This is a genomic window from Streptomyces gobiensis, from assembly GCF_021216675.1.
GTDB classification, from domain to species: Bacteria; Actinomycetota; Actinomycetes; order Streptomycetales; family Streptomycetaceae; genus Streptomyces; species Streptomyces gobiensis.
On sequence record NZ_CP086120.1, the window covers coordinates 1,842,501 to 1,957,843 of the forward strand.

At 69.5% G+C, this 115,343-nt stretch carries 96 protein-coding genes, 1 tRNA gene and 1 riboswitch (1 of these 98 only partly in view); of the genes, 33 read left to right on the plus strand and 64 right to left on the minus strand.

Translation table 11 applies throughout. From position 1 onward, the window contains the following. Positions 1–194: 194 nt before the first annotated feature. Entirely contained in the window at positions 195–1,202 is a 1,008-nt protein-coding gene (locus test1122_RS08465; RefSeq protein ID WP_232268545.1) for a stage II sporulation protein M, read from the minus strand. 55 nt (positions 1,203–1,257) lie between these two features. Here test1122_RS08465 and test1122_RS08470 point away from each other — a divergent pair, with 55 nt between their 5' ends. After that, positions 1,258–2,166: an RDD family protein gene (locus tag test1122_RS08470; RefSeq protein WP_232268546.1), complete on the plus strand. Its 909-nt coding sequence runs from the start codon at positions 1,258–1,260 to the stop codon at positions 2,164–2,166. 40 nt (positions 2,167–2,206) lie between these two features. Here test1122_RS08470 and test1122_RS08475 read toward each other — a convergent pair whose 3' ends face one another. From test1122_RS08475 to test1122_RS08510, 8 genes are all read right to left on the minus strand, one after another. Beyond that, complete coding sequence (locus tag test1122_RS08475) at positions 2,207–2,821, minus strand: hypothetical protein (RefSeq protein ID WP_232268547.1); 615 nt, start codon at positions 2,819–2,821, stop codon at positions 2,207–2,209. Positions 2,822–2,896: 75 nt separating this feature from the next. Beyond that, entirely contained in the window at positions 2,897–4,354 is a 1,458-nt protein-coding gene (ahcY, locus tag test1122_RS08480; protein WP_232268548.1) for an adenosylhomocysteinase, read from the minus strand. Between the two features lie 362 nt (positions 4,355–4,716). Beyond that, positions 4,717–5,625, minus strand: a complete 909-nt coding sequence (locus test1122_RS08485) for a cation diffusion facilitator family transporter (RefSeq protein WP_232268549.1) — start codon at positions 5,623–5,625, stop codon at positions 4,717–4,719. A gap of 77 nt (positions 5,626–5,702) precedes the next feature. Continuing rightward, positions 5,703–6,902 (minus strand): mannose-6-phosphate isomerase, class I, encoded by a 1,200-nt coding sequence (gene manA / locus test1122_RS08490; RefSeq protein ID WP_232268550.1) that lies wholly within the window; start codon positions 6,900–6,902, stop codon positions 5,703–5,705. 56 nt (positions 6,903–6,958) lie between these two features. Further along, the gene (locus test1122_RS08495) at positions 6,959–8,095 is read right to left on the minus strand and encodes an SIS domain-containing protein (RefSeq protein ID WP_232268551.1); all 1,137 of its coding nucleotides are present in this window, start codon (positions 8,093–8,095) and stop codon (positions 6,959–6,961) included. Between the two features lie 12 nt (positions 8,096–8,107). Next, positions 8,108–8,314: a Trm112 family protein gene (locus tag test1122_RS08500; protein WP_232268552.1), complete on the minus strand. Its 207-nt coding sequence runs from the start codon at positions 8,312–8,314 to the stop codon at positions 8,108–8,110. A 127-nt stretch (positions 8,315–8,441) separates the two neighbouring features. Then, on the minus strand, positions 8,442–9,800 hold the full coding sequence (locus test1122_RS08505; RefSeq protein ID WP_232268553.1) for a phosphomannomutase/phosphoglucomutase: 1,359 nt from the start codon (positions 9,798–9,800) through the stop codon (positions 8,442–8,444). Between the two features lie 56 nt (positions 9,801–9,856). After that, positions 9,857–10,285 (minus strand): DUF3499 domain-containing protein, encoded by a 429-nt coding sequence (locus test1122_RS08510; protein WP_232271824.1) that lies wholly within the window; start codon positions 10,283–10,285, stop codon positions 9,857–9,859. A gap of 269 nt (positions 10,286–10,554) precedes the next feature. On the opposite strand from test1122_RS08510, the gene test1122_RS08515 reads away from it, so the two are divergent. Beyond that, positions 10,555–11,022: a metallopeptidase family protein gene (locus test1122_RS08515; RefSeq protein WP_232268554.1), complete on the plus strand. Its 468-nt coding sequence runs from the start codon at positions 10,555–10,557 to the stop codon at positions 11,020–11,022. Positions 11,023–11,047: 25 nt separating this feature from the next. Here the strand turns inward: test1122_RS08515 and test1122_RS08520 are convergent, their stop codons facing one another. From test1122_RS08520 to test1122_RS08530, 3 genes are all read right to left on the minus strand, one after another. Then, positions 11,048–12,592: a DUF5719 family protein gene (locus test1122_RS08520; RefSeq protein ID WP_232268555.1), complete on the minus strand. Its 1,545-nt coding sequence runs from the start codon at positions 12,590–12,592 to the stop codon at positions 11,048–11,050. Further along, on the minus strand, positions 12,589–16,167 hold the full coding sequence (locus test1122_RS08525; protein ID WP_232268556.1) for a glycosyltransferase family 2 protein: 3,579 nt from the start codon (positions 16,165–16,167) through the stop codon (positions 12,589–12,591). Before test1122_RS08525 ends, test1122_RS08520 begins: the two co-directional genes overlap by 4 nt. A 694-nt stretch (positions 16,168–16,861) precedes the next feature. Then, positions 16,862–17,125 (minus strand): WhiB family transcriptional regulator, encoded by a 264-nt coding sequence (locus test1122_RS08530; RefSeq protein ID WP_004952403.1) that lies wholly within the window; start codon positions 17,123–17,125, stop codon positions 16,862–16,864. Positions 17,126–17,758: 633 nt separating this feature from the next. On the opposite strand from test1122_RS08530, the gene test1122_RS08535 reads away from it, so the two are divergent. From test1122_RS08535 to test1122_RS08545, 3 genes are read left to right on the plus strand one after another with little or no spacing between them, the layout of a single operon-like run. Next, positions 17,759–18,253 (plus strand): cysteine dioxygenase, encoded by a 495-nt coding sequence (locus test1122_RS08535; protein ID WP_232268557.1) that lies wholly within the window; start codon positions 17,759–17,761, stop codon positions 18,251–18,253. 13 nt (positions 18,254–18,266) lie between these two features. Then, complete coding sequence (cofD, locus tag test1122_RS08540; protein WP_232268558.1) at positions 18,267–19,232, plus strand: 2-phospho-L-lactate transferase; 966 nt, start codon at positions 18,267–18,269, stop codon at positions 19,230–19,232. Further along, a complete protein-coding gene (locus tag test1122_RS08545) occupies positions 19,229–20,593 on the plus strand; it encodes a coenzyme F420-0:L-glutamate ligase (protein ID WP_232268559.1) in 1,365 nt (454 codons plus the stop codon). Before cofD ends, test1122_RS08545 begins: the two co-directional genes overlap by 4 nt. Before the next feature lie 58 nt (positions 20,594–20,651). Here the strand turns inward: test1122_RS08545 and test1122_RS08550 are convergent, their stop codons facing one another. The 3 genes from test1122_RS08550 to test1122_RS08560 all read right to left on the minus strand — a co-directional run bounded on the left by test1122_RS08550 (position 20,652) and on the right by test1122_RS08560 (position 22,561). Further along, entirely contained in the window at positions 20,652–21,545 is an 894-nt protein-coding gene (locus test1122_RS08550) for a DNA-3-methyladenine glycosylase family protein (protein WP_422396949.1), read from the minus strand. A 17-nt stretch (positions 21,546–21,562) separates the two neighbouring features. After that, positions 21,563–21,865, minus strand: a complete 303-nt coding sequence (locus test1122_RS08555; protein WP_232268560.1) for a hypothetical protein — start codon at positions 21,863–21,865, stop codon at positions 21,563–21,565. 156 nt (positions 21,866–22,021) lie between these two features. Further along, positions 22,022–22,561 (minus strand): CGNR zinc finger domain-containing protein, encoded by a 540-nt coding sequence (locus test1122_RS08560; protein WP_232268561.1) that lies wholly within the window; start codon positions 22,559–22,561, stop codon positions 22,022–22,024. Between the two features lie 131 nt (positions 22,562–22,692). On the opposite strand from test1122_RS08560, the gene test1122_RS08565 reads away from it, so the two are divergent. Further along, entirely contained in the window at positions 22,693–23,061 is a 369-nt protein-coding gene (locus test1122_RS08565; RefSeq protein ID WP_232268562.1) for a VOC family protein, read from the plus strand. 24 nt (positions 23,062–23,085) lie between these two features. On the opposite strand, the gene test1122_RS08570 is transcribed toward test1122_RS08565, so the two are convergent. Beyond that, positions 23,086–24,318, minus strand: coding sequence for an LCP family protein (locus test1122_RS08570; RefSeq protein ID WP_232268563.1), 1,233 nt, complete (start codon positions 24,316–24,318; stop codon positions 23,086–23,088). A 221-nt stretch (positions 24,319–24,539) separates the two neighbouring features. On the opposite strand from test1122_RS08570, the gene test1122_RS08575 reads away from it, so the two are divergent. After that, complete coding sequence (locus test1122_RS08575; protein ID WP_232268564.1) at positions 24,540–25,091, plus strand: acyl-CoA thioesterase; 552 nt, start codon at positions 24,540–24,542, stop codon at positions 25,089–25,091. Between the two features lie 39 nt (positions 25,092–25,130). Here the strand turns inward: test1122_RS08575 and test1122_RS08580 are convergent, their stop codons facing one another. Continuing rightward, a complete protein-coding gene (locus tag test1122_RS08580; protein ID WP_232268565.1) occupies positions 25,131–26,672 on the minus strand; it encodes an LCP family protein in 1,542 nt (513 codons plus the stop codon). 83 nt (positions 26,673–26,755) lie between these two features. Here test1122_RS08580 and test1122_RS08585 point away from each other — a divergent pair, with 83 nt between their 5' ends. Continuing rightward, positions 26,756–27,799: a glycosyltransferase family 2 protein gene (locus tag test1122_RS08585; protein WP_277879810.1), complete on the plus strand. Its 1,044-nt coding sequence runs from the start codon at positions 26,756–26,758 to the stop codon at positions 27,797–27,799. Between the two features lie 202 nt (positions 27,800–28,001). On the opposite strand, the gene test1122_RS08590 is transcribed toward test1122_RS08585, so the two are convergent. The 4 genes from test1122_RS08590 to test1122_RS08605 all read right to left on the minus strand — a co-directional run bounded on the left by test1122_RS08590 (position 28,002) and on the right by test1122_RS08605 (position 33,763). After that, complete coding sequence (locus test1122_RS08590; RefSeq protein ID WP_232268566.1) at positions 28,002–29,687, minus strand: LCP family protein; 1,686 nt, start codon at positions 29,685–29,687, stop codon at positions 28,002–28,004. Positions 29,688–29,720: 33 nt separating this feature from the next. Further along, positions 29,721–31,487 (minus strand): LCP family protein, encoded by a 1,767-nt coding sequence (locus tag test1122_RS08595; protein WP_232268567.1) that lies wholly within the window; start codon positions 31,485–31,487, stop codon positions 29,721–29,723. A gap of 175 nt (positions 31,488–31,662) precedes the next feature. After that, positions 31,663–32,904, minus strand: a complete 1,242-nt coding sequence (locus tag test1122_RS08600) for an LCP family protein (protein ID WP_232268568.1) — start codon at positions 32,902–32,904, stop codon at positions 31,663–31,665. 106 nt (positions 32,905–33,010) lie between these two features. After that, entirely contained in the window at positions 33,011–33,763 is a 753-nt protein-coding gene (locus tag test1122_RS08605) for a TIGR03089 family protein (RefSeq protein ID WP_232268569.1), read from the minus strand. 137 nt (positions 33,764–33,900) lie between these two features. Here test1122_RS08605 and test1122_RS08610 point away from each other — a divergent pair, with 137 nt between their 5' ends. Further along, the gene (locus test1122_RS08610) at positions 33,901–35,283 is read left to right on the plus strand and encodes a peptidoglycan recognition protein family protein (protein ID WP_232268570.1); all 1,383 of its coding nucleotides are present in this window, start codon (positions 33,901–33,903) and stop codon (positions 35,281–35,283) included. A gap of 124 nt (positions 35,284–35,407) precedes the next feature. Then, positions 35,408–36,481, plus strand: a complete 1,074-nt coding sequence (manB, locus tag test1122_RS08615) for a mannose-1-phosphate guanylyltransferase (protein WP_232268571.1) — start codon at positions 35,408–35,410, stop codon at positions 36,479–36,481. Between the two features lie 71 nt (positions 36,482–36,552). On the opposite strand, the gene test1122_RS08620 is transcribed toward manB, so the two are convergent. Then, positions 36,553–38,052 (minus strand): peptide MFS transporter, encoded by a 1,500-nt coding sequence (locus test1122_RS08620; protein ID WP_232268572.1) that lies wholly within the window; start codon positions 38,050–38,052, stop codon positions 36,553–36,555. 339 nt (positions 38,053–38,391) lie between these two features. On the opposite strand from test1122_RS08620, the gene test1122_RS08625 reads away from it, so the two are divergent. After that, entirely contained in the window at positions 38,392–39,069 is a 678-nt protein-coding gene (locus tag test1122_RS08625; protein WP_232268573.1) for a response regulator transcription factor, read from the plus strand. Between the two features lie 12 nt (positions 39,070–39,081). Beyond that, positions 39,082–40,341, plus strand: coding sequence for an ATP-binding protein (locus test1122_RS08630; RefSeq protein WP_232268574.1), 1,260 nt, complete (start codon positions 39,082–39,084; stop codon positions 40,339–40,341). Here the strand turns inward: test1122_RS08630 and test1122_RS08635 are convergent. Then, entirely contained in the window at positions 40,267–40,836 is a 570-nt protein-coding gene (locus test1122_RS08635; protein WP_232268575.1) for a GtrA family protein, read from the minus strand. The genes test1122_RS08630 and test1122_RS08635 overlap by 75 nt on opposite strands. 102 nt (positions 40,837–40,938) lie before the next feature. Between test1122_RS08635 and test1122_RS08640 the strand changes: the two genes are divergently transcribed. The 4 genes from test1122_RS08640 (at position 40,939) to test1122_RS08655 (ending at position 44,427) form a co-directional block, all read left to right on the plus strand. After that, positions 40,939–42,078: a 5-(carboxyamino)imidazole ribonucleotide synthase gene (locus test1122_RS08640; RefSeq protein WP_232268576.1), complete on the plus strand. Its 1,140-nt coding sequence runs from the start codon at positions 40,939–40,941 to the stop codon at positions 42,076–42,078. A gap of 9 nt (positions 42,079–42,087) precedes the next feature. Then, positions 42,088–42,630: a 5-(carboxyamino)imidazole ribonucleotide mutase gene (gene purE / locus test1122_RS08645; protein WP_232268577.1), complete on the plus strand. Its 543-nt coding sequence runs from the start codon at positions 42,088–42,090 to the stop codon at positions 42,628–42,630. A 2-nt stretch (positions 42,631–42,632) separates the two neighbouring features. Further along, complete coding sequence (locus tag test1122_RS08650; RefSeq protein WP_232268578.1) at positions 42,633–43,835, plus strand: dipeptidase; 1,203 nt, start codon at positions 42,633–42,635, stop codon at positions 43,833–43,835. Between the two features lie 121 nt (positions 43,836–43,956). Next, the gene (locus test1122_RS08655) at positions 43,957–44,427 is read left to right on the plus strand and encodes an excalibur calcium-binding domain-containing protein (RefSeq protein WP_232268579.1); all 471 of its coding nucleotides are present in this window, start codon (positions 43,957–43,959) and stop codon (positions 44,425–44,427) included. A gap of 76 nt (positions 44,428–44,503) precedes the next feature. Here the strand turns inward: test1122_RS08655 and test1122_RS08660 are convergent, their stop codons facing one another. After that, positions 44,504–45,676, minus strand: coding sequence for an acyl-CoA dehydrogenase family protein (locus test1122_RS08660; protein ID WP_277879811.1), 1,173 nt, complete (start codon positions 45,674–45,676; stop codon positions 44,504–44,506). A gap of 152 nt (positions 45,677–45,828) precedes the next feature. On the opposite strand from test1122_RS08660, the gene test1122_RS08665 reads away from it, so the two are divergent. Next, on the plus strand, positions 45,829–47,169 hold the full coding sequence (locus test1122_RS08665; RefSeq protein WP_232268580.1) for a UDP-glucose dehydrogenase family protein: 1,341 nt from the start codon (positions 45,829–45,831) through the stop codon (positions 47,167–47,169). Positions 47,170–47,245: 76 nt separating this feature from the next. On the opposite strand, the gene test1122_RS08670 is transcribed toward test1122_RS08665, so the two are convergent. The 6 genes from test1122_RS08670 to test1122_RS08695 all read right to left on the minus strand — a co-directional run bounded on the left by test1122_RS08670 (position 47,246) and on the right by test1122_RS08695 (position 52,615). Continuing rightward, positions 47,246–48,637 carry a hypothetical protein gene (locus tag test1122_RS08670; RefSeq protein ID WP_232271828.1) on the minus strand — a complete coding sequence of 464 codons (1,392 nt, stop codon included), beginning with the start codon at positions 48,635–48,637 and terminating at the stop codon, positions 47,246–47,248. Positions 48,638–48,672: 35 nt separating this feature from the next. Beyond that, complete coding sequence (locus test1122_RS08675) at positions 48,673–49,665, minus strand: hypothetical protein (protein ID WP_422396950.1); 993 nt, start codon at positions 49,663–49,665, stop codon at positions 48,673–48,675. Between the two features lie 77 nt (positions 49,666–49,742). After that, the gene (locus tag test1122_RS08680) at positions 49,743–50,675 is read right to left on the minus strand and encodes a COG1470 family protein (RefSeq protein ID WP_232268581.1); all 933 of its coding nucleotides are present in this window, start codon (positions 50,673–50,675) and stop codon (positions 49,743–49,745) included. A gap of 12 nt (positions 50,676–50,687) precedes the next feature. Beyond that, a complete protein-coding gene (locus tag test1122_RS08685; RefSeq protein WP_232268582.1) occupies positions 50,688–51,413 on the minus strand; it encodes an LPXTG cell wall anchor domain-containing protein in 726 nt (241 codons plus the stop codon). 145 nt (positions 51,414–51,558) lie between these two features. Then, positions 51,559–52,065 carry an ATP-binding protein gene (locus test1122_RS08690; RefSeq protein WP_232271830.1) on the minus strand — a complete coding sequence of 169 codons (507 nt, stop codon included), beginning with the start codon at positions 52,063–52,065 and terminating at the stop codon, positions 51,559–51,561. Positions 52,066–52,231: 166 nt separating this feature from the next. Further along, on the minus strand, positions 52,232–52,615 hold the full coding sequence (locus test1122_RS08695; RefSeq protein WP_232268583.1) for an STAS domain-containing protein: 384 nt from the start codon (positions 52,613–52,615) through the stop codon (positions 52,232–52,234). A gap of 257 nt (positions 52,616–52,872) precedes the next feature. On the opposite strand from test1122_RS08695, the gene test1122_RS08700 reads away from it, so the two are divergent. The 3 genes from test1122_RS08700 to test1122_RS08710 all read left to right on the plus strand — a co-directional run bounded on the left by test1122_RS08700 (position 52,873) and on the right by test1122_RS08710 (position 56,714). Further along, complete coding sequence (locus test1122_RS08700; protein WP_422396951.1) at positions 52,873–53,826, plus strand: RNA polymerase sigma factor SigF; 954 nt, start codon at positions 52,873–52,875, stop codon at positions 53,824–53,826. Between the two features lie 284 nt (positions 53,827–54,110). After that, positions 54,111–55,367 (plus strand): DegT/DnrJ/EryC1/StrS family aminotransferase, encoded by a 1,257-nt coding sequence (locus test1122_RS08705; RefSeq protein ID WP_422396952.1) that lies wholly within the window; start codon positions 54,111–54,113, stop codon positions 55,365–55,367. A 51-nt stretch (positions 55,368–55,418) separates the two neighbouring features. Further along, positions 55,419–56,714, plus strand: a complete 1,296-nt coding sequence (locus tag test1122_RS08710) for a fibronectin type III domain-containing protein (RefSeq protein WP_232268584.1) — start codon at positions 55,419–55,421, stop codon at positions 56,712–56,714. A gap of 41 nt (positions 56,715–56,755) precedes the next feature. Here the strand turns inward: test1122_RS08710 and test1122_RS08715 are convergent, their stop codons facing one another. The 6 genes from test1122_RS08715 to hutU form a co-directional block, all read right to left on the minus strand. Continuing rightward, positions 56,756–57,385, minus strand: coding sequence for a TIGR03086 family metal-binding protein (locus test1122_RS08715; RefSeq protein WP_232268585.1), 630 nt, complete (start codon positions 57,383–57,385; stop codon positions 56,756–56,758). Between the two features lie 14 nt (positions 57,386–57,399). Next, positions 57,400–57,789 (minus strand): VOC family protein, encoded by a 390-nt coding sequence (locus test1122_RS08720; protein WP_232268586.1) that lies wholly within the window; start codon positions 57,787–57,789, stop codon positions 57,400–57,402. A 105-nt stretch (positions 57,790–57,894) separates the two neighbouring features. After that, the gene (gene hutI, locus test1122_RS08725) at positions 57,895–59,070 is read right to left on the minus strand and encodes an imidazolonepropionase (protein ID WP_232268587.1); all 1,176 of its coding nucleotides are present in this window, start codon (positions 59,068–59,070) and stop codon (positions 57,895–57,897) included. A gap of 89 nt (positions 59,071–59,159) precedes the next feature. Next, positions 59,160–60,500: a formimidoylglutamate deiminase gene (locus tag test1122_RS08730; protein WP_232268588.1), complete on the minus strand. Its 1,341-nt coding sequence runs from the start codon at positions 60,498–60,500 to the stop codon at positions 59,160–59,162. Beyond that, on the minus strand, positions 60,491–61,681 hold the full coding sequence (locus test1122_RS08735; protein WP_232268589.1) for an allantoate amidohydrolase: 1,191 nt from the start codon (positions 61,679–61,681) through the stop codon (positions 60,491–60,493). Before test1122_RS08735 ends, test1122_RS08730 begins: the two co-directional genes overlap by 10 nt. 50 nt (positions 61,682–61,731) lie before the next feature. Then, positions 61,732–63,411, minus strand: coding sequence for a urocanate hydratase (hutU, locus tag test1122_RS08740; RefSeq protein ID WP_232268590.1), 1,680 nt, complete (start codon positions 63,409–63,411; stop codon positions 61,732–61,734). Positions 63,412–63,539: 128 nt separating this feature from the next. On the opposite strand from hutU, the gene test1122_RS08745 reads away from it, so the two are divergent. Beyond that, positions 63,540–64,232, plus strand: a complete 693-nt coding sequence (locus tag test1122_RS08745) for a uracil-DNA glycosylase (RefSeq protein WP_232268591.1) — start codon at positions 63,540–63,542, stop codon at positions 64,230–64,232. 27 nt (positions 64,233–64,259) lie between these two features. Beyond that, on the plus strand, positions 64,260–65,597 hold the full coding sequence (locus test1122_RS08750; RefSeq protein ID WP_232268592.1) for a type III PLP-dependent enzyme domain-containing protein: 1,338 nt from the start codon (positions 64,260–64,262) through the stop codon (positions 65,595–65,597). 4 nt (positions 65,598–65,601) lie between these two features. On the opposite strand, the gene test1122_RS08755 is transcribed toward test1122_RS08750, so the two are convergent. Next, positions 65,602–66,498 (minus strand): hypothetical protein, encoded by an 897-nt coding sequence (locus test1122_RS08755; RefSeq protein ID WP_232268593.1) that lies wholly within the window; start codon positions 66,496–66,498, stop codon positions 65,602–65,604. 227 nt (positions 66,499–66,725) lie between these two features. Beyond that, the gene (locus test1122_RS08760; RefSeq protein WP_232268594.1) at positions 66,726–67,946 is read right to left on the minus strand and encodes an acetyl-CoA C-acetyltransferase; all 1,221 of its coding nucleotides are present in this window, start codon (positions 67,944–67,946) and stop codon (positions 66,726–66,728) included. A 257-nt stretch (positions 67,947–68,203) separates the two neighbouring features. Between test1122_RS08760 and test1122_RS08765 the strand changes: the two genes are divergently transcribed. After that, a complete protein-coding gene (locus test1122_RS08765) occupies positions 68,204–69,022 on the plus strand; it encodes a Bax inhibitor-1/YccA family protein (RefSeq protein ID WP_232268595.1) in 819 nt (272 codons plus the stop codon). Between the two features lie 110 nt (positions 69,023–69,132). Here the strand turns inward: test1122_RS08765 and test1122_RS08770 are convergent, their stop codons facing one another. Further along, entirely contained in the window at positions 69,133–69,366 is a 234-nt protein-coding gene (locus test1122_RS08770; RefSeq protein ID WP_232268596.1) for a DUF4287 domain-containing protein, read from the minus strand. 148 nt (positions 69,367–69,514) lie between these two features. Between test1122_RS08770 and test1122_RS08775 the strand changes: the two genes are divergently transcribed. Then, positions 69,515–69,850: a hypothetical protein gene (locus test1122_RS08775; RefSeq protein ID WP_232268597.1), complete on the plus strand. Its 336-nt coding sequence runs from the start codon at positions 69,515–69,517 to the stop codon at positions 69,848–69,850. A gap of 24 nt (positions 69,851–69,874) precedes the next feature. On the opposite strand, the gene test1122_RS08780 is transcribed toward test1122_RS08775, so the two are convergent. Together test1122_RS08780 and test1122_RS08785 are read right to left on the minus strand one after the other, a co-directional pair. Further along, positions 69,875–70,714, minus strand: a complete 840-nt coding sequence (locus test1122_RS08780) for a MurR/RpiR family transcriptional regulator (protein ID WP_232268598.1) — start codon at positions 70,712–70,714, stop codon at positions 69,875–69,877. A 499-nt stretch (positions 70,715–71,213) separates the two neighbouring features. Then, the gene (locus tag test1122_RS08785; protein ID WP_232268599.1) at positions 71,214–72,599 is read right to left on the minus strand and encodes a cystathionine beta-synthase; all 1,386 of its coding nucleotides are present in this window, start codon (positions 72,597–72,599) and stop codon (positions 71,214–71,216) included. 140 nt (positions 72,600–72,739) lie between these two features. Here test1122_RS08785 and test1122_RS08790 point away from each other — a divergent pair, with 140 nt between their 5' ends. Continuing rightward, a complete protein-coding gene (locus test1122_RS08790; RefSeq protein WP_232268600.1) occupies positions 72,740–73,801 on the plus strand; it encodes an SGNH/GDSL hydrolase family protein in 1,062 nt (353 codons plus the stop codon). A 272-nt stretch (positions 73,802–74,073) separates the two neighbouring features. Here test1122_RS08790 and test1122_RS08795 read toward each other — a convergent pair whose 3' ends face one another. Both test1122_RS08795 and test1122_RS08800 read right to left on the minus strand, forming a co-directional pair. Further along, positions 74,074–76,587: an ABC transporter permease gene (locus tag test1122_RS08795; protein ID WP_232268601.1), complete on the minus strand. Its 2,514-nt coding sequence runs from the start codon at positions 76,585–76,587 to the stop codon at positions 74,074–74,076. 64 nt (positions 76,588–76,651) lie between these two features. Further along, positions 76,652–77,437, minus strand: a complete 786-nt coding sequence (locus test1122_RS08800) for an ABC transporter ATP-binding protein (protein ID WP_232268602.1) — start codon at positions 77,435–77,437, stop codon at positions 76,652–76,654. A gap of 375 nt (positions 77,438–77,812) precedes the next feature. Here test1122_RS08800 and test1122_RS08805 point away from each other — a divergent pair. After that, positions 77,813–77,895, plus strand: a tRNA-Leu gene (locus test1122_RS08805). A gap of 58 nt (positions 77,896–77,953) precedes the next feature. Here the strand turns inward: test1122_RS08805 and test1122_RS08810 are convergent. The 9 genes from test1122_RS08810 to test1122_RS08855 all read right to left on the minus strand — a co-directional run bounded on the left by test1122_RS08810 (position 77,954) and on the right by test1122_RS08855 (position 88,432). Then, positions 77,954–79,225 carry an SAM-dependent methyltransferase gene (locus test1122_RS08810; RefSeq protein WP_232268603.1) on the minus strand — a complete coding sequence of 424 codons (1,272 nt, stop codon included), beginning with the start codon at positions 79,223–79,225 and terminating at the stop codon, positions 77,954–77,956. A 222-nt stretch (positions 79,226–79,447) separates the two neighbouring features. After that, positions 79,448–80,890 carry an NAD(P)/FAD-dependent oxidoreductase gene (locus test1122_RS08815; RefSeq protein WP_232268604.1) on the minus strand — a complete coding sequence of 481 codons (1,443 nt, stop codon included), beginning with the start codon at positions 80,888–80,890 and terminating at the stop codon, positions 79,448–79,450. Positions 80,891–81,260: 370 nt separating this feature from the next. Continuing rightward, complete coding sequence (locus tag test1122_RS08820) at positions 81,261–82,208, minus strand: Ppx/GppA phosphatase family protein (protein ID WP_232268605.1); 948 nt, start codon at positions 82,206–82,208, stop codon at positions 81,261–81,263. Then, complete coding sequence (locus test1122_RS08825; RefSeq protein ID WP_232268606.1) at positions 82,205–82,732, minus strand: DUF501 domain-containing protein; 528 nt, start codon at positions 82,730–82,732, stop codon at positions 82,205–82,207. The genes test1122_RS08820 and test1122_RS08825 overlap by 4 nt, the downstream gene beginning before the upstream one ends. Before the next feature lie 124 nt (positions 82,733–82,856). Next, a complete protein-coding gene (locus test1122_RS08830) occupies positions 82,857–83,333 on the minus strand; it encodes an FtsB family cell division protein (RefSeq protein WP_232268607.1) in 477 nt (158 codons plus the stop codon). 108 nt (positions 83,334–83,441) lie between these two features. Then, positions 83,442–84,722 carry a phosphopyruvate hydratase gene (gene eno, locus test1122_RS08835; RefSeq protein ID WP_232268608.1) on the minus strand — a complete coding sequence of 427 codons (1,281 nt, stop codon included), beginning with the start codon at positions 84,720–84,722 and terminating at the stop codon, positions 83,442–83,444. A 307-nt stretch (positions 84,723–85,029) separates the two neighbouring features. After that, positions 85,030–85,677 (minus strand): LysM peptidoglycan-binding domain-containing protein, encoded by a 648-nt coding sequence (locus test1122_RS08840; RefSeq protein WP_232268609.1) that lies wholly within the window; start codon positions 85,675–85,677, stop codon positions 85,030–85,032. Between the two features lie 3 nt (positions 85,678–85,680). Continuing rightward, a riboswitch (cyclic di-AMP (ydaO/yuaA leader) is annotated at positions 85,681–85,827 on the minus strand. A gap of 266 nt (positions 85,828–86,093) precedes the next feature. Next, entirely contained in the window at positions 86,094–86,906 is an 813-nt protein-coding gene (locus test1122_RS26565; protein ID WP_277879812.1) for a transglycosylase family protein, read from the minus strand. Positions 86,907–87,118: 212 nt separating this feature from the next. Continuing rightward, positions 87,119–88,432 (minus strand): cytochrome P450 family protein, encoded by a 1,314-nt coding sequence (locus test1122_RS08855; RefSeq protein WP_232268610.1) that lies wholly within the window; start codon positions 88,430–88,432, stop codon positions 87,119–87,121. A gap of 104 nt (positions 88,433–88,536) precedes the next feature. Here test1122_RS08855 and test1122_RS08860 point away from each other — a divergent pair, with 104 nt between their 5' ends. Both test1122_RS08860 and test1122_RS08865 read left to right on the plus strand, forming a co-directional pair. After that, positions 88,537–89,568 carry a PHP domain-containing protein gene (locus test1122_RS08860; protein WP_232268611.1) on the plus strand — a complete coding sequence of 344 codons (1,032 nt, stop codon included), beginning with the start codon at positions 88,537–88,539 and terminating at the stop codon, positions 89,566–89,568. 63 nt (positions 89,569–89,631) lie between these two features. Continuing rightward, positions 89,632–91,398: a glycoside hydrolase family 15 protein gene (locus tag test1122_RS08865; protein ID WP_232268612.1), complete on the plus strand. Its 1,767-nt coding sequence runs from the start codon at positions 89,632–89,634 to the stop codon at positions 91,396–91,398. Positions 91,399–91,448: 50 nt separating this feature from the next. On the opposite strand, the gene test1122_RS08870 is transcribed toward test1122_RS08865, so the two are convergent. Beyond that, positions 91,449–93,257 carry a thiamine pyrophosphate-requiring protein gene (locus test1122_RS08870; protein WP_232268613.1) on the minus strand — a complete coding sequence of 603 codons (1,809 nt, stop codon included), beginning with the start codon at positions 93,255–93,257 and terminating at the stop codon, positions 91,449–91,451. 146 nt (positions 93,258–93,403) lie between these two features. Then, entirely contained in the window at positions 93,404–94,558 is a 1,155-nt protein-coding gene (locus test1122_RS08875) for an enolase C-terminal domain-like protein (protein ID WP_232268614.1), read from the minus strand. Positions 94,559–94,665: 107 nt separating this feature from the next. On the opposite strand from test1122_RS08875, the gene test1122_RS08880 reads away from it, so the two are divergent. Further along, positions 94,666–97,788: an FAD-binding and (Fe-S)-binding domain-containing protein gene (locus tag test1122_RS08880; protein ID WP_232268615.1), complete on the plus strand. Its 3,123-nt coding sequence runs from the start codon at positions 94,666–94,668 to the stop codon at positions 97,786–97,788. A gap of 45 nt (positions 97,789–97,833) precedes the next feature. On the opposite strand, the gene test1122_RS08885 is transcribed toward test1122_RS08880, so the two are convergent. Continuing rightward, entirely contained in the window at positions 97,834–98,553 is a 720-nt protein-coding gene (locus test1122_RS08885; RefSeq protein WP_232268616.1) for a lysoplasmalogenase, read from the minus strand. 164 nt (positions 98,554–98,717) lie between these two features. On the opposite strand from test1122_RS08885, the gene test1122_RS08890 reads away from it, so the two are divergent. Together test1122_RS08890 and test1122_RS08895 are read left to right on the plus strand one after the other, a co-directional pair. Beyond that, positions 98,718–100,973, plus strand: a complete 2,256-nt coding sequence (locus test1122_RS08890; RefSeq protein ID WP_277879813.1) for a family 2 encapsulin nanocompartment cargo protein terpene cyclase — start codon at positions 98,718–98,720, stop codon at positions 100,971–100,973. A gap of 166 nt (positions 100,974–101,139) precedes the next feature. Next, positions 101,140–101,886 carry a PP2C family protein-serine/threonine phosphatase gene (locus test1122_RS08895; protein WP_232268617.1) on the plus strand — a complete coding sequence of 249 codons (747 nt, stop codon included), beginning with the start codon at positions 101,140–101,142 and terminating at the stop codon, positions 101,884–101,886. Between the two features lie 32 nt (positions 101,887–101,918). Here the strand turns inward: test1122_RS08895 and test1122_RS08900 are convergent, their stop codons facing one another. From test1122_RS08900 to test1122_RS08910, 3 genes are all read right to left on the minus strand, one after another. Then, positions 101,919–102,932: a nucleoside triphosphate pyrophosphohydrolase gene (locus test1122_RS08900; RefSeq protein ID WP_232268618.1), complete on the minus strand. Its 1,014-nt coding sequence runs from the start codon at positions 102,930–102,932 to the stop codon at positions 101,919–101,921. Continuing rightward, complete coding sequence (locus test1122_RS08905; RefSeq protein WP_232268619.1) at positions 102,929–104,041, minus strand: acyltransferase family protein; 1,113 nt, start codon at positions 104,039–104,041, stop codon at positions 102,929–102,931. The genes test1122_RS08900 and test1122_RS08905 overlap by 4 nt, the downstream gene beginning before the upstream one ends. A 154-nt stretch (positions 104,042–104,195) precedes the next feature. Then, complete coding sequence (locus test1122_RS08910) at positions 104,196–104,840, minus strand: SurA N-terminal domain-containing protein (protein WP_232268620.1); 645 nt, start codon at positions 104,838–104,840, stop codon at positions 104,196–104,198. A gap of 224 nt (positions 104,841–105,064) precedes the next feature. On the opposite strand from test1122_RS08910, the gene test1122_RS08915 reads away from it, so the two are divergent. Continuing rightward, entirely contained in the window at positions 105,065–106,177 is a 1,113-nt protein-coding gene (locus test1122_RS08915) for an acyltransferase (RefSeq protein ID WP_277879814.1), read from the plus strand. Positions 106,178–106,187: 10 nt separating this feature from the next. Here the strand turns inward: test1122_RS08915 and test1122_RS08920 are convergent, their stop codons facing one another. The 5 genes from test1122_RS08920 to test1122_RS08940 form a co-directional block, all read right to left on the minus strand. After that, the gene (locus test1122_RS08920) at positions 106,188–107,528 is read right to left on the minus strand and encodes an alpha-2,8-polysialyltransferase family protein (protein ID WP_232268622.1); all 1,341 of its coding nucleotides are present in this window, start codon (positions 107,526–107,528) and stop codon (positions 106,188–106,190) included. A 20-nt stretch (positions 107,529–107,548) separates the two neighbouring features. Continuing rightward, entirely contained in the window at positions 107,549–108,556 is a 1,008-nt protein-coding gene (locus test1122_RS08925; RefSeq protein WP_232268623.1) for a glycosyltransferase family 2 protein, read from the minus strand. 113 nt (positions 108,557–108,669) lie between these two features. Continuing rightward, complete coding sequence (locus test1122_RS08930) at positions 108,670–109,959, minus strand: serine/threonine-protein kinase (RefSeq protein WP_277879815.1); 1,290 nt, start codon at positions 109,957–109,959, stop codon at positions 108,670–108,672. Beyond that, the gene (locus test1122_RS08935; protein WP_232268624.1) at positions 109,956–110,627 is read right to left on the minus strand and encodes a hypothetical protein; all 672 of its coding nucleotides are present in this window, start codon (positions 110,625–110,627) and stop codon (positions 109,956–109,958) included. The genes test1122_RS08930 and test1122_RS08935 overlap by 4 nt, the downstream gene beginning before the upstream one ends. 71 nt (positions 110,628–110,698) lie before the next feature. Beyond that, entirely contained in the window at positions 110,699–112,522 is a 1,824-nt protein-coding gene (locus test1122_RS08940) for an N-6 DNA methylase (RefSeq protein ID WP_232268625.1), read from the minus strand. A gap of 192 nt (positions 112,523–112,714) precedes the next feature. Between test1122_RS08940 and test1122_RS08945 the strand changes: the two genes are divergently transcribed. Continuing rightward, the gene (locus test1122_RS08945; RefSeq protein WP_232268626.1) at positions 112,715–113,287 is read left to right on the plus strand and encodes a DUF4352 domain-containing protein; all 573 of its coding nucleotides are present in this window, start codon (positions 112,715–112,717) and stop codon (positions 113,285–113,287) included. Between the two features lie 97 nt (positions 113,288–113,384). Here test1122_RS08945 and mfd read toward each other — a convergent pair whose 3' ends face one another. Next, a protein-coding gene (gene mfd / locus test1122_RS08950) for a transcription-repair coupling factor (protein WP_232268627.1) crosses the window boundary here: on the minus strand, positions 113,385–115,343 show its 3' portion. 1,650 nt of this gene lie beyond the right edge of the window; 1,959 of the gene's 3,609 nt are visible here — the last part of the coding sequence; its start codon lies beyond the right edge, outside the window; its stop codon occupies positions 113,385–113,387.

The window sequence follows — 115,343 nt, forward strand, 5'->3', positions numbered from 1 at the left end:
TTCCCATAAATCGTTCGGAGTGCTTCTCATGGCATCCTCTGGATACCGCTCGAAACGATGTAGATACTAACCGTTGCTACCGGGGTCTTCTGACCTCCACCACAACTGTTTAAATCTACCTCCCTGGGGCGCCCGTGTCAAAGGGCCCCCTGGGGCGAAGAGGAGACTAGCAGGTTCGGGCACGCCCGCGCACATCACGCGGCCGTGGGGACCTCAGCCGAACGGTCTCCGGCTTCGATGTCTCCCGTCTCCCCTACGAGTATCGCGCGTCGTCCCAGAACAAACACGTATGCCAGGAACACCAGCTCGGCGATCACGCCGATGGTGATGCGTGCCCAGGTGGGCAGGCCCGACGGGGTCACAAAGCCCTCGATCACGCCGGATACGAAGAGGACCGCGGCCAGGCCGATGGCCATGCCGATCGCCGCGCGGCCCTCTTGGGCCAGGGCGACGCGGCGGCTGCGTGGGCCTGGGTCGATCACGGTCCAGCCCAGGCGTAGCCCCGTACCGGCGGCGACGAAGACGGCGGTGAGCTCCAGCAGGCCGTGCGGCAGGATCAGGCCGAGGAAGACGTCGAGGCGTCCGGCTGAGGACATCAGGCCGATGCCGACTCCCAGGTTGGCCATATTGATGAAGAGGACCCACAGCACGGGGATGCCGAGGAAGACGCCGAAGATGAGGGCGATGGCCACAGCCTGTGCGTTGTTCGTCCAGACCTGAGCGGCGAAGGAGGCTGCCGGGTTGCTCGAGTAGTACGTCTCGTACTGCCCTCCTGGGCGGGTCATCTCACGGAGCTCGTGTGGGGCTCCGATGGCGGACTGGACCTCGGGGTGGGCGGCGATCCACCAGCCGATGAGTACGGCGACGAGCGTGGAGATGATCGCGGTCGGTACCCACCAATGACGGGTTCGGTAGACGGCTGCGGGGAAGCCGACCGTGAAGAACCGGGCAGCATCGCGCCAGGAGGAGCGGCGGGGGCTCGTTACCGCACTGCGGGCGCGGGCCACCAGGGTCGTCAGCCGCCCGGTGAGCACCGGATCCGGGGCGCTTGACTGGACCTGTGAGAGGTGGGTGGAGGTGCGTTGGTACAGAGCGACGAGTTCGTCCACCTCCGCGCCGGTGAGTCGGCGACGGCGGCGCAGCAGCTCCTCCAGGCGGTCCCACTCGGCGCGATGAGCGGTGACGAAGACGTCCAAGTCCATGGGGAGAGCCTGGCATACCGGCAGACTGTTCGTACGAGCTGAAAGGATGTGCCGGGTGAGTGAACTGGTGACGGGCGACGCGGTGGTGCTCGGGCTGCGGCCCGCGCGGCTGCCGAGCCGGGCGCTGGCCATATTCATCGACTTGGTGGTGCTGTGGGCCGTCTATCTGACGCTCACGCTGGTGCTGCTGACCGCAATGGCCGGGCTGGACGAGGCGGCTGGTGCCGCCGTGGCAGTCGCGCTGCTGGTGCTGGTGCTCATGGGCGGGCCGGTCGCGGTCGAGACCCTCACCCATGGCCGTTCACTGGGGAAAGTGGTGTGCGGGCTGCGGGTCGTACGGGAAGACGGCGGGCCCATTCGTTTCCGGCATGCGCTGGTGCGCGGCTTGATCGGCTTTGTGGAGATCCAGCTGACCATCGGAACGGTCGCCTGTATCGCGTCGCTGGTGTCCGCACGGGGGCGGCGGCTGGGTGATGTCTTCGCCGGGACGCTGGTCATACGCGAGCGGATTCCGGTGGGGCAACCGGTCGCGATGCCGCCACCGCCGCCCTGGCTGGCCGGATACTTCGGGGAGCTGGATCTGTCCCGGGTGCCGGATGGGCTGTGGCTGGCGGTGCGGCAGTACCTGATGCGGATGGGGCAGCTGGATCCGCAGGTGAGCTGGTCGCTGGCGGAGCGGCTGGCGGCCGATGTCGCCGCCTGCACGGGTACGCCTCCGCCGGAGGGGGTGCCCGCGGCGGGGTATCTGACCGGGGTGATGGCGGAGCGGCAGGCGCGGGACGCGCGGCGTGCGTTCGGGGCGGCGAGTGGCGGGGCCGAGGCCGCTGCCACGACGGGCGGAGCGGCGCCGGAGACCGTACGGGCGCCGCAGCCCCAGAGGCCTTCGGAGCCTCCCCAGGCTCCGGCTCCGGCTCCGGCTCCTCGGGATGAACGTCCGGCGGGCGGGTTCGTGCCGCCTGCGTGAGGGGCGTACCCGTCAGTCAGGCCGTCAGGCAGGCCGTCGGTCAGGTGAAGGTCGAGGGCGGGGATTCCAGGTCTTCCAGCTCGATGCCGGGGGCGGCGAGAACGACATCGCCCGCGATGTGCACGGTGTGCTGCTCACCGGTCTGCAAGTCGTTTACCTGGTAGCTGTCCACGGTCAACGGGCCATTGTCAGTGGTGTGTGCTTCGCTGTTCAGCAGTGCCCAGGACTGGTCGAGAGTGCGGGGGGCGAGCACGGGGGGTGTGAAGGCTACAAGGCGGACACGGATGGCGGGGGCGCCGGGGGCGGGGCGCAGCAGCCGGGCCGTGGCGATGAGAAAGGCGGGGGATGCGCCGGTGAACGCGTGAGCGGGGACGTTGCCCTCTTGGGCGAGTTCTCCACTGGGGTCGGTACGGACCCAGGTGACGCCCTCCAGGGCAGCGCCGCGGACCTGCCAGCTGGCGGCGTGAAGTTCGAGACGCAGCGGGCGGCCCAGTTCATCGAGGGTGAGATCGACGGAGCCCGCGTGGTCTCCGGAGGGGGTGGTGACCTGGGAGACATAGCGCCAGCCGGAGGGGCCGGTGGCGCAGTGAAAGTGCTCTTCACCGAGGGGGGTGTGGTCGTGCGGATCGTGGAGCGAGTAGCGGCCGCGGGGCATGGTGGGTCCTTGATACGACGGGCCCCCGCCCCGGGCATGCGGAGCGGGGGCCTGTTGCCGGCTGCTGGTGCGTGATCAGTAGCGGTAGTGGTCGGGCTTGTAGGGGCCTTCGACCGGGACGCCGATGTAGGCGGCCTGCTCCGGGCGGAGCGTGGTCAGCTTGGCACCCAGGGCGTCCAGGTGGAGGCGGGCGACCTTCTCATCCAGGTGCTTGGGCAGCACATAGACACCGGTCGGGTACTCCTCCTGCTTGGTGAACAGCTCGATCTGCGCGATCGTCTGGTTCGCGAAGGAGTTGGACATCACGAACGACGGGTGCCCCGTGGCGTTGCCCAGGTTCAGCAGACGGCCTTCGGAGAGCACGATGATCACCTTGCCGTCGGGGAAGGTCCAGGTGTGGACCTGCGGCTTGACCTCGTCCTTGACGATGCCGGGGACAGCAGCGAGACCGGCCATGTCGATCTCGTTATCGAAGTGCCCGATGTTCCCGATGATCGCCTGGTGCTTCATCTTGGCCATGTCCGAGGCCATGATGATGTCCTTGTTGCCGGTGGTGGTGATGAAGATGTCGGCACTGTCGACCACGTCGTCCAGGGTCGCTACCTGGTAGCCGTCCATGGCCGCCTGGAGGGCGCAGATCGGGTCGATCTCGGTGATGATCACTCGGGCGCCCTGGCCGCGCAGCGACTCCGCGCAGCCCTTGCCGACATCGCCGTAGCCGCAGACGACGGCGGTCTTGCCGCCGATCAGGACGTCGGTGGCGCGGTTGATGCCGTCGATGAGGGAGTGGCGGCAGCCGTACTTGTTGTCGAACTTCGACTTGGTCACGGCGTCGTTCACGTTGATCGCCGGGAAGAGCAGGGAGCCGTCCTGGTGCATCTCGTAGAGACGGTGGACGCCGGTGGTGGTCTCCTCGGTCACACCCCGGATCTCGGAGGCGAGCTGGGTCCACTTCTTCGGGTTCTCGGCGAGAGTGCGGTTGAGGAGTTCGAGGATGACGCGGTGCTCCTCGTTCTCGGCCGTGTCCACGGCAGGTGCCTCGCCCGCCTTTTCGTACTCCACACCCTTGTGGACCAGGAGGGTGGCGTCGCCGCCGTCGTCCAGGATCATGTTGGGGCCGCCGGTGGGGCTGTCCGGCCAGGTCAGCGCCTGCTCCGTGCACCACCAGTACTCCTCCAGGGTCTCGCCCTTCCAGGCGAAGACCGGAATGCCCTGGGGGCTGTCGGGGGTGCCACCGGGGCCGACCACGACGGCGGCCGCCGCGTGGTCCTGGGTGGAGAAGATGTTGCAGGAGGCCCAGCGGACCTCGGCGCCCAGCGCCGCCAGGGTCTCGATCAGCACCGCGGTCTGCACGGTCATATGCAGTGAACCGGTAACACGGGCACCGGCGAGCGGCTGAGTAGCTGCGTACTCCTTGCGGATCGCCATCAGGCCGGGCATCTCATGCTCGGCCAGGGTGATCTCTTTACGGCCAAAGGCGGCCAGGGAGAGGTCAGCGACCTTGAAGTCCTGGGCGGTGTCGGTCGTCGTCATGCGAGCTGCTCCTCGGTATCGATCGAGGGTGTACGGCTGACTGGCTGCGGCGGGGCATGCGGACGCACCGGTCCCCTGGCCGCACCGGAGTCCGTCGGAGGCCCTCTCTCCCTCGGTCACCCCGCGGTGCGGGGCGCCCGACCGCCATCAGCAGCGACGTCTGTGCGTTCCGAATCTACACTGTCGCTCTTGTCTGCTGGGTGGCGCGGTGAGGTGTAGCGGGGGTGGCTTCCCCGGCCCCGCCCCTTCCCGGAAACCGGGGCTTCGCCCCGGGGCCCCCGGGGGTGGCCGGTGCGGACGGTGGCCGGGTGTTGTGCCCACCCACAGCCCCTCGCGGGGCTGCGAGTGCCCACAACGGGGGGTTAGCGGGGGAGGTCTGGTTCTAGGTAGATGACTCGGGCGATGGGGACCGCTTTGCGGATGCGGGCTTCGGCTGCGTCGATCGCGCGGGTGACCTCCGCGACCGCGTCATCGCCCTGTACCGCGATCTTGGCGGCCACCAGCAGCTCCTCCGGGCCGAGGTGGAGCGTTCGCATATGGATGATGCCGGTGACGGTCTCACCGTCCACCATCGCGGTGCGGATCTTGTCCAGCTCGGCCGGGTCGGCGGACTCGCCCAGCAGCAGGGACTTCGTCTCGGCCGCCAGCACCAGCGCGATCAGGACCAGCAGCACACCGATGCAGACGGTGCCGATACCGTCCCAGACCCCGTTGCCGGTGAGCAGGGCCAGACAGACACCGCCCAGCGCAAGGATGAGACCGACCAGGGCGCCCAGGTCCTCCAGCAGAACGACAGGCAGCTCGGGCGCCTTCGCGCGGCGTACGAACTGCACCCAGCTGAGCGAGCCGCGTACCTGGTTGGACTCCTTGATGGCGGTACGGAAGGAGAAGATCTCGGCGATGATCGCGAAAACCAGCACGCCCACCGGCCAGTACCAGTGCTCGATCTCGTGCGGATGCTTGATCTTCTCGTAGCCCTCGTAGACCGCGAAGACACCGCCCATGCTGAACAGGACGATGGCGACGAGGAAGCTGTAGATATAGCGTTCCCGGCCGTAGCCGAAGGGGTGTTGCTCGCTCGCCTCCCGCTTCGCCTTCTTGCCGCCGAGCAGCAGCAGACCCTGGTTGCCCGAGTCGGCGAGGGAGTGCACGCCCTCGGCGAGCATCGCCGATGAACCGCTGAAGGCCCAGGCGACGAACTTCGCCACAGCGATGGCGAGGTTCGCCACAAGGGCGGCGATGATGGCCTTCGTACCGCCCGCTGCGCTCATCCCCGCGATATTCCTTCCGGCTGTATGGCCCTGTGCCCCTATGGCGCTATGACCCTGTGCCTGTATGGCCTTCGTACTTATACGGCCACCGTGGCGCGGAAGAGCATACCCTCCCCGGCGATCTCCACTTGCTCGCCAGCACGGATGTACGCCGACTGGCCACGGTCCAGCGCCAGTTCGGTGCCGTCCTCACCGTGCAGGGTGATGCTGCCCGCGGTGCAGAGGAGGATCTGGACCGAGGAAGGCGAGAGCGGGCGGGGCGGGGCGCCGGGGGCCAGGACATAGCGGGAGAGCCGGAATTCGTCGATGGGGGTGGCGTACAGCTCCTCACCGTCGGACTCCTCCTCGGGGCGCAGCACCCCCGGGTCGCCCGGGTCGAAGCGGACGATGCGCAGCAGCTCGGGGACATCCACATGCTTGGGGGTGAAGCCGCAGCGCAGCACATTGTCGGAGTTGGCCATGAGTTCGACACCGAGCCCGCCCAGATATGCGTGTGGGACTCCAGCGCCGAGGTAGAGCGCTTCGCCGGGTTGCAGCCGCACGTGGTTGAGCAGCAGCGCGGCGATGAAACCCGGGTCGCCCGGGTAGTGGTGGGCGGCTGCGGCGCAGGCGGTGTAGGCGGCGGCGTACGGACCGTTCTGGGCCCCCAGCCGCTCTGCAGCGGCCACCGCCTGGGTGACGGTCTCGGCGATCGCCTCGCGGTCCGCGGTGAGGACGGCGGTCAGCATCTCGCGCAGTGCGTCGTTCTCGGGGTGGGCGTGCAGCAGGTCGGCGTAGGGCTTGAGCCCGTCGATGTCCAGGGCGGCAAGCAGCTCGGCGGCCTCGTCGGCGCGGCGGAAGCCGCACAGGCCCTCGAAGGGGGTGAGGGCGCAGAGGAGTTCGGGTTTGTGGTTGGCGTCCTTGTAGTTGCGGTGTGGGGCGTCCACGGGGATGGCGCGGGACTCCTCGCCGGCGAAGCCCTCCTTCGCCTGGGTGAGGTCGGGATGCACCTGGAGGGAGAGCGGCGCACCCGCGGCGAGCACTTTGAACAGGAACGGCAGACGGGGCCCGAAGGCCCGTACGGACTCGGCGCCCAGCTCGCCTTCTGGGTCGGCCGCGATGACATCGGACAGCGGCTGGGGCCCCGTGCCCCGGTCAATGCGCGAGGGTGCGCTGGGGTGTGCGCCCATCCACAGTTCGGCCTGCGGCTCGCCGGTGGGCTCGTAGCCAAGCAGCTCGGGGATGGCTGTGGTGGAGCCCCAGGCGTAGGGGCGCACGGTGTTCGCGAGGCGGTCCATAGGAGGCGATCCTGACTGTGGTGCGTACGAGTGGTGCGTACGAAGGTCCCCTTGGCTTATTCGCTGGCGGTGAGCGTGAGGTAAACCGCGGCGAAATCGGTGGTGGCGATCAGCTCGGCGGCCGCCTCCACGGGGCTGCTGCCCTCGAGGGGCTCCAGCTCGCTGAGGGCGGTGTCATGCGCGTAGGCCAGGTCCCGGGCGGCTGTGGCGGCGGATGTACCGGCCGGAGCGCCCTCCCGGAGCAGCACGACGCGGGCCCGCATCTCGCCCTGTGGCTCCTCCACCCGGTCCCGGAAGAAATCGTCCGGGCTTCCCGCGCCCGCGAGAGCGCCGGTGAGCAGGGTCCCATGGGTGGTGAGCGCCTCCGGCAGTCCAGCGGCGAGGGCCGGGCGGCCCGCGAGGGCGGCAAGGGTGGTGGCGAAGTGCCGGGCGGCGGCGCCGGCGACGGGGCTCTCGCTCCACAGCAGGGGGAGCGCGTCGGCGAGTTCGGCGGCGAGGGTCTTGGCCGGGTTGGTGTAGAGGGCGACCGCCGGTCCGCAGCGTTCGGCGACCTGGTCAAGGCGGTCAGCGAGCGCCTGCAGGGCATCCGGCGGCGCATGGCTCAGGCCGAGCCGGTCGGTGAGGATCAGGAGGGGGGTGAGCAGGGCCCACAGGGTCCCGGGGGCGGCTGGCTGCACCGTGTGCTCGGCGAGCTCATACGGCGCTTCGGCGACCGGCACAGCCATGCCACGGGACTGGCCGACGGTCTCGGCCAGCGGGGCCTTCGCCGGGCTGACGGCGACCACGGTGCAGCCGCGCCGGTAGGCCTGCTCCACCAGGGTGGACAGGCCGGGCTCGGTGCCGTCCGGGGTGACGATCAGCAGCAGGTCGAGCGGGCCTGCCCAGCCGGGCAGCGCCCAGCGCAGCACGGCCGGTGCGGCGCTGGGGCCGGTGGCGTCGAGCAGTGTGACCGGGACGGCGCCGTTACTGAAGGCACCGAGCAGGTCGGCCGCGCAGCTGGCGACGGGGCCGGGACCGGCGACCAGGAGCGCGCGGGGGCGGCCGTCGGGGCGCAGCTCGGCCAGCCCGGCCTCATGGGCGTAGCGGCTGGCGGTACGGACCCGGGCACCGGCTTCCGCCGCGCCATGGAGCAGCCCATGGCGGTCGGCCCGGGCGAGGGCCTCGGGGTCGTCGAGTAGGGACTCGTCCAGCATGGCGTTACGCCCCTACTCCGTACGGCGGGCCTCATCGACGAGCAGGACAGGAATGCCGTCGCGGATGGGATACACGAGGCCGCAGCCGGGGCCGCCTGTGCAGACCAACTCGCCGCTGGGGCCGGTGCCGTCCGGGTCGGCCGGTGCGGACTCTTCCCGGAGGGGTGCGTGGCACGCCGGGCAGGCGAGGATCTCTAGGAGACCGGCTTCGAGCGGCATGGTGTCCCTCCGGGTTGCGACTCTGACGTGAACCAGCCTACGCGGGTGAGCAGGCTGCCGCCCGGCCATGCGTTGCCGGGTTCCCCCGTGGGTGGTTTTTTTCGCCTGCTACGGCGGGGCTACGGGGTCAGGCGCGGATGATGGCCAGAACCTCGTCGCGGATGTGGGCGGCGGTGGTCGCGTCTCGGGCTTCAACGTTGAGGCGCAGGAGTGGTTCCGTGTTGGACGCGCGGAGGTTGAACCACCAGTCGGCGGCGGTGACCGTCAGACCGTCCAGGTGGTCCAGCTCCAGGCCGTCGCGGCCCGCGTAGGCCGCCTCGACCGCCGCCGCGCGGTCGGCCTGGTCGGCGACCCTGCTGTTGATCTCGCCGGAGGAGGCGTAGCGGTCGTAGGAGGCGACCAGCTTTGACAGAGGCCCGTCCTGGCCGCCCAGGGTGGCGAGGACGTGCAGGGCGGCGAGCATGCCCGTATCCGCGTTCCAGAAGTCGCGGAAGTAGTAGTGCGCGGAGTGCTCGCCGCCGAAGATCGCGCCGGTGCGGGCCATTTCGTCCTTGATGAAGGAGTGGCCCACGCGGGTACGGACCGGGGTGCCGCCGTGTTCCCTGACGACCTCGGGAACCGACCAGGAGGTGATGCAGTTGTGGATGATCGTGCCGCTGCCGCCGTGCTTGGCCAGTTCGCGGGCGGCGACCAGGGCGGTGATCCCGGAGGGGGAGACGGGCTCACCGCGTTCGTCGACAACGAAGCAGCGGTCCGCGTCGCCGTCGAAGGCCAGCCCGATGTCGGCGCCGGTCTCCCGCACCCGCTGCTGCAGGTCCACGATGTTCGCCGGGTCGAGTGGGTTGGCCTCGTGGTTGGGGAAGGTGCCGTCCAGTTCGAAGTACATCGGGTCCAGCTCCAGCGGGAGCCCCGCGAAGACCGTGGGCACCGTGTGGCCGCCCATGCCGTTGCCCGCGTCGACGACGACCTTCAGTGGACGGATGGCGGTCAGATCGACCAGGGTGCGCAGATGGTCCGCGTAAGCGGTCAGGACGTCCTGCTGGGTGGTGGTGCCGGTGGTGGCGTCGGCCGGGAGACCGCTGTCGGCCCAGCGCTCGACCAGCGTACGGATCTCCGAGAGCCCGGTGTCCTGGCCGACCGGGGCGGCGCCCGCGCGGCACATCTTGATGCCGTTGTACTGGGCCGGGTTGTGGCTGGCGGTGAACATCGCGCCTGGCAGGCCGAGCTGGCCGCTGGCGAAGTAGAGCTGATCGGTGGAGCACAGGCCGATCTCGGTGACATCCGCACCGCGGGCGGCGGCGCCTCGGGCGAAGGCCCGGGTCAGGCCCGGTGAGGATGGCCGCATGTCATGGCCGACGACGATCGCCGACGCCTGCGTAACCTGCACAAACGCGGCGCCGAAGAGCTCAGCCAGGGACTCGTCCCACTGGTCCGGGACCTCTCCACGTACGTCGTACGCCTTCACGATCTGCGACAAGTCGGGCACAGCCCACCCCTCCTGAAGTCCGTCTCGGGGGCCAAATCTACCTGCCGGCAAGCCGCTCAGGAGTCAGGTGACCGGAGCACCCGGAGATGGCCGCGCCGCGCGACCTCTATGGGGCTGGTGTCGCGTCCGGGGGAGGGTGGCTTCGCGGCGGGCTCCGTACGGGGTGCCCGGGCGGCCTCCCGTACGGCGTCGGCGAGGGCTTCGAGGTCATCGCCACTGGGACCGCTGGGGCTGGAGTCAACGGCGAGCCGGACGACCTCCCAGCCGCGCGGGGCGGTCAGCCGCTCCGAGTGCTCGGAGCACAGGTCGTAGCAGTGGGGCTCGGCATAGGTGGCGAGCGGTCCGAGGACGGCGGTCGAGTCCGCGTAGACGTACGTCAGCGTCGCCACGGCGGGACGGCCGCACGCGGTGCGCGAACAGCGACGTACAGGGCTCACGACGTTGGACGGTACCGCACTCTTGAGCGGGCTGCGACGACTCTCCAGGACGTCACCCTGCCGTGTCGTCCTGGTTCGCCGGGAAAGCCTGTTCTGTGGAACCAGGACTGACCTGCACAAAGGAGCAGAACCATGGCTTCTCCCGGCGATGATCGTGGTCATCGGTCTGGCCAAATGACGTCATTCAAGGCCTGATCCACAGTCACCAGTTCGCCAGATCCGAACGAAACCGTGATGTGACTGATCATCCGGCGACATCCAGCCGTATGCCTGGCAGTAGCGTGGTGGTGTGGCGCGGACCGATACGCTCAGAAGTGATGAGCAACCCCGTACCGCCGCGCCGGCCCGATGCCCGGCCGCGCCATCGAGACCGCCATGGCCGCGGCATGCGCGGCCCTGTCGCGCCGCCTCAGGTCCCGCTCGCGATCAGCCGTGCCGAGTCGTTCGACGATCTGGTGCGCGACTCCGCGGACCGGCTGGAGCGCCAGTGGCCGCAGCTGTCCTCGGTGGACTTCGCGGTCCAGGAGGTGCCGCGGCAGGACTCCAAACCGGCGGGCGACGTGCATGGCTGGGACGGCGCCGGACACTCCGTACCACTCGGCCGTCTCATCCCCGCGCACGGTGACCGGCCGGACTGCGTGATCGTCTACCGCCGCCCCGTAGAGCTGCGCACCAGGAGCCGGGAAGAGCGCGCCCTCCTTGTCCATGAGGTGGTTGTCGAGCAGGTCGCCGAACTGCTCGGGCTCTCCCCCGAGTCGATCGATCCGCGCTACGGCCAGGAGTGACCGGAACGGTCACCGCCTGCCGCGCTCAGCCGTCGCCGAGAACCGAGAGGTCCTCAGCCGCCTTCGGCACCCTCACCATGCCCCCGTCGTCCGGCAGCGTCTGCACCGTGAACATCGGGATGCCCTTCTTCGCCGTCTCCAGCATTCTGGCCGCGTGCACGGGACCACCCGAGACCCATTCGACCGTCAGCGCGAAGGTCCCCTTGCCGCCCTCCGGACGCAGACCGTCGATCGCCGTTGTCGTGCCTGGTTTCAGGTCGTAGGTCTTGCTGACCGGCTTGCCGCCCTCGCTGCCCGCTGAGGCGGTGACCTTCGCCTTCGCCGCCTTGCCGGGCGCCACCAGGAACAGCGTGCTGCCCTTGGCCGAGCTGCCCGCGGCCGTGGTGCGCTCCTCGACCGGCGCGGTGGCCGGGATGAACGCCATCTCCTGTTTCGCTCCCTTGCCCCGCAGCACCCGTAGCCCCGCCACCACCGGTGCCTGTCCACTGCCCTCGGCCGGGCTCAGCAGCAGCGCGCCGGGCTCCCCCTTGGTGAGGTCATTGAGGTCTACGGCGGTGGCCATCCCGCTCTTGACATGCAGCGTCTCCCGGCCGGCCGGTGAGATCGAACCGGACGGCCCGGCGAACTTCACCGCCAGCTCGGCGTCCCGCTCACCCGGCGCGAAGGCCACCAGCCGCACTCCCGTCGCATCGGCCGGGATGCCGGGGAGTACGACGCTGCCGCTCGGGGCGGCGGACGCGGCGATCCAGTCGCCGCCGAGTTTTTCGTCGAGCGCCTGCACCTGCGCGCCGATCCGGCCGCTGCGGACCGCCACATGGAGCGTCACATTGGTGACCGGGTCCGCCGTCAGCGTGGAGAGCAGCACCGGCACCGTGGCCCCGCCGGGGATATTGATGCCCGAACCGCTCTCGGACTCCACCTTGCCGTCCTTGCCGTACAGCTGCAGGTCGACGGTGGCCGGGGCGTCATCGGGATTGGTCAGATGGATGTAGTCATGCCGGCCTTCGGCGGTGCTCACACCGGCGAACCAGAAGTCCGTATCGGGTGCCGAGCAGCCCACGCCGAGCATGCCGCGCCCGGTGCCCGCGGTGATGGCCGTGGTCTGCTGCACGGTCCAGCCGGGGGCGAGCGGGCCATCGGCCGAGCCGGTGAGCGCGGGGGCGTCGGTGCGCTTGGTCTCATGGACGACCGGTGTGCCGGGCGCCTTCAGCGGCAGCTCCGGCTTGGGCGCCTTCTCGTCCCCCTCGTTCTCCTTGTTGTCCTTGTGCTTGCCCCTGCCGCCGCCCTCCAGGGTGTGCCCGGCCGGGAACAGCCCGGCGCTGCCCTTGTTCCCGGACTCCCGCTGGACCTCGCCCTTCGGCGTATAAGCGGTGTACGTCGTCTCGCCCAGCTCGGAGGAGGACGGCTGCGGGCAGACCAGGGTGGACCGCTCCACCGGCAGCTGGGCCGCCGTGGCCGCAGCGCCCCCGGTGGGCTCCGTCGAAGGCGCGGTGAGCGTGGCGAACCCGGTGATGGCGCCGAGCGCGGTGACCACCGCGATCAGGGCGAGGGTGGTGCGGTTGAGGCTCACTGCTGGCTCCGGTTGTCGTACGTCGTGCCGTCCTGGGTGCCGTAGTCGCCGTAGTCGCCGTGGTTACCGTGGCTGCCGGTGTAGTCGCCGTGACCGCTGCCGTAGTCATACGGCCCGGCGTACTGCTGCGGCTGCTGGGGCTGCTGCTGGCTCTGCTGGGTGTCCCAGTCGCCGTACGGCTGCTCCGGCACATACGGCGGCTCCGGCGGCGGTGGCGGCTGCTCGCCCTGCCCCTGCCCGGGGCTCTGGGCGGTCTCCCCCGCCACTGCTCCCTCCTGCGCCTCCTGCGCCGCCCGCAGCCGACGTGCCCGGCGACCCTCGCCGGGCACCGGCTGGGCGGGTACGGTCGCCGGGGCCACCGTCTCCGGCAGATCGTCGTCGTGGTCCCGGCGGCGTCCGGGCAGCGCCAGAACGAGCACCACCAGCGCGAGGAAGCCCTGCGCCCAGATCCAGCCGGTGTGACTGACCGGGGTCTTGTACGTCACCTCAAGACGGCCGCTCTCCGGCAGCAGCTCAAAGCCCTGTGCCCAGCCGTCGACGGTGACAGGCTCGAGCTCCCGGCCGTTCAGCGTCGCCTGCCAGCCATCCGAGGCGGCGTCCGCGATCCGCAGGATCCGGTTCTGCGGCCCGACCGGGATCTCGGTACCCACCTCGACGGGACCGGCGGCGACGGGGACCGCGGGCACGCCCGGCGAGACGATGGTGACCCGGGCGATGGTCCCTTCCGTGTCCCCGCCGACCCGCCACAGCTCACCACCGGCCTGCTTGCTGAGCCGTTCGAGGCCCGGCGTGGCGTTGAGCACCCGGATCATCTCGCGGGGGGTTCCCTCGCGTACGAACACATAGCGCACGCCGTAACCACCGAGCTGGCTGGTCTGGTCGGCGCCGGAGCCCGCGACCAGATTGGCGACCACGCCACCCAGCCGGGTGTCCTCCCCGGCCGCCTGGGCCAGGTCGCCGTCGCCGAGCCGGGCACCTGAGCCGCGTACCAGGGCGTACAGCACCTCGGAGCCGGAACCGCCGTCGAGCACCAGGGTGCGGGGCTGGTCGCGGGTGCCGGCCTCCTCGGCGACGAACGCGGGCACCTGCACCGGGTCGCGCCGCTCCAGGGGGCCATGGGCGCCGCTGATCATCCAGCTCACGGCGGCGACGGCCGGCGCCAGCGCGGCGGCACCGGCGATCAGGACGGCGACCGGCTGCCGCCAGCCGAAGTTCTGGGCGGCGACCCGTCCCCGCGCCCCTTCGGCGCCCAGCACGGCGGCGCCGAGCAGTGCCAGGCCGTAGACGAGGGTGGCGGGCCCGGCCCAGCCGGAGCCGTTGGCCAGCGCCGCGAAGAGCAGCCCGGTCAGTGCCACGATCCAGGCGGACCGGATGGCGAGCTGCCGCTCGGGACGCAGCAGCGCGGCCAGTGCGGCCAGCACCAGAGCGATGAGCAGCAGGCCGCCGGTTGAGCCCGGACCGCCCGGAGTGAGGGCGAGCAGATCGAGTGCGGAGGCGGGGCCGCTCTCATAGGGCAGGCCCGCCTCGCGCAGGAAGCCGGACGGGCTGGTCAGCAGCGACAGCGACCAGGGCGCGAGCAGCACCATGGGCGTGCTCAGCAGTACGGCGGTGCGTACCGCGTAGGCGGATACGTAGGCGCTCTGGCGGATCCGCAGCACCAGCACGCCCACGGCGAGCACGGCGGCGATCGGCCAGACGATGGGGGTGAAGGCGGTGGTGATGGTGAGCAGCAGCGCGTAGGCCCATACGCCCCGCCAGCCCGGCTTGTACTTCCCGCCGGAGCGCAGTCCGGCGGCGACCACGGCCGCGCGGGCCATCAGCGGCAGCAGGATGGCGAGGACGGCGGTGCCGATCCGGCCGCTGGCCAGCGCACCGGTGATGGCGGGCAGGAAGGCGTAGGCCACGCTGCCCCAGGCGCGCAGCAGCCGGGAGGTGACCAGGGGCCGGGAGGCGAAGTAGGCGGAGAGCCCGGCCAGCGGCACCGAGCAGACGAGCAGCAGGGTGAGGGTGAGTCCGGTGCTGCCGAGGAACACGGCGGCGAAACCGGCGAGGATCCCCACATAGGGCGGCGCGGACTCGGTGCCGCCGATGCCGACGGGGTGCCAGATGTCGGCGTAACGGGACCACAGACCCGCGATGTCCGCGGGCGCGGGCAGCAGCGCGCCGCCCGCGAGGGCGCCGCCGCCCAGCAGAGCGCGGCAGGCGATCAGTGAGATGAGAAGCAGCAGCATGAAGAGCACCGGCGCGGGCTTGCGGGCGATCCGCTTCAGCCGGACGAACTGCTCGACCTCCAGATAGTCGGCGTCATCGCCGCCGGGCCCGGACTCCACGGCGCCATGCCGTCCGCCGGAGGCCAGATCGGGCTCCGAACGGCCGCCGAGGTTGCTGGCGACCTGTTCGACGGTGGCCCGTACGGTCGCGCCGGGGGGTGGGAAGAGCGATCGCAGCTCACCCGGGTCGACAGCGGGTTTGCCGCGCCGTCGGCGGGCGCTGAGGATCAGTCCCGGCCGCAGCAGGGTCCTGGAGAGCCCGGTGACCTCGTCGAGCGCCTGCCCCGGCACCTTGCCCACCAGATAGGCGAGGGTGCGCACCAAGGTGCCGAGGATCAGCCGCAACAGGACCCAGGGCAGTGCTCTGGCACGGGCGTTGGCCAGGAGCGTATAGACGGCACCCGCCTTGTCGACGCGGTGCGGGCCGACCACGGTACGGCCCGCGCAGTCGATGGGCCGCCGCTCTCGGGCGGCTGCCTCGGCGTGCCGGACGACGGCGCCGGGGGCGATGAGCACCTGATGCCCGGCGGCCTGGGCGCGCCAGCACAGATCAACGTCGTCACGCATCAGCGGCAGCCTGCGGTCGAAGCCGCCGAGCCGTTCGAAGACATCGCGCCGGATGAGCATTCCGGCGGTGGATACGGAGAGCACCTGCCGCACTTGGTCGTGCTGGCCCTGGTCCTGCTCACGGCGGTCCAGGCCGGTCCAGCGGCGGCCGCTGTTGGCGATGGAGACGCCGGCTTCGAGCAGCTGACGGGAGTTGTACCAGCTGCGCAGCTTGGGCCCGACGATCGCGACGGTACCGGCTGGGGTGCCGGCGTCGGCGACCCGCAGGAGTTCGAGGAGGGCGTCCGGCTCCGGGGCGCAGTCATCGTGCAGCAGCCAGAGCCAGTGAACCGGCTCGCCGTACGGCAGTTCCGGCATGTCGTACGCGTCGTCCCGCCAGGTCCGGCTGACCGGGTCCCAGCCGCTGGGCCGCTTGAGATACGGCAGCTGGTCCGGGGTGAGCACGGGCGCGGTACGGGCGGCCTCGTCCACGGCGGTGCCGAAGCCGGTACGGCGGGCGAGGTGCAGGACCCGGTCGGCGCCGAGGGACTCGCCGATGAGCCGGGCGGAGGCGTCGGCGCTGCCGGTGTCGGCGGCGATGACGTCCTGCACCGGGCGGATCTGGCCGACCAGCCCGGTCAGGGCGTCGGGGAGCCAGCGCTCGCCATCGTGGGAAACGAGCACGGCGGTAACGACGTGCTTCGGGAACTCGGGAGCGGCCTGCTCGTACTGGGCCGCCGAGTGGCTGTGCACGGACATCGAGCTACGGCCCCGGTCGGTGGGTTGCGGAGGACGCGGTGCGTCTCTTGGACGGTGCCCCACACTAATGGGGGCCGTGGGTGGGGTGCTGGGCCCGGGCGCAGGTTGCCGCCCGCCGACCGGATTCGGGTGATTTCCCCCGGCCCCCAGTGCGGCCCCTACGCGGCGCCGCCGCGCGGCGGGGCTCCGCCCCGGCTGCGGGGGTGACGTGGGTGGGTGTCCCCTTATCCCGCCCCTTCCCGGCTGTGCCGGTATGCGGCTCCGCCGCGTGGCGGGGCTCCGCCCGGGTGCCGGGGTGGGGTTTCCCCAATTCCCGCCCCTTCCCGTAACCGGGGGTTGCGCCCCGGACCCCGGGGTTGGCCCGGTACGGGCCGGTGGCCGGGCGTTGTGCCCACCCACAGCCCCTCGCGGGGCTGCGAGTGCCCACAACGGGGTGGGGTCTGGGGGAGGCCCGAGTGCCCACAACACCTCGGGGCTCGCCTCCCCACAACACTGTGGGGGTCTGGGGGCGCAAGCCCCCAGTTTCGGGAAGGGGCCGGGTTAGGCGAATTCCTCGTCGGCAACGGCGCTCGGCCACCACCGACGGACGGAGTCCGGCGCTGGGGGCACCTCCCAGCCCGCCAGGGCTAGGGGGAGTCCGAAGCTTGTGAGGCCCCCCGGGGCCGAACAATGCGAGGACGCCGTTAAGAAAAGGTCATACGGCGGCCTTCTTCAGGCGGCGGCGCTCGCGCTCGGACAGACCTCCCCAGATGCCGAAACGCTCGTCGTTGGCGAGCGCGTACTCCAGGCATTCGGAGCGGACCTCACAGGCGAGGCAGACCTTCTTGGCCTCGCGTGTGGAGCCGCCCTTCTCGGGGAAGAACGACTCGGGATCGGTCTGGGCGCACAATGCGCGCTCCTGCCAGCCGAGCTCCTCATCCGCCTCTTCGACCAGCAGTTGCTGGAACAGCTCGGTCATGTGCGCGCCCCTCGTCCTGTCTTTGCGTCCCCGTGATGCCGTTGTTATCGGTCCCGCTTGAACGACACGAGTGAAATTACAGGTGTGCCGATACGGGCCAGTCAAGCTGAGATCTGCTATTGAGCCCGTTATTCACTCTGCGGAACCAAGGCCCCGCAGAAAGTATTCAAATCGCCACAAACTATGACAACGTCAATCGGTACGTTCGAACACGTCACCTCTCCAACGAGGAGACGCGGCGAACATCGACACCGTTGCACCCCGCGCACCGAAGCGAACTGGATCACAACTGGATCACAGAAGCATAACGGCGTTTGCGTGCGCGGTTGGTGCGCCACTTCTCCGCCCCCAGCGCGCACAAACCTTTCGCCGACCACAGCAACCGGATGAGGTGAAACATTGCCCCCAAACGGGACATCAGGTTGACAGCAAGGCGAGTGACCCGCTCTCCTTGTTCTCATGCCAGTGACTTCTGCGCTCAGCCCGGCCCACAACGGTGGGTCTCTCCGCGCTGCCCAGGATCACTGCCGCTGTCGCTGTCGCTGCTGTTGAGGCTTCTTCGCGCGCACGCTCCGCTCCTCCACCAGCCACCAGCCACCAGCAGGCAAGCCATCACCCCGAGGGACATCCCCTGTGAACAGCGACGTCGAGATCGCTGGCGACCCGCTCGCCATCCCGCACCTTCTCCCGCCCGCTCCCGCTCACCCCACGACCGTCTCCGGCTTCGCCGGGCTGGCCCGTACGATCGCGGCCGACCGGGCGAGCTGGGCGCCGCTCGTGCGGTACGACGCCACCACGCGCTGGTACCACCGGCTGCGTACCGGCCCCGGCTATGAGGTGTGGCTGCTGAGCTGGGTGCCCGGGCAGGGCAGCGGGCTCCATGACCATGGCCCGTCCTCCGGTGTGCTCACCGTTCTCCAGGGCGAGCTGACCGAGCACACGGGTCCGGCGACCCGTGCCCTCAGTGCCGGCGCCCAGCGGGTCTTCGCCCCCGGGTACGTCCACGAGGTCGTCAATGACGCCCTGGAGCCCGCCGTCAGCCTGCACATCTACTTCCCCGGTCTCACCGAGATGCCGATGCACAGCCCGCAGTGCTCGCCCGCGAGCCGGAGTGTGCCGGTCAACTGACAGACTGGGCCGCATGCAGCGCATTGTGGTTCTGGCCGGGGGCATCGGCGGTGCCCGTTTTCTGCGCGGCCTCCAGCAGGCCGCACCTGACGCGGACATCACGGTCATCGGCAACACCGGTGACGATATCCACCTCTTCGGCCTGAAGGTCTGCCCGGATCTCGACACCGTGATGTACACGCTCGGTGGCGGCATCCATGAGGAGCAGGGCTGGGGCCGGGCGGACGAAACCTTCACGGTGAAGGAGGAGTTGAAGGCCTACGGGGTCGGGCCCGAGTGGTTCGGCCTCGGCGACCGTGACTTCGCCACGCATATCGTCCGTACGCAGATGATGGCCGCGGGCTACCCGCTCAGCGCCGTCACCGAGGCGCTGTGCCAGCGCTGGCAGCCCGGGGTCCGGCTGCTGCCGATGACCGATGACCGGGTCGAGACGCACGTCCTCATCAAGGACCCTGAGGGTGACGGCCAGAAGGCCGTGCACTTCCAGGAGTACTGGGTACGGCTGCGGGCCGCCGTGGAGGCGCATGCCGTGGTGCCCGTCGGGGCCGACCAGGCAAAGCCCGCGCCCGGGGTGCTGGACGCGTTCGCGCACGCTGACGTCATTGTCTTCCCGCCCTCCAACCCGGTGGTGAGCATCGGCACCATCCTGGCCGTGTCCGGCATCCGGGAGGCCATCGCCGATGCCGGGGTGCCGGTCGTCGGGCTCTCCCCCATCGTCGGGGGCACCCCCGTACGCGGTATGGCAGACAAGCTGCTGTCCGCGATCGGCGTCGAGACCTCCGCCTCGGCCGTCGCCCGGCACTATGGCTCCGGGCTGCTGGACGGCTGGCTCGTGGACACCGCGGACGCGGGCGCGGTGCCCGAGGTGGAAGCCGCGGGCATCCGCTGCCGGGCCGTACCGCTGATGATGACGGATACGGACGCCACGGCCCGGATGGCCGCCGAAGCGCTCACCCTGGCCCGCGAGGTGCGGGCATGAGCAGCGGGAAAGGCATGGACGGTACGCCGTCGTACCGGGTGTGGGCGCTGCCCGGGATCCCCGAAGTACGGCCCGGCGACGATCTGGTGAAGCTCATCGCCGGTGCCGCGACCGGGGACGGCCTGCCCGGGCTCGCGGACGGTGATGTGCTGATGGTCACCTCCAAGATCGTGAGCAAGGCCGAGGGGCGGATAGTCGAGGCTGCGGACCGTGAGTCGGCGATCGACGCCGAGGCCGTACGGGTCGTCGCGCGGCGCGGGACGACCCGGATCGTAGAGAACCGGCATGGCCTGGTGATGGCCGCCGCCGGAGTGGACGCGTCGAACACCTCCACGGGCACGGTTCTGCTGCTGCCTGAGGACCCGGACGCCTCGGCCCGGCGGATCCGGGATGGTCTGCGCGATGTGCTGGGTGTCAGGGTGGGCGTCGTGGTCACGGACACCTTTGGCCGTCCGTGGCGCAAGGGCCAGACGGATGTGGCGATCGGGGCGGCGGGCGTACGGGTTCTCGAAGACCTGCGCGGCAGCGTCGACTCCTACGGCAATCCGCTGGGCGTCACCGTCACCGCCGTCGGTGATGAGCTGGCGGCCGCGGGCGAGCTGGTGAAGGGCAAAGCCGACGGGATGCCGGTGTCGGTGCTGCGGGGGCTGCCGCAGCACGTCCTGGACACCGGTCCGGACGACACCGGTCCGGATGCAGGCACAGCAGGAGCTGGGGCGCTGGTGCGGTCGCCGGAGAACGATATGTTCCGGCTCGGCACCTCGGAGGCCGTACGGGAGGCGGTGTCGCTGCGCCGTACTGTCCGGGACTTCACGGATCAGCCGGTGGACGGCGCGGCGGTTCGGCGGGCCGTATCGCTGGCGGTCACTGCTCCGGCGCCGCACCATACGACCCCCTGGCGGTTCGTCCTGCTGGAGACGGCGGAATCCCGGACGCGGCTCCTGGACGCGATGCGGGAGGCCTGGATCGCGGATCTGCGCCGGGACGGCAAACGCGAGGAGGCCATCGCGAAGCGGGTCCGGCGCGGCGATGTGCTGCGGCGGGCGCCGTATCTCGTGGTGCCGTGCCTGGTGACCGATGGTGCGCATCCCTATCCGGATGAGCGGCGGGCCGCGGCGGAGCGGGAGATGTTCGTGGTCGCCGCCGGCGCGGGGGTGCAGAACTTTCTGGTCGCGCTGGCCGGGGAGCGGCTGGGCTCCGCCTGGGTGTCCTCGACGATGTTCTGCCGTGCTGTCGTACGGGACGTTCTCGGGCTGCCCGGGAGCTGGGACCCCATGGGCGCGGTGGCTGTGGGGCATCCGGCGGCCCCGCCGAAGGCCCGGCCCGTGCGGGCGGGCGACGACTTCACCGTCGTGCGTTAGACGTGCGTCAGAGGCGTCAGAGGCGTCAGAAGCGTCGGAGGCTCAGAGGCTCAGAGGCTCAGAGGCGGGCGATGTCGCCGACGGGGAAGCGGGGTGCCCGGCGGGGCGGTGTGCGGCCGGTGGACAGGATGAGCCGCGCCGCGCGGTGACGCTGGCCTTCGTACGGGGCCAGGAGTTCCAGCATCGCCGCGTCATCCGTGTCCCGGTTTCCGGTCAGCGCGTAGCCGACGATGCGCGGGAGGTGCAGATCGCCGACCGTGATCGCGTCGGGAGCGCCATTGGAGCGCTGGAGGGTCTCGGCGGCCGTCCAGGGACCGATGCCGGGTATGAGCTGGAGTCGGCGCAGGGCGGATGCCAGATCCATGGCCGCGGCCTCCTCGATACGGGGCGCCACGCGGCAGGCGCGGATGACCGTCGAGGAGCGTTTGGTGTCCACTCCTGCCCGGTGCCACTCCCAGGAGGGGATCAGCGCCCAGGTGCGGGGAGCGGGCATGACGTACATCCGCTCGGCCGGTCCCGGGGCGGGTTCGCCATGGCGTCGCAGCAGCAGCCGCCACGCGCGGTATGCCTCGTCCGTGGTGACCTTCTGTTCCAGGACCGAGGGGATCAGCGACTCCAGGACCAGCCCGGTGCGGGCCAGCCGCAGACCAGGGTTGCGGCGGTGGGCGTCCTGGGTGAGCCGGTGGTGCGGCACGAAGTCCGCTGGGCGGTCCTCGGCGCCCAGCAGCGCCGGGAGCTGGTCGAGCGCCCAGTCGGCACCCGGGCCCCAGGCCTGCGCCACGATCCCGGGCTCGATCCGCAGCGTAACCGGCCCCTCGGGAGTACGGCTCGTCCGCCACACGGCGCCGCCGGTGATCCGGCAGGCGGGGTCGTAGGGCCCACGCTGGAGCACCCGCAGGGTGCGGAACAGGTCGTACGGGGCGGGCGGGGCCCAGCGACGGATGACGGACACCTGCGCAAGGCTACGGCCTAAGACCGGCCCTGCGTTACGGCGGCCAGACCCTTCTTGAGGTCTTCGGCGTTCATCACCGGCTGGACGGTGATCTCCGCACCCAGTTCCCTCCACAGCGGATCCGTGACCCCCGGCAGTTGCGCGGACTCCTTCAGGTCGAAGATCATCATGAAGGCACGCCGACCGTCCAGCGGAGTGAAGTAGGCGGCCTCCGGCTTGAGCTCTCCCATAATTCCCTCAATCAGGGTGGGCATTCTGCCGTCCTTCAGCGCGGCGTTTGATGCCTGAGTGTCCAGTCGGGCGGTCAGCAGTGTTCTCACCGTGTTCTCTCCCTCGGTATCTTGCCAGTCAGTATGTGGCGGTTATGTGCCGGTTCTGACTGTCCCAAGGTGTCCTGCGGAGTCCCGGCAAGCGAGCCGAGGGGGGCCGAAAGAGGGCTGTGTCCTCCCTTGCGGTGCGTCATCTCTCAGGGCGCGTTACCCCTTGCGGTGCTTCGCCCGGTAGGCCCGCATTTTGGCGCGGCTGCCACAGACCTGCATGGAGCACCATCGGCGACGGCCGGCCGGGCTGCGGTCGTAATAGGCCCACTGGCAGTCGTGGGCCTCGCAGGCCTTCAGCCGCCGCCAGCTGCCGTCCGCCTCGCCGGTGACGATGGCGGTGGCCAGGCGGGCGGTCAGCGCGGGGACGCCGGACAGCGCGGCGTCCGGGGACAGCGTGGCGGCCCCGGTGTGGTCGATGCGCAGCACCAGGGGGGCGGCGGTGAGCAGCCGCTCGAGGGTGGCCAGCCGCTCGGCTGGGGCGTCGGTGCCGGTGTGGGCCAGGCACGCCGCGCGCAGCGCCTCGCGAAGCTCCTGTACGAGGGGGAGTTCGGGCGCGGCCAGCCGCAGACCGTGTTCGTGGGAGAACGCCTTCAGCCCGCCCGGGGAGGTGAGCAGATCCTCGCCGGACTCCACGTCCAGGGTGTTGACCAGTGCCTGCACCAGGGCGAGATCGCCCGGTGCGTTTGTTTCGCTCACGGCTGCCACGGTAACCCGCTTGCGGTGTTACCGGTAATGGGGGATTGTGGGTAACCGTTACCGGTAAGCAAGGCCCAAGGGTAACGATGTAACGACGTTAATGAGGTCATCACCCGAGAAGGGACATGGTCATGGCTGTCGCCACACTGGGAGTCACCGTGCTGGACTGCCCGGACCCCCGGGCGCTCGCTGAGTTCTACGCGGCCGTACTGGGCTGGGAGGTCAAGGCCGACGATGAGGACTGGGTCGAGCTGAACGGGCCGCACGGCCGGACGCTCGCCTTCCAGCGGTCGGAGGGCTACCAGCCGCCGCGGTGGCCGAGCACGGACCGCGCCCAGCAGTTCCATCTCGACCTCGATGTCGACAGGGAACGGCTGGACGAGGCCGAGAAGCAGGTGCTCGCACTGGGCGCGAAGCTGCTGGAGGGCGACGACGGCGGCAAGCGCGACTGGCGGGTCTACGCCGACCCCGCCGGTCACCCCTTCTGTCTCTGCTTCTAGCTCTGCCTCTGGTCGCCCTGTCGACTAGTCGCCCTTGACGGTCACCTTCTCGTCGTTCTTCAGCTCCTGCATCAGCTGCTTGACCCTGGGCATGTCCCACTTGAGGGCGCTCTGGCCCTTGGGGCCGGTGAAGGGACCGGCGACGGGCATGTTCATCTGGGTGCCGTCACCACCGGACAGGCCCTTCATCGCCCAGAACATCGAGGCGAGGTCCCACAGGCTCATCTCCTCATCGACGATCAGCGAATCCAGGCCCGCGCCCATCGTCGGATAGAGCTTGAAGGGGTTGAGTACGGTGCTGGGGGCGGCGCTCTCGTTGGCCAGCGTGGAGAGGAACTTCTGCTGGTTCTTGGTGCGGCCCAGGTCGCCGCCCTCGGCGTTGTAGCGGTTGCGGACGAAGGCCAGCGACTCGGCCCCGTCGAGCTGGTGGCAGCCCTGGGCGAAGTCGGCACCGGAGTTCTTGTCCTTGACCGGCTTGTCGAAGCACATCTCGACACCGCCGAGCTTGTCCACGAGGTTGGCGAAGCCGCCGAAGCCAATCTCGGCGTAGTGGTCGATCTTCAGTCCGGTGTTGTACTCGACGGTCCGCACCAGCAGCTCGGCGCCTTCGAAGGAGAAGGACGAGTTCAGCTTCTCCGCCTGCTCCGGGATCCGCTTGCCGGAGGTGGAGCCGGTGAACTCGGGGATGGTGACCCAGGAGTCACGGGGCAGGCTGACCATGGTGTTTCCGTTGGCACCGACGTGCAGGATCATGATGGAGTCGGTGCGCTTGCCGCCGGTCGAGCCGGTGCGCAGCCGCCTCTGGTCTTCCTTGGTCAGCCCCTCGCGGCTGTCGGAGCCCACGATCAGATAGTTGGTGCCCTTGCCGCCCTCCGGCCGGTCCTCGACCTTGCTGAGGTCCACCTCGCGGCGCATCTTCGAGTCGGCCCAGAAGTACGTGCCGATGGTGACGACCAGCAGCACGACCACCAGCGTGATCACGCCAGTCTTGATCCGGCGGCCCCAGCCCGGCCGGGGCCGTCCGCCGCCGTAGTACGAGCCGCCGTCGTATGAGCCGCCGCCGGGCCCGCCACCGCCGTAGACCTGGCCCTGGCCATAGGCAGCGTCGTAGCCGCCTCTGGACTGGGCGGGGACCGTGGTGCCGCCCTGCACCGTCGGCATGACCCGGGCACCTTCCGGGCGCGGGCTGCCGACGCCACGACCGTAGCGATCGCCGCCCCTGCGGTCGTTGTTCCATCCATCGGGCCAGTCATTCATGGGGGGCAGTGTGCCTGCTCGGGCGGGTGTGAACACAGACCGGGAAGCGATTACGAGCAGGGCTGTTGCAGAGCTGATGCATTCCGGCGGGGCATAGGCGGCGGGGCATGGTCAATCAGGCTCAGGACCCGGAACATGAGATTCCGGGCATGCCCGCAGGTACCGCTCCGCAGCAGGTCGGACGGGCGGAGGGAGCCGTGCGCCGCGCTTAGGGTGGTGCTATGACCGACCCTGTCACTTCCGCCGCGGAAATAGACCTTCCGGGCAAGCCCACAGCGGCCTCGCGCACCACGCTGAGCCACATCATGACCCACAGCGACACCAACCTCCTCGGCACGGTCCACGGTGGCGTGATCATGAAGCTGGTGGATGACGCGGCCGGAGCCGTCGCGGGGCGGCACTCCGAGGGGCCCGCGGTCACCGCCTCCATGGATGAGATGGTCTTTCTGGAGCCGGTCCGGGTGGGTGATCTCGTCCATGTGAAGGCACAGGTCAACTGGACCGGCCGGTCCTCCATGGAGGTCGGGGTGCGAGTGCTGGCCGAACGGTGGAACGAGTCCACTCCCGCCACCCAGGTCGGCACCGCGTATCTGGTGTTCGCCGCGGTGGACAGTGACGGCAAGCCCCGGCTCGTGCCGCCGGTGATCCCGGAGAGCGAGCGGGACAAGCGGCGCTATCAGGAGGCGCAGATCCGCCGCACCCACCGGCTCGCCCGCCGCCGTGCGATCAAGGAGCTGCGGAACCAGCGGCTGTCGGAGGGCTTGCAGGACTGAGGGCTTGCGGGACTGGAGACTTGCGGGGCCGGGGCGGGGCTAGGGGCAGACCACGTCGTCGCCGGTGACAGCCGCGAATCCGCCGCTCTCCAGCGCCTTCGCGTCCAGCACCGGCTCTGCCCGGACCGGGGCCACCCGCCGGAAGTTGTCGCCGAGCGTTACCTTCATCAACGGACCCTGGCCGCTGACCTTACGTAGCTTCGCGCCGGGCAGCGCCACGGCCAGCGAGCGCGCCGAGCGGTCCCATCTTGGGTCGTAGGCGATCTCCGTTTTCTTGACATCCTGCCGCTCCGCGTTGCCCGGAATGCCGGTGGTGTTGAAGCCCGTCGCGCGCAGCTCCTTGTCCGCGCGGTGGCCGAGTCCCGCGGTCTCGGTGCCGTTGTCCACCTGCACCCGGATGGTGCCGGGAGCGACCTCGACCGGGATGGCCCGCTTCTTCGCCTCCCGGGCCTTCTTGGCGTCATCCGGGTCTTCCGGCTCCCCCGAGGACGTTGGCTTATGAGGTGCCAGCGGCTGGTCCTGGCGCAGGGCCTCAAAGAGCCTCTTGGCCTTCTTGTCATCCCACTTCACGGTCTCGCCGAGACCGGGCACCTGGTACTTGGCCTTGGCGACCGGCACCGTGGCGAACTCGGCGGAGGCCGGGCTGAAGCCGTGCATCGCCCGGCCGAGCGCGAGCATCTCCTCGCTGCCGAAGTCGCGGTCAGCGCGCACCGCGCTGAGCATCGCCGCGGTGACCTCCTGGAATTTCGCCGGGTTCATCAGCACCCCGCTGCTGGTCGCCTTGTCGATGACGGAGGCGACGAAGCGCTGCTGGCGCTGCATACGGCCCAGGTCGGCGGAGCCGTCGACGGAGCGGGCCCGGACGTACTGCAGCGCCTCGCCGCCGTTCAGCTGGCTGGTGCCGACCGGTAGATCCAGCCCGGAGTACTTGTCCTTGAGCGGCTTTACGGTACACACGGGCACCCCGCCCAGGGCGTCCACGGTGCGCATAAAGCTGGTGAAGCCGACCTCCAGGTAGTGGTGGATATGCACCCCGGTCATCTTCTCGACCGTGCGCACGGTGAGCTCCGGTCCGCCGTGCGCGTAGGCGGCGTTGAGCTTCTGCTGATGCGCCTGATGGCGTTCGCCGGTCGGCTTGTACGTATGCGGGGGCATCTCCGCGTAGGAGTCGCGGGGCAGGCTCACCACACTGGCCCGGTCACGGTCCTCGGAGAGATGCACCAGCATGATCGTGTCGGTGCAGTTACAGGGGGCGCCGCCGAGCTTGTATTTGTGCTTCTCCTCGGCGGCGATCGTGCCGCGTTCGTCGACGCCGACGACCAGGAAGTTCAGCCCCTTGCCGGTGTCAGGCCGGTCTCTGAGGTGTCTGAAGGGGTCCACCCGCTTGATGCTCATATCCAGACCGTTGACCATCGCGTGCCCGAAGCCGCTGACGGCCAGTACGGCGCCGGCGGTGAAGGCGCTGATCCGCAGCCCCCACCGGGGGGAGCGGCGGACGGCGGGGCGACGCGGACGCGTCGAACGGGGCGGAGACGACGGCAAAACGGACACCTCGGCGACGGACGGGTCACGGGCGGGCATACGGTGCTGGCACCGTACGCCCATACGGTGGGCCGCCCCTGCTGCCGTGCGGGGCCGTCCCCCGTTCGCGGTAACGTGATCGGGTGACCTCCGCAGAAAATCAGCCCGCCAGTCTTCCCGCCGTTTCTGTGATCATGCCGGTGCTCAACGAGGAGCGCTATCTGCGCGCCTCCGTCCGGCACATCCTGGAGCAGGACTACGCGGGGCAGCTGGAGGTAGTGATCGCCCTGGGGCCCTCCACGGACCGTACGGCCGAGATCGCCGCCGAGCTCGTCGCCGAGACGGCCGGGAATTCCTGGGGGCGGGTCCATACGGTCCCGAACCCGACCGGCCGCACGCCCGCCGGTCTGAACGCCGCCATCAAGGCGTCCCGGCACCCCGTCGTCGTCCGGGTGGACGGCCACGGCATGCTCTCGCCGGACTACATCGCGACCGCGGTACGGCTCCTGGATGAGACCGGCGCGGCCAACGTCGGCGGGATCATGCACGCGGAGGGCGAGAACGACTGGGAGAAGGCGGTGGCCGCCGCCATGACCTCCCGGATCGGCGTCGGGAACGCCGCCTTCCACACCGGCGGCGCGGCCGGTGAGGCGGAAACCGTCTATCTCGGGGTCTTCCGGCGTGCGGTGCTGGAGCAGCAGGGCGGCTACAACGAGGAGTTCATCCGGGCTCAGGACTGGGAGCTGAACTACCGCATCCGCGAGGCGGGCGGCAGGATCTGGTTCTCACCCGAGCTGCTGGTCTCCTACCGGCCTCGTCCGAGCGTACGTGCGCTCGCCAAGCAGTACCGCAACTACGGCCGTTGGCGGCATGTTGTCGCCCGCTATCACGCCGGGTCGATCAACCTCCGCTATCTCGCGGCGCCGACGGCGCTCCTCGCCATCGCGGCGGGTACGGTCCTCGGTGCGGCCGTCACCCCGTGGGGCTTTGTCGTCCCGGCGGGATATCTCGCGGCGATCGCCGCGGGCTCCCTCCCGGCGGGCAAGGGCCTTCCGGCCAGGGCCCGGCTGCGGATTCCGGTGGCGTTGGCCACCATGCATATGTCCTGGGGGTGGGGGTACTTGACGAGTCCGCGGCGGCTGGCGCATAGGGTCACCGCCAGCCGGCGCGAGCCGGTGACCCCCTAGCAGCGCCTCGGGGCGCCGCCGCGCGGCGGGGCTCCGCCCGGGCGCGGGGTGCCGGGGTGGGTTTCCCCAATTCCCGCCCCTTCCCGGAAACCGGGGCTCCGCCCCGGGGCCCCCGGGGTGGCCCGGTGCGGGACGGTGGCCGGTGTTGTGCCCACCCGTGCCGCCCCTCGGGCGGCCCGAGTGCCCACAACACTTCGGGTGGTCACCAGGTGTAGTTGGGGTTGGCGTCCATGCAGGCGGTCTTGTCGTCGCCGTTCAGGCCGTCCAGGCTCTCCGGGGCCTTGCCGTCGTCCCTGTCGGTGTCACCGCTGTCCGCCTGCTTCGGATGCACCGCGCCCTCGCGCCAGTCCGCGCCGACCACCACCGTGATCTGGCTGTCACCGGCGAAGTGCTTGACCGAACGCTCCGGGATCCCCAGCGTCTTCGCCACGGCCAGCGCGTCACCGCGCAGGTCCGCGCTGGGGTAGGTCAGCGTCGTATCCCACTGGGACTTGGGAGTCCGGTCGGCGACGGCCCGGCTGAAGCCGGCGCGCCGCAGCTGATCGGTGATGACCGCGGCGCGGCCGGTGACCGGGGCCTGAGCCGCCGTGCCGGTGCCGTTCAAGACCCGTACCGCGATCTGCGCATGGGGCGCGGCCGGATCGCTGGGCTCGGGGCTCTGCGTCGGTTGCGCCTTCTTCTTGTCCTTGCCGTCGAGTGCGACGTCATTGCGGACCATCGAGAAGACCTTCTCGGCGTCGCCTTCCTTGGGCAGCACATAGGAGCCGCCCTGGGAGTACACCCACGGCATGGTGGCCATGGTGATCCGCTTGGTCGGCACCCGCTTGATGTCCTCACCCAAGTCGTAAAGCTCCCCCACGGATCCGAGCCCGTCATCGACGGTGAGTGCCTTGGTCGCTTCCTCGGCGAGCTTGCGGAGCTTGTTCGGGTTGGTGAGCTTGCTGCCCGCCTTGAGCTCGCGGACCATGGAGTTCATATACATGTGCTGGGCCTTGGCCCGGCCCAGGTCGCTGCCGTCCTCGAAGCCGTGCCGGGTGCGCAGCCACTGGAGGGCCTGCTCGCCCTTGACGACGTTCTCGCCCTTCTCCAGCCGCAGGCCCGAGCGGCGGTCGTACACGTTGTTGTTCACACAGACGGGGACACCGCCGACCGCGTCAGCCATGGAGACCACGCCGGAGAAGTCGACCATCATGAAGTGGTCGATCGGAATGCCGGTCAGCTCCTCCCAGGTGGCCACCGTGCAGCCGGGGCCGCCGTTCTGCAGGCTCGTATTGATCTTGTCGGAGCGCTGTGCGTAGACCTTGCCGTCTTTGGGGTCCGTGCACTTGGGGATCGTCACCCGGGTGTCCCGGGGTATCGAGACCACCGACATATTGCTGCGGTCGGCCGAGACATGCACCAGCATCTGCACATCGGCCAGCGGCGGACGGCCCTCGTCCGCCTTGGCGCCGCCAAGCCGCACGTTTTCCTTGGAGTTTCTGCTGTCCGAACCCATCAGCAGTATGTTGAGCGGGGTCTGTCCTGCGGCGTTCGGCGTGCTCTTGTCGAGCTTGTTTTCGCCGAGATGCAGCACGTCCTTGGTCAGATTGCCGTTGAGATGGCGGTAGTAGAGATAGCCCGCGCCCGCGGTGCCCAGTATCAGCAGCGCCAGTACGGCCGCGATCCAGCGCAGGACCCGGCGTTTTCGCCGCGGGCGCGGGCCTCCACCGCCCTTACGCCCGCCGCCGGTGGCGGCCTTGTGGCCGTCGTCATCCGGAGCGTCATCGGGAGCATCCCCGACGCCGCGCTGCCTTGGCGGCCGGTTTTCGTACAGCCCGTCAACCCAGCCCAGTTCGCTTGCGTCCGGGATGCGCTGCTCGCCGCCCCCGTCGATGGTCCGCTGTCGCACGGGACCCTCCCCGTTAATCTGTCCGCGTCCGACTCACTTGGCGCACACGTTCTTGTTTCCGCCGTTTATGTTCTGTACTCCGTCGGGCACCGTATCGGGGGCTTTGATCGGGGTGCCGGCCGAGGAGAAGTCCTTGCCCAGGGTCAGCGTCATCGCTACCCCGGCTCCCGCGTCCTGCGACGACTTCTTCAGCGCGGACTTGGGCAGTCCCATCATCTCCGCCAGCGTCGCCGCCTGTCCGGCCTGGTCAGCACCGTACTCCAAAGTGGTTCTGGCCTGCTTGCCCTCGGCGTTGCCCGCGTTGGTGGACAGCTGCACGGACTTGGAGTTCTGCAGCCAGTCGACGGTCTGCTGCGCGGCCCCGATGGGGCCGCCTCCGTTGTAGACATCGACCCGTACCTCGGACGCCGGGGCCTTCTTGACCTTCTCCCCCTTCGACTTGCCCTTGCCCTTCTTGGTTCCGGCCAGTGACTTGTCGGCCCGCAACATCTGGAACAGCGGTTCCGCTTTGGCCTCGTCCAGTATGACGGTGGCCCTGACCTTCTCAGTCGGGTTGTCGAGCACGGGGACGGTCACGAAGGTGATGTTCTTCGGGTTCACCCGCTGCAGATCCTGCGCCAGATCCAGGAGCTTCGGGACGTTCCCGATGTTGGTGTCGACGGTGAGCGCGTCGGTCGCGGCCTCGGCGAGTCCCCAGGCCTTCTTCGGGTTGCCCAGTGTGTTCGAGTCCTTCATCTGGCGGAACATCGAGCTGAGGAACTGCTGTTGCAGCTCGATACGGCTCAGATCACTGCCGAAGCCGACCGAGTCCCGGGTCCTGACGAAAGCGAGGGCATCTTCGCCCTCAATGCGATGCGTTCCGGCTTTCAGCTTGAGGTGCGACTTCTTGTCGTTGATGTCCTTCGCTACGCACACCTCGACGCCGCCGACCGCGCTGGACAGCGTCTTGACCGCGTCGAAGTCGGCCATCATGAAGTGGTTGATCTTCAGACCGGTCAGCTCTTCGACGGTGCGCCATGTGCAACCCGGGTCCCGGCCGAGCTGGCCCAGGCTCTCGTTGAACCGCACATTCTCCTGGCCGGGGATGACCTTCTTGGTCCCGTCGCTCTGCTTGGTGGGACAGTCCGGGATCGTCGTGACCATGTCCCGGGGGATGCTCAGCGCGGTCGCGTGTGAGCGGTCCTTGGAGACATGGAGGAGCAGCGTGGTGTCCGCGTGACCCTGGCTGTTGTCCCGGTCTCCATAGCCCTGATTGCCCTCGCCCGTACGGGCGTCGGTGCCGATGATCAGGATATTGACCGGGGCGTTGGAGGTCGCCTTGTTGTCGATGCCGACATCGACCTTGTCGATGTTGTCGTTGAAGTGCCGATACGCCCAGTACACCGTCGCGCAGCCACTGATCAGCAGCAGGCCGAGTATTCCGCCGCTCCAGCGCAGCACCCGCTGCTTGCCGGACGGCTTGGCCCTGGGCTTACGGCGGCTGTGCCCCGTCGAGCCGTTCCCGGCGCCCGCCCTGCGGGAGCGCTGGCCGGGCAGCCGCCGGTCAGCGTCGCCCTCACCGCCGGTGGAGCCGGAGGAGCGGGAAGGCCGGGCGGACCGGGCGGGACGCTGGGGGGATGAGGAAGCCGGGGAGGCGGCTGCCCGACGCGAGCGCGGGGCGCCGGGCCGAGCGCCGTTCGAGCCGCGCGGCTGGTCAGCAGAAGGATTCAGGCGCAGCTCATAGCTGTTGGTGCTCGGGTTGTACACCCACTGATCCGCGGGGTCGATGTCTCCCGCGTGCCCACGGCCTTGCGCGTCCACGTCGCGTGAGTCCTCCGTTGTGCCGGACTGCGCCTCTCCCCTCGGAGCGCTCCGGGCGGTCGGGGCGGTCGCTTGGAGCGCTCACACTATCCGCCCGGCTCAGCAGCGGGCCACGGCGGTGACAAATTCCACGCCCCGAGAAGTGGGCAATTCCCCTCAACCCTTACCAGTGAGGTCATGGGGTGCTTTGCTGCCTCTCATCGCAGATATCGGTGGAAGCCGTGTGCCCCTGTTCGGTGGCGAGGGGATGTGGTGACGGGGTCTCGGCTACGGGGGCGGGGCCGTCCGGCCGATGGTCGTCAGTGGAGTCCCCGGTGTCCTCCTGAGCAGCGTCCTTGTCCACTACCCGGTCATTGCGCAGGATGGCGAAGAGCCAGTCCGCGGCTGGCTGCACCAGCTCGTCGCGGTTCTTGTTCCGCGCGTACGGCCGGCGCGGCACGGTGCGGAAGTGGACATTCCGCTCAGGCATGTCCCTGACGCTGCGGACGAGATCGTAAAGCTCCGTCAAAGAATTCAGGCCAGCGTCCGCGGTGATCGCGGAGGTGGCCTCGTCCAGCACCGGGTAGAGCTTCGTCGGGTTCATCAGCACCCCGTTGCTGCGCAGCTTCCGGAAGAGTGAGGCAAGAAACGCCTGCTGCCGGGATATCCGCTCGCTGTCGCTGCCGTCACCGATGCCATGCCGGGCGCGGACGTAGGCGAGCGCGTCATCCCCTTTGAGGGTCTGCCGCCCAGCGGGCAGGTTCAGCCGGGAGTCAGGGTCCGAGGCCGACTCGGTGAGGCAGACCTCCACCCCGCCTACCGCGTTCACTATCTTCTTGAACCCCTTGAAGTCGACGACTACATGGTGGTCCATGCGTATTCGGGTGAGCTTTTCGACCGTACGAATGGCGCAAGCCGGGCCGCCGAACTCGTAGGACCAGTTGAACTGCGCGAACTGCTCCTTGGTGCGGGACCCGTCCGGCCGGGCGCAGCGCGGGATCGTCACCATGAGGTCGCGCGGTATGGAGACGGCGGTGGCGCTCTTCCGGTCGCCCGAGAGGTGCAGCAGGATCGCCGTATCGGAGCGCGCGGTGCCGCTGTCCCGGCCGTACTCGCGGTTGCGGCCGCTGCGGGTGTCGGAGCCCAGGATCAGGATGTTCTTCGCCGCGTGCGCCGCCGATTCCGGTCGCTCCTTCTTGTGGCGCTCCAGCTCCAGGGCGGTGGCGATATCGGTCGTGATGTTCCGGTCGAGCTTGTAGTAGATCCCCCAGCCGACTCCGCTCACGACGAGGATGAGAAGCGAGACGCCCAGCGCCACCCAGCGCAGCCAGTAGCGCCACCGCTGCGGGGAGGGCCGGCCCCGCTGCCCGGCCTGCCCGGCACCCGGGGCGGGCGGAGTCCGCGGTGTGCCCTCGGAGTCACCCTCGGCTTCGGTCACGGCTGCGTCCATCCCTCGCGCAGGGTTGTACAGCGGGTCCTGCCCAGTGGTGGACGAGGGCAGGTCCTCTACCGATCATCAGGGCGGGGCCGGTGACCGGCCACTGTCATTCGGCCGTATGGGTGATGTGCTCGCTCTCCTTACGGGCCGCCAGCCCAGCGGCGTCGAGCCGGTCAAGATGGCGGCACAGCACCACCGAACCACCGGCGGCCAGCGGCGCCAGGAGCCCGCTGGAGAGCCCGGCCCAGCTGTCGTAGTCCCGTGCCGACAGCAGCCGGGAACCGGGGGTGAGGCCAAGTGTCCCGGCGTCGGCGCGGGCCCGCTCGACGACCTGGGCCGCGGACAACTGCTCGCCGCCGATGATGAGCGCGGGGTCGTCCGGGTCGACTGCCCCATATGGCGTGAAGTGATCACCCTGACCGGGGACTTCCACCGCGTAGTCGATGAAGCCCGTCGGCGGCTGCGGGAAGCGCGCGCCAAGGGGCCGCAGGCTGAGGGCGATCCGGTCGCCGGTGCAGGAGCCCGCCGTCTCCAGGGTGTCCGGACCGCTGGCCACCAGATCGGCGGTCGCCGGATCGCCGTGCGGCTCAGCGACGACGCCGGTCGAGAAGCAGGCGAGCAGCCAGACCGCGGTCTGCCAGTGCGCGGGCAGCAGCAGCGCCAGCCGGTCACCGGGCTCGGCCGACAGCTCGTCCTGGAGGAGATTAGCGGTCTTCGCCACCCAATTGGCGAAGGTGGCGACGGAGAGTTCGACGCGTTCACCGGTGGCGTCGTCGTAGAAGGTCACCAGCGGACGCGCGGCGTCCGTGGCGAGCTCGGATCGCAGCAGGTCGGCGGGGGTGCGGTCGGTGGCATTCATGCGCGCCAGGGTACGTTCCCGGGTCTCTGGCAGTGCGTCAGCGGGGTGGGCCAGAAGGGGTGGTTGAGGGGGCTTGAGACGCTGAAGGATCCGTTTCTGAATAGACAGACTTATCCAGTTATGACCACGATCACGCTATGCGTGCAATTCTTGCTTCCTCGATCGGTGTCGTGTGCACGGCCGTTCTCCTGGCCCCGCTGGCGGCGCCCGCTGGCGCCGCGTCCGGCCCGGCGGCGGGCCCCGGCCAGGACTCCGGGCGCCCCGCCAGCACCCAGTCACTGCCGCTGACCCCACTTGACGCGGACAACGCCACCCAGCGTGCGGGTGCCGCGTCCCAGGACGCCGCCGACGGCTCCGGCACGGCCGGGGCCGAGCTGGCGGCCCGCGATGTCGAACCGTTCTCGCTTGTCGGCGTGGTCTGGGAAGGCCGCGCGGACGAGCTGCACGGACAGGTACAGGTACGGAGCCGGGCCACCGGCACCGCCGAATGGTCCGGCTGGCAAGAGCTCGAGGCGCACGGCGACGACGCCCCCGACCAGGACTCCGACGAGCACCGCGGCGGTACGGTCCGCAGCGGTACCGCACCCATGTGGGTCGGTGATTCCGACGGTGTACAGGTCCGGGTACGCCCGGAGGCCCATGAGCCGGCCCCGCTGCCCCGCGGACTGCGCGTCGAACTGGTCGACCCGGGCAGCGCCCCCGCCGGCGGGGCGGACGGCAAGGCCGGCGCCGCACCGCCACCGGAGCTCACCCCGGAGGAATCCGCCAGCAGCGCCGTCAACGCACAGCTCGCGAGCATCGGCGCGGAGCTCATCCCGCCGCTCAGCAAGGAGCAGACGGAAGCCGATCTGGTGGCGGCCCACGACGGCCGGCTGGCTGACGGAACCGAAGAAGCGCGCGGCTCCCAGTCACGCCCGTATGTCGGCCCGCGCCCCGGCATCGTCACCCGGAGGGGCTGGCGGGCGAACGAGAAGCTGCGGGAGAAGTCATTCCCCTACAACAAGTCGCTCAAAGCGGCCTTTATCCACCACACCGCGATGAGCAACAACTACACCTGCAGACAGGCCCCCTCGATCATCCGCGGCATCTACCGGTACCACGTCAAAAGCCTGGGCTGGCGGGACATCGGCTACAACTTCCTCATCGACAAGTGCGGCACCATCTACGAGGGCCGCGCCGGCGGTGTCACCAAAGCCGTGCGGGGCGCGCACACTTACGGCTTCAACGGCAGCAGCATGGGAATCGCCGTCCTTGGCTCCTACAGCTCCACCAGGCCCACCAGGGCCTCGGTGAACGGCGTGGCCAAGCTCACCTCCTGGAAGCTCGGGCTGTGGGGCCTCAACCCGATCGGCAGCGTCACCATGGTCTCGGGCGGCGGCAAGTACAAGAAGGGGTCGAAGGTGAGGATGAGAGCGGTCTCCGGTCACCGGGACGGCTTCAGCACCGAATGCCCCGGTGCCCAGCTCTACAGCAGGCTTGACACCATCCGCTCCACCGCCGCACGCCTCCAGGGCCGCTGACACCCACACAGCACGTCGCGGGTCCAGCTGCGTTCTGGGCAACCCGGTCCGGGCCCGCGACGTCTCCCCTCTGCATAGACTGGCCGCCGACCACGCGCGGCCCCGGCAGGAAGCAGAGACGACGGTGACAGAAGCGATCCTCCTGGTCGGAGGCAAGGGCACCCGGCTGCGCCCCCTCACGGTGCACACCCCAAAGCCCATGGTCCCGGCGGCCGGCGTGCCCTTCCTCACCCATCAACTGGCCCGTGCCCGGGCGGCCGGGGTCGAGCACATCGTGATGGCCACCTCCTATCTGGCGGAGGTCTTCGAGCCGTATTTCGGCGACGGCTCCGGACTCGGCCTGCGTCTGGAGTACGTCACCGAGGAGGAGCCGCTGGGGACGGGCGGCGCCATCCGCAATGTCGCCTCACGGCTGCACGCCGGACCGGACGACCCGGTCCTCATTTTCAACGGTGACATCCTCACCGGCCTCGACATCCGCGCCCTGGTCGATACGCACACGGCGTCCGGCGCCGATGTCTCCCTCCACCTCACCCGGGTCGACGACCCCCGCGCGTACGGTCTGGTGCCGACCGACGCCGACGGCCGGGTGACGGCCTTTCTGGAGAAGCCCCAGACCCCTGAGGAGATCGTCACCGACCAGATCAACGCGGGCGCGTATGTCTTCAACCGCTCGGTCATCGACAGCATCCCGGCCGACCGCCCGGTCTCCGTGGAACGCGAGACCTTCCCCGGCCTGCTGGCCTCCGGCGCCCACCTCCAGGGCATGGTCGACTCCACGTACTGGCTCGACCTCGGCACCCCCCAGGCCTTCGTACGCGGCTCCGCCGACCTGGTGCTGGGCCACGCCCCCTCCCCGGCGGTCCCGGGCCGCCGCGGCGACCGGCTGGTCCTCGACGGCGCGCGCGTCGCCCCCGACGCCAAGCTGACCGGCGGCACGGTCATCGGGGCCGGCGCGGAGGTGGGCGCGGGTGCCCGGGTGAACGGCAGCACCGTGCTGGACGGTGCGGTCATCGCCCCCGGCGCAGATATCCGTGACTCCCTGATCGGCGCGGGCGCCCGGGTGGGCGCCCGCACGGTTCTCGATGGCGCGGTGATCGGCGACGGCGCGGTGATCGGCGACGACAATGAACTACGCGGCGGCATCCGCGTCTGGTGCGCCGCCCACATCCCGCCAGGAGCGGTGACCTTCTCCTGACGGCGCGGGGACGTCAGCCCTTCCGGCCTGCGGAGTCGGCCTGACGCCCCACCGGCCTGCGGCGGAGACGGTCAGCTCACCTCGCCCATCAGCGAGCGGAGCTTGCGGGATCCCGCCATAAAGGCGAGGCCCGCGCTCACCGCGATGACTGCCCACATCGTGTAGTACACGGCGTCACCCAGCGGGCCGTTGAGCCGAGTGACCCAGCCGTTGAGGGCGTTGCCCGTGGCGACCGCCAGGAACCACAGACCCATGATCTGGCTGACGAACTGCTTCGGCGCCAGCTGGGTCGACAGCGACAGACCGACCGGCGAGAGGCACATCTCACCCAGGGTCTGCACCAGGTAGACACCCAGCAGCCACAGGACGGTGACCTTCCCGGTGTCGCTGGCGGCGGCCGCCGCGCCGGCCAGCCCCATCAGCGCGAAGGAGCCGCCGATGAGCAGCATCGCCAGGGCGAACTTCACCGGGGTGCTGGGCTCACGGTCGCGCCGGGCCAGCCTGACCCACAGCGCGGCGAAGACCGGCGCCAGGATGATCACCCAGACCGGGTTCACCGACTGCATCCAGGACGCCGGGAACTCCCAGCCCAGGATGGTGCGGTCGGCCTTCTCCTTGGCGAAGATATTCAGCAGCGAGCCGGACTGGTCGAAGATCATCCAGAACAGCACCGCGGTCATGAAGAACCACAGAAACGCGATGACCTTCGGTTTGTCGGCCGGGAGCAGCTTGGGGCTGCGGAAGATCATGGCGAAGTAGCCGATCGGCACAACGATGCCGAGGACGGCCAGCACATTGACGATGTGCTCGATGTCGTAGGCGCCCAGCACGATATCGAGGAGCAGCGCGGCGACCGCGACACCGGACCAGATCAGCGTGCGGCGCAGGGCGGCGCGCTTCTCCCCGGGAGTCGCCGGGTTGGCCGGGACCGTACCGGCGTCGCCCAGATGACGGCTGCCCAGCACATACTGGACGACGGCCAGGGTCATACCGACACCGGCGACACCGAAGCCGAGGTGCCAGTTGACGTTCTCCCCGAGGTAGCCGACGATCAGCGGCGCGGCCAGAGCGCCGATGTTGATCGCCATATAGAAGAGGGTGAATCCCGCGTCCCGGCGGCCGCTGGGCTGGTCCTTGTAGAGGTGGCCCACCATCGCGGAGATATTCGGCTTCAGCAGGCCGGTGCCGATGGCGATCAGCGCGAGGCCGATGAAGAACACCGCCGCGTTGGGGATGGCCAGCGTGAAGTGGCCGGCGGCGATGATGATGCCGCCGATGAGAACGGCCTTACGGGCGCCCCAGAGCCGGTCGGCCACCCAGCCACCGGGCATCGAGGTCATATAGACGACGGCGTTGTACACACCGTAGATCGCGACCGCGGTGGCCTCGTCGATACCCAGACCGCCATCAGTGACCGCGGTGTACAGATAGAGGACGAGCAGGGCGCGCATTCCGTACCAGGAAAAGCGCTCCCACATCTCCGTCATAAAGAGAGTGGCCATACCGCGGGGGTGGCCGAAGAAGGTCTTGCCGCCGGAAGGGGCAGCGTCCTTCGTCACGCTGGACACCATGGGGGGGTTCCTCGCTGGTTCAGGACGCACGCCAGCTGGGGTGTGGGCGCGCGCCCGGCTGTGCCGGGTTGCGGCTCCGCCGTCTTTTTTTGGGGGGGGGTGGGTGGCACGGGCCGATGGCGCCGGTCCGCACAGGAAGAGGACCCTCGGCGGCGGTGGTACCGGGCCAAGGACCCTCAGCTCCCACTCGGGAAGCGAACTCACCATACGTCACGTTGACAGGCCCATCGAAAACGAATGCGGCACAGGTCACAGGTAAATTCCTGCTTTACCCAGGGCATGTGCAGGCGGCTACCCCGTGCGTCCCTTGGAGAACGTCAATCGGACTACCATCGGCGCATGACCCGAGTACTGCTCGCCGAGGACGACGCGTCCATCTCGGAGCCGCTCGCCCGCGCTCTGCGCCGCGAAGGATACGAAGTCGAGGTGCGCCAGGACGGACCCGGCGCGCTTGACGCAGGACTGCACGCGGAGATCGACCTGGTCGTGCTCGACCTCGGTCTTCCCGGGATGGACGGGCTGGAGGTCTGCCGTCGGCTGCGTACGGAGGGTTTCGGCTTCCCCGTGCTGGTGCTCACCGCCCGCGCCGATGAGGTGGACACCGTCGTCGGGCTCGACGCGGGCGCGGATGACTATGTGACCAAGCCGTTCCGGCTGGCCGAGCTCCTCGCCCGGGTCCGGGCCCTGCTGCGGCGCGGCACGGCGGAGGCCGCCCAGCCGCCCGCCACTCACGGGGTGCGGATCGATGTGGAGTCGCACCGCGCCTGGATGGGCGACGAGGAGCTTCAGCTCACCGCGAAGGAATTCGACCTGCTGCGGGTGCTGGTGCGGGACGCGGGCCGGGTCGTGACCCGTGACCAGCTGATGCGCGAGGTCTGGGACACCACGTGGTGGTCCTCCACCAAGACCCTGGACATGCATATCTCCTGGCTCCGCAAGAAGCTCGGCGATGACGCCGCCAACCCGCGCTATATCGCCACCGTGCGCGGTGTCGGCTTCCGCTTCGAGAAGAACTAGCTACCGACCCCCATGCGCCGCCGTCTGATCAACTCCACTCTCGCTGTGGTGCTCGTCGTCATCGCCGTCTTCGGTATCTCGCTGGTCATCGTGGAGGCCCAGGCGATCGAGAAGAGCGCCAAGGAAAGCGTCCGCTCCGAGGCCGCCCGGATTGTCGCGGTGGTGGAGGCCCGTATCGCCGCCGGGGAGAAGGTCACCACGGAGACGATGCGCGGCCAGGTGCCCGTCGACCGCTATGTACGGATCCAGCTCGCCGGGCAGCCGGCCTTCGCGCTGGGGAAGAAGCCGGGTGGCGGGGTGATCGAGGGTGAGGAGGACGGTAGCCACGGGGAGACCGTCACCGTGCAGCAGTCGCGCAGCGTGGTGAGCGACGAGATCGGCCGCATCCTGGTGATCGTGCTGGCGCTGGCCCTGCTGACCGTCTTCGCCGCCATACTGCTCGCCGTACAGCAGGCCCGCAGGGTCGCCGCCCCGCTCACCGACCTCGCAGAGACCGCCGAGCGGCTCGGCTCCGGGGACCCACGGCCCCGGCACCGCCGCTACGGGGTGCCCGAGCTGGACCGGGTCGCCGATGTGCTGGACGCCAGCGCGGAGCGGATCGCCCGGATGCTCACCGCCGAGCGGCGGCTGGCGGCCGATGCCTCGCACCAGCTGCGTACGCCGCTGACCGCGCTCTCCATGCGGCTGGAGGAGATCGTGGAGACCGCGGACACCGAGCCGGAGACGGTCAAGGAGGAGGCGGCCATCGCGCTGGCCCAGGTGGAGCGGCTGACCGAGGTGGTACAGCGGCTGCTGACCAACTCCCGGGACCCGCACTCCGGTTCGTCCGTCGCCTTCGACCTGGATGAGGTCGTCCTCCAGCAGGTCGAGGAGTGGCGCCCCGCCTACCGCGGCGCGGGCCGGGCCATCGTGCACTCCGGCAAGCCGAACCTACGGGCGGTGGGCACCCCGGGTGCGGTGGCCACCGTGCTGGCCACCCTGGTGGAGAACGCGCTGATGCACGGGGACGGCACCGTCGCCCTGCGTACCCGGGTCGCCGGGAACCAGGTGGTCGTCGAGGTCACGGATGAGGGCCCCGGCGTCGACCCCGAGCTGGGCTCGCGGGTCTTTGAGCGCACGGTCAGCGGCCATAACTCCACCGGGCTCGGTCTGGCCGTCGCCCGCGATCTGGCGGAGGCGGACGGCGGACGGCTGGAGCTACTTCAGCAGCGGCCGCCGGTCTTCGCGCTCTTCCTGAGCCGTGAGGCCGAAGAGCCGTCCGGCTCCGGCTGAGGAGCCGGAGCCCGGGCCGGTGCGGCCGGTGCGGCTGGTGCCTTCGCCACGGCCGCTGCGGAAGACCCACGTGCGGTAGGACCAGAAGCGGAAGGCGGTGGCCAGTCCGAGGCCGACGATGTTCTTGGCGATATTGTCGGCCAGCGGTGAGGTGAAGCCGAAGCCATAGTGGGAGAGCGCCAGCACACCGTTCTCGATCACCATGCCGACCCCGCTGAAGAGCAGAAAGAGCGTGGCCTCGCGCCGCATCCGGCTCTTGTCGGTGTGCCGGTATGTCCAGTACCGGTTGCCCAGATAGTTGGTGCAGATCGCGACAGCCGTCGCTATCACGCCGGAACGCACCGGGGCGAGCTGCAGGGTGTGGATGCAGAGATTGAAGACGGCGACATTCACCAGGAAGCCGAAGGCGCCGACCGTGCCGAACTTGCCCATCTCGTGAGCGAGCCGTTTCAGCCGGGAGCGCAGCGTTCGCCGTTCACCCTTAGTGATCGTCATCGCCCCGTTCGGTCGGCTCGGTCGGCGTTCTGGTCGGCGTTCTGCGGGCGTCAGACCCGTCCCACATGCTAACCACGACCGGCCTCCCCGTACCCTGGGACTGTGACGTTCCCGGTAGTCGGCATGGTTGGTGGCGGCCAGCTCGCCCGTATGACCCACGAGGCGGGCATCCCCCTCGGCATCAGATTCAAGCTCCTCAGCGATACCCCACAGGACTCAGCGGCCCAGGTGGTCAGCGATGTCGTCATTGGCGACTACCGCGATCTGGACACGCTGCGTGAGTTCGCCCAGGGCTGCGATGTGATCACTTTCGATCATGAGCATGTTCCGACCGAGCATCTACGGGCACTGGAGGCCGACGGCGTTCCCGTACGCCCCGGCCCGGACGCGCTCGTACACGCCCAGGACAAGGGCGTCATGCGGGCGCGGCTCGATGAGATCGGGGTGCCCTGCCCCCGGCACCGGCTGGTGCGCGACCCGGCCGACGCCGCCGCCTTCGCCGCTGAGGGCGGGGGCTTCCCGGTGGTCCTCAAGACCGTACGCGGCGGCTATGACGGCAAGGGCGTATGGGTGGTGCGCTCCGAGGCGGAGGCCGCGGAGCCCTTCAAGGCCGGGGTGCCGGTGCTGGCCGAGGAGAAGGTCGAGTTCGTCCGGGAGCTGGCCGCCAATGTCGTCCGCTCACCGCACGGCCAGGCCGTCGCCTACCCGGTCGTGGAGTCGATCCAGGTCGACGGGGTCTGCGACACCGTGATCGCACCGGCGCCCGGGCTTCCCGCGGAGCGCTCCGCCGCGGCCCAGGAGCTGGCCCTCAAGATCGCCCAGGAGCTGGGCGTCGTCGGTCATCTCGCGGTCGAGCTCTTTGAGACCCGCGATGGCCGCACCCTCGTCAATGAGCTGGCCATGCGCCCGCACAACTCCGGCCACTGGACCCAGGACGGGGCCGTGACCTCGCAGTTCGCCAACCATGTCCGGGCCGTACTGGACCTGCCGCTGGGCGATCCGCGCCCGCGCGCCAAGTGGACCGTCATGGCCAATGTGCTCGGCGGTGACTACCCGGACATGTACTACGCGTATCTGCACTGCATGGCCCGCGACCCACAGCTCAAGATCCATATGTACGGCAAGGATGTGAAGCCCGGCCGTAAGGTCGGCCACGTCAATACCTACGGCGACGACCTGGCCGAGGTGCGCGAGCGCGCCCGGCACGCCGCCGACTATCTACGAGGGACGCTGGTCGAATGAGTGAGTCGAATGAGTGAGAAGGCCCGAATGAATGACCCCCTGGTCGGCATTGTGATGGGCTCCGACTCCGACTGGCCGGTCATGGAGGCCGCCGCCAAGGCCCTCGACGAGTTCGAGATCCCCTATGAGGTCGATGTCGTCTCCGCCCACCGGATGCCGCGCGAAATGATCTCGTACGGCGAGGACGCGGCATCCCGCGGCCTCAAGGCGATCATCGCGGGAGCCGGTGGAGCCGCCCACCTCCCAGGCATGCTCGCCTCAGTCACCCCGCTCCCGGTGATCGGTGTCCCGGTCCCGCTGAAGTACCTCGACGGCATGGATTCGCTGCTCTCCATCGTGCAGATGCCCGCCGGAGTCCCGGTCGCCACGGTCTCGGTCGGCGGCGCCCGCAACGCCGGGCTGCTGGCGGCCCGTATTCTCGCGGCCCACGATCCCGTTCTGCTGGCACGGATGCGGCTGTTCCAGGAGGAGCTGAACGACCAGGCGACGGAGAAGGGCAGGCGACTGCGGAACAAGGTCGCGGGCGCCGACAGCTTCGGCTTCGGCAGCTGACCATGGCAGCCGCCGACCACCTCACCCGCGCCCGCGAACTCCTCACCGCTCACCCGGTCGTCGACGGCCACAATGACCTGCCCTGGGCGCTGCGCGAGCAGGTCGGCTACGACCTCGACCGGCGCGATATAGCCGTCGACCAGTCCGGCCATCTGCACACCGACATCCCCCGGCTGCGCGCGGGCGGCGTCGGCGCACAGTTCTGGTCGGTATACGTACGGACGGATATGTCCGGTGACTCGGCGGTCAGCGCCTGTCTGGAACAGATCGATGTGGTGCACCGGCTGGCCGCCCGCTACCCGGACGACCTCCAACTGGCCTTTACCGCAGACGATATGGAGACGGCCCGTGGGAGGGGCCGTATCGCCTCACTGCTGGGCGCCGAAGGCGGCCACTGCATCAACAACTCCCTGGCGACCCTGCGTGCGCTGCACCAACTCGGCGTGCGCTATCTGACCTTGACCCACAACGACCATACGGACTGGGCCGACTCGGCGACGGACGAGCCACGGCACGGCGGCCTCACCCGCTTTGGCGAGGAGGTCGTCCATGAGATGAACCGCCTGGGCATGCTGGTCGACCTGTCCCATGTCGCCGCTTCCACGATGCGTGACGCCCTGAAGGTCACCGAGGCCCCGGTGATCTTCTCCCACTCCTCCGCCCGCGCGGTCTGCGACCACCCCCGCAACATCCCGGACGACGTCCTGGCCGGACTGCCCCGCAATGGCGGTGTCGCCATGGTCACCTTCGTCCCCAAGTTCATCCTCCCCGCAGCCGTCGAGTGGACCCAGCGCGCCGACGAGAACATGCACGCGCACGGCCTGCACCATCTCGACACCACCCCGGAGGCCATGAAGGTCCAACGCGCCTTCGAGGCCGCCAACCCCCGCCCGGCCGCGACCCCCGCCACGGTCGCCGACCACCTCGACCATATGCGCGAGGTCGCGGGCATCGATCACATCGGCATCGGCGGCGACTACGACGGCACGGCCTTCCTCCCGGACGGCCTGGACAGCGTGGCGGGCTACCCGAACCTCATCGCCGAGCTTCTGGACCGGAACTGGTCCGAGCCCGATCTGGCCAAGCTCACCTGGCACAACGCGGTCCGGGTGCTACGCGACGCGGAAGCGGCCGCCCGCGGCCTTCAGCCCAGGCGCGGCCCGTCCATCGCGAGCATCACGCAGCTCGACGGAGCACCCGCCTGACCACAGCCGCCCCTACAGTGGGTCACGGTTCCATCACGTTGGGACCGATTCCCCCGCTCGGCACAGCCGCAGCGCTACGGTCTGGCTGCCACCCCCACCACTTCGCGCTCTGGGGGGGAACATGACGCACACCAGCCCGTACCAGGGGCCACAGCCTGCCCCGGCACGTACGGCACCACGGTGGGCCCGTAAGCGGTACGTGCTGCCGGCGATCGGCTTGGCCTTCTTCCTCGGCATCGGCGCGGGCGCGTCGGACGCAAGCGACAAGGAGTCCGCCGCCGGCAAGCCGCAGCCCACGGCCACCGTCACGGCTACGGATACAGCTACCGCCACCGCCACGGCCACCGCTACTGAGACCGCGGAGGCAGCGCCCGCGCCCACCGTGACCGTACGGGCCACCAGAACGGTCACCGCTCAGCCCGCCGGCGGCGGCGATGACAGCACCAGCGGAGGCGGTGGGGGCGGGGACAGAGATGTGTACTACGCCAACTGCGCCGCCGCCCGGGCCGATGGTGCTGCTCCCGTACGCCGTGGCGATCCCGGCTACGGGCGCCATCTCGACCGCGACGGCGATGGCACCGGCTGTGAATGAGGGCTGAGGCACGGAACGTGAAGCTGCCCCTAGCCGGAGTCCGGCGAGGGGCAGCTGCGGTGAGGGGTAGCCGCGGTTACGGCAGGTTGCGGGCCATGACGATCCGCTGGACCTGATTCGTGCCCTCATAAATCTGCGTGATCTTGGCATCCCGCATCATGCGCTCGACCGGGTAGTCCCGGGTGTAGCCATAGCCGCCCAGCAGCTGCACCGCGTCGGTCGTGATCTCCATCGCGGCGTCCGAGGCGTAGCACTTCGCGGCGGCGCCGAAGAAGGTCAGATCCTCCTTGTCGCCTCCGGCGGAAACCCGCTCCGACTTCGCGGCGGCCGCGTACGTCAGCTGGCGGGCGGCCTCCAGCTTCATCGCCATGTCGGCCAGCATGAACTGCACGCCCTGGAAGTCGGCGATCGGCTTGCCGAACTGCTTGCGCTCCTGGACGTAGCCCTTGGCGTAGTCCAGCGCGCCCTGGGCGATACCGAGCGCCTGGGCGGCGATGGTGACACGGGTGTGGTCCAGGGTCTTCATGGCCGTGCCGAAGCCGGTGCCCTCCTCGCCGATCATGCGGTCGGCGGGGATACGGACGTTGTCGAGGTAGACCTCGCGGGTCGGGGAGCCCTTGATACCGAGCTTCTTCTCCGGGGCGCCGAAGGAGACACCCTCATCGCTCTTCTCGACAACGAAGGCGGAGATGCCCTTGGACCTCTTCTCGGGGTCGGTGACGGCCATCACCGTGTAGTACTCGGAGACACCGGCGTTGGTGATCCAGCGCTTCACACCGTTGAGGATGTAGTGGTCGCCGTCCCGGACCGCCTTGGTCTTCATACCGGCGGCATCGGAGCCCGCGTCCGGCTCGCTGAGGCAGTAGGAGAACATCGCCTCGCCCTTGGCGAGCGGGCCGAGGTACCTCTTCTTCAGCTCCTCGGAGGCGGAGAGCATCACCGGCAGCGAACCGAGCTTGTTGACGGCCGGGATGAGGGAGGAGGAGGCGCAGACCCGGGCGACCTCCTCAATGACGATCACGGTCGCGAGCGCGTCGGCGCCCGCGCCGCCGTACTCCTCCGGTACATGTACGGCGTGCAGGTCGTTGGCGACGAGCGCGTCCAGGGCCTCCTGCGGAAAGCGGCCCTCCTCGTCCACCTCGGCCGCGTACGGGGCGATCTTCGCCTCGGCGAGCGAGCGCACCGAGTCACGGAGCATGTCGTGCTCTTCGGACGGCCGGTACAGGTCGAAATCAGCGGCTCCCGCCACGGTGTCTCACTCCCCAGAGAAGATGTCTTTGCTAACTACCGTTAAGTAACCCAATTCTAGGGGCCTGGCCCAGCCCGGGGATACGTGAGCTTGCCGACAGCCCGGTTATGCTCGCGGACAGCGTTCCGCCCGTCATATCAGGAGTTCCGCCCATGGCCCCCAGGATCACCGTGATCGGCACCGGCTACCTCGGCGCCACCCATGCCGCCGCCATGGCTGAGCTGGGCTTCGAGGTGCTGGGGCTGGACGTCGTACCCGAGAAGATCGAGCTGCTCTCCCGGGCCAGGGTCCCGATGTATGAGCCAGGTCTTGAAGAGCTGCTGGCCAGGCATGTGGCGGGCATCGAGGGGGCGTCCGGACGGCTGCGCTTCACCACCTCCTATGCGGAGGCCGCTGAGTTTGGTGATATCCACTTTGTCTGTGTGAATACCCCGCAGAAGCGTGGCGAATACGCCTGCGATATGTCCTATGTCGACAGCGCGATCGAGTCGCTCGCTCCACTGCTCACCCGTCCCGCACTCGTCGTCGGCAAGTCCACCGTCCCGGTCGGCAGCGCGGCCCGTATCGCGGCCCGTATCGCGGAACTCGCCCCGGCCGGGGAGGATGCCGAGCTCGCCTGGAACCCGGAGTTCCTGCGGGAGGGCTTCGCGGTGCAGGACACCCTGCACCCGGACCGTATCGTCGCCGGTGTCTGCTCCGACCGTGCCGAGCGGCTGCTCCGTGAGGTGTACGCCGCACCCATCGCCGAGGGCTCGCCCTTCGTCATTACCGATTTCCCGACCGCTGAGCTGGTGAAGACCTCCGCCAACTCCTTCCTCGCCACCAAGATCTCCTTCATCAACGCCATGGCCGAGGTCTGCGAGGCCGCTGACGGCGATGTGATGAAGCTGGCCGAGGCGATCGGCCATGACGAGCGGATCGGGAAGAAGTTCCTGCGCGCCGGGATCGGCTTCGGCGGCGGCTGTCTGCCCAAGGACATCCGCGCCTTTATGGCACGCGCCGGTGAGCTCGGTGCCGACCAGGCGCTGACCTTCCTCCGGGAGGTCGACTCGATCAATATGCGGCAGCGCGGCCAGATGGTCGGGCTGACCCGGGAAGCGGTCGGCGGTGCGCTGCTGGGCAAGCGGATCGCGGTGCTCGGCGCGACATTCAAGCCGGACTCGGACGACGTACGGGACTCGCCGGCGCTCAATGTCGCCGGCCAGCTCCACCTTCAGGGCGCGCAGGTAACGGTCTACGACCCCAAGGGCATGGACAACGCCCGCGCGATCTTCCCCACCCTGGCCTACGCCCCCACGGCCCTGGAAGCGGTGCGCGGTGCGGATGTCGTGCTGCACCTGACCGAGTGGCGTGAGTTCCGCGAGCTGGACCCAGCTGTGCTCGGCGAGGCGGTCACCGAGCGCCACATCCTGGACGGCCGGAACGCACTGGACCCGGTCCTGTGGCGCAAGGAGGGCTGGACCTTCCGAGCCCTGGGCCGCCCAACGGCGTAGACCCGGGTGCGTGTGCCCACCCGGGTCTCCTTCGCTGGGGGACAGCTGGGAGCCAGTCGCGGGATCAGGTGCCGGATCAGCCCAGCCCGCGCAGTCGGCGCCATGGTGTGAAGGTGAACACCGCGCCGCCCAGCAGGATGGCCGTACCGGCCAGCAGGCCGAGGGCGCGCAGGACGCCGCTGTCGGAGGCACCGGTCTGGGCGAGGCTGCCGCCGGTGCTGTCGGTGCCCGTACTGCCGCCGCCCGCCGTGCCCGTGGCGCCGCCGCTGTCACCGCCGCCCTGGGCGCCGCCGCTGTCAGCGCCTGTGCTGCCGCCGCTCGCCCCGCCCTGGTCCGTGGTGTCCAGTTCCAGCGACACCGCCGGGTCGTTGGCCGGGGTGCAGGTCGTGGTGGTGCCCATCGCCTCCACGGTCAGCACACCCGGGGTGAGGGTGGCGGTGCCGGTCGCTCCCGGGGTGTAGGTGCCCTTGAGATCCGGGATCTCGATGGGGTCGCCCGCGTTGATCGGCTCCTTGTTGGTCGGCCCCTCGGTCCTGACCGTGCCCTGGTCATCGCCGCCGACGACGACGTCCATGGACGGCTTGACGGAATCCCGGGGGATGTTGGCCGGGCTGTCCATCACCGACTCATTGAACTTCACCGTGAGGTCGAAGTTCTCACCTGCCTTCTTGGCGTTGATCTGCACCGGGGAGGTGGCTTCCCGGTCACCGATCGGGGTCTTGCACTCGTAGTCGACGGAGACTTCCTTGCCCTCGTACTCAGTGCCGTCCGGATCGCCCCCACCACCGGTGTCGCCACCGGTGTCGCCGCCGGTATCGCCGCCGCTGGTCCCGCCGCTGTCACCGCCAGTGGTACCCCCGGTATGCCCGCCGCTGTCGCCGCCCGTATCACCGCCGGTATTCCCACCCGTATCGCCACCGCTGTCGCCACCGCTGTCGCCGCCGGTCGTGCCTCCGGTGTCGCCCCCGTCGGTCACCGTGACGGTGGCCGCAGCGTCAACCTCCGCCGTCGGCGAGCACTTGGTGTCCGTGGAGATCGGCTGACTGACATTGATGTTGTAGTCGCCGGGTGTGAGCGTGATCTTCCCCACCGCCGTCACCTTCAGCGTGCCCTTCATATCCGAGAGCACCATGGGACTGCCCTTGGGAATGGGCGGGTTCTCCCGTGGCCCCGCCATATCCAGCGTGTCGTCCTGCGCTCCCGCGATACCGAGCTTGCCGGTCGGTTTGACAGTGTTCTCCCCCAGATCGAGGAGATCGGGATTGCCGGCGGCCGCTGCGACCGTCTTCCAGACGATCTCGATCTCCTCGCCGACCTTGGCCGTCTCCGGCGCCTGGATATCGACCTTGGTCGTCCCCTGCACCGGGGGCAGCCCGGAGATGGGCGGTGGTATGCACTCCGTCGCGTACGAGACCTCGGCAGCCTGAGCCGGGGTGGCAGCCATGAGCGCGGCCGCACCGCCGAACATCATCGCGACTCCGGCCGCTCGCCATCGTTGCGTTTTCACGGTCGTCCTTTCTGTTCGTCAGGTGCGGAAAACGTGTCCGGGGCGAACCACGGGAGCGTGTCGGCCCCGGTCTCCGGCTTGGGATCCGGACCGGGCTTGGACAGCCGTACGGTGGACCGCTGGCGTGCCCTGCCCGCGGGAGGCCGCACCCGGTCGACGATCGCCATCCCGATCCGGAAGACCGCGGCAGGTACGACCAGGAAGAGCAGAATCCAGAACAGCGTCACGCCCCAGGGCCGCCCGACCTCCCAGGGCTGCTCGGCGAGCACCTTCTTGCCGTACTTCACCGAGACCCGGTAGTCGCCATGCGCTCCCGCTGGCAGCTCAACAGCCAGCTTGACCTGTGCCTTCTTGCCCGGATCAACGGTGCCGCGCCACTGCCGCTCCTCCCACCGCGGGGCGAAGACGCCATGGGAGGTGCCGACCTGGAAGACCGGATCCTTGGCCGGGACCGACCCCTGATTGGCCACGGTCAGCACCAGCTGCCGCTGCGGCGGCGCCCCGAACCAGGTCAGCAGCCCGCTGGAGCCCGCCAGCCGCGCGGCCAGTACGGAGATCCGTTCACCACCGGGCTCGTCCTTGGGGAGCGGCTTGACCGGATGTCCGGCGATGGCGAACTCGACGTCCGCGAAGGCGTGTTCCCCGGTGACGGTGGAGGCCCGGATGACGCAGGGGCAGGCCTTCGGCGGCTCGGCGACGGGGATTTTCTTGACGAACGCCCCATCGCCGTCCGTGGTGACCGCCCGGCCTTGGGCGTTGGCGCAGGAGTTGGTGCCGCCCATCGCGTTCTGTCCGCAGATGAGCAGGGTCAGCAGCGTCTTCGGCCGCCAGTCCGCACCGGTCACGGTGACGCTGCTGCCCGCACCCGCCTGCGCCCTGGAGACCGAGACGCTGGGGTCCGCCGCCGCGTGGGCGGCCCCGGAGGACACCGTGGCAAGCATGACGGCCGTCAGCAGGACCACGGCCAGCGCCGCCCCGACGCGGCCCATGGCGGACTCCCGGCGCGCACCCCGCACTGCGCTCGCTGCCCCCACTGCGCTCGCTCCCCGCGCTGCCCTCGCTCCACTCACTTCGCCGCTCCTGTTCCCGTTCTGTCGCTTCGGCGCATCCGGCGGCGGACCCACCACAGACCGCCCACCACCAGCGCGGCCCCCACGCCAAGGACGGCCGGAGCGGCCCAGGGCGCGGTATAGCCAGCCGACGCAGTGCTCTTCGCGCCGCCCTGCGCGGTCACGGTCAGCTCGACGGTGGCCCGGTCCAGCGTGGGCGGATCGGGCCAGGGCTCGCGGAGGGTGACTCGCTGGCCGGGCAGCAGCTCCACCGGCAGTACGCGGGCCTCGCGCTGGAAGAGCGGGCCGAGCACGCCGTCGGCGCGTATGGCGAGCCGGGGCGTGAGCGCCGTATTGCCCCGGTTGACCAGGGAGTAGCGGACCTGTTCGCCCACCACCGATACGTTCTCCACGCTGAGCGCGGAGAGTGCTGGGCCGGTGACCCGCAGATGCACCCGTACGCCCGCCTCCCGCTTCCCGGCGGAGATCACCACCGCCCCCGGGTGGTCACCCGGCACCGCGTCCGGCGGGACAGTCACCGTGAACGGCACCTCGGCCCGGGTCCGCGCCGGGACCGTCACCCGCTCCTTCGCCAGCGCGATCCACGCCCCGGTGCCCCGGCTCTCACCGTCCTCCCGCACCGCGAAGCCGCCGCCGCGCTCGTTGTACGCGTCCGCGCCCCGCAGCTCATACGTACGCGCCCGCTTGCCCCGATTGGTGATCGCCACGGTGTCCTCAAGCACGGTCCCGGGCCCGGCCTCCAGATAGAAGTACGGCCGGTCCGCCGAGGTGCCGCCCCCGGCGACCGGTGCGGCGCTCCACACCCCGCCGTCCGGCCCGGCCCCCGGCCCGGACTCCGGCGCTGCCGCCCCGGCCTCCGGCAGGGCAGCGACCAGCACACAGCACAAGGCGGCGATGACCCCAGCGACCCCACGGAGGCTGCTCTGCATGGGCGGGGCCGGTCAGCGGGCGGGCTGCTGGCCGCGACGGGTGAGCCAGAGAGTTCCGGCCACTCCGGCGAGGAGCACCGTGCCGCCCAGGGTGGCAAGGGCGAGGGCGGAGTCCGCGGGGCCGGTCTTGGGGAGTTCACCGGGGCCGCCGCCGGGGCCTGTGGCCGCGGACTCATCCACCTCACCGGGCTTGATGTCGAGCGTCAGGGAGGGCTTGGGGCTGTTCTGCGGGGTGCAGGTGGTGGTCGTACCCAGCGCCTTGATGGTCAAGGTGCTCGCCGTGAAGGTGACCTTGCCGCTCTTCTTCGGGGTGTATGTACCGCTCAGGTCGTTGATCTTGATAGGGGTGTTGGCGGGTATCGCCTCGCTGTTCGCCGGGCCGCTCACCGGGACGGTGCCGCTCTCCGCACCGCCGAGCTTGATCAGCGCGCTGGGCTTCATCGCTCCCTTGCCGAGCTCAACCGGGCTGGAGGAGACGCCCTTCTCGAACGACATGGTGAGCTTGTAACCGTTGCCGCCCTTGTCGCCCTGGCCCAGCTTTTCGGCAGATATGTCGATCGGCGAGACAGCGCCCTTCTCGCCGATCGGTGTCTTGCACTGGTAGTCGACATCCACCGTCTCGGCATGCGCGGCCGGGGCTGCCAGCAGCACCGCCGAGCCGGCCGTGACCACCGTGGCCAGCGCGAGCGCTGCCCCGCGGCGGTGGCAGTGGTGGTGGGCCTTCTTGCTCTGGGACACCGGGATCCCCCTTCGCCAACGTAAGCGGACGAACGTTACTGACGTCACATCAGATCGGGCGCCGACAGTACGCCGAGCACCTTGAAAGGGGAACCCCATGGCAGGGTTGGCTGGCGGGGCTGAGCGGAGGACGGGCTCTGTTGATTCAGGACGGCCCGGCCAGTTCGGCCCAGACCGTCTTTCCGACGCCCTCGGGGCTGCGGACCACGCCCCAGTCCAGACAGAGCCGCTGGACGATAAACATGCCGTGCCCACCGGGCCGCCCCGCGCGGTGCGGAGTACGGGGGGTGGGCTGACCGCTGCCCGCGTCGACGACCTCGACCCGCAGGATCTTGGGACCGCAGCCTATGCGCAGTTCATCGGGGCCGTCGGCGTGCAGACAGGCATTGGTGACCAGCTCCGAGACGACGAGCAGGGCGTCCTCGGCCGCGGCACGCTGCTCCGCGGTGGCGGCGGGCAGCCATCCCCAGTCACGCAGCGCCTGCCGGGTGAAGTCACGGGCTCGCTGCACCGCACCGCTCGCTCCGACGAGCCGCAGACGGCGCACCTGCCGCAGCTCGCGCACCTGGCCGCCCGGCGTAGCCGGGGTCACGGCGGCACCCTCCGGCTCGGGGCCGCGATCGCCCGCCGGGGACGGCCGGGTGGTGCTCATCAGTGCTTCACCTCGCCGGTTCACCGAGTCGTATTCCTCACCGTTCTCGCCGTATCGCAGAAAACGGAACACCTGACAGATTCCAGAGGTCTCCTGCCCTAGCGGACCGTGAGAACACCCGCTGAGGCCGCTGGACTGGTGTGACGCGCGTAACGTAACGCCTAGATCACGAGTCGGGTGACTCCGCCAGCGCATCGGCCAGGGAGTCATGCACCGTGAAGACCGCTCCAGCGCCGGTGATCTCAAAGACCCGGGCGACCAAGGGAAGCATTCCGGCCAGATGGACCCCACCTCCGGCGGCCTCGGCCTTGAGCCGGGCACCGAGGAGCACATTGAGCCCGGTGGAGTCACAGAATTCAAGCCGTGAGCAGTCAACTACAAGTCTGCCGCAGCCGTCTTCGACACAGCGCTCGAGTGGCACACGCAACACGTCGGCAGTGTGGTGATCGAGCTCACCTTCGGGCGTAATCACCGCGCTGCCGCCATGGCGTCGTACGTCGACCGTCAGCCGGCCCCGGTGGCTTGTGCTGCCGGGCATCCCGCGGTCCATGTACACCTCTTCTGCTCGCTTGCGGCCTATCTGCTCCCCGTCTGCGCAGAACCAAAACCCTACGCCTTGACGGTCGCGGACGGTACCCAAACAACCCGCGCAATACGCGCGATTCGGACATACTGCACTTGCCATGCCCGCGCAAGAGCAGGTAGGCCTAGGAGAGACAACCCGAACACGCCGGCTTTGGAGGCGCCGCACCCCGTAGTGCACGTCACGGCTTCGGCAGCCATATGCCGAGAATGATGGAGGACACCATGTCACCCCAGCTCGACGAGTCGCGCACCGAGCGGAGCGTCACCGACCACGACGCCTATGAGACCGCACCGGCCGCGCCGTCGACAACCCCGCCCGAACAGATCGAGACCGAGATCGACGGCGCGGCCATCGAGGAACTCTTCGATCAGCTCGCTGGAATTCCGCCGATTCCACCGTTCGACGAGGTGGGGCCGCTGGATGCACGAGCCCTGTCCAAGACCCTCTTCGAGCGTCTTGAATCCCTTGAAGAGGGCACGCATGAATATGCGTACGTACGCAACACCCTGGTCGAGCTGAATCTCGCACTGGTGAAGTTCGCGGCCTCCCGGTTCCGCTCCCGCAGTGAACCCATGGAGGACATCGTCCAGGTCGGCACCATAGGCCTGATCAAGGCGATCGACCGTTTTGAGCTCGGCCGCGGCGTCGAGTTCCCCACCTTCGCCATGCCGACGATCGTTGGCGAGATCAAGCGCTTCTTCCGCGACACCTCCTGGTCCGTGCGCGTCCCGCGCCGTCTGCAGGAGCTCCGCCTCGACTTGGCCAAGGCGGGCGACGAACTGGCCCAGCGGCTGGACCGCGCCCCCACGGTGGCCGAGCTGGCCGAGCGCCTCAGCATCTCCAAGGATGAGGTCGTCGAGGGCATGGCCGCGAGCAACGCGTACACCGCGAGCTCGCTCGACGCCCAGCCCGAGGAAGACGACACCGAGGGCGCCCTCGCGGACCGTATCGGCTATGAGGACCATGGACTCGAAGGCATCGAGTACGTCGAATCACTCAAGCCGCTTATCGCCGAACTCTCCTCGCGTGACCGGAAGATACTTTCGCTGCGCTTCGTAGCGAATATGACCCAGTCCGAGATCGGTGAGGAGCTGGGTATCTCTCAGATGCATGTCTCCCGGCTGCTGTCCCGCACCCTGGGCAAGCTCCGCAAGGGGCTGATGATCGAAGAGTGACATGAGTGACGCAAGTGGCGTGCGAAAGCGCGTACCTGCGCACCATGTACATCACAGGGCCGCCCCAGCCATCCGAGCTGGTGCGGCCCTGTGATGCGCATGCCCGGTGATGTCCGTGCGTGTGTACATGCAGCCGTGTGTACATAAAGCCGTGCAACACACGGACGTCTTTCGGACTTTGCTAGAATTCTTGACGAAATCACCCACCCCCCGGGACATTTGGAACAGGTTGCCAGGGTTCCACGCCATATGGGGGATGTATGGCTCAGGGGGAGGGCCACCGGGTGGCAGAGCTCGAAGAGCTCATGAGTGACCGCCTCGGCCGGCAGTGCTTGTACGTTCCGTCCTGTCGCTTCGCGCTCTATCTGGCCCTGCGGCACTGGTGTCCGCACGGTGGAAAAATACTGATGTCGCCGGTCAATGACGATGTCATCCTCTTTGTCACCCTGGCCGCCGGCATGCGGCCGGTGCAGGCGCCCGTATCCACGGCGGACGGCAATATCGATCCGGACGCGGTCCCGGAGTCCGTATGGCCGCAGCTGGCCGCGGTACTGACGACCAATCTGTACGGACAGCCCGACCGTGTCGCCGAACTGCGCACCCGATGCGATCTGTTGGGTATCCCGCTGATCGAGGACGCGGCGCACGCGATCGGCACCGCGATCGCTGGGCGGCGCGTCGGCACCTTCGGTGTGGCCTCGGCCTTCAGCCTCTCCAAGCACGGTGCGGCCAAGGCCGGTGGCTTTCTCACCTTTGAGGACCCGGCGAAGCGGGTGGAACTCAGCTCGCTGCGGGAGGAGTTACTGCTGGGCCGCCGGATCAGCGGCGAGCTGCTGCACGCGGTGCGCCCGGCCGCCGAGGCGACGGTGCGCGGACTGCGACTGACCCGGCTCGCCTGGCGCACCGTCCGGGTGCTGGGCATGGATGAACGATACGCCCAGATCCGGATGCCGCTGCGGCCGGATGAGCTGCGCGCGGCCCTCGCCCGGTCAACGCAGCCGCCGGGCCCGCCGGACCGGCTGTGTCCGCCGGGGCTGGACGCCCTGGACTCCTGGATCCGGGTGGACATGCACGGCTACCGGCAGCGTCAGGGGCCTGCCCAGCTACGGCGTATCCACCATCGGCTGGACCGTATCGAGGAGCGGATGGCGGCGCGCCGTGCGGGCACTCGGCTGCTGGCCCGCAGCCCTTGGGCGCCGGACTCGCTCCGGCTCAGCGCGCTGAGACCGGAGCTCGCTCAGCCGCTCTTCCGGGTGCCGCTCATGGTCGCTGACCGGGACGCGATGATCGACCAGCTGGCACGGCACCACATCACCACCGGGTATCTCTACGACGCGCCGCTGGACACCTATGCGGGCGCGGAGTTCACGGAGCTCTCGCCCTCGCCGGAGCAGGCCGCCTGGTTCGCCCGGCACGCCCTCCCGGTGGATCCGCTGCAGGCGCTGCGGGTGATCCGCTTGCTGACCGAGGCGGGTGCCAGAGCGGCTCCGGATCCCCCGCCCCGATTGGCCGCCCCCAGGTTGCGGAATTTGCAGCCATAAACCCAACAATTGGTGCGGAAGGTACTAAACCCCACCCGGGGAGGTAGTCCCGTGGCCCGCCGGCGTTCGGTACGTAATCCCGCACTCATAGCCAGAGCCACGGCCGTGGCCCTCGCGGTCACAGTCTCGGCGGTGGCCTGTGACGGCGGCACCGACCGGAATGCGAACGGGGACTCCGCCAACGAGCTCTTCTTCCAGCCCGCCGCGGACGCGGGCCCGGACCCCTTCACCGACTCGACGGTCAGCCGTCCCCCGGCCCAGCCGTCGCCGCCGCCCGCCACTTCTCCACCGCCCACGACACCGCCGCCCACAGAGCTGGCCACGTACCGCTCCATGGCGGGCTCAACCGCAGGTCTGTACGGCGGTTCCAGGGACACCGCGAGCTGTGATGTGGAGAAGCAGATCCGTCTCCTCACCCAGCAGCAGGACAAGCGGCGTGCCTTCGCCGGGGCGCTCGGCATCAGCGAGTCCGGTCTCCCGCCCTATCTGCGCGGGCTGACCTCGGTAGTCCTGCGCGCGGACACCCGGGTCACCAACCATGGCTTTGTGAACGACCGCGCCAGCGAATTCCAGTCGGTGCTGCAGACCGGCACCGCGGTTCTGCTGGACGACAAGGGCCTGCCCCGGGTCCGCTGTGCCAGCGGCAGCCCGCTCGCCTCACCGGCCCCGCTGGAGGGCGACGCGAGCTATACGGGCCCGGCCTGGGACGGTTACCACCCGGCCCAGACGGTCGTGGTCACCCCGGCGCCGCAGCCGCTGACGGACATCGTCATCGTCGACACCCCCAACAACATCTGGATCGAGCGGCCCGTCGGCGGCGGCAAGAACGGCGAGAACGGCGAGAACGGCAAGAACGGAAAGGACAGAGTCCTCCGGAAGCCACCCGGCCCGGACCCGCACATCAGCCCGACGACACCATCGCCGGACCAGAAGAAACCGAGCTCGGACACGGAGCCACCAAGCGCCCCCGCCAACCTCAGGGGCAAGGCAACCGGCCCCGCTACCGCCCATCTCACCTGGGACGAGGCCACCGACGACGTGGGCGTCACCGGCTACCAGGTCATCCAGCAGGGCACCGCCACTCCCATCCACGAGCTCGGCCAGAACGCCCGGGAGGCGGACGTCTCCAGCCTGGAGGTCGGAATCAGCTACACCTTCACGGTCAAGGCGATCGACGAGGCGGGCAATGTCTCCGAAGCGTCCAACGAGGTGGAAATCATCCCGAAGACAAGCCCCCGTCCCAGCCCCAGCCCGCCGACCATCGTTCCGCCTCCCGTGGTGACCAGCCCTACTCCCCTGCCGGACGACCTCCGCCAGCCCCGCCATGGCGAGCCCGGACACGGGTGAGGACCCGCTACGTCAACCTCATAGGGCCGACCGTAGCGCCGTCACCCGGGGTCACGCCCCAGAAAGGCGACCAGACGGTCGCTCGGTCCGGCGGATGACGGCAGGGCGACGGCGGGTGCGAAGAGCGGGCTGCGGGCGTTGGAGGGCGGAACGAGCAGCGGGCAGAGCCCCAGCAGCTCGGTAGCGAGCCCGCGGGGCACCGGGCGGCGCTGCCCGGAGGACCGAGCGATGTCCCAGCCGTGTACGGCTATCTCCAGGGCACCCGCGCTGGTGACAGCACCGGCCGTCAGCGGACACCCGGCAACGGTGATCAGGCGGCCGGTACGGTCACTGCCGCCAGCACCACCAGCACAGCCGTCGTTGGCCCAAGCCGCCAGCAGTCCGGTAGCGCGCAGCCGGAACGCCTCGGCGGGGTCATCGGCCGCCCGGCCGTCCTCCGGCCCCGGGCCGAGCGCGATGGCGCCGGTGCCGACGCCCTCCAGCAAGGCGGCCAGGGATTCGTTGAGATGCCGCAGGAGCATCCGCAGATCCCAGCCCTGGCAGGGGGTCGGCTGGTGCAGCAGCTCCGGCGTGACGGGCCGGACCGTACCGAGGGCGTAACTGATCGCGCGTTCCAGCAGCTCCGTACTGCCTGTGCTGCCTGTACTGCCCGGCCCGCCCGGCCCGGTCATCGGCCGCCGCGCCGCTATGCGCTGAGGTCCTGGAAGATCTGGATGTAGTTTCCATCCGGGTCTTCCAGCGTGGCAAGGAGCACCGGCTCACCGGGGGCGGGCTCCTCCACCGGGCGGATCCACCGCACATCCAGCTCCGCGGCCAGATGGTCCGCGGTCGCACGGATGTCGTCGACCTCGAAGTTTACGAGGATACGACCGGGCTCAGCGGCCTTCGGCCCGACGTCATCGCGGCTCTCGAAGATCAGATAGGTCCCGCCGAGCTCCAGCGCGAGCACCGGCCCCTCCTTCGCCGCACCAGGTGCGAACGCCGTCCGGTACCACTCCCAGAGCCGGTCCGGATCGGTGCTGCCCAAAACGATGCCGCCCAGATGCGGGTTCTTCCGGGTTGATGTCGGTGACATGGCCACTCCCTTGAGGTCTATGGATGGCTTGAGGCCGATTGGCAGCCGGTTGGCGACCGTCATCCGTACAGACCCGGCGGGCGGCGAAAACTCATCGGTCGCTGCTCAGTGCCGCACCAGTTCACCCCGCTGCCAGACATCTGTGACCAGCGGAACGCCCGGCCGGTAGACGAGATGAACATGGCTCGGGGCGTCCAGCAGGGCCAAGTCGGCCCGGCTGCCGGGGGCGAGGCGGCCGATATCGGTGCGGCGCAGCGCGGCGGCGCCTCCTGCGGTCGCCGACCAGACCGCCTCATCCGGGGTCATGCCCATCTCCCGGACGGCGATCGCGGCACAGAACGGCATTGAGCTGGTGAAGGAAGAGCCCGGGTTGCAGTCGGTGGACAGCGCGACCGTCACCCCCGCGTCAAGGAGGCGGCGGGCATCGGGGTACTCGGCACGGGTGGAGAACTCACAGCCCGGGAGGAGCGTGGCGACGGTTGAGCCCTGCGCCAGCGCGTCCACATCGGCGTCCGTCAGATGGGTGCAGTGGTCGGCCGAGGCCGCCTCCAGCTCGACAGCGAGCTGAACGCCGGGGCCGTAGGAAAGCTGGTTGGCGTGGACCCGTGGGATGAGGCCGCGTGCCATGCCCGCGGTGAGGATGGCACGGGCCTGGTCGCCGTCGAAGGCGCCCTTCTCACAGAAGACATCCACCCAACGGGCGTACGGGGCACAGGCGTCAAGCATCTCGCCGGTGACCAGCCGGACATACCCGGCCGGGTCGTCCTCGTACTCGGGGGCGACGATATGGGCGCCGAGGTAGGTCACCTCTTCCAGGTGCATGGCGGCGATTTGCAGGGCCCGGGCCTCTTCATGGGCGGTGAGGCCATAGCCCGACTTGGTCTCCAGGGTGGTCGTGCCCTGCCGCAGCATCTCCCGGATGAACCTCCCGAGGTTGGCGGACAGCTCGTCGTCGCTGGCCAGCCGGGTGGCGGTGACAGTGGTGCGGATGCCGCCCGCGGTGTAGGAGCGGCCGGACATCCGGGCGTTGAACTCCTGGGTCCGGTCGCCGCCGAACATCAGATGGGAGTGGGAGTCCACAAAGCCGGGAATGGCCGCCCGGCCACCCGCGTCGTACAGGGCGTCCGCAGCCGGAGCCTTGGCGGTTGGCCCGACCCACGCGACCTGCTCACCGTCGATGACGACGGCGGCGTCCTCAATGAGCCCCAAGGGTCCCTCCCCGAGGGCCGGGTCATTGGTGACCAGGCTGCCAATGTGCTGGATGACACTGGTCTCAGTCATAGAGGTTCCCCTGTTTTCTCGTTGGTTTCCCGTCCGGTGGTTTCCCGTCCGTTGGCTTCCTGCCCCTGTCATGGCACAGCGGCTGGCTGTCATGCGACAGCGGCGACGAGGGCGGCCGGGACATCCGGCACCAGCTGATGGACCCCGTCACGGACGATCTGCCGGCCACCGACGACAGTGTGGCGGACATCGGCGCTGGTCGCCGCGTAGACCACCGCCTCGGCGGCGAGCCGTGGCGCGGGTCCGGCCGTACGGACCGTATCCAGTGCGATGGTGGTGAAGTCGGCCAGCGCGCCGGCCTCAAGGCGGCCCGCCTCCGGCCAGCCCAGGGCCGCGTGGCCATTGCCGGTCGCCGCGCGCAGCAGCTGGGCCGCCGTCCAGTGGCCACGGGTACGGGTGCGCAGCCGCTCATTGAGCTCCATCGCGCGGGCCTCTTCAAGCAGATCGATGACGGCGTGACTGTCGCTGCCGAGCGAGAGCGGACTACCGGCCCGCTGGACGGCGACGGCCGGGCCGATGCCATCGGCCAGGTCCCGCTCGGTGGTGGGGCACATACACACCCCGGTGGACGAGCCGCCGAGCAGTGCGATGTCGGTGTCGGTGAGGTGGGTGGCGTGCACGGCGGTCGTACGGGCGCCCAGTACGCCGTGGTCGGCGAGGAGCTGGGTGGGGGTACGGCTGTGCGCCTGCTGGCAGGCTTCGTTCTCGGCGGGCTGCTCGGAGAGGTGGAGATGGAGGGGCGCGCCACGGTCCGCCGCCCACTGGGCGACGGTGTTCAACTGGTCGGCGGGTACGGCCCGTACGGAGTGGATGGCCGCACCGATACGGCTGTGGTCATCCGGTTTGAGCTCGCTCGCCCGCTCGGCCCAGTCGGCGGCCGTGCCGTCGGAGAAGCGGAGCTGGTGCTGGTTGGGGGCGATGCCGCTGTGCTCGTTCACGATGCCGGCGGCGAGATAGCAGGTGTCCAGGAGCGTGATCCGGATCCCGGCCTCGGCGGCGGCCGCGACAAGGGCCTGGCCCATGGCGTTGGGGTCGTCGTAGCGGGTGCCGCCGGGGGCGTGGTGGAGGTAGTGGAACTCCCCGACGCAGGTGATCCCCGCGAGCGCCATCTCGGCGTAGGTGGCCCGGGCGAGGGCGTGGTACGTATCCGGGGTGAGGCGGGAGGCGACCTGGTACATCGCCTCGCGCCAGGTCCAGAAGGTTCCGGAGCCGGCTTGGGCCGTGCCGCGCAGGGCGCGGTGAAAGGCGTGACTGTGGCTGTTCGCCAGCCCTGGGACCGTGCAGCCGCGCAGTACGGTCGCGCCCGGTGGCGGAGCTTCGGTCTCGGTCCGTACGGCCGTGATCCGCCCGTCCGACGACACCTCGATGGCAACGTCTGGCTCGACGGTGTCACCCAGCCAGGCGTACTCCGCCCAGTAGGTCACTGGCATGCCAGATCCTCCAGTACATCGGCGAGCGCGGTCACTCCGGCCACGCAGTCGTCCTCCCCGGCGAACTCGGCGGGCGAGTGCGATACCCCCGTGGGGTTGCGTACGTACAGCATGGCGGTGGGTATCCGCGCGGACAGGATCCCCGCGTCATGGCCCGCCCCGGTGGGCAGCACCGGGACACCGCCGAGCCGCGCCGCGAGCCGGTCGCGCAGCCCATGGGCGAACTCCACGACGGGGGTGAAGGACTCCTGGGTGACCTGGACGGCTACGCCCTCGCCCTCGCCATGCTCGATCGCCGCCCGCTCGATCGCGGTGACAACGGTGGACAGCGTCCCTTCGTCAGGGGCGCGGGAGTCAAGCCAGCCACTGACGAGGGAGGCGATGGCGTTGACACCGCCCGGGTCCACATTGACCTTGCCGAAGGTGGCCAGAGCGCCGGTGAGCTCCGCCTTCTGACGGGCGGCCAGGACCGTATGGGCGTAGGTGAGCATCGGGTCACGGCGGTCATCAATACGGGTGGTGCCCGCGTGGTTGGCCTCCCCCCGGAAGTCGAACCGCCAGCGGCCGTGCGGCCAGATCGCCGAGGCGACGCCCACGGGGTGAGGGGTGTCGGCGAGAGCCCGGCCCTGCTCGACATGCAGCTCGACAAACGCGCCGATGCGGGCGAGGCGTTCGGGGTCGGGGCCGATGGCGTCCGGATCGTAGCCCGCCCGTTCCATGGCCTGGGGCAGGGTCACGCCATCCGCGTCGCGCAGCTGCCGCGCCTTGGCGGGGGTGAGCTGCCCGGCGGTGAGGCGGGAGCCGACGCAGGCGAGGCCGAAGCGGGCACCCTCCTCATCGCCGAAGTTGACGACGGCGATGGGTCTGGAGAGCCCCGTGAGCCCCCTCCTGCGGAGCTCATCCAGCGCGGCGAAGGACGATACGACGCCGAGCGGGCCGTCGAAGGCGCCGCCATCGGGGACGGAGTCGAGGTGTGACCCCGTCACGATGGCGTCTCCGGCGGCCGGGTCTCCCAGCCAGGCCCACTGATTGCCGTTGCGGTCCAGCTCGTAGGCGAGCCCGCGGGCTTCGGCCTGTGCCTTGAACCAGGCACGGCAGTCGGCGTCCGCCCCCGTCCAGGCATACCGGCGGTAGCCGCCGGACTCGGCGCTGCGGCCGATGGGCGCGAGGTCACGCCACATCTCCTGGAACGCGGGGTGGTATGCCCCGGTCCCTCCCCCACCGTGCTCCCTCACCCGTTCTCACCCTCGCGCATCGGGATGCGGACCTCACGCTCGGCGGCGATCTCGTCCGCGCGGTCGTAGCCCGCGTCAACATGCCGGATGACGCCCATCCCGGGGTCGTTGGTGAGCACCCGGTTCAGCTTCGCGCGGGCGAGATCCGTACCGTCGGCCACGGAGACTTGGCCCGCGTGGAGGGACCGCCCCATGCCGACGCCGCCGCCGTGGTGGATGGAGACCCACGACGCCCCCGACGCCACGTTCACCATGGCGTTGAGCAGCGGCCAGTCCGCGATCGCGTCGGAGCCGTCGAGCATCGCCTCGGTCTCCCGGTACGGGGAGGCCACCGAGCCGCAGTCCAGATGGTCGCGGCCGATCGCCAGCGGCGCGGAGATCTCGCCGCTCGCCACCATGTCGTTGAAGCGCTCACCCGCCCGGTCCCGTTCGCCATAGCCCAGCCAGCAAATACGGGCCGGGAGTCCCTGGAAATGGACCCGCTCCCCCGCCATCTTGATCCACCGGGCCAGCGACTCGTTCTCCGGGAAGAGATCGAGGATCGCCCGGTCCGTCGCCGCGATGTCCTTCGGGTCGCCGCTCAGCGCCGCCCAGCGGAAGGGGCCCTTGCCCTCGCAGAAGAGCGGCCGGATATAGGCCGGTACGAAGCCGGGGAAGGCGAAGGCCCGGTCATAGCCCGCGAGCTGCGCCTCGCCACGGATGGAGTTGCCGTAGTCGAAGACCTCGGCGCCCGCGTCCTGGAACCCCACCATGGCCTCAACATGCCGGGCCATCGATTCCCTCGCCCGCTGGGTGAAGTCGGCGGGCTTCTCGGCCGCGTAGGACGCCATATCGTCGAAGTCGACACCGAGCGGGAGATAGGCGAGCGGGTCATGGGCGCTCGTCTGGTCGGTCACGATGTCAATGGGGGCGTTCATGGCGAGCAGCTGGGGCACCAGCTCCGCCGCGTTGCCGAGGACGCCGATCGACAGCGGCTTACGCTGGTCGCGGGCGGTCGTCGCCAACTCCAGCGCGTGGTCCAGGGAATCGGCGCGTACGTCCAGATAGCGGTGCTCGATTCGGCGCTGGATCGCCCGTGGGTCGCAGTCGACGCAGATCACGACGCCGTCGTTCATGGTGACCGCCAGCGGCTGGGCACCGCCCATACCGCCAAGGCCCGCCGTCAGCGTAATGGTCCCGGCCAGCGAGCCGCTGTGCTTGTTCTGAGAAGCGAGCTTCGCCGCGACCGCCGCGAACGTCTCGTACGTCCCCTGCAGGATCCCCTGCGTTCCGATGTAGATCCAGGAACCAGCCGTCATCTGGCCGTACATGGTGAGCCCGAGCTGTTCCAGCCGCCGGAACTCCTCCCAGTTCGCCCAGTCACCGACCAGATTGGAGTTGGCGATCAGCACACGTGGCGCCCACTCATGGGTGGTCATCACGCCGACCGGACGCCCGGACTGTACGAGCATCGTCTCGTCGCCCTTGAGCGTCCTGAGCGTGCGCGTCATCGCGTCAAAGGAGCGCCAGTCGCGGGCCGCCTTCCCCGTACCGCCGTAGACGACGAGCCGGTCCGGGTGCTCCGCCACCTCCGGGTCGAGGTTGTTCTGCAGCATCCGCAGAGCGGCTTCCTGCTGCCACCCCCGGGCACTCAGCTCCGTACCACGCGGCGCTCGCACGGGTCGCGGTCCTGACATGGCCCCTGCCTCCCTGCTCTCCTCGACTGGATCAGCCTATTCATTCACTCTACGCAGTGAATAGAACTAGTCAACAACCGACCGGTGAACCAGCTGGTCACCGGTGAATTTCTGGAAGACTGTCCGATATGGAGACCATCGCCGATCTGGACGAGCGCGTGAGCCACTGCCGCGCCTGCCCACGGCTGGTGCGGTGGCGGGAGGAGACGGCCAGGACCAAGCGCCGGTCCTACGCCGACTGGGACTACTGGGGGCGGCCGGTGCCGGGCTTTGGACCGGCGGACGCCCGGATGCTGATCGTCGGCCTGGCCCCGGCCGCGCATGGCGCCAACCGCACGGGCCGTATGTTCACCGGCGACCGCTCCGGCGATTTCCTGTACGCCGCCCTCCACTCCGTTGGGCTGGCCAGCCAGCCGACGTCCACCCATCAGGGCGACGGCCTTGAGCTGTCCGGTGTGCGCATCACCGCCCCGGTCCACTGCGCGCCGCCCGCCAACAAGCCCACGCCCGCGGAGCGTGACGCCTGCCGGTCCTGGCTGAGCGAGGAGCTGCGCCTGCTCCGCCCGACCCTGCGCTCGGTGGTGGTCCTCGGCGCCTTCGGCTGGCAGGCCACGCTGCCCGTCCTCGCCGCCGCGGGCTGGACCGTCCCAAGCCCCCGCCCGCCCTTCGCCCACGCCGCCCACGTCTCGCTGCACGGCCCCACGCCCCTGGACCTGTTCGGCTGCTACCACGTCAGCCAGCAGAACACCTTCACCGGCCGCCTCACCCCGGCCATGCTCAGCGACGTCCTGCGCACAGCGGCGAAGACCGCCGGGCTGTAGCGAGCCGGTCGTGCTTGGCTGGTCCGTATGCATCTCGCCTCCGCCACCCGCCGTGACCTGACCGTGCGTGCCGCAGTCGAGCAGGCACTGATCACCGAGGACCAGCCCATCGCCGCACTCCTCGATGTGGACTCCGTACGGGCGTCCGCCGCCGCCCTGCGTGCGGCGTTCGAGGAGGTGGCCGCACCCGGGCAGCCCCTCCTGCACGCCTTCGCCGTCAAGGCCGCCGCCCTGGTGCCGGTGCTCCGGCTGCTCGCCGACAACGGGCTCGGCGCCGAGGTGGCCAGCCCCGGTGAGCTGGCACTGGCCCAGGCAGCCGGGATCGGACCGGACCGCACGGTGCTGGACTCCCCCGCCAAGACCCCCGCCGAGCTGCGTACGGCGCTGGACCTGGGGGTCGCGGTCAATGCCGACAGCCAGCAGGAGCTGGCCCGGTTGGACGCTCTCGTCGGTGCGGCGCCGCTGCGGTCGGCCGTCGGCCTGCGGATCAATCCACAGCTCGGCAGCGGCTCCATCGACGCGATGAGCACCGCGACCGCCACATCGAAGTTCGGTATCGCACTTCGCGACCCGGGCGCCCGCGAATGGCTTGTACGGGCCTACGCCGACCGCCCCTGGCTCACCCGGCTGCACGCCCATAGCGGCTCGCAGGGCATCCCTCTCGACCTGATGGCCGCGGGGGTCAAGGACGCCTATGAGCTGGCCGAGGAGATCAACGGTGCCGTGGGCCGCCAGCAGATCGACACCCTCGATATCGGCGGCGGGCTCCCGGTCAACTTCGCTTCCGAGTCCACGGAACCCACCTTCCATGACTACGCTCAGCTGCTGAGCGCCCAGGTCCCCGGCCTCTTCGACGGCCGCTACGGTCTGGTCACCGAGTTCGGCCGGTCCCTGCTGGCCAAGGCGGGCACCATCGTCGCCCGTGTCGAGTACACCAAGTCCGCCGGTGGCCGCCCCATCGCGGTGACCCATGCGGGCGCCCAGATCGCCGCACGGACCGTGTTCGCCCCCGACGCCTGGCCGGTCCGTATCGGTGTGTACGGCCCGCAGGGGCTGCCCAAGCAGGGTGCGCCCATCGCCCAGGATGTCGCGGGGCCCTGCTGCTTCGCGGGGGACCTGGTGGGCCGAGAGCGGGCGCTGCCGGGTCTGGAGGCGGGGGACCTGGTGGCGCTGCTCGACACCGGGGCCTACTACTTCTCCAACCCCTTCGGCTACAACAGCCTGCCCCGGCCCGGGGTCTACGGCTACTGGGCCAGCGGCGACGGGACGGTGCGGTTCGCGACCGTACGGCGGCCCCAGACCCTCGACCAGATCGTCACGGAGTCCGGAGCCGGTCAGCGGGACGCGCTGACCCCGCCCTGCTGACGCCTCAGAGCGAGGCGATGACGCGGTCCGCCAAGGCGTAGACCAGTTCCTCGTCGTCCTCGCCGAAGGCGAAGGTCAGGGCGTACGCACCGGAGACACCGGAGCCGCCCAGCAGGACCGGGGACATGCCGTCCCGCAGTGCCGCCGCGAGGCGGTCTGCCGTCTCACGGTGTCCCGGGGACATGCACACGGTCGTACCGTCGGCGAAGACATACACATCGAGCGTGCCCAGCGGGCCGGGCCGTACATCCGCCAGCGCGGTCCGCGCCCCGGCCAGCCCGGCCAGCCGCTCGACGGTCCGCTCATGGTCCCCGACCGGCCGCGCTTCCGGCGCGGCCGGGGCCGGGACGGCAGGGTCACCGGAGAGCGTGAAGTGCGGGTCCGAAGGGTGTCTGCGGCGCGCCGCGGCCAGCTCGGCGGACCCGGCATCGGCGTCAGCGGGCGCCTGGGCCTGAGCCTCGTCACGGTCAGCCTGGCGGGGCAGAAAGACCTGACCCTCGCCCGTCTCATCCGGACGCATCTCCTCCAGGAAGGCGTCGAACAGCTCGGCGTCCATAGCGCTCACCTCATACTCGGTGGCCTCGATGTACTCCGCGCCCTGTCCCGCCAGCAGTGAGCCGCCCCCGGCATCGGCGTCCCTGGCCTCGTGCGCGGCCCAGAAGGCCCGCGCCTCGGCCAGCTCGCGCTCCCGCTCCTCAGCGAGCGCGTCGGCGACCGCCGCCCGGACCTCCTCCACAGCGGGCGCCTGCCGTGCCGCGGGCACGGTGGCACCGGCTGCGGCGAGCTCCTCGCGCAGCCCGGTGACCTGGCGGTGCAGCCCTCGGGTGGTGTGCAGGGCGGCGCCGCCCAGGACCGCGGCGGTAGCCGCGGCCAGAAGCAAGATGAGGGATATGGCGCTCACTGACGTACTCCCCATTCGGATTCGGCCCCCTGAATTCCTACCTCAGCTTTACCTACGACACCCCTCGGCCGCAGCGCAAAAGGCAATAAAACAGGTGTAAAGAGGCCTCATTCCGCTGATACACACCCTTTGTGAGCAGGCAAAACGAAGCGCCCCCAGGGGAAAAATCACATCCTGGAGGCGCTTCGGTCTCACCGCCGCAACGGCCGTGATTTAGATAACATTTCTCAGCTCAAACGCTCGATCACCATGGCCATTCCCTGGCCGCCACCGACGCACATGGTCTCCAGGCCGAACTGCTTGTCATGCCACTGGAGCGAGTTGATCAGCGTCGTGGTGATGCGCGCGCCGGTCATCCCGAACGGATGACCCACCGCGATGGCTCCACCGTTGACGTTGAGCCGGTCCAGGTCGATACCGAGATCCTGGTACGAGGGGATCACCTGAGCGGCGAATGCCTCGTTGATCTCTACGAGGTCGATGTCCCCGATCGCCATCCCGGCCCGCTGGAGCGCCTGCTTACTGGCCTCGACCGGGCCATAGCCCATGATCTCGGGTGAGAGCGCCGAGACGCCGGTCGAGACGATCCGGGCGAGCGGCGTCAGACCGAGCTCCCGGGCCTTGGTGTCGGACATGACCACCAGCGCGGCGGCGCCGTCGTTCAGCGCACAGCAGTTGCCCGCCGTCACCAGCCCATCGGGCCGGAAGACCGGCTTGAGCCCCTGCACGGCCTCCAGCGTCACTCCGGCACGCGGGCCGTCGTCCTTCGCGACGACCGTGCCGTCCGGGGTGGTCACCGGGGTGATCTCACGCTCCCAGAACCCGTCGGCGATGGCCTTCTCGGCGAGGTTCTGCGACCGTACGCCGAACTCATCCATCTCCTGCCGGGAGACACCCTTGTCCCGGGCGAGGTTCTCGGCGGTCTGCCCCATGGCGATATAGACGTCCGGGAGCTTGCCCTCCGCCCGCGGGTCGGTCCAGCCCTCGCCGCCCTGCTCGGCCCGCGCGGCGGTACGCGCCTCGGCCTCGGCGAAGACCGGGTTGTGGGTATCCGGCATCCCGTCCGAGGAGCCCTTCACCGAGCGGGACACCATCTCCACGCCCGCGGAGATGAAGACATCGCCCTCGCCCGCCTTGATGGCGTGCATCGCCATCCGGGTGGTCTGCAGAGACGAGGAGCAGTACCGGGTGATGGTGCAGCCGGGGAGGTGGTCCATCCCCATCTGCACGGCGACGATCCGGCCGAGGTTATGTCCCTGCTCACCACCGGGCAGCCCACAGCCGAGCATCAGGTCATCAATCTGCGTCGGGTCCAGCTCGGGGACCTTGGCAAGCGCCGCCTGGATGATCTCGGCCGTCAGGTCATCCGGGCGGATATCTTTGAGCGACCCCTTGAACGCGCGTCCGATAGGCGAGCGGGCGGCAGAAACGATCACTGCTTCGGGCATCACGGCTCCAAAAGGGCGGCACGGCTGTGACAGGACTGTGAGGGAAGCTACCCGCACGTAGCGCTAAGGTCACGGCTCCCATGGTGTGATGCGGCTCGCAGCCCTCACCTACGGGGCCCTCACCTATGGCGTACCGCGCCACGCCGAGGAACAACCGCGACTCTTTCCCTCGTTCTTGCCAGTGCACTAGCGTGCGGTCTTTGCTTAACCATTACTGTGGTCGACAAGGCCGTGCCGTACGGCCATGGAGGAGTGAGATGAGGAGCAGCAACCCGGTCTTCTCGCGACGGGGGTTCAGTCGGGATGGTCAGGCGGGCTTCAACGCCGGCCAGCCGCAGGCCGGGAACCCGTACGCCAACAACCCGTACGCCCAGCCGCAGCAGGGCCAGCAGGGCTTCCCGCCCGCCGCCCCGCCGCAGGCCGACCGGATGACGATGGACGATGTCGTCACCCGGACCGGCATCACGCTGGGCACCGTGATCGTCGCTGCGGCGGTCGCGTGGACCACAGGTCTGGGGATGGGCTTCGCCATCGTCGCGGCGCTGATCGCGATGGGGCTGGCCTTCTGGCAGTCCTTCAAGCGGGAGGCCTCGCCCGCGATCATTCTGGGCTACGCGGTCTTCGAGGGCCTCTTCCTCGGCGCCATCAGCAACTACATCAACCGGTTCGCCGAAGGCGCCGCGATGCAAGCGGTGATCGGCACCATGGCGGTCTTCGCCGTGATGCTGTTCCTGTACAAGACCAGGATCATCCGGGTCAACGGCCGGTTCACCCAGATCGCTCTGGTCGCGGGTATCGGCTATGCGCTGCTGTCCCTGGTGAACCTGGGATTCGCACTCTTCGGCGCCGGTGACGGCATGGGCTTCCGTACCGGCTGGGTCGGCATCCTGATGGGCATCGCCGGTGTGTGCATCGGCGCGATGTTCCTCGCCCTCGACTTCAAGCAGGTCGAGGACGGTATCGCGTACGGCGCTCCGCGCAAGGAGTCCTGGCTGGCCGCCTTCGGTCTGACCGTGACCCTCGCCTGGATCTACTTCGAGTTCCTGCGTCTGGCCTACATCCTGGCCAGCGATTAACCGGGCTCGCCCTACACGCCGGAAGGGCCCGCGAGGCACAGCCTCGCGGGCCCTTCCGTGTTTCTGTGCCTGTGTTTCTGTGTCTGTGTGTGTTTCCGTGTCCGGGCCCGCTAGAACTTGCGCGCGGCTCGCCCACGCCTCAAGTCGTGTTCATGAATGATCGCCTTGGCATGGCCATAGGCGAGGTTGTGTTCGCCCCGCAGCCAGCTCACCTTCTCTTCGAAGCGGAAGAAGGAAGGGCCTTCGTCGACGGCGCGGAGCCAGTCGCAGATCTCGCGGCCGGTGCATTGAGGGATGCGGGAGAGCAGGTTCTGGTGAGTCTCGTCATCAAAGACTTGGGACATTGGCGCCTCCGGATATCCGGGGATACGGGGGTGACCCCCGGTGGGATGCAGTGCTGAATCCTTCGCGGCCCTTCACGGTCCTTCCGCCACCGTGCCTGAGTGTTGGGGCGTTGGCAACACTCCGTCGAGGGGCGCATAGGCTTACACCGTGCCCGATGTGATCTCCCTGCTGACCGCCGTGGACCGGCTCGCCGCCCGGCTGAGAGCGCTCCCGCAGAGCGCGCTGGAGCGCGGGGCGGCGGCCGAAGGACTGGCGCTGGCCAGGGAACTGTCCCTGCGCGCACAGCGCTTGGAGGCGCCGGAACGGGAGCCGCTGGAGATGCCCGACGCGGGGATTTTCGCGGTCGGCGACCAGCTGGCGGTGGCCGGCCATGACCTGGCGGAAGCACTGCGGACCGCCGGTACGGCGGGCACAGAACGCACGGAAGCGGAGCTGGTCGAATCGGTACGCAGAGTGACAGCGATGGCCGAGTCCATCCCCTGAAGCCGCGACTGCTCCAGGCTGCGCTTATTCCAAGAACAGGCCGCGTTCGGCGGCCCTGGTGTCGAACTCCTCCAGCCGGGCCTGGGCGTCCGGCAGATCGTCACACATCGCCTCCAGCAGCACCCGGCCCAGCAGCATCGGCGCACACGCCGTGTCGAAGGCCAGCCCGGTGCCCACGGCCGCGGGCAGCAGGATGTCATCGGGGTGCCCGACGGGGGCGAACGCGCTGTCGGCGACCGTGACGATCCGCAGTCCGGCCGTACGGGCGTAGTCGAGGGCGGTCACCACCTCGCGCGGATGACGGGGCAGCGCGAAGCAGAGCAGCGCGCTGGCGCCAGCCCGGAGGGCGGCGTCGATACGGTCCGCGAGCATCGTGCCGCCCTCGTCCAGCAGCCGGATATCCGGGTGGACTTTTGCGGCGAAGTAGGCGAAGCCGCGTGCCTGGGCGGAGGCGGCCCGTAGCCCCAGCACCAGCAGCGGGCGGGAGGCGGCCAACAGCCGCCCGGCCGCCGCGACAGGGGCGGGGTCGGCGAGCTGGGCCGCGAGCAGCCGCAGATTCTCGATCTCGGCGTAGACCGCCTGCTGGTACTCATTGGAAGTGGCCTCGGCCTCGGTCTCACCCACGTCCCCGGCCGGTGACTCCCGCAGATGCTTGCGCAGCGCCGGATAGCCGTCAAAGCCCAGCGCGACCGCGAAACGGGTTACGGACGGCTGGCTCACCCCCGCCAGCTCGGCCAGCTCAACACTCGACAGGAACGGCGCGTCATCGGCCCGCCGCACCATGCAGTGCGCGATCCGGCGCTGCGTCGGGGTCAGCCGGTGCCCCTCGAAGAGCTTCAGCAGCCGAGCGCTCGCGCTGCTCATCCGTTCACCCGCCTGTCTGCCCGTACTGCCCGTAGAAACCATTCAGTGATCTATGACTCTGCATGACTCTATGCAGCGGGGCAAGTGGGGGGTTACCAGTGCCATGGACGGTCCCCGCCCGTACGGTGACGCGCATGAGCGCCCGTGACCATGAGCTAAGAAGGAGCGGCGGGCGGGAGGTGGCGCGGGGACCGCCGCACCCCGGTGTTGCCACCAGGGGCGGGACGACGGCGGTCCCCGCGAAGGACATACGCCGGGCCAGGACCGGGCATACATCCGGGCGACCATGGAGGTCCGGGAGCCGCTCCGGAAGTCCTTGGCGCCACGCTCTCGTCGGCTTTCCGCCGACACCCACCAATGTGCCGTACGGGTGTTAACCGCACTTTGCGCTGCCGTGACACTTTGGGTGCGATGAGGATGCCAATTCCCGGCCGCGGGCCCGGGGTTACCCCCGGACCAGTGCGATCTGGTTCGGAGGTCAATCCCTACGTCCCGTCAATTACTTCGCTGCACGCGCCAGATAGGCCAGCAGATCCTGGCGGCTGACCACCCCGGTCGGCTTGCCCTCCACCAGCACGATGGCAGCGTCCGCGCCCTCCAGCGCCGCCATCAGATCGGCGACCGGCTCACCCGAACCAACCTGTGGCAGTGGGGCGCTCATATGCTTCTCCAGCGGGTCGGTCAGCATGGCCCGCTTGGTGAACAGAGCGTCCAGCAGCTCACGTTCCACAACCGAGCCGATGACCTCCGCCGCCATCACATCCGGATGCCCCGCTCCCGGCTTCACAATGGGCATCTGGGAAACCCCGTACTCGCGCAGCACATCGATCGCCTCGCCGACGGTCTCCTCCGGGTGCATATGGACCAGCGAGGGGATCTCACCCTCCTTGTCGCGCAGCACATCAGCGACCCGGGCACTCGGCTCGCCTTCCTCCAGGAAGCCGTAGTCGGCCATCCAGTCATCGTTGAAGATCTTGCTGAGATAGCCACGGCCACTGTCCGGGAGCAGCACGACGACCACATCCTCGGGGGTCAGCCGCTCGGCCACCTCCAGCGCCGCGACAACCGCCATCCCGCAGGAGCCGCCGACCAGCAGACCCTCCTCCTTGGCCAGGCGGCGGGTCATCTGGAAGGAGTCCTTGTCCGAGACCGCGATGATCTCATCGGTGACCTCCGGGTCGTAAGCGGTCGGCCAGAAGTCCTCACCGACGCCCTCGACCAGATACGGGCGGCCCGAGCCGCCCGAGTAGACCGAGCCCTCCGGGTCGGCCCCGATGATCTTCACCCTTCCGTCGGAGACCTCCTTGAGGTAGCGGCCGGTGCCGGAGATCGTGCCGCCGGTGCCAACGCCCGCGACAAAGTGGGTGATGCGGCCCTCTGTCTGCTCCCAGAGCTCCGGGCCGGTGGTCTCGTAGTGCGAACGGGGGTTGTTCGGGTTGCTGTACTGGTCCGGCTTCCAGGCTCCAGGGGTCTCCCGGACCAGACGGTCCGAGACGTTGTAGTACGAGTCAGGGTGATCAGGGTCCACAGCGGTCGGGCAGACCACGACCTCGGCGCCATAGGCGCGCAGCACATTGATCTTGTCCGTTGAGACCTTGTCCGGGCAGACGAAGAGGCAGCGATACCCCTTCTGCTGGGCGACGATCGCCAGGCCCACACCCGTATTGCCGGACGTCGGCTCGACGATGACGCCGCCCGGCTTCAGCTCCCCGGAGCGTTCGGCCGCCTCGATCATCCGGACCGCGATCCGGTCTTTTACTGAGCCACCCGGGTTGAAGTACTCCACCTTCGCCAGGACGGTGGCCCCGGTCCCCGAGGTGACATTGTTCAGCTTGAGCAGCGGGGTGTTGCCGACAAGCTCGATCATCGACTCGTGATACTGCACTCTTGTCTCCGCGTTCAGGGGGGCTGCCGCGGTCGCGGGCCCGTAGCTGAAAGCCTATTGCGCCGCCAGGGCCTCTGGGGCGTTGCAGAGTGCGGTGTACGGGGCAACAAAGTGTTAAGTGCGTGCGTCGAATGGACGGTATGGGTCGTATGGGAGGCGAGACCAGCGGGATGTCCAGGGCGAGGGTGGCGCGGCGGATCGCGACAGCCGCAGCGTATGGAAGTGGCGGGATCGGGATGCTCGGTGGCTTCGTGATCGGTGTACTGCTCACCGAGGTCCAGCTCGCAAAGCGGAAGCTGGGCGGCCACGTCGATGCGCCGCCCATGGCGGACGGACTCTACGGGGCCGTCTTCGCGCGCCACGACGGGCCACCGCTGCGGCTGGCGTTTCTCGGCGACTCCACGGCCGCCGGGCAGGGAGTGCACCGGGCCCGGCAGACACCGGGCGGGCTGCTCGCCTCGGGGCTGGCGGCGGTGTCCGAACGGCCGGTGGATCTGCGGGTCGTAGCGCTGCCGGGGGCGAAGTCCGATGACCTGGAACGGCAGGTGACGGTGCTGCTGTCGGAGCGGGAGCCGTCCCAGGCGCCCGATGTCTGCGTGATCATGATCGGGGCGAATGACGTCACCGGGCGGATGTCCGCGTCACGGTCGGTGCGGTATCTGTCGGACGCGGTGACCCGGCTGCGTACGGCTGGCTGCGAGGTCGTCGTCGGTACCTGCCCGGATCTCGGGTCGGTGGAGCCGGTGGGACAGCCGCTGCGGTGGCTCGCGCGGCGGGCCAGCCGGCAGTTGGCGGCGGCCCAGACGATCGCGGTGGTGGAGCTGGGCGGACGTACGGTGTCGCTGGGCGACCTGCTGGGTCCGGAGTTCGCGGCGAATCCGCACGAGATGTTCGGGCCGGACAACTATCACCCCTCGGCGGAGGGGTATGCGACGGCGGCGATGGCGGTGCTGCCGACGTTGTGCGCGGCGCTGGGGCTGTGGCCGGAGGCGGAAGAGCGGCCCGACGCCGCGCGCCGGGAGGGGCTGCTGCCGGTTGCCCGGGCGGCGGTGGAGGCCGCGGAGGAGGCCGGTACGGAGGTGGCGGCGGCTCGGGGGCCGTGGGCGCTGCTGCGGCACCGGCGGCGGCGCCGGGTGGCCCCGGAGGACCCCGCCCCGCCGGAGGGGTCCGCTCCGGCGGAGGAGGTCACCCGGGCGGAGTGAGGGCGCCGCTCCCGGGCGGGTTCCGATATGCGGCTCCGCCGCGTGGCGGGGCTTCGCCCCGGGTGCGGGGGTGCCGTGGGTGGGTGTTCCCCTTATCCCGCCCCTTCCCGGAACCGGGGCTTGCGCCCCGGACCCCGGGGTTGGCCCTGTGCGGGCCGGTGGCCGGTGTTGTGCCCACCCGTTCCGCCCCTCGGGCGGCCCGAGTGCCCACAACACCTCGGGGGTCTGGGGGCGGAGCCCCCGGTTTCGGGAAGGGGCGGGTCAGGGGTGCCCTACTCCGCCTTGATGGCTGTCAGCATGTTCAGTCTGGCCGCTCGGCGGGCGGGCCAGAGCGCGGCCAGGACACCGACGACCGCGGCCAGGGCCAGGAAGACGCCCATCCGGCCCCAGGGGAGCACCAGCTCATACGTGGCGAGCGAGCCGCTGAGCAGTTCGCCGGCCGCCCAGCCGAAGAAGACACCAAGGCCGATGCCCATGACCCCGCCGAAGAGGGAGATGATGATGGACTCCAGCCGGACCATCCGCTTGATGCCGCGCCGGTCGAGGCCGACCGCCCGCAGCATGCCGATCTCCTGCGAGCGCTCGAAGACCGACATCGCCAGGGTGTTGACCACGCCGAGCACCGCGACGATCACAGCCATGGCGAGCAGCCCGTAGAGCATGTTCAGCATCAGGCTGAACATCTGGGCGATGGATTCGGAGACGTCCTTCTTGTCCTGGACGAGTATCGCCGGGTTGTTGCCAAGCTCCTTCTCCAGCGAGGACTTCGCGGCGTCGCTCGCGCCGTCCTTCGTCTTCACCATCACCTGCATGTCCCTGACCTGGTCCATATGCGGATCCAGCGTCCTGGTGTCCAGCATGATGCCGCGCATCATCTCGTTGCCCTCGTAGACACCGGAGATGGCCAGCTTGCCCTTCTCGCCGTCCTCGAAGGTGACCGGGACGGACGAACCGACCTTCCAGTTGTGCTCCTTGGCGGTGTCCTCGTCCACGACGGCCTTGTCACCGCTCAGCCCGTCGAAGGAGCCCGCGGAGAAGTCCAGCTGGGCCAGCTTGGCGATGTCGGTGCCGTTGACGCCCGTCAGCCACTCCGTGGTGCCGTTGATCTCGGATTCGGAGCTGCGCAGTGGACTGACCGCGGTGACCTGGTCGTCCTTGGCCAGCGTCCGCGCTACCTCGGGAGACAGCTCACGGAAGTTGGCCATACTGATCGTGTAGTCGGCCTTGAGCGATTCCGTCGCCATTTTGTCGATGGCCTGCTGCGAGCTGCCCGCGATCACGGTCATACCGGTGATCAGGGTGAGGCCGATCATCAGCGCCGAGGCGGTCGCGGCGGTACGCCGCGGATTGCGTACTGCGTTCTGCCGGGCCAGCTTTCCGGAGACCCCGAAGCCGCGCAGCAGCGGAGCCGCGGCGGCGATCAGGGGCCGGGACAGCAGCGGGGTCAGCACAAAGACCCCGATGGTCAACAGGGCGCCGCCCAGTCCCATCGGGAACTTGGCCGCGTCCGCCTCCATGCCGGTCCCGGCGAGTACCAGCGCCGCACCACCGGCCGCGATGATCGAACCGATGGTGTTCCGGATGACCAGCGAGCGGGTCGTGGGGGTCGCGTGGACGCTGCTCATCGCGGCGACCGGCGGGATCTTCGCGGCCCGGCGGGCGGGCAGCCAGGCGGCCAGCACGGTGACCACAACCCCCACGGCCAGCGAGGTGATGACCGCGCTCGGCGAGATGATCAGCGGACCGTCCGGCACGGTGGCGCCGATACCGTTCAGCAGGGAACGCAGTCCGGCGCCGATGCCGATACCGGCGAGGAGCCCCGCGACCCCGGCGACCGCACCGACGACAAAGGCCTCGATCAGCACCGACCGGGTGATCTGGCGGCGGCTGGCACCCACCGCGCGCAGCAGCGCCAGCTCCTTGGTGCGCTGGGCGACCAGCATGGTGAACGTATTGGCGATGATGAAGACGCCGACGAAGAGCGAGATACCGGCGAAGACGAGCATGCCGGTCTGCATGCCGCTCATATTCTCTTCGATCATCCTGGACTGGTCATCGGCGAGCTTCTGCCCGGTGACGGCCTCAAGCTCCTCCGGCAGCATCTTCTCGACCTCGGACCTGAGCTGGCCCTGTGAGGTACCCGGAGCGGCCTTGAGGGTGATCTCGTTGAACTCCCCGGGCTGGGCCAGCAGCTGCTGCGCGGTCGGGGTGTCAAAGAGGACGAGCGAGCCGCCCGCGGCGACATTGCCGTCGTTGGTGGTGAAGACGCCGGTGACCTTCTCCTCGCGGACCGGTCCGTCGACGGACATACGTACGGTGTCACCGACCCGGTAGCCGGTGCGCTCGGCGGTCTTCGCGTCCAGCGCGACCTCGCCCGCCCGCTGTGGCGCGCGGCCGTCCTTCATCGGATAGCGGGCGTCGGTGCCCTTGCCGTCCTGGCCGGCGTAGTAGTTGCCGCCGAGCGTGGACCAGCCCTCGCCGACGAGCTTGCCGTTCTTGTCGGCGAGCGCGGCGAAGCCGGTGACGGAGCCGGTCGCCGACTCGGCACCGGGCAGCGCGGCGGCCTGGTCGAGCAGCCGCTGGTTCAGCGGGTTGTCGGGGTCGGACTGTACGGCCACGTCCACGTGGTCGAAGCCCTTCTCGGAGCTCTTCTGGTAAGCGTCCGAGATGGTGGAGGTGAAGACCAGGGTGCCGGAGACAAAGGCGACGCCGAGCATGACGGCGAGCACGGTCATCAGCAGCCGGGCCTTGTGCGCGAACACATTGCGCAAGGCGGTACGGAACATGGGAAGGTCCTGGAAGTGGTGGTGAGTGAGCGGGCTGTGGAAGGGCGGGCAGGGGGCTACCGCTTCAGCTGGGGCGGCCCTTCGCGTCGAAGCCCTTCATCCGCTCAAGCACCGAGTCGGCGGTGGGACCGACCATGTCGTCAACGATGCGGCCGTCAGCGAGGAAGATCACCCGGTCCGCGTAGGAGGCGGCGACCGGATCGTGGGTGACCATGACGACGGTCTGGCCGAGTTCACGCACCGAGTTGCGCAGGAAGCCCAGCACCTCGGCGCCGGAACGCGAGTCCAGGTTTCCGGTCGGCTCGTCGCCGAAGATGATGTCCGGCTTGGAGGCCAGCGCCCGGGCCACGGCGACGCGCTGCTGCTGACCGCCGGAGAGCTCGCTCGGACGGTGCTTCAGGCGGTCGGAGAGGCCAACGGTTTCCACCACCTTGTCGAGCCACGCCTTGTCGGGCTTACGGCCCGCGATGTCCATCGGCAGGGTGATGTTCTCCAGCCCATTGAGCGTGGGCAGCAGATTGAAGGCCTGGAATATAAAACCGATCTTGTCGCGGCGCAGCTGGGTGAGCTTCTTGTCCTTCAGCGAGGTGAGCTCGACATCGCCGATCCGCGCTGACCCGCTGGATACCGAGTCCAGACCGGCCATGCAGTGCATCAGGGTGGACTTGCCGGACCCGGAGGGGCCCATGATCGCGGTGAACTGGCCCTGCCGGAAGTCGACGGAGACCTGGTCGAGCGCGATCACCTTGGTCTCGCCCTCGCCATAGACCTTGGAAAGGTCCCTGGCACAGGCGGCGGCAGCGCCGGTGGAAGCGGCGGCGGGGGCGCCGGGCTGGGTGGCGGTCGTCACGGGACGTGGCTCCTGTCGGGGATGAGGCTGACTGGTCCACTCCATCGTCCGTGCCGAACCGGCCCCGCGGATCAGCCCCGCTACCGGTCTTATGGGGAGCCCTCGGGCGTATACGGGACAGGCCGCGTCCTACCTGGGGATGACGGCGCCCCTGAGAGGGTCCGTGGCGCCGGAGGACGAATTTGCGACATTCCTGGTCACCGGGCATATGCCCGTAGAGGCCTCCCAAGCGGGGGGCTGCCGCTGATGCGACATCAGTTGCCAATAAAATAAGACAACATCAGCCCGACGCACCGCCGTTCGGGGGACAGTCCCGGTTAGGCTCGTTCAGCACCCTGGGGTGGGCCGCATGAGCTCGGTGCGGCCCGAGCCGGTGCCCGGATGGTGGAATGCAGACACGACGAGCTTAAACCTCGTTGGCCTACGTGGCCGTGCCGGTTCGAGTCCGGCTCCGGGCACACCAGGCTGCCGGGGTGCTTGCCTGTTGGGCGGCCCTGTCCCCCGGTCCCCTCGACCTCAGGAGCGCCAGTCGCGGGTACGCAAGGGCAGACCCGAGATGCCTGAGTCGGGGGTGCGGATCGCCAGGATCTGGTTGACGCCGATGCGGTTGTGTTCGAAGGAGAGTGCTGACGCGGCCATATAGAGCCGCCAGACACGAGCCCGGCCCGGAGTGCTGAGGCGAGCCGCGCGCGGGAAGTCGGCTTCCAGGTTGGCCACCCAGCGGCGCAGCGTCATGGCGTAGTGCTCCCGGATCGACTCCAGATCGCGGACCTCGAAGCCCGCCTCCTCAAGATGGGTGACCGTGCGGCCCACCGGGGCCAGTTCACCATCGGGGAAGACATACGCGTCGATGAATTCATCCGCCTCGTAGGCCTCCTCCGACACCTCGGGACGTCTGGCGATCTGATGGTTCAGCAGGCGGCCACCGGGGCGGAGCAGGCCATAGACGGTGGCGGCGTACTCACGGTAGCGGGCGGAGCCGACATGCTCTGCCATACCGATGGAGGCGATGGCGTCATACGGGCCGTCAGGGATGTGCCGGTAGTCCTGAATACGGATGTCGATACGGTCCGTCAGACCGGCCTCCGCGATCCGCTTACGGGCGTACGCCGCCTGCTCCGCGGAGAGCGTGACCCCGACCGCCCGCACGCCGTACTCGCGGGCCGCGTGCAGCGCCAGGGAGCCCCAGCCGCAGCCGACGTCGAGCAGCCGCTGGCCCGGCTGCAGGGCGAGCTTGCGGCAGACCAGATCGATCTTTGCCCGCTGCGCCTCCTCCAGGGTGAGGCCCTCGTCCCAGTAAGCGCAGGAGTACACCATGGACGGGCCGAGCACCTGCTCATAGAAGTCGTTGCCGACGTCATAGTGGTGGCTGATGGCCCGCTTGTCGCGGCGCACGCTGTGCCGGAACCCGGTTCGGTGGCGCACCTCTTCCCGGGGCGGGGGCGGGGGCGGCAGCGGCCCGGCGAGGGCCAGCAGCTCACGGGAGGCGGCCAGCCGGGCGCCCTTGGCCGGGCGGCCCTGCCCCTCCCACAGCGGGCCGGCGAGCCGGTCCAGCGCGTCGTACAGATCACCTTCGATGTCCAGCTCTCCGGCCACCCAGGCCCGGGCGAGACCGAGCTCGCCCGGCCGCCACAGGATGCGCCGCAGGGCGCGGCGATGGCGTACGACCAGGGTGGGGGCGTCGGGGGGACCCGCCTCGCTGCGGTCCCAGGCGCGGATACGGATCGGGAGCGGGATGCCGAGCGCTGACTCGGCCAGGGCGTGGAGCCGCACAGCGGCTGCGGTCATGGCACACCTCCGAGAAACCAGGACTGCTATGTACATAAACACCAGTCGCTCTCAGATGCATGCCCACCCGCGGGGACTTGCCGGGCCATAACGCCGAAGAGCCATCCGCCCCACGGATGGCGGATGGCTCTTCGGTACGTATACGGGTACATACGCGCGGACGTACTCGCGCATGTATGCGCGTGCGGCCAACGCGTATGACCAGGGGCTTACGCCCCGGCGTCAGGAGGCCTTGGCCTTCGGCTTCCCCCCGGACTTCGCGTCGTCCGCAGGCTGCCCGGACTTGTCAGCCTGCCCGGACTTCGACTTCGTGTCCGACGGCGCAGCCGGCTTGGCGGCCTCGTAGAACTCCTCGCGGGGGTTCTCCATCGCGCCGAGGGAGACGACCTCTCGCTTGAGGAACATATGCAGTGTCCAGTCGGCGAAGACGCGGATCTTGCGGTTCCAGGTCGGCACGGCCATACCGTGGTAGGTCCGGTGCATGTACCACGCGATCCGGCCCTTGAGCTTGATCTTCCGCTTCTTGCCGAGGGCAATCATCGCGACACCCTTGTGGATGCCCAGACCGGCCACCGCACCCTTGTTGGCGTGCTCGTACTCGCCCTGCGGGAAGCCGCGCATACCCGAGATGACATTGTCGCCCAGCTGCCTGGCCTGACGCAGCGCGTGCTGCGCGTTGGGCGGGCAGAAGTTGGGCTCAGGCTTCCCCTGCTTCTTGCCGACCAGGTCCGGGACCTGGGCGTTGTCACCGGCGGCCCATATGTAGTCGGTGCCCTTGACCTGCAGGGTGGGCTCGACGTCGACATGGCCACGGGGGCCGAGCGGCAGACCGAAGTTGGCGAGCGCCGGGTTCGGCTTCACCCCGGCCGTCCACACGATCGTGTTGGAGTCGACCTCAAGGCCGTTCTTGAGTACGACGTGGCCGTCCACACAGGAGTCCATCGACGTCTCGAGGTAGACCTCGATACCGCGCTTCTTCAGGTGCTCCAGGCCCCACTGGCCGAGCTCCGGGCCGACCTCGGGGAGGATCTTGTCGGCGGCGTCGACCAGGACGAAGCGCATGTCCTCGCGCTTGACGCTCGGGTAGTACTTGCAGGCATCCCGGGCCAGGTCCTCGACCTCACCGATGGTCTCCGCACCGGCGAAGCCACCTCCGACGAAGACGAAGGTCAGTGCCTTGCGACGGACATCCTCATCGGTGGTGGAGTCGGCCTTGTCGAACTGCTCCAGTACGTGGTTGCGCAGGCCGATGGCCTCCTCGACGCCCTTCATACCGATGCCCTGCTCAGCCAGGCCGGGGATCGGGAAGGTGCGGGAGACCGCGCCGAGCGCGACGACCAGGTAGTCGAAGGGCAGCTCATACGAGTCGCCGACGAGCGGCGTGATCGTGGCGACCTTCCGGTCCTGATCGATGGTGGAGACGCGGCCGGTGAGGACCTCCGCCTTGGGGAGCACACGGCGCAGCGGAACGACGACGTGGCGCGGAGAGATGGAACCAGCGGCGGCTTCGGGCAGGAAGGGCTGGTACGTCATGTACGAACGCGGGTCGACGACGGTCACCGTCGCCTCGCCGTAGCGCATCTTCTTCAGGATGCGGCGCGCTGCGTACAGGCCGACGTAACCACCGCCCACAACGAGGATTCGAGGACGCTCCGTGGTGCTCATGCCATCGAGTATCCAGCACCCTTGAGGGGGGTGCTCGTGAGCCCCTTCACAAGCTCCTGCCGAGCCTCTGCTACACTCCCCCGCCCCGTGACCGGAGCCACATACTCCGCGGGGAACCATGACCCCACGCTGAACGTCTTGCGTCCGCCATGAGCTGCGGATTTCAGTCCTGCTGTCAGCTGGACCAATCCCGCGCCCGGCTCCTGCTCCCACACTCAGAACGCCTTACTGGCGCGCACTGACCGGCCCCTGCGGGGCCGACTCGGCAGCCGAGCGCGGAAAACAGCCCCAGCAAGGGCATTTTCCTTGTGAAGAACTTCACGAACTTTCCCGGACGGGGCCCGGGCCGCCCTCTGACGGCCGGTGCAGGTCAGTCGTCGAGTGCCGTATGGAAAGCGATCCCATCGAGGATGTCGTGCTCGCTCACCACGACCTCCTGAGCCCCGATCCGCTCCATGAGGTGGAGCAGGATCAGTGCCCCCGCAGCGATCACATCGACCCTTCCCGGGTGCATCACCGGGATGGCCGCCCGCTCGGCATGGGTGGACCGCAGCAGCCGCTCGGTGATCTCCCGTACCTGGTCGATCGGCACCCGGGTGTGGTGGATCGCGGTGGAGTCATACTCCGCCAGACCGAGGGCGATGGCGGCGACCGTGGTGACCGAGCCCGCGAGGCCGACCAGGGTCTGCGCCTCGGTGAGCGGGACCGTGCGCTCGGCGAGGTCGAGCGCGGCCTCAATATCCGCTTTTATGGCGTCGATCTGGGCGGACGTGGGCGGGTCGCTGATCGCGCCGCCCCGCACGAGATGGCGCTCGGTCATCCGGACACAGCCGATATCGACGCTGCGGGCGGCCCGTACCTGTTCCGTACCGACCACCAGCTCGGTGGAGCCACCGCCGATATCCGCCACGAGATACGGAGTCCGCAACGGGGACGCCCTCAGTTCCTGGGTGGCACCGGTGAAGGAGAACTCCGCCTCCTGGTCACCGGAGATGACCACGGGCTCGACGCCGAGGATGTCCAGCACCCCGCGTACGAAGTCCGCCCGGTTCTCCGCGTCCCGGGACGCGGAGGTGGCCACAAAGCGCACCTTCTCGGCGCCATGTTCCTTGATGGCCGCCGCGTACTCCCGGCAGGCGGCAAAGGTCCGCTCCAGGGCCTCCGGAGCGAGGCGGCCCGTACGGTCCACGTCCTGGCCGAGCCGGACGATGGTCATCCGCCGGGCCAGGTCCTTGAGTTCGCCGGTTTCGGGGTCCACGTCCGCGATGAGCAGCCGGATGGAGTTGGTGCCACAGTCAATGGCGGCGACCCGTGTCATTCGGCGGCCTCCCCGGGGTTCACACACGGCCCCTTGCGCCACCACTCCGGCAGCATCGCGATCGCCTCGTCGCCCAGCGGGTTCACCCCGGGACCGGCCGCCAGCGAGTGGGCGACCAGAACGTGCAGACACTTGACCCGGTCCGGCATACCGCCCGCGCTGGGGAAGCCCGCCAGCACCTCGATGGCGTCACGGCGGGCGATGTAGTCCTCGTGCGCCCTGCGGTAGGCGGCGGCGAGCTCTTTGTCCTCGGCGAGCCGGGCAGTCATCTCCTTCATCACGCCGTTGGCCTCCAGCGTGCCGATCGCGGAGGCGGCGCGCGGGCAGGTCAGGTAGTACGTCGTAGGGAAGGGCGTGCCGTCGTCCAAGCGCGGTGCCGTCTCGACGACATCGGGCTGACCGCAGGGGCAGCGGTGCGCGATGGCCCGCAGGCCACGCGGCGGGCGGCCAAGCTGCTCCCGGAAGGCGGCGATATCCGCGTCCGTCGGCGGCGTACGGTCGGTCTGCGGCGGGGGCGTTTCCATGCCTGGGGTGTTCTCTTCGCTAGGAGGTCGGGTCAGGGAGGTCGGTTCAGGGAGAAATCGGGTCAGGGAATGGGGGGTCAGGGGTTGGGGATCAGGAGAGTATCTCGGGCCTGTCTTGCGCGGCTCAGCGGCGGCGGTCCGCCGCGTCCACGCCGTCCCAGAGGTTCCGGTACCAGGCGCGGTCGGACGGGCCGCGGTCGCTGGGGCGGCGGGGATCGGCACTGCCGTCCTCGACGATATAGCCGGTTTCGCCCGGGCGGAGATAGTGCAGCCGCGCGCGGGCCTGCTGCTCCACATAGACCGGATCCCGCCAGCGGGCCAGCTCATCGCGCAGTTGCTCAACCCGCTCCCGCGCCTGCTCGGCCTGGCGGCGCTGATCGGCGATCTCCGAGCGCTGCGATACGTACTGCCGCATCGGATACGCCAGCGCGACGACAAGAGAGCAGACGACCAGCGCCAGCAGCGCCGCGCGGCCGGTGAGCCGGCTGCGGCGCGGAGCCCGCAGCCGCCGGTTCTGCGCACGGTAGACCCGGGCGGCGGCCTCCTCACCGAGCGCCTTGAGCCTCGTCGCGGTGGAAAACCGATCCCGGTCGGCGGCCACGTGGCCTCCCCTGCCTCTATACGCACACCTTCTATACGTACATACGTCCCCGCCACGGTACGGGACCGGGGGCGGGGACGTACGTATGACTGGCTAGCTCTGTGAGCTTCAGCCCTTGAAACGCGGGAAAGCGCTACGACCGGCGTAGACCGCCGCGTCGTCCAGGATCTCCTCGATGCGCAGCAGCTGGTTGTACTTGGCGACACGCTCGGAGCGGGCCGGGGCGCCGGTCTTGATCTGGCCGCAGTTGGTGGCGACGGCGAGGTCGGCGATGGTGACGTCCTCGGTCTCACCGGAGCGGTGGGACATCATGCACTTGAAGCCATTGCGCTGGGCCAGCTCAACGGCGTCCAGGGTCTCGGTCAGCGAGCCGATCTGGTTGACCTTGACCAGCAGAGCGTTGGCGGACTTCTCGTCAATGCCGCGCTGCAGCCGCTCCGGGTTGGTGACGAAGAGGTCGTCGCCGACGAGCTGGACCTTGTCACCGAGCTGCGCGGTGATGGTCTTCCAGCCGTCCCAGTCGTCCTCGTACAGCGGGTCCTCGATCGAGACCAGCGGATAGGCGTCGACGAGCTCGCCGTAGTACGCGGTCATCTCCCCGGCGGTGCGGGACTTGCCCTCGAATTCGTAGACGCCGTCCTTGTAGAACTCGGAAGCGGCGACGTCCAGCGCGAGCGCGATGTCCTGCCCCGGGGCGTAACCGGCCTTCTTGATGGCCTCAAGGATGAGGTCCAGGGCCTCGCGGTTGGAGCCCAGGTTCGGGGCGAAGCCGCCCTCGTCGCCCAGGCCGGTGGCCAGGCCCCGCTCCTTCAGCACGGCCTTGAGCGCGTGGTAGGTCTCGGTGCCCCAGCGCAGCGCCTCGGAGAAGGACTCCGCGCCAATTGGGGCGATCATGAACTCCTGGATGTCCACATTGGAGTCGGCGTGCGAGCCGCCGTTGAGGATGTTCATCATCGGGACCGGCAGCTGGTGCGCGTTCGGCCCGCCAAGGTAGCGGAAGAGCGGCAGGTCGGAGGCCTCGGAGGCGGCGTGCGCAACGGCCAGCGAGACACCGAGGATGGCGTTGGCGCCAAGCGAGGACTTGTCGGCGGTGGCGTCCAGGTCGAACATCGCCTGGTCGATCAGCCGCTGCTCGGTGGCGTCGTAACCGACCAGCTCCGGACCGATCTGCTCGATGACGGCGAGGACCGCCTTCTCGACACCCTTGCCGCCGTAGCGGGCCTTGTCACCATCGCGGAGCTCGAGGGCCTCGAAGGCGCCGGTGGAGGCACCGGACGGGACAGCGGCACGGCCGGTGCTGCTGTCGTCGAGGCCGACCTCGACCTCCACCGTGGGGTTGCCTCGCGAGTCGAGGATCTCGCGGGCTACGACGACGTCGATGGACGGCACGAGGGTCTCCTTCTGTGTATCTGGGTTCCTGCTCCGAGACTCTAACGGTCCGCTGGGCCACACGCGGGCTCCTGCCCGTGTCGTGGACGGGTCGGGAGTGTGAAGCCGCAGCTCAGAACGGCGATAAAGATTTGTTCCGCTGATAAAGAAACGAGCGGAACGGTGGTATCGCGCAATAGCGCAATAGTGGGACAAGGCCGGAGCCCCGCCCAAAGACGCCGCCGGAGCCCCGGCGCAGAGGGCGCCGGGGCTCTCACCTGTCGGCCCGTCAGACCCGTCAGACGCTGAGCAGCGCTGATGAGCACTGTCAGACGCTGAGCTTCTGGCCGGGGAAGATCAGGTGGGGGTTGCGGCCAACGGTGGCCTTGTTGGCTTCGTAGATCCGCCGCCAGGTGGTGCCGTGCTCGGCGGCGATCGAGGAGAGCGTGTCACCGCTCTGCACGGTGTAGTTTCCGGAGCCGGTCTGCGGCCGCTGCGGCGGGTTCTGAGGCTGCGTTTGCTGCCGCTCCGGCGGTGTCTCTTGCTGATTCTGCGAGCCGCTGGCCGAACCGCCGCCGGGGTTCACATTGGCGGAGGGGCCGCCGGCGGTGAGGTTGCCCGCACTGGCGCAGCCCCAGGCACCCGGGCCCTGCATGGCGAGCAGCTTCTCAGCGGTGGCGATTTGCTGACCCTTGGTGGCGAGGTCGGCGCGCGGGGCGTACTTGGTGCCGCCCGCGGCGGCCCAGCTCGACTGCGAGAACTGCAGTCCGCCGTAGTAGCCGTTGCCGGTGTTGATGGACCAGTTGCCGCCCGACTCGCACTGGGCGACCTTCTCCCAGGTGTCGACCGGGGCGGCCTGGGCACCCGTGGCAGCCATCAGCGGAGCAGCGACAGCGGCCCCGGTGACGCCTGCCAGCGTGGCGACACGCACGACCTTGGATGGACGGCGGTGGTGGCCCTTGCCGGTGAACAGCATGTCGTTCTTCCTCACCGACGCCTGCGAGGTGAGCTGTCGGGTTCGGGCTGTGAGTGGCCCGGTCCGACGCGACCGCGTCGGGCTTCACCCCAAGCCGCCGTAGCGGCACTTACCTGGTTCCCCCGCTCCTGCCAACGGCGCTGACGCGACAACGACGGCCCTTCGACCACCGGCAGGATTCGGCGTGGCGGTCGACGGGGCCCGCAGTAGCGAGCCGGTAGGACCGTAAGCACAGCGCCGTAGATCATTCAATAACCGTCTACTTCGATCATTTCGGGCGAGTTGACGGTCATTAGCTAATATCACCGCAGGTCGGGAGGGGTATTGGGCAATACGGATTCCCAAGACACGCCGGAACAATCGGGAGAGTAGCGTCACACTTTCGCCAATGGGACATCTGGCCCGTCTGGCCCCAACTAACCCTTTTGCTGCCCCAGATCGAGGCGCTGGCCCGGCAGGATGAGATCGGGGTCGGCGCCGATGACCGGTTCATTGGCCGCGTAGAGCGCGGGCCAGCCGCCCTGCACGCCCTCTCGCTCGGCGATCTCCGAGAGCGAATCACCGGACTGGACCCGATAATCACCCGAACCGCGCTCAACGCGGTCAGCCCCCCGGGCGGTGTTCTCCGAGGGCCGCTCCGTCTCCGGCTCACCACGGTGCTTGCCGGTGCCCTCAGCACTGCCGGGCGCGGGATGATCGGGCGTCAGAGACGGGTGGTCCGGTGCGGTGGCCCCGTCCTGTCCCGGCTCACCCGGCTGGGCCCCCTCGTCACCCGGCCCCTCGTCCACGGCGCCGTCCTCGGCGGAGCTCTCGGCGGGGGTCTCGGCGGGGGTCTCGGCAGGGCTCTCGGTCTCCAGCCGGTCGGGGCTGGGCGTAGGGGCAGGCGACAGCGGATCGTCGCTGGGCACGGCCTCCGGAACCTCGACCGCTCCGTCGGCCACTTCCTTGGCCAGTCCGCTCCCTACCGCACAGCTCGGCCAGGCGTCCGGGCCCTGCTCCGCGAGGATCTGCTCGGCGACCGCGATCTGCTGCATACGGCTGGCCAGATCGGGGCGGTCCGCGTACACGGTGCCGCCGTACTTCTCCCAGGTACTCAGGGTGAGCTGAAGACCGCCGTAGTAGCCGTTCTCGGCGTTGGAGCTCCAGATCCCGCCGCTCTCGCACTCGGCGACCCGGTCCCAGGTCGCCGCTTCGGCGGCCTGGGCGCCGGATGCGCCAAGGAGCGGCATGGCGAACCCCGCTCCGGTCACCCCTGCGGTGACGAAGATGGCAGGGGCCTGACGAGGTCGACGGTGTCGGCCGGTCCCGGAACGCATGCGATCGCCTCTCGTAAACAGCTCATGTGACAGCTCGCGTGACAGCTCATGTGAGAGCCGCACTCTGTGGCTGACGGCCGAACGTAGCGTCGAATACCAGTCATCACAAGTCAGTGTCGTGGAGATCACGCAACGGTCACGGTACTGAACTCCACCGGCAGCGTTCGGAGTCCACGCATGATGAGGCCGCCACGCCACCGCAAATCACCTGGATCCACCGCAAGTCGAAGATCGGGCAACCGGCGCAGCAGGGTCGCCAGGGCCGTCTGCCCCTCCAGCCGGGCCAACGGCGCACCGAGACAGTAGTGAATGCCATGGCCGTAGCCAAGGTGCTGAGTGTCCCGGCGCCCCAGATCCAGCGTGTCCGGGTCGGTGAACTTCTCCGGGTCCCGGTCCGCGGCGGCCAGCACGACCAGCACTGGTTCGCCGACCGCGATCCGCTGACCGCCGAGCGTCATCGGCTCGGTCGCGAACCGCCAGGTCGCGAGCTCCACCGGCCCGTCATAGCGCAGCAGTTCCTCGATACCGGTCGCCAACAGCGCCGTATCGCCGCCAGCGAGCGCGGTCTGCAGCCGCTCCCGCTGTACAGGGTTACACAATAGGGCATATGTTCCATTGCCGATGAGATTCACGGTCGTCTCAAAACCGGCGAACAGGAGAATGAACGCCATCGCCGCCGCCTCATTCTCCGTCAAGTGCTCACCGTGATCGCTGGCGCGGATCAGTCCCGAGATGAGGTCATCTCCCAGATCCTCGCGTTTACGGTGGATGAGCTCGGCGAGATAGCCGCGCATCTTCTTCACCGACCGCCCCACGCCGCCCCTGGGCCCACCGCCATGACGCCGGCCGTCCGGGGACTGTGCCCCAGGATGACGCAGCATCATCCCCGCCCACTCGCGGAAGTCGTCCTGGTCCTCCGGCGGCACACCGAGCATGTCGCAGATAGCGTAAATAGGGAGAGGAAAGGCGAACTCATGGATGAGGTCCGCCTCGCCCCGCACGGGGTCGTGTTGCTTGGCGACGATGGTGTCGATGAGCTGATCCGTAAGCTCCTGCACCCTTGGCGCGAAGGCCGCCACCCGGCGCGGAGTAAAGGCCTTCGATACCAGGCGCCGCAGCCGGGTGTGGTCCGGCGGATCGATATTGAGCAGGTGCGTCATCAGGTTCGCGCCGCGCTCCCCCGGGATCCCGACCTTCCCCTTGCCATGCGCGCTCTCACTGTGATGCCCGGGATTCTTGCTCAGCCGCTGGTCAGCGAGCGCCTGCCGGGCGTCGGCGTACCGGGTCACCAGCCAGGCCTCCACCCCGCTGGGCAGTGCGGTCTTGTGCACGGGCGCGTGCTCGCGCAGCCAGGCGTAGGCCGGATACGGGTCAGCGGCGAACTCCCAGCTGAAGAGGGTGGGCGCCGGAGGTCTGTCGTTCGCCGTCTTGTCGTTCACCCTTCGAAACTAACCCGGCTGTGCTAATCCGACTGTGCTGGCCCGGCTGTGCTGCCCCACTCTGCTGACTCGACTCTGCTGACTGACTGTGAAAGGTGCATGGCATGGAGCCTGTGGCGGCCTTGGAGCGGATCGCGTTCCTCCTGGAGCGGGCCCAGGCTCCGACGTACCGGGTGCGGGCCTTCCGTACGGCCGCTGCCGTGCTCGCGCGGTTGCCCGCCGAGGAGGTGGCGGAGCGGGCCGCGGCCGGCTCGCTTGCGTCCCTGAAGGGGCTCGGCCCGAAGACGTCCCAGGTCGTGCGGGAAGCGGCCAGCGGTGACGTACCCGGATACCTGGCGAAGCTGGAGGCGGAGGCGAAGACGGCCTCTCCACCGCTCGACGAGGGCGCGGCACGTCTGCGTGCCGCGCTGCGCGGGGACTGCCATCTGCACTCGGACTGGTCGGACGGTGGCAGCCCGGTCAGTGTGATGGCCCGTACCGCCGTCGAGCTGGGACACGACTGGGCGGTGCTGACGGACCACTCGCCACGGCTGACGGTTGCCCGCGGGCTGTCGGCAGACCGGCTCCGTGAGCAGCTGGACAGGGTCGCTGAGCTGAACGAAGAGCTGGCACCGTTCCGGCTGCTGACCGGGATCGAGGTCGACATCCTGCTCGACGGCTCCCTGGACCAGGATCCGGAGCTGCTGGACCAGCTCGATCTGGTGGTTGCCTCGGTCCATTCCAAACTACGGATGGACGCCCCGCAGATGACGCGCCGAATGGTCGCGGCGGCCACCAGTCCGCTGGTCGACGTGCTGGGGCACTGCACGGGGCGGTTGATCGGAAGCCGTCCCGAGTCGCAGTTCGACGCGGCGGAGGTCTTCGGCGCCTGCGCGGCCTCCGGAACGGCCGTGGAGATCAACTGCCGCCCGGAGCGGCTCGATCCACCACGACGGCTGCTGCGGCAGGCCGTGGCGGCGGGCGTCCTCTTCGCGATCGACACCGATGCCCATGCCCCGGGTCAGCTCGACTGGCAGGTCCACGGTTGCGCCCGAGCCGCTGAATGCGGGGTCCCGAAGGAACGGGTCATCAACACCTGGACGGCTCCCCAGCTGCTGACGTGGACCCGTACACGCAAGACGCCGCACGGGCTGTAACGCGTAGGTGTACGTACCGCCCCCAGCCGTTTGCCATGCCCCGAGGTGGGAGACCCGTCCGGCATGGGGCGAATGGCACTCGCGGGCGGTCCTCCCGCACCCCGGGTCTTGCGGGACTACGCCTTTCTCGGCGACGGAGAGCGTGGTGCGCTCCTCGGGCCGCACGGCGATCTGGTGTGGCTGTGCGTACCGCGCTGGGACAGCGACGCGGTGATCTCCCCGCTGATCGGCGGCGCCGGGGAGTATCACCTCAGCCCGGCGGACCCCTGGCACATCTGGGGCGGCCACTACGAGGACGGCACCCTGATCCGCGTCACCCGCTGGATCACCATGGATTCCGTGACCGAGTGCCGCGACGCGCTGGCGATGCCGGCCGATCCCGACCGCGCTGTGCTGCTGCGCCGGGTCCGAGCGGTGAGCGGCACCGCCCATCTGCGGCTCCTGCTCGATGTCCGCCCGCGGTTCGGCCACGACGCCATGGTGGACCTGCGGTGGCAGGGCACCTGCTGGTCGGCACGGGGCGGCGGACTGCATCTGCGCTTCACCGCCGCGGGGGCGCGCCCGGCGCCCGGCGGCGGGCTGCGGGGCACGCTCACCGTTCCGGAGGGCGAGGAACGCGACATCGTGCTGGAGATCGGGACGCGGGAAGGCACCGATGCCCTGGACGCGGACCGGCTGTGGCGGTCCACCGAGGCCGAGTGGCGGCGATCCGTGCCGGACTGCTCGTCGCTGGCCGCCCCGCGCGACACCCGGCACGCCTACGCCGTACTGCGCGGACTCACCAGCACGGCCGGTGGCATGGCGGCAGCCGCCACGACCTCGCTGCCCGAACGCGCCAACGTCAACCGGAACTATGACTACCGGTTCGCCTGGATCCGCGACCAGTGCTATGCCGGTCTGGCGGTGGCCGCGCACGGCCCCCACCCGCTGCTCGACCAGGCCGTGCGCTTCATCACCGAGCGTGTCCTCGAGGACGGCCCGAAGCTTCGTCCGGCCTACACCGTCACCGGCGACAGGGTGGCGCCGGAGCGTCCGCTGTCCTTCCTTGCCGGTTTCCCGGGCGGCAGCAACCGGGTGGGCAACCGCGCCGCGCAGCAGTTCCAGCTCGACACCTTCGGTGAGGTTCTCCAGCTGTACGCGGCCGCCGCCCGGCACGACCGGCTGGACACCGACGCCCGGCGCGCCGCCGATGTCACCGTGGAAGCCGTGGCGGGGAACTGGACCAGACGGGACGCCGGGCTGTGGGAGCTGGACGAACGCTGGTGGGCGCACTCCCGGCTGAGCGTGGTGACCGGCCTGCGCCAACTGGCCGACGCACTGCCCGGGTCGGCCGCACGGCGGTGGACCGAGCTCGCCGACCGCATCCTGAGCGAGACCGCACGCCGCTGCCTGCACCCCAACGGCCACTGGTGCCGCGCCGAGGACGACGAGGGTCTGGACGCCGGTCTGCTGCTGCCCCTGGCCCGTGGCTGTGTACCGGCCAACGATCCGAGCGCGCTGCGCACCCGTGCCATCGTCGCCGACCAGCTGTCCCGGGAGGGCTACCTCTACCGCTTCCGCCACGGGGAGCAGCCCTTCCACGAGGCCGAGAGCGCCTTCGTGCTGTGCGGGTTCATGATGACCCTGGCCGCCCAGCGGCAAGGGGACGAGATCGGCGCCTTCCGGTGGTTCGAACGCACACGGTCAGCCTGCGGGCCACCAGGCCTGTTCGCGGAGGAGTTCGACATCAGCCAGCGCCAACTGCGTGGCAATCTCCCGCAGGCCTTCGTCCACGCGCTGCTGCTGGAGTGCTCGGTGCGCCTCAGCGACAGCGGGGCTTCTCAGTTCTGAGTCTCAGTAGTTCTGAGTCTCAGTGGAGTTCTGAGTCACAGTGGACCTGCTCACCCGTGCTCATGGCGACGGCCCGGCAGATGCTCGGCGAACTCGGTGAGTTTCTGGCGCACCCCGCGTGCGGCGATACCGGCCCGCTCCGGATCGTGCACCGCCGCCTTGGCCGCCTTCTTGCCCTGCTCCAGCATGATGTGCGGCGGGATGGGGGCGATCCCCGGGTCGACCTTGAACTCCAGGACGACCGGCCGGTCGCAGGCCAGCGCATCGTCCCAGGCCGCACCGACCTTGTTGGGTGCCTCGCAGCGGAAGCCCGCCAGCCCGAGCAGCTCGGCGAACTGGGCGTAGGGAACATCGGGGATGTCCTGGGAGCCCGGGTACTTGGGGTCGCCGCCCATGGCGCGCTGTTCCCAGGTGACCTGGTTGAGGTCCTGATTGTTCAACACACAGAAGACCAGCGGCGATGACCCGGCCATGCGGTCCATATACCGCTTGACGGTGATCATCTCGTTCATGCCGTTCATCTGGAACGCACCATCGCCGATGAAGGCGATCACCGGGCGGTCGGGATAGGCGAACCGGGCGGCGATCGCGTAGGGCACCGCCGGGCCCATGGTGGCCAGCGTCCCGGACAGCGAAGCCCGCATGCCCTCGCGGAGCTTGAGGTGGCGGGCCCACCAGTTGGTGCCGGAGCCGGAGTCGGCGGTGACGATGGCGTTGTCGGGCAGCCGCGGGGTGAGTTCGCTCGCCACCGCCTGAGGATTGATCAGCCCGCCGAAGTGCTGCTCGGAGCGCCGCTCGCAGATCCGGTTCCACTCCCGGACGTCCTTCTCGATCTGCTCGCGCCACTTACGGTCCTCCTTGCGGCGCAGCAGCGGGATAAGGGCGCGCAGGGTCTCCTTGGCGTCGCCGACGAGATGGGCCTCCATCGGATAGCGGACGCCGATCATCCGGCCGTCGATGTCGATCTCCACGCCGCGGGCCTGGCCCTCGTCCGGCAGCCACTCGGAGTACGGGAAGCTGGTGCCGATCATAAAGAGGGTGTCGCAGTTTTGGATCATCTGGTCGCTGGCCTTGCTACCCAGCAGGCCGATCGGCCCGGTGACCCAGGGCAGATCGTCCGGCAGCACTTCCCGGCCCAGCAGGGCCTTGGCCACCCCCGCGCCCAGCAGCTCGGCGACCTCCACGACCTCACCCTCGGCATCGGCGGCGCCCTGGCCGATCAGCATGGCGACCCGCTCGCCCTCGTTGAGAACCGCGGCCGCCCGGCGCAGCTCTGCTTCGTCCGGCAGCATGCGGGGGCGGCTCCAGCCGACGCTGGAGTACACCGAGCCGTGGGTCTTGGGCGGCGAAGGCTGGGCGTCCTCCTCCTGAATGTCCTCCGGGATGATGATCACGGAGGGACCACGCATGGTCAGCGCCGTCTTGAAAGCGCGGTCGATGACATGGCGGGCCTGTCCGGGGTGCACCACCATCTGGCAGAACTCCGAGACATCGGCGAACAGCTGCTCCAGAGCCACCTCCTGCTGATAGCCGGAGCCCAGGCACAGCCGCTTCTGCTGCCCGACGACGGCGACCACCGGCTGGCGGTCGAGCTTCGCGTCATACAGGCCGTTGAGCAGGTGAATCGCGCCCGGTCCCGAGGTGGCCGTGCAACAGCCGACCTCCCCGGTGAACTTGGCGTGCCCACAAGCCATGAACGCGGCTGTCTCCTCGTGCCTGGCCTGGATGAATTCGGGGTCTCCTGCCGCCCGGTCGAACGCCCCGAGCATGCCGTTGATCCCGTCTCCCGGATATCCGTAGACACGGTGTACCCCCCACTCGCGAAGGCGTTCGAGTACATAGTCGGCGACCTGGGTCATGGCACATCTCCTGGGTGAGGGGGCCGCTACCGGATCCCTGGGTTGCCCGCTTGACCGCCGTTAAACCAGTACGGCCCTTACGGCCCCTACAACGCCTACGGTCCCTTCCGCACGTGGATCTCAAGGGCTGCCTCAACCCTGCCGCCTCAGCGGAGCCGGTACCGCTCGACCCGCTCCGGGACGAGCGTCAGCCCGTGGCCGGGCCGTGTGCGGTCCGGCCGCAGCAGGCCGCCCGGCTCGGGGGCGAGGACGCCATCGAAGAGCATGGGCTCGACACGCACGTGATCATGGAAGTACTCCACATGGCGCAGATGCCAGACGGCAGCGCAGGCGTGGGCGCTGATCTGCGGGGCACAGTGGGCCGACAGGTCGATGCCGCGGGCGTCGCAGAGGGCGGCGACGCGCAGGAAGCCGGAGATACCGCCGCAGCGTGTGACGTCCGCCTGGAGACAGTCCACCGCACCGGCGCTCAGCATGCGGTGGAAGTAGGGCAGATCGAAGCCGTACTCGCCCGCCGCGATATCCAGACCGGCCGGTCCACGGTCGCGCAGCAGCCGCAGCCCTTCCAGATCGTCGGAGCTGACCGGCTCCTCCAGCCAGGTCACGCCATGTTCACGCAGGTCCTCCGCCCAGGCCAGCGCCTGTTTGCGGCGGTAGGCGCCATTGGCGTCCACATACAGCTCCGTGCCGTCCCCGATCGCGGTGCGGGCCGCACGCAGCCGTCCGGGGTCAGCCGCCGGCTCGCGGCCGATCTTGATCTTCACCCGGGGAATGCCCCGCGTCACCCAGTCGGTGAGCTGGTCGGCGACCTCCCGCTCGCCGTAGGAGGTGAAGCCGCCGCTGCCGTAGACCGGGACCGTATCGCGCAGCCCGCCGACCACCGTGACCAGGGGAAGCCCGAGCAGCCGGGCCTTCAGATCCCACAGGGCCACATCCACGGCGGAGACCGCCATCGCCGCCACACCCGGTACGCCGATGTTGCGGCAGGCCTTCAGCATCGCCGCCCAGGCGCGTCCCGGCTGGAGGGCGTCCGTGCCGGTGACGGCCGAGGCGAGTTCCGTACCGATAATGTCGGCGGCGGCCTGGTGACCATAGGTCCAGCCGATCCCGGTATGCCCGGCGGCCCGGACCTCGGCAAGCACGACTGTTGTGCCGTCCCAGGCCAGGGTGCCGTCGGACTCCGGCCGGTCGGTGGGAATCCGCCAGGCACGCGCCCGCACCTCCGCGACCGGCGTTTCGGCCCGGTCTGACTGATTGTTCCGGCTGTGCAGCGGGGGCTGCGTGTGCTGCGTGTGCTGCATAGTGCGCCCTTCGGGACGGGCGGGGGGACGGGCGTGTCGACCGCATGGCGCGGGGTACCCGTCGCGCGGCCAGCCGAAAAGTCCGGCCGCCGTCATCAGGGGTTTGTATGGCACACAAGGCGCGCAGCGTCACCGTTCCCGCCCGGACCGATACCCGGTTTCCGGGCGGGATGGCCGCTACCGAGAAGATCAATGTCAAGGGCCTGCAGGAGCGTCTGAGACGGCATGTCGAGGGTGAGGTGCGCTTCGACGATGGTTCGCGGGCGCTCTACGCGACCGACGCCTCCAACTTCCGGCAGGAACCCATCGGTGTCGTCATCCCCCGCACCATGGCTGATGTGACGGCCACCGTCGCGGCCTGCCACGCCTACGGCGCGCCGGTCCTCTCGCGGGGCTGCGGCACCAGCCTGTCCGGCGAGACGGTCAACTTCGCCGTGGTCATGGACTTCTCCAAGCACCTCACCGCGGTCGAAGGGATCGACGCCCGTAAGCGCCTGGCCCACTGCGAGCCGGGCGCGGTGTGCGACGACCTCAAGCGCGCCGCCGCGGAGCACGGGCTGACCTGGGGGCCGGACCCGTCGACGCACGCGTACTGCACGGTCGGCGGCATGCTGGGGAACAACTCCTGCGGCGCCCACTCCGTCATGTCCCAGTTCCGCGGCGGCGGCCCGCGTACCTCGGACAATGTCGAGGAGATGGAGGTCCTCACCTACGACGGCCTGCGGCTGACCGTCGGACCCACCAGCGAGCGGGAACTGGCCAGGATCATTGACGCGGGCGGGCGCCGCGCGGAGATCTACCGGGGCCTGCGCGATCTGCGCAACACCTACGCGGACGTCATCCGCGAACGTATGCCGGACATCCCACGCCGGGTGTCCGGCTACAACCTCGACGAACTGCTGCCCGAAAACGGCTTCAATGTCGCCCGCGCCCTGGTCGGCACCGAAGGCACCTGCGTCACCGTCCTCAACGCCACCCTGCGCCTCATGCCTCAGTCGGCGCACATCACCACCCTCGTACTGGGCTACGACGACATCTTCACGGCAGCCGACCGGACCGCGGCCGTGATGGACCATGAGCCGCTGGCCTGCGAAGCCATGGACGAGGTGCTGGTCAACAACCTCCGCCGGGAGAGCTCGCCGATGGCGGAGCTCGAACTGCTGCCGCCGGCCGCTGCCTGGCTGCTGATCGAGGTCGACGGCGACAGCCCGGCGGAGGCCGAGGCCCGTGCGGAACGGCTGCTGACGGACCGGCGGATCACCGACCGGCTCCGCGACGTCCGGCGGTACGCCGACCCGGCCGAGGCCGAGCGAGTCTGGCGGATCCGCGAGGGCGGCCTCGGCGCCACCGCGTTCCCGCCGGACGGCCCCGACCACTGGCCGGGCTGGGAGGATTCCGCCGTACCGCCCGCGCGCGTCGGCGACTATCTGCGCGACCTCAAGGAGCTGTACGCCAGACACGGCCTTGAGGGAGCGGTGTACGGCCACTTCGGGCAGGGCTGTGTGCACTCCCGGATCTCCTTCGACCTCTATACGGCCGACGGGATCGCCACCTACCGCCGCTTCCTTGAGCAGGCCGCCGATCTGGCCACCTCCTACGGAGGCTCGCTGAGCGGCGAACACGGCGACGGCCAGCAGCGCGCCGAACTTCTGCCCCGCATGTACGGGGAGGAACTGGTGGCGGCCTTCCGTGAGTTCAAGCGGATCTGGGACCCGCTGTGGAAGATGAACCCCGGCAAGGTCGTCGACGCGTACCGGCTGGATGAGCACCTGCGGCTCGGCACCGACTACCACCCGTCCCAGCCGGATACGTACTTCTCCTACCCCGAGGACAACGGCAGCCTCGCGCACGCCGCGCTGCGCTGCGTCGGCGTCGGAAAGTGCCGGGAACCGCACGGCGAGGGCACCATGTGCCCCAGCTTCCAGGTGCTGCACGAGGAGAAGCACACCACGCGCGGGCGGGCCCGGCTGTTCTCCGAAATGCTGGAGGGCGACATCAGCCAGGGCGGCTGGCGCGACGAGGACCTGCACGATGCCCTCGACCTGTGCCTGTCCTGCAAGGGCTGCACCCACGAGTGCCCGGTCGCTGTCGACATCCCCACCCTGAAGGCGGAGTTCCTGGCCCACTACTACGCCGGACGGCTCCGCCCGCGCGCCGCGTACGCCATGGGCTGGATCATGTACGCCGCCCGGCTCGCCTCCCTGGCCCCTTCCGTCGCCAACTTCGCCACGCAGACGCCGCTGCTGTCCCACGCCGTCAAACTCACCGGCGGGGTGGCGATGAAACGGCGCGTACCGGCCTTCGCCGCCACCCCTTTCCACCGCTGGTTCGCCGGCCACCGACCGGCCAACCCCGGCGGCAAGCCGGTGCTGCTGTGGCCGGACACCTTCAATAACTACTTCAAGCCCGAAACGGCCATCGCCGCCGTGCGGGTGCTCGAAGACGCCGGCTTCCGGGTGACTCTTCCCCGCTCCTCCCGGGTCTGCTGCGGCCGCCCGCTGTACGACTATGGCTTCCTCGGCATGGCTGAACGCTTTCTGCGCCACACGCTGGACGTCCTGCGCCCAGCCCTGCGGCAGGGCGTTCCGGTGGTGGGCATCGAGCCGAGCTGTCTGGCCGTCTTCCGCGACGAACTGCCCAAACTCATGCCGCACGACGCCGACGCCCGCCGCCTGACCGCTCTCGCCGTCCAGTTCAGTGAGCTGCTGGACCGTGACGCCCCCGACTGGCGCCCGCCCCGCCTGGACTCCACGGCCCTCGTGCACGGCCACTGCCACCACAAGAACAGCCCAGGCGGCATTGAGGCCGAGCTACGGCTGCTGGACCGCGCCGGGCTGGATTACGCACTCCCCGACACCGGCTGCTGCGGCATGGCCGGCGCGTTCGGCTTCGAACACGGTGAGCGCTACGACGTGTCCGTCGCCGCCGGAGAACGCGTCCTGCTGCCCGCCGTCCGCGACGCCCCCGACACCACCCTCCTGATCGCCAACGGCTTCAGCTGCAAGGAGCAGATCAGCCAGCAGACGGAACGCCGGGCACTCCACATCGCGGAAGCCCTGGCCCTGGCACTCGACGGCCCCGCGTCATCCGGACCCACCTCGCTCGGCCCCCGCCCCGAACGCCTCATCCCCGATATGACGGCTTCCCCTTGGCGGGGAGCGGGCGCGGCCCTCACCGCCACAGCGGCGCTCACCCTGGCCACGGCCGCCCGCCGCGCCCGAAGGGGGTGATGTACGGCCGCCCGGCTTCGGGCTCCTTCAACCCTGCGGACTTTTTCAGCCCTGCGGACCGCTCAGCCCTTCGGCCCGCTCCAGCCAGCCCGTTGCGATGAGGTACTGCCCCAGAATGTAGCCCGCCATGATCAGGACCTCCTGGGACGGGAACTCATGGCCCGCCGCCTGCAACCCGATCAGCAGATCCGACCCGAGGAAGGCAGCCGCTCCGGCACCGACCTTGCCACCGACGCCCAACGCTGCGGCGCCCATCGCCGTCAGCGCGAGGCTGTATCCGGCCACCGGAAGACGGAGCCGCTTCTCCAGGGTCGGGGCGAGCACGGCATTGGCCGCCGCCCAGGCGGCGAGACAGCCAACAGCGGGCCAGGGCCGCCGCCGTATCCCGCCCAGCGCGCCAAGCTTCACATAACCGGCCGTGTAGCTGACCTGGGTGCCCAGAAAGGCGGCCATGCCCAGCAGGAACGCGGGCTCATGGTCGTCGAGGAGCAGCGCGGTGTCCCCGGCGGTGGCACAGGCAAGCCCGGTGAGGAGCGGCCTCGGTACGTCCCCGCCTCGGCGCAGTGCGTGCACGGCCAGCGCGGGCATCAGCAACGGCTTCGCCGCACGGCGCGGCCCCCGCGGGACCGTAGCCGTGGCGATGAGATCGGCCGCGGCCAGCGCTCCGTACGCGGCGAGCGCGCCACGGCCATGCCCGTCCGGCCGCACCAGCCGGGTCGCCGCCACCCTCAGCAGATTGCGCGCCCCGCGCGCGGTGATCGCCATGCCCGGCAGTCTGACGACCCGGCCGTCCCAACGTCAACGAGCGGGTTCATTCACCCATTTGTGTGTACTTCACGTCAGCTGCCCGTGGGTAGAAACGGGTAGAGCTGAGCCAACCCGCCGCTCCTCGTACCCGAAGAGCCCGAAGAGGGAGACCAGCGATCGCCGTGAAGCGTGGTAAGCAGCCCTTCGAACTGCCGGACTTCTACACGCCGTACCCTGCCCGCCTCAATCCCCACCTCGATGAGGCGCGAAGCCACTCCAGGCAGTGGGCCCGCGACATGGGAATGCTGGAGGGGTCGGGGATCTGGGACCAGGCCGACCTCGACGCACACGACTACGCGCTGCTGTGCGCCTACACCCACCCGGACGCGACCGGCCCCGACCTGTCGCTCGTGACCGACTGGTACGTCTGGGTCTTCTTCTTCGATGACCATTTCCTGGAGCTGTTCAAGCGGTCGAACGACCGGCAGGGCGGCAAGGCATATCTGGACCGGCTGCCCGCGTTCATGCCCATGGACCCCGGCGCGGAAGCGATGCCCGAGCCGGAGAACCCGGTCGAGGCCGGGCTGGCCGACCTGTGGGCCCGTACCGTGCCCGCGATGTCCCAGAAGTGGCGGGCGCGGTTCGCCGAAGCCACCCGGAATCTCCTCAACGAGTCTCTGTGGGAGCTGTCCAACATCAACGCGGGCCGCGTCCCCAACCCCGTTGAGTACATCGAGATGCGCCGCAAGGTCGGCGGCGCGCCCTGGTCCGCCGGGCTCGTCGAGTACGCGGCGCACGCCGAGGTGCCCGACGCGGTCGCGGACTCCCGGCCGCTGCGGGTGCTGCGGGACGCCTTCTGCGACGGGGTGCACCTGCGCAACGACCTGTTCTCGTACCAGCGCGAGACCCAGGACGAGGGCGAGCTCAGCAACGGCGTGCTCGTCCTGGAGACCTTCCTCAACTGCACCACCCAGGAAGCGGCGGACGCGGTCAATGATCTGCTGACCTCCCGCCTCCAGCAGTTCGAGCACACGGCCCTCACCGAGCTGGCCCCGCTCTTCGCGGAGAAGGGCGTGGGCCCCGGCCAGGCCGCGGACGTGACGGCGTATGTGAAAGGGCTCCAGGACTGGCAGTCGGGCGGCCACGAGTGGCATATGCGCTCCAGCCGCTATATGAACGAGAAGCCACGCCAGGCAGCCGCCAGCCCCGCCGCGAGCCCACTTCCCGGGCCGACCGGGCTCGGCACCTCGGCCGCCACCCTGGTGGTGCCCACCACCCGCAGGGCCGAGACGGCCAGGGCGCGCGGCTTCAGCCACATTCCGTACGGCCGGGTGGGTCCCTCCCAACTGCCCGACTTCACTATGCCGTTCAAGACCCGACTCAGCCCACACCTGGAGCCCGCCCGCCGGAACATCGTCGCGTGGGCGTACCGCATGGGCATCCTCGAGCCCCAGCCCGGCATCCCCGGCTCGCACGTCTGGGACGAGGAACGGCTCGTGGACTACGACCTGCCGCTGTGCGCGGCGGGCATCCACCCGGACGCGTCCCCCGCCGAACTCGACATCAGCTCGGGCTGGCTGGCCTGGGGCACCTACGGCGACGACTACTACCCGGCGGTCTTCGGCCGCACCCGCGACTTGGCCGGCGCGAAGGTGTGCACCGACCGGCTCTCCTCCTTCATGCCGCTGGAGACCCCCGATACGCCCGCGCTCGCCCCCGCCAACGCGCTGGAGCGCGGCCTCGCCGACCTCTGGGCCCGTACGGCCGGTCCGATGACGCTCCCGGCGCGGCGCACCTTCCGCACCTCGGTCGAGGTGATGGCCGACAGCTGGCTGTGGGAGCTGGCGAACCAGGCGCAGAACCGCATCCCCGACCCGGTCGACTACATGGAGATGCGGCGACTGACCTTCGGCTCCGACCTGACGACGAGCCTGTGCAGGCTGGCGCACGGAAGCAGCGTCCCCGAGGAGGTCTACGGCAGCGGCATCATGAAGTCGCTGGAGAACGCGGCCATGGACTTCGCCTGCCTGATCAACGACGTGTTCTCGTACCAGAAGGAGATCGAGTTCGAGGGCGAGGTGCACAACGCGATCCTCGTCATCCAGAACTTCTTCGACTGCGACTACCCCACCGGGGTGGCCATCACCGGCGACCTGATGAACGGGCGCATGAGCCAGTTCCAGCACGTCGTCACAGAGGAACTGCCCGTGCTGTACGAGGACTTCAACCTCGGACCGAAGGCGCGGGAGGCCCTGCAGGGCTATGTGCGGGACCTGGAGAACTGGATCTCCGGCATCCTCACCTGGCACCGCGACTGCCGTCGCTATACGGAGGCCGACCTCCAGCGGCACCACTCCACACCCCCAAAGCTGCCATCGCCACTCCGGCCACCCTCGGGCCTCGGCACCTCAGCAGCACGGATCGCGTGCGCGCGGTAATCGCACGGTAATCCGGTAACCGCGGCAACCACTGGGCTTCGGGAAGGTGAGCGCGCGCCGGGCCGCTGATCCCGGCTGCGCACGATGCGCGGTTCGGCGGGGGCGACGGAGAATGGAGGGGAGCAGGCCGGTGGGAAGACGGCCTGCCGGAAGGCGGTGATCACTGATGGCCTATGTCGCCGTAAGCGCGCTCAGCCAGGCCGGGATGGTCCGCGCGCACAACGAGGACAGCCTGGTCATCGGGCCGTGGACGCTCTGCGGCACCGAGACCGAGAGCCCCCAGACGCTGCTGTTTCCGCTCGGTACCCCGCTCGTTGTCGCGGTGGCCGACGGGCTCGGCGGGCACCCGGGCGGGGAAGTGGCGAGCGCGCTGGTCGTGCGCCGACTGGCGAAGGTCGGGCCTCTGCTCAATGACGAGACCGCCGTGCGTGCTGTCGTGGACGCCTGCAATGAGGCGGTGTACAGCGCTGCTGCGGACAATCCGAAGTTGATCATGATGGGGACGACCATCGCGGGTGTGGTCGTGCTGTCGGAGGAGATCCTTACGTTCAATGTCGGCGACAGCCGGGTCTTCGAGGTCACCGGCGGTCTGCGGCAGACGAGCGTGGACGACAGCCCGCCGCTGGCGCCCGGGGAGCGCACCACGTCGGTCGTTACACAGACGCTCGGTGGGTCTTCGGAGTACACCGCCGTAGAGGCGCATGTCAGCAGTCGTCCGCTCGCCCTGGGCGACCGCTACCTCGTCTGCAGCGACGGCCTGACCGACCCGGTGCCCGACAAGGAGATCGACGATGTGCTGCGGCTGCACGATGGCGGTAAGGCCGCCTTCGAGCTGTGGAAAGCCGCGATGGACGCCGGAGGGCCGGACAACATCACCATCGCGCTCGTGCGCGTCGCCGACGAGGTCGAGTAGGTGCCGCAGGCGGCTGGTCCGGGCTGATCCGGCTAGTCGGTCTCGGTTGTGTCGGTGGTGGTGCCGGTGGTGGTGCCGGTCGTGGTTTCCGCCGTGCGGATGGCGTCGCGGTAGGTGCGGGCCGCCGCCCGCAGGGCCGTCTCGGGGTCGATGCCCGAGGCCTCCGCGCGGGCGGCGAGTGTGAGCAGTTCGTAGCCGATGCCCTCGCCGGAGGGGAGGACATCGATGCCCGCCGTACGGGCCCGGCCCGCCAGCTTCGCGGCCAGGGCGAGCGCGGGCTGGCCCAGTGGGATGCCCTCGGTCACCGAGGCACGCTGCTTCTCGGTTGCCTTGGTGCGCAGCCAGTGTGCCTTCACCTCGTCCGCCGTTTCGGCCGCCTCGTCGCCGAAGACATGAGGGTGGCGGTGGATCAGCTTCGCCACGATGCCGCCCGCGACATCGTCGATGGAGAAGGGCTCGTCCGGGTCGTCCTGGGCGATACGGGCGTGGAAGACGACCTGGAGGAGGACGTCGCCCAGCTCCTCGCTCAGCTCTTCGCGGTCGCCCTGCTCGATCGCCTCGACGAGTTCGTACGCCTCCTCGATGCCGTATTTGACCAGGTCCTCGTGGGTCCGTACGCCGCTCCACGGGCACTCACCACGGATCCGGTCCATCACCTGGACCAGATCGAGGAGCCGGGCGCCGGGCAGATCGTAGGAGCCGGGGAGCAGCTCCAGGTCCGGCATACGCTCGCGTCCGGAGCCTGCGAGCCGGGCCAGTCCGTCGGTCAGCCGGGGCTCGCCCTCGGCCGTAGCGATGACGACCACCGTATGGCCGCCGACGCATGCGTCGACCAGTTCGCGGGCGGTCGGCTCGCCGATCGACACCTCGACGCCCGCCTCCCGTACATACGGCAGCTGGGGGTGCCCGGCGTCCGCGCACACCACGCTGTCGGCGCTGTGCAGCGCCTGCCAGGCGGGCCAGGACAGCAGTCCGGGCGCGACCCGGTGACTGGTGGTGAGCAGAACAACACGGCCAGGCTCGGCAGGGTTACGGGAGGCAGTCACCTGACGAATGTAACTCGCTCAGGTTCCCCGGCCTCGGCCGCCCGCTGTGGCTGCCGGGGCACCGTGGGCACCGGCGTGGTTGGGGGCGCGGGCGCCGGTGCGAAGAGCCAGGGCAGCCGGGGCTGTACCAGCGGCCGGGTCAGTCTGCGTACCGGAGGTGAGGCCAGCGCCGCCGCCAGCACCGCCGCGAGCAGGACCAGGGCGAGCTGCTCGGGCCAGGAGCGCACCCAGTCGACGCCGCCGTTGATCATGACGGGCCGCAGGGCGAGCGGGTGAAGGAGGTAGATGTACAGGCCCCCGGCGCCCAGGTATGTGATCACCGGGATACGGCCCTTGGGGACAAGCCGGATGAAGCTCAGCCCGATGACCATGCCGCACAGCAGCACGGCCCCCCGTACCGCCCAGGCCCACTCCATGCCGACCGGAATCTCGTCCCCGTAGGGCTCCCGCATCGCCAGCCAGGTCGTACTGACGTCATGCCGGAACACCCAGCCCGCGGCGAACGTCAGCGCCAGCACGCCCAGGGCGGCGTCCCGGCTCCAGCGGGCGCGCAGCAGCTCATCGGCGAGGCCCTGCCGCAGCTTCCAGCCGAGCAGGAAGAAGGGGAGGAAGGTGATGGTGCGCGAGGCGGAGAAGGTGGCGCTGAATTTGGCGATGTAGCCGACCGCCAGTGCCGCGCCCACCGATGTCAGCAGGGGGTAGCGCAGTGCGGCCAGATAGGGCAGCAGCACCCGCCAGGCGAGCAGGGAGAGCAGAAACCACATCGCCCACGCCGGGTCGGCGGTGAAGAACTTCCAGTCGCCGTAGTAGTACTTGAGCTGGAGTGTGTGCAGCAGCCCGATGAGGAGATAGGGCAGCGCGATCGACTCGATGAGCCGTCGTGCCTCACGGGCGTTCAGCGGCCCGGCGCTGCTGAAGTATCCGGCGACCATCACAAAAACCGGCACCCGCAGTGCCCAGCTGGCGATATGCAGCCAGCGCAAGCCATTGAGCTCGCTCAGTGACTCCAGCGAGTGCCCGATGACCACCAGGGTGCCGGAGAAATAGCGGATGTTGTCCCAATGGGGATCGCGAGGCTTGTTATCCGGTTTTCCCGGCACCTTCGGCACTGCGTCTCCTGTCCTCCCCCCATGGCTTGCGATCAAGCAACTCGGGCGAGGCTAGTGGCGCGCCAGCCGGAGCGAACGCATAGCAAGCAGACCTCAGGTGAACACTGTGGGACGACCAGGGATCGTCAGGAGATCAGCAGAACACCGTGACAGCTCAGGTGGGCTCGTCCGGCTGTGGCGCGGGCTTCAGCCATGGCTCTTCCGAGCCGGTCAGGGACACCTGATCATTGCTCCAGGCGCCGAAGCGCGGGCTGATCTCGATTCCCATGCTCTCGGCGGTCTCGGTGAATTTCTTGTCCATCACTTCCCCCGCCTGGGGGCTGCTCAGGTTGACGCCGAGGGCCTTCGCCACCTCCAGCACCAGCAGATCCATCCGCAGCGTGTCCTCGATCTGCCCGGGGGCGACGGCCCGTTCCTGCAGCATTCGGGTGCGCAGTGCTTCCGCACCGTGCGCCGCGCTTTCCTGGTCCGCCCGGAACTGCTGGAGATCGCGCCGGGTCACCTTGACGCCCTCGTCCTTGGCGGCGCGCTCCACCACCTTCTCACGGATCATATTGCTGAGGGTGTACCGCGACAGCGGGCCGGTCCGCTGGATGAGCTGGGTGCTCTGCGGGTCGGCGCGCTGTGCGTCCCGTACCGCTTCGGCCCGCGCCTGCACCTGCGACACGGTGATCCGCTCCCCCTCGACGATGGCCGCCGCACCCGGGCGGGCGTCGCTGCCACAGCCCGTGACCAGCGGCGCGGCGATAAGCAGCGCGGCTGTGGCGGAGACGGAGAGCGCGGACCTACGGCGGTGCATGGGGCCTCCCAGCGGCGGCGACAGTCGTGCGACGGTGCAACGACCTAGCGATGTTCGATCTTAGGCAGTGGGCCGACGGGCCTCCACCACTTCGGCCCCACTACTTTCGCTACTACGTTTCCTCAACGACCTGTACGCCGTGCGGTTAGCCCGCTGTTCCCATTCCGTATACCCGGCTGCCGAAGAGTTGGGCTGTGTCCAAAGCCGTGTCCAAAGAAGCAGCCGTGCAAATACCGGAACAGAGCGCTCCATCATCACAGCCCGGGTCATCACAGCTCAGGTCATCACAGCCCGCAGAAGGGAAACCGGCGGCCGCGCGCCGGGAGCATCGCTATGACATTGATCTTATGCGGCTGATCTGCTCCTGCGCGGTGATGCTGGGGCATGTCGGCGCGACCTTCATCAGCGCCGTCGACCGGCAGGAGGCCAATGGGCCGGGCGCCTACTGGGTGGGCCACATAGCCGACTCGGCCAATGAGTTCGCGGTGCCGATGTATTTCGCCATGGCGGGCTGGGCGGTGCTGGTGGGTGCGCCGCCACGCGACAGCGGGCAGATCTGGCAGCGCATCGTCCGTAATGGACTGCCGCTGTTCATCTGGACCGGTGCCTATCTCAGCCTGGCCTGGATGCGCAGCCGCAATGAGGAGCCCATCACCGAGCTGGCCGTGGACTCCCTCTTCGGCTCGGTACGGCCCGCGTACCACCTGTGGTTTATGTACGCGTACATCCCCATTATCGCGGTGCTGGCCTTCGCCATGCTGGTCAAAGCGGGCAAACGGCCCTGGAGGCTTGGTCTGGCGCTGCTGGCGACCGCGACCGCGCCCAGCGTGCTGACCACCTTCGGTGAGCTGACCGGCTGGGACACCCCCAGTTTCGGCTGGGGCTTCGGCACCTACTCCCTGGTCTACGCGGTCGGCGGTGCGCTGCTGTTCGCCCTGCCGACGGGGGTGCCGCACCGGCACCGCTGGCTGCTGCTGCCGGTGCTGCTGGCCGCCTTCGCCGGGTGCCTCTGGTACAACACCCAGGTTCAGTACGTCATCCCGAACGCCCATCTGTTTGTCGCCGCGCTGACGCTGTGTGTGCTGCTGCTGGTCAGCCGGGTACGGATCCCGGTGCGGTTGCGGCCGGTGCTCAGCAAGCTGGCCGGGGCCGCGCTGGGCGCCTATATGGTGCACGTCTTCTTCGTCGAGGAGCTGGTGCGCCCGATGGTCTCGGCCAGCCGGGGCGGGCTGGTGTCGGGGGTGCTGCTGATCGGACTGCTGCTGGCCACCGTCACCCTGTCGTACGCCGCGAGCCTGCTCTGGGGTCAGCTGCGGCTCCGGCGCTTCCTGGGCTAGCCGGTCCGGGCTAGCCGTCGGCTGGCCTCAGCTTGCCCTTCACCTTGCGGGCCGCTCGCAGTGCCGCCCCCGTGCCCGGGAGGCGGCGGACCAGACCGGTCGCGAAGCCGCCGGGGAGTTGGAGGGACGTGAGACGGCGGCGTTTGAAGTAGCGGAGAGTGTCGTCGTTCAGGTGCTCGGCCAGCCAGGACGCTGCCTCCGTACGGAGTTCCGGATAGCGGTCCGACTGCATGCAGTAGCCCACCGTCCGTACGAGTGGGGCGATCCGCTCGGCTGTGTCCGCCCGCTCGGTGACGACCTCGCCGCCGGACTCCACGGTGGGCACCAGGGCGTCGACGATGGTCAGCGGCACCCGGTTGCTGTTCTGGTACGGGGCGAGCCGGTCCAGCAGCGGCTCGGTGCCGACCCGGGCGATGGGCACGCCGTAGCAGGCGGCGGCCGTCAGCATCGCGGTGGAGAAGCAGCCCACCACCAGCTGGGGGCACAGCCGTTCGAAGACGGTTTCGGCGAGCATCGGCCGGTCCAGCACGGTGAGCTGGACGCCCGCGTCCGCGGCGGCCTTGTCGAGCACCTTCGAATAGCGGGCGGGTGCCGTCGGATGCGGCTTGAACAGCACCGAACGGTGACCGGCCGCCGCCGCGCCACGCAGCATCCGCTCATGCAGCGCCTCTTCCTCGTCCACGGTCAGGATGTTGATCGCGGCCAGATACTGGCCGAGGATCACCGCGGTGGGCTCATGCTCGAGCTCCAGTTCATCGCCGTGGGCGATCTCATCCAGCACCGCGCGGAACGTGTCGCTCGGCACCAGCTCGCCCGGCACCCCGTACTCCGAGAGCAGCAACGGCCGCAGCCCCGGCACCAGGTCGAGGTGCAGCAGCCGCTGGATGCGGCAGGCCGTGGCCAGCGGCAGCTTCTCCCGCGTCGGCCCATAGCTCATCAGCCCATCGGCGTACACATGCACCGAGGCATCGGCGAAGATCGCGCACAGCGCCTTGGCCGGGCTGACGTGTACGGACTCCACAACGAGGTCGACCGGCCCGTCGCCCAGACCCCAGGAGGAGCGGAACATCCGCTGCCACAGCGGGGAGTCATTGGCGGCCGGTGTCCAGCCGCTGGGGTGATGCGGGCGGATGGTGTGGTTCCAGTCGACGACCGTGTCAAAGCGGGCGGCGATACGGCTCCAACCGGCCATATCCGTCAGCTGACTCGCGGTCTCCGGGGTGGCCGCGTTGTTGGAGACCAGCAGTACGCGGTGGGACTCCGCGCCGGGCCCGAACTGCCCGGCGTCCAGTGCGGCGGCGAGCGTCGCCGCACCGTACAGCGTGGAGACCTCGAAGATCTGTGTACGCATCCGTGTGCGTCCCCCCATCGTCAGGCCGCCTTCCGTGCCCCGCCGAGCAGCCGCCGGAGCACTTTCTGCCGCTCCTGGTCCATGCTCGCCAAGGTCTTCTCCAGCACATGTGCGGGCATCCGGCGCAACGCTGCCCCCGATTCCCGCTTCAACTGCCGTGCTGTGGCGGGCCCATAGCGGTCCGCGCTGGCCGCCGCGTGGAACGCGATCATGGCGCAGTAGGTCCGTACGATCTTGGGGAGGAACCGTTCCGCCTCCCGGTCGGCGGCGACCTCTTCCAGGATGAGATCGTGCGCCGGGATGAAGTCGAGCTGCCGGGCGTCCCGGATCTGGGTCAGCGAGGTGGTGACACCGCGCCGGTAGAACACCCCGAGCAGCCCGACCGAGGCGAAGGTGCGCGCCCGTAGATGGAGCTGCCAGATGAACACCCGGTCCTCGGCGGTCCGTAGGTTCTTGTGAAAGCGCATGGCCGCGCCGTCGCACCCGTCAAGCCCGTCAAACCCGTCAAACCCGTCGAAGAGGCCACGGCGGTAGATCCCCGCCCAGACGAAGGGGTAGTCGACCATGGTCTCCATCTCGGCCGGGGCGATGCCGTCCCGGGTGTCCAGCACCGCGTCCCGCTTGCGCGCGGGGGCGCGCCGCACCGTGCGTTCGGTGCCGGTGGACTGCACATGGTCGGTGCGTACGAAGTCGCAGCCCAGCTCCTCGATGGCGGTCAGGAGCTCGGCCAGATAGCCCGGTGCGTACCAGTCGTCGCCGTCGAGGAAGGTGAGGTAGTCGCCCCGCGCCGCCTCGATACCCGTATTACGGGCCTGGGCGATGCCCTGGTTTGTGTCATGCCGGATCACTCTGGCCCGTGGCAGGTCCCGTACCGCGCGGTCGAGGATTTCCCCCGTCGCGTCCGTCGAGCAGTCGTCGACCAGGATGAATTCCGTCCCCGGCCCGGCGTTGGCGGCGAGGCTGCGCACGGTGTCCGGGACGAACTCCTGAACATTGTGGCAGGGGACGATGACAGAAAGCTTTGGCACCGGCACACCGTAGCTACGTGATCACGAGCGCGGATGCCGGCCAGGGGACGGCCGGGTGAACTCTGTGCGTACGGTCCGCGAACCACCCGGCTGACGGCGTCGCGCGTGCTGCGTTACGCGTGACTGATGCGGTGGCGGCATAGCGCCTCGTCCTGGAGCAGCTGCACCACCACCGGGTCGTGCGGTCCCCGTTCGGCGGTGAACTCCTGGATGAGGCGGCTGATCTCGGGCAGCGCCAGGGCGTACTGGCCTATGTCGACCAGCGTCGCCGCGTACTGCTTGCGGAGCGTACGGACCACCGGTGAGCCCTCGCCGTGCTCGGCGGCGGCGGCTGGGAGGGCGCGGCCCAGCAGCTCGGCGACCTGGGTGTAGTAGCCACCGGCGAGCAGCTGCCGCACCTCCTCCAGGGTGTCCGACAGATCGGTGACCGGCGGTGGGCCGAAGCCGGGTGGCGGGGTGGCGGTGGGGGTCCGGCGCACCGGCCAGGGCGCCATCGGTTCAGCGAACGGCCGGGTGGGGTCCATCGGCAGCGGCGGGCCGTGCTGGCCCGGCCTGAGCAGCAGGGGCGCCAGGGCGGCGTACGCCTCATGGGCGTCGGCGGGCCGGGCCGAGGGCTCCTTGTCCAGCAGCCGCCACACCAGGGCGGCAAGCGGCTCGGGCGCCTCCGGGCGTATCTGCCGTACGGGCACCGGAAGTTCATGGAGCTTCTTGTAGAGCAGCCCGGAGGCCTCCGGTGCCGCGAACGGCACCTGCCCGGTGAGCAGTTCGTACAGCAGCACCCCGAGCGCGTAGAGATCGGCGCCCGGACCGACCGGGGTGCCGCCCATGGCCTGCTCCGGCGCCATGTAGACAGGGGTGCCGATGAGGGCGCCGGTACGGGTGAGCCGCGTGGTGTCGCAGGCGGAGCCGACGGCGGCGATCCCGAGGTCGAGGATGACCACCCGGCCGTCGGGCCGCACGATGACGTTGCCGGGCTTGAGGTCACGGTGAACGATCCGCACGGCATGCACCGCGACGAGCGCCGAGCACAGCTGTGCGGCCACGGCGACCGCCCATGGCCAGGGGTAGGGATCGCGTTCCGCGAGATGGTCGCTCAGATCGCTGCCCTCGACCCGCTGCATCACCAGAAACAGCTCATCGATGTCCCGGCCCGCGTCATAGACCGTGACCAGGCCCGGATGGTCGATCTGGGCGGTGACCCGGCACTCGCGCTCGAACCTCTCCCGCAGTTCCTCGGGGTCCGCGCTGCCGGAGAGGGATGCCATCTGGCCGGAGTTCATCAGCTTCACGGCGATCTGGCGACCGCCGAGTCCACGGTCATGACCGCCCCACACCTGGCCCATGGCGCCTTTACCCAGGGGCTCGGTCAGCTCGTACCGGCCCGCGATCAGCCGTCCGATCACTGCCCCTCCCGCTTGCGCAGGAGCGCGTCGAGCTCATCGAGCTCCGAGGCGACTTGTCGCATCCGGGAGGACTGCGGCGGGGGTTGGGGCTGAGACTGCGGCTGGGGCTGCGGCTGGGATTGGGGCTGGGGCTGCGGCTGAGACTGGGGCTGGGCCTGCGGCTGCGGCTGCGGCTGCGGCTGGGACTGGGGGAAGGGCGGTGGGTAGCCGACGGCCGGGTAGCCATAGCCCGCGGGAGCGGGGTGCGGGGCCGAGTGCGGGGCGGGGGTCCGGGGGAACCGGTCAGCGAGGATCGCGTGTGTGACGGCTCCGCAGATCAGCAGCATGATGTACAGCCCGGCCCAGAACGACGACATGTTCTTGCCCTCGGGGTCGTCCGGCACCACCACCAAGAGCACGATGTAGACGATCGTGAGGACCACGCTCAGCGCGAAGACGGCCCAGTCCAGCGGACGCTTACGGATGATCGCGAAGCGCAGGGAAGGCGCCCAGGAGGCCAGGCCGAGTGTGACGAGCGGCAGCGCGGCGAACAGCAGCCGTACAGCCATTCCCCTGGTGCCGACCCGGGGCCGGTACGGCGGCGGAGGGGGCGGGGGCGTGGCCGGGCCGTACATCAACAGCTCCAGATATCTACCGGTACGGACATCACAGGAGGTGAGCGTATACATCAGCGTGTGCGGCGTACCCCCGATGACCGGATTCCGGGGTCTCGATCCGGTGTCGGAACCAGTGCCGGGTATCAGCCGGGTGTCACGGTCCCGTCGCTGAGCCCGTCGTACATCCCCTGGGTCAGCCGCTCCCCCAGTTCACCGGCGAGCCGCAGCGCCGCTTCGAAGGCGGCCAGCTGACGGAAGTGCTCCCCGTACCGCCGCTGCTCGGTGAGCGGCAGCCGGGGCAACTGGAGCCGCCGGACGTCGAGTCGGGAGGCGGTGGAGGCATAGCTGCTGGCCTGGCGGGTGTTGGCGGTAGAGCGCAGAAAGCCCGCCATGAACCAGGGGTTGAGCGCCCCGGGATCGGGACGGAGCAGATAGAGCGGCTTGCCCAGCGTCTCCCCGGCCCGTTCCGGCGTTACCACATACGCGGCGCCCCGGCCCAGCGCCGGGAGCACCACATCGCCCACCTGGGTCACCGCGGGCTCCGCGTCCGCTCCGCCCGCCCGCACCTCCAGGGCGCCACCGCGGGCCAGTTCACCGATGGTGGTGACCGACCAGCGCGGGGCGGCGGGGGTCCGCGCCGGAGCGGCGGCCGACGGGGCGAGGTCGAGCGTGCGGCGCAGGGTGCGGTCGAGCTCATCGCGTGTCTCGGTCAGTGCGTCGGCCCCGCCCTGACCGGCGGCTGGCGGGAGATGGCGGGCGGGGGCGAGGTCAACGTCGTCGTCGAGCAGATCGATGACGGCCAACGCGCCACTGACGCCGGGTTCTTCGGGCGCGGTGCCGTCCTGGTCGAAGGACCGCCAGGCGGTCAGCACGGTGTGCTGAAGCTCAGGCCAGGGCAGCGGCTCCCGGCCCTCGGCCTGATACCGGGTACTGGTATCGACGACCAGCAGCCGGGGATCGGGCGGGGCGGTGCCGTCGGGCTTGCGCAGCACCCAGAGATGCAGCGGCAGACTGTGCGGCGGGGCCGCGCCCGCGGGCAGCGCGATGACCGCGCGCAGCGTGCCCCGGCGCAGCAGCGCGGCACGGATACGGCGGCCGGTGCGGCGGGAGGCGGCGGCGGGCGGCATCAGCAGTACGGCGGTGCCCCCGGGGCGCAGCCAGGCGAGGGCGTGCTGGACCCAGGCCAGTTCGGACTCGGTACGGGCGGGCAGCCCATACTCCCAGCGTGGGTCGTAGGCCAGCTCGTCATAGCCCCAGTTGCGCTCGTTGAACGGTGGATGGCAGAGCACCACGTCGACCGCTGGGCCGGCTCCGGGGCCGGTGCGCAGGGCGTCCTCGGTACGGATGTGGACGGCCGCGTGGTCGGCGGCGCCGCGCAGGGTGAGCCGGAGGGCGGCGAGCCGGGCGAGTACGGGGTCGAGCTCCTGGCCGTGTACGTCCGCGGGTTCACCGCCTCCCGCCCCGGCGGCGGCCAGCAGCTCCCCGGATCCGCAGGCGGGGTCGAGGACGGAGTCAGCGGGGCCGGCCAGGGCGGCCATCAGCGCGGCGGTCTCGGGCGGGGTGAGGGTGAACTGCCGGGGGTTGGCGTCGAAGTACCGGTTCAGCAGAAAGGCGTACGCGGCCTCGGCGCCCAGTTCACCGGCGAGTTCGGCGAGCGGGCCGGTCTGTGGCTCGGCGGCGTGCCGCAGCAACTGCTCACCGGCCCGGGCGAGGGCGGCGGGGGTGCCCTCGGGGTCGGACTCCAACTGCTGCCAAACCCGTTCCCGCAGCGGCACCTCGGCGAGCTTGCCCTGCTCACGGAGCCAGCTCTCCACCTCGGGGAGGGAGAAGGCCGGGCTGGTCTCGGTGCCTCCGACGGGTTTGGGGAAGTGCGGATAGCGGCGGCGCCAGTTGCTGACGGCCGCCCTGCCGACACCGGCGAGCCGGGCGATCCCGGCCGCGTTCACCTCTGGCGTGCTGTCCGACACCTGACCGGCCTCCCTACCTGTGCCCAGTTGCCGCTGTGGTCCTGAGCATACCCGGGATCTCGCATCACTCCGGTTCACCGCGTGAATAAGCAACTCCTCGTGACTCATGTTGACTCGGTTCACAGCTCATGCTCTCATTGACTCGTCGGTTCACACGGACTCGATTCAGCACCCGGAAAGGGGCCAACCGCCATGCCCGCTCTGCACATTGCCCGCAAGCGCACCCTCGCCGCCGCCACGGCGGCCATCGCCGTACTCGCCATCGGCGGACTGGCCGCCTGCTCACCGGAGGAGCCCACCAAGGAGAAGAGCTCCGGTGACTCCACGGAAAAGAAGGAAGAGGGCAAGGGCCCGGACAAGGACGAGAAGAGCGGCGCGCTCGCGGCGGGTGAGACCGCCAGCTATAAGAGCGGTCTGAAGATCACCATCTCCAAGGCCACCACCTACACGCCCAGCGAATACGCCGTCGGCCACACCGACGGCAACAAGGCGTACAAGGTCACCGTCACACTGGAGAACACCGGCGAGAAGAACATCGACGCCAACCTGATCACCACCACCGCCCGCGCGGGCGAGGAGGGCGTCGAGGCCGAGCAGATCTACGACGACACCGTCGGCTCAGGCTTCGACGGGAAGGTGCTCCCCGGCAAGAAGGCCACCGCGACGCTGGCCTACGACGCACCGGCGAGCGCCAAGAACCTGGACCTTGAGGTCGACCTGCTCGACTTCACCACCGAGCCCGCCCACTGGACCCTCACCCTCTGACGAACACCCCGGTCCCCACACCGGGGATACCACTGGCCGGGCTGGGCGCGGTCCTCCCCTCACCGCGCTCGCCCCGACAGAGAATCAGCGGGGCTGACTACGACCCCAGCACCGTGGTCAGGAACTCACCCACCCAGGCCAGCAGATCCCGGCCCACCACCGGCTTGCCGCCGATGCCACCGCCCGACTTCGGACGGGGCACCAGCACCTGGTGCGCCGCGGGTTTGACCACCGAACCCGGATAGACCCGCTTCAGCCGCAGCTCCTGGGACTCCCGCAGCTCCACCGGCGAGAAACGGATGTTGTTGCCCTGCAAGGTGATGTCGGTGACGCCGCAGGCGCGGGCGAGCATCCGCAGGCCCGCGACCAGCAGAAGGTTCTCCACCGGCTCAGGGAGCTTGCCGTAGCGGTCGGACAGCTCCTCGCGGACCGAGGCGATGTCCTCCTCCGAGTTGGCCGAGGCGATGGCCCGGTACGCCTGGAGGCGAAGCCGCTCCCCCGGGGCGTAGTCATGCGGAACATGGGCGTCGACCGGCAGCTCGATCTTCACCTCAAGCGGGGCCGCCTCTTCCTCCGCGCTGCCGTCGAGCGAGGAACGGTAGTCGGCGACCGCCTCACCGACCATCCGGACATAGAGATCGAAGCCCACGCCCGCGATATGGCCGGACTGCTCGCCACCGAGCAGATTGCCCGCGCCCCGGATCTCCAGGTCCTTCATGGCCACATACATGCCCGCGCCCATCTCGGTGTGCTGGGCGATGGTGGCCAGCCGCTCGTGGGCGGTCTCGGTGAGCGGCTTCTCCGGCGGGTACAGGAAGTACGCGTAGCCCCGCTCGCGGCCCCGGCCCACCCGGCCACGCAGCTGGTGCAGCTGCGAGAGCCCGAAGTTGTCGCCGCGTTCGACGACCAGGGTGTTGGCGTTGGAGATATCGATACCGGACTCCACGATGGTCGTGGAGACCAGCACATCGAACTTCTTCTCCCAGAAGTCCACCACGACCTGTTCCAGGGCCGTTTCCGACATCTGGCCATGGGCGATGGCGATACGGGCCTCCGGCACGATCTGCCGGAGCCGGGCCGCCGCCCGGTCAATGGACTCCACCCGGTTGTGGATATAGAAGACCTGGCCCTCACGCAGCAGTTCCCGGCGGATCGCCGCACCGATCTGCTTCTCCTCATACGGCCCGACGAAGGTCAGCACCGGGTGCCGCTCCTCCGGCGGTGTGGTGATCGTCGACATCTCCCGGATGCCGGTCACCGCCATCTCCAGCGTGCGCGGGATCGGGGTCGCGGACATGGTCAGCACATCGACATTGGCGCGCAGCTTCTTCAGCTGCTCCTTGTGCTCCACCCCGAAACGCTGTTCCTCGTCGACAATGACCAGGCCCAGCTCCTTGAACTTGGTGTCGGAGGAGAAGAGGCGGTGGGTGCCGATGACGACATCGACCGAGCCCTCCCGTAGTCCCTCCAGCACCGCCTTCGCCTCGGTGTCCGTCTGGAACCGGGACAGCGCCTTCACCTTCACCGGGAACTGGCCGTAGCGCTCGGTGAAGGTGCCGTAGTGCTGCTGGACCAGGAGGGTGGTGGGGACGAGGACGGCGACCTGCTTGCCCTCCTGAACCGACTTGAACGCGGCCCGGACGGCGATCTCCGTCTTGCCGTAGCCGACATCACCACAGACCAGCCGGTCCATCGGAACCGACTTCTCCATGTCCTCCTTGACCTCACTGATCGTGGTGAGCTGGTCCGGGGTCTCGGCATACGGGAAGGCGTCCTCCAGCTCCCGCTGCCAGGGGGTGTCCGGGCCGAAGGCATAGCCGGGCGCCGCCATCCGGGCCGAGTACAGCTTGATGAGGTCGGCGGCGATCTCCTTGACCGCCTTCTTGGCCCGCGCCTTGGTCTTCGTCCAGTCGGCGCCGCCGAGCCGGTGCAGGGAGGGGGCCTCCCCGCCGACGTACTTGGTGACCTGCTCCAGCTGGTCGGTGGGCACGAAGAGCCGGTCACCGGGCTGGCCCTTCTTCGCCGGGGCGTACTCGACCAGCAGGTACTCGCGGGT

What these genes read in the sequence shown, in the direction of transcription:
- test1122_RS08465 (WP_232268545.1), bottom strand. Translation starts at nt 1,202, where the DNA reads ATGGACTTGGACGTCTTCGTCACCGCTCATCGCGCCGAGTGGGACCGC.
- test1122_RS08475 (WP_232268547.1), bottom strand. Translation starts at nt 2,821, where the DNA reads ATGCCCCGCGGCCGCTACTCGCTCCACGATCCGCACGACCACACCCCC.
- ahcY (WP_232268548.1), bottom strand. Translation starts at nt 4,354, where the DNA reads ATGACGACGACCGACACCGCCCAGGACTTCAAGGTCGCTGACCTCTCC.
- test1122_RS08485 (WP_232268549.1), bottom strand. Translation starts at nt 5,625, where the DNA reads ATGAGCGCAGCGGGCGGTACGAAGGCCATCATCGCCGCCCTTGTGGCG.
- manA (WP_232268550.1), bottom strand. Translation starts at nt 6,902, where the DNA reads ATGGACCGCCTCGCGAACACCGTGCGCCCCTACGCCTGGGGCTCCACC.
- test1122_RS08495 (WP_232268551.1), bottom strand. Translation starts at nt 8,095, where the DNA reads ATGCTGGACGAGTCCCTACTCGACGACCCCGAGGCCCTCGCCCGGGCC.
- test1122_RS08500 (WP_232268552.1), bottom strand. Translation starts at nt 8,314, where the DNA reads ATGCCGCTCGAAGCCGGTCTCCTAGAGATCCTCGCCTGCCCGGCGTGC.
- test1122_RS08515 (WP_232268554.1), top strand. Translation starts at nt 10,555, where the DNA reads ATGAGCAACCCCGTACCGCCGCGCCGGCCCGATGCCCGGCCGCGCCAT.
- test1122_RS08525 (WP_232268556.1), bottom strand. Translation starts at nt 16,167, where the DNA reads ATGTCCGTGCACAGCCACTCGGCGGCCCAGTACGAGCAGGCCGCTCCC.
- test1122_RS08530 (WP_004952403.1), bottom strand. Translation starts at nt 17,125, where the DNA reads ATGACCGAGCTGTTCCAGCAACTGCTGGTCGAAGAGGCGGATGAGGAG.
- cofD (WP_232268558.1), top strand. Translation starts at nt 18,267, where the DNA reads ATGCAGCGCATTGTGGTTCTGGCCGGGGGCATCGGCGGTGCCCGTTTT.
- test1122_RS08545 (WP_232268559.1), top strand. Translation starts at nt 19,229, where the DNA reads ATGAGCAGCGGGAAAGGCATGGACGGTACGCCGTCGTACCGGGTGTGG.
- test1122_RS08565 (WP_232268562.1), top strand. Translation starts at nt 22,693, where the DNA reads ATGGCTGTCGCCACACTGGGAGTCACCGTGCTGGACTGCCCGGACCCC.
- test1122_RS08570 (WP_232268563.1), bottom strand. Translation starts at nt 24,318, where the DNA reads ATGAATGACTGGCCCGATGGATGGAACAACGACCGCAGGGGCGGCGAT.
- test1122_RS08575 (WP_232268564.1), top strand. Translation starts at nt 24,540, where the DNA reads ATGACCGACCCTGTCACTTCCGCCGCGGAAATAGACCTTCCGGGCAAG.
- test1122_RS08580 (WP_232268565.1), bottom strand. Translation starts at nt 26,672, where the DNA reads ATGCCCGCCCGTGACCCGTCCGTCGCCGAGGTGTCCGTTTTGCCGTCG.
- test1122_RS08605 (WP_232268569.1), bottom strand. Translation starts at nt 33,763, where the DNA reads ATGAATGCCACCGACCGCACCCCCGCCGACCTGCTGCGATCCGAGCTC.
- test1122_RS08610 (WP_232268570.1), top strand. Translation starts at nt 33,901, where the DNA reads ATGCGTGCAATTCTTGCTTCCTCGATCGGTGTCGTGTGCACGGCCGTT.
- test1122_RS08620 (WP_232268572.1), bottom strand. Translation starts at nt 38,052, where the DNA reads ATGGTGTCCAGCGTGACGAAGGACGCTGCCCCTTCCGGCGGCAAGACC.
- test1122_RS08625 (WP_232268573.1), top strand. Translation starts at nt 38,392, where the DNA reads ATGACCCGAGTACTGCTCGCCGAGGACGACGCGTCCATCTCGGAGCCG.
- test1122_RS08630 (WP_232268574.1), top strand. Translation starts at nt 39,082, where the DNA reads ATGCGCCGCCGTCTGATCAACTCCACTCTCGCTGTGGTGCTCGTCGTC.
- test1122_RS08635 (WP_232268575.1), bottom strand. Translation starts at nt 40,836, where the DNA reads ATGACGATCACTAAGGGTGAACGGCGAACGCTGCGCTCCCGGCTGAAA.
- purE (WP_232268577.1), top strand. Translation starts at nt 42,088, where the DNA reads ATGAGTGAGAAGGCCCGAATGAATGACCCCCTGGTCGGCATTGTGATG.
- test1122_RS08650 (WP_232268578.1), top strand. Translation starts at nt 42,633, where the DNA reads ATGGCAGCCGCCGACCACCTCACCCGCGCCCGCGAACTCCTCACCGCT.
- test1122_RS08655 (WP_232268579.1), top strand. Translation starts at nt 43,957, where the DNA reads ATGACGCACACCAGCCCGTACCAGGGGCCACAGCCTGCCCCGGCACGT.
- test1122_RS08665 (WP_232268580.1), top strand. Translation starts at nt 45,829, where the DNA reads ATGGCCCCCAGGATCACCGTGATCGGCACCGGCTACCTCGGCGCCACC.
- test1122_RS08670 (WP_232271828.1), bottom strand. Translation starts at nt 48,637, where the DNA reads ATGTTCGGCGGTGCGGCCGCGCTCATGGCTGCCACCCCGGCTCAGGCT.
- test1122_RS08675 (WP_422396950.1), bottom strand. Translation starts at nt 49,665, where the DNA reads ATGGGCCGCGTCGGGGCGGCGCTGGCCGTGGTCCTGCTGACGGCCGTC.
- test1122_RS08680 (WP_232268581.1), bottom strand. Translation starts at nt 50,675, where the DNA reads ATGCAGAGCAGCCTCCGTGGGGTCGCTGGGGTCATCGCCGCCTTGTGC.
- test1122_RS08690 (WP_232271830.1), bottom strand. Translation starts at nt 52,065, where the DNA reads ATGAGCACCACCCGGCCGTCCCCGGCGGGCGATCGCGGCCCCGAGCCG.
- test1122_RS08695 (WP_232268583.1), bottom strand. Translation starts at nt 52,615, where the DNA reads ATGGACCGCGGGATGCCCGGCAGCACAAGCCACCGGGGCCGGCTGACG.
- test1122_RS08700 (WP_422396951.1), top strand. Translation starts at nt 52,873, where the DNA reads ATGTCACCCCAGCTCGACGAGTCGCGCACCGAGCGGAGCGTCACCGAC.
- test1122_RS08715 (WP_232268585.1), bottom strand. Translation starts at nt 57,385, where the DNA reads ATGACCGGGCCGGGCGGGCCGGGCAGTACAGGCAGCACAGGCAGTACG.
- test1122_RS08720 (WP_232268586.1), bottom strand. Translation starts at nt 57,789, where the DNA reads ATGTCACCGACATCAACCCGGAAGAACCCGCATCTGGGCGGCATCGTT.
- hutI (WP_232268587.1), bottom strand. Translation starts at nt 59,070, where the DNA reads ATGACTGAGACCAGTGTCATCCAGCACATTGGCAGCCTGGTCACCAAT.
- test1122_RS08730 (WP_232268588.1), bottom strand. Translation starts at nt 60,500, where the DNA reads ATGCCAGTGACCTACTGGGCGGAGTACGCCTGGCTGGGTGACACCGTC.
- test1122_RS08735 (WP_232268589.1), bottom strand. Translation starts at nt 61,681, where the DNA reads ATGTGGCGTGACCTCGCGCCCATCGGCCGCAGCGCCGAGTCCGGCGGC.
- hutU (WP_232268590.1), bottom strand. Translation starts at nt 63,411, where the DNA reads ATGTCAGGACCGCGACCCGTGCGAGCGCCGCGTGGTACGGAGCTGAGT.
- test1122_RS08745 (WP_232268591.1), top strand. Translation starts at nt 63,540, where the DNA reads ATGGAGACCATCGCCGATCTGGACGAGCGCGTGAGCCACTGCCGCGCC.
- test1122_RS08750 (WP_232268592.1), top strand. Translation starts at nt 64,260, where the DNA reads ATGCATCTCGCCTCCGCCACCCGCCGTGACCTGACCGTGCGTGCCGCA.
- test1122_RS08760 (WP_232268594.1), bottom strand. Translation starts at nt 67,946, where the DNA reads ATGCCCGAAGCAGTGATCGTTTCTGCCGCCCGCTCGCCTATCGGACGC.
- test1122_RS08765 (WP_232268595.1), top strand. Translation starts at nt 68,204, where the DNA reads ATGAGGAGCAGCAACCCGGTCTTCTCGCGACGGGGGTTCAGTCGGGAT.
- test1122_RS08770 (WP_232268596.1), bottom strand. Translation starts at nt 69,366, where the DNA reads ATGTCCCAAGTCTTTGATGACGAGACTCACCAGAACCTGCTCTCCCGC.
- test1122_RS08780 (WP_232268598.1), bottom strand. Translation starts at nt 70,714, where the DNA reads ATGAGCAGCGCGAGCGCTCGGCTGCTGAAGCTCTTCGAGGGGCACCGG.
- test1122_RS08790 (WP_232268600.1), top strand. Translation starts at nt 72,740, where the DNA reads ATGGGTCGTATGGGAGGCGAGACCAGCGGGATGTCCAGGGCGAGGGTG.
- test1122_RS08795 (WP_232268601.1), bottom strand. Translation starts at nt 76,587, where the DNA reads ATGTTCCGTACCGCCTTGCGCAATGTGTTCGCGCACAAGGCCCGGCTG.
- test1122_RS08810 (WP_232268603.1), bottom strand. Translation starts at nt 79,225, where the DNA reads ATGACCGCAGCCGCTGTGCGGCTCCACGCCCTGGCCGAGTCAGCGCTC.
- test1122_RS08815 (WP_232268604.1), bottom strand. Translation starts at nt 80,890, where the DNA reads ATGAGCACCACGGAGCGTCCTCGAATCCTCGTTGTGGGCGGTGGTTAC.
- test1122_RS08820 (WP_232268605.1), bottom strand. Translation starts at nt 82,208, where the DNA reads ATGACACGGGTCGCCGCCATTGACTGTGGCACCAACTCCATCCGGCTG.
- test1122_RS08825 (WP_232268606.1), bottom strand. Translation starts at nt 82,732, where the DNA reads ATGGAAACGCCCCCGCCGCAGACCGACCGTACGCCGCCGACGGACGCG.
- test1122_RS08840 (WP_232268609.1), bottom strand. Translation starts at nt 85,677, where the DNA reads ATGCTGTTCACCGGCAAGGGCCACCACCGCCGTCCATCCAAGGTCGTG.
- test1122_RS26565 (WP_277879812.1), bottom strand. Translation starts at nt 86,906, where the DNA reads ATGCCGCTCCTTGGCGCATCCGGCGCCCAGGCCGCCGAAGCGGCGACC.
- test1122_RS08860 (WP_232268611.1), top strand. Translation starts at nt 88,537, where the DNA reads ATGGAGCCTGTGGCGGCCTTGGAGCGGATCGCGTTCCTCCTGGAGCGG.
- test1122_RS08865 (WP_232268612.1), top strand. Translation starts at nt 89,632, where the DNA reads ATGGGGCGAATGGCACTCGCGGGCGGTCCTCCCGCACCCCGGGTCTTG.
- test1122_RS08870 (WP_232268613.1), bottom strand. Translation starts at nt 93,257, where the DNA reads ATGACCCAGGTCGCCGACTATGTACTCGAACGCCTTCGCGAGTGGGGG.
- test1122_RS08875 (WP_232268614.1), bottom strand. Translation starts at nt 94,558, where the DNA reads ATGCAGCACACGCAGCACACGCAGCCCCCGCTGCACAGCCGGAACAAT.
- test1122_RS08880 (WP_232268615.1), top strand. Translation starts at nt 94,666, where the DNA reads ATGGCACACAAGGCGCGCAGCGTCACCGTTCCCGCCCGGACCGATACC.
- test1122_RS08885 (WP_232268616.1), bottom strand. Translation starts at nt 98,553, where the DNA reads ATGGCGATCACCGCGCGCGGGGCGCGCAATCTGCTGAGGGTGGCGGCG.
- test1122_RS08895 (WP_232268617.1), top strand. Translation starts at nt 101,140, where the DNA reads ATGGCCTATGTCGCCGTAAGCGCGCTCAGCCAGGCCGGGATGGTCCGC.
- test1122_RS08910 (WP_232268620.1), bottom strand. Translation starts at nt 104,840, where the DNA reads ATGCACCGCCGTAGGTCCGCGCTCTCCGTCTCCGCCACAGCCGCGCTG.
- test1122_RS08920 (WP_232268622.1), bottom strand. Translation starts at nt 107,528, where the DNA reads ATGCGTACACAGATCTTCGAGGTCTCCACGCTGTACGGTGCGGCGACG.
- test1122_RS08935 (WP_232268624.1), bottom strand. Translation starts at nt 110,627, where the DNA reads ATGTATACGCTCACCTCCTGTGATGTCCGTACCGGTAGATATCTGGAG.
- test1122_RS08945 (WP_232268626.1), top strand. Translation starts at nt 112,715, where the DNA reads ATGCCCGCTCTGCACATTGCCCGCAAGCGCACCCTCGCCGCCGCCACG.